Genomic DNA, 114,985 nt, shown 5'->3' with positions numbered 1-114,985 from the left:
GGCGAAGACGTCCAAGACGCGGTGGACAGCCTTGCGCAGGTCATCCGCTTCAAGGAGCGTCAGCGCGCGGGACTTCAGCAGTGTGCCGCCGTCATAGGCGGGATCTCCCACGTACCCCTTGGGGTCGACAGCCAGCCACGGCTCTCGGCCGGCACGCAGGATGTTCCGGGCATGCAGGTCGCCATGGATGAGGGTGTCCGGCTGGGCTCGACCCAGCTCCCGAACGGTCGCCACGGCGGCATCCAGCACCTGACGCGGCAGCGCATGCGGCAGCTCCTCGGCGTCCTTGCGTAGCTGCTCCTCCCAGGCATCGGCCTGCTCACACAGCCGGGGCAGGCCGGGCGGCGCGGGGATGGCCAGGCGGCGATTGAGCCGCCCGGCGACCCTCACCACCTCGTCGCCGTGCTCGACCTCCGCCAGGGTCGACGGCTGAACCCGCTCCAGCAGCATCGCGAACCGATCATCGTCACGCTCATGCAGCAGGACGGCACCGCACCCGCCCCAGGCAACGAACGCATCCGGCTCATGGACGTTGCCGGGATGCGGAAACGACACCTTCAGCACGGCGCTCTCCTCAGCCCGCCGCCGTACTGGAACGATGACACCGACGCCCCCATGCATGACCGCGCCATCCGGCACGCACCCCCAGCGCCCCAGCAACTCCTCCACGATCCCGGGCAGCTCGGCGAGCCACGCCACCCCGGCCTCCCCCTCGCGGTCGACGGTGCTCTGTGCGAACTCCTCTGGCATCGCGATCATCCCGGCACCCTACGCGCCGGCGCGCCGCAGCCACCAAGCCCCAGCGGGCTACTGCCGCCGCCCGGCAGACCCCGCACTACGAAGATCGCGATCTACAACCGGAGTAGCAGGAGGGCTCGTCGGCGACTGGCTTCTCCTGCTCGGTGATTCCGATGAGAGCGGCCACCCGGCGAGCCACCTCCTTTGGGGCGACATCGGTATCCACTACATGATCGACCGGGGTGGCTTGAGCTTCCGCGTATCGACTCCGGTAGAAGTCGTTCAGTCCCGGCCGCCTTGCGTCAGCCTCGAAGCGTCGAACCCATGTGTCGTAGTCCGCGTGCAGCTGAACCGACACCGTCGCGGCGCCGGCAGGAAGCAGGCCGGTGACCAGACGGTGGATCTCTGCGGATTGGAAAACTCAGGTGATCAGCAGGACGTCGACCCCGGCTTGGGAAGCGTGGCCGGCCACAGCACGTAGATTTGCCTGCACCATGGTTGTCATCCGCTCATTGACGCGCCATGGCTGGTGCAGCCACAGGCTGTCGACGTCCACCCATTGGACGAGATGCGGCCCCTCCTGGGCCAGTTCCAGTAGTCGCTCGGCCACGCTGGACTTACCGATACCGGGAGCTCCACCCAACATCACCGTACGCATCGGCAGACCGTATCCGTCCTCCGATCATCGACGCCATTGCTTTCGCAGCGTCTGCCCCTCATGCCCCGTCCGGTACCCGCGGCTTTCTGGCTGTTCTCTATACGTTCGTGTGCTCGGTCTCGCGGACGGGTTCGACGTCCGTGACGAGGACGTGGTCCGGCTCTCGTCGTTCGTGCGGCACCACATCAACATGCTCGGCCGGTACTCCTTCCAGCTTCCCGACCTGCCCGGCGGCCCCTACGCGACAAGGAGGCCACCGACGAGGCACGACAGCGATAACGGGGCAGGAAGCCGGGGCGACCGCTGCCCGACTAGCGTTGCTCCGCATGACCCATACCGAGATCGAGATCACGGCGGAGTTGGTCCGGGACCTGCTGCGCGATCAGCACCACGACCTGGCCGATCGTCCTGTGAGGCTCGGCGCGCGCGGCTGGGACAACCAACTGTGGCGGCTCGGCGACGACCTCGCCGTCCGGATGCCCTGGGCGACGCAGGATGCGGACGCGCTGTTGCGTAAAGAGCACGCCTGGCTGCCCGTCCTCGCCCCGCACCTGCCCCTGCGGGTCCCCGTCCCGCAGCGCCTCGGCGAGCCCTCCGACAGGTTTCCGCGGCCCTGGATCGTCACTACCTGGGTGCCGGGCACGCCCGCCGACCACGCTCCCGCCACACGCGCCGCGGAGGCCGCCGACGCCTTGGCCGCCTTCCTCACAGCTCTTCACCGACCTGCCCCCGACGGGGCGCCCGCCGGTCGTGGCAGCGGGGGGCCATTGGCCGACCGAGCCGAGCAGTTCGCCGAGCACCTGGCCTCGGCCATCGAGCTGGGGCTGCTCCCCGATCCGGACGCTGTCCGAGCGGTCTGGGAGGACGCCGTTGCCGCGCCCGAGTGGGCGGGCCCGGCACTGTGGCTTCACGGCGACCTGCATCCGGCCAACGTCCTCACCGCGGATGGCACCTTCTGTGGCGTGATCGACTTCGGTGAACTCTGCGCCGGTGATCCGGCCTGCGACCTCGCCGCCCCTTGGCTGCTGCTGCCGGACGGCGCCGCCGACCGCTTCTATGACGCCTACCAGCCGGCCCCGGACGCCGCGACCCTGCGCCGCGCCCGCGGCTGGGCGGTGCTGCGCGCACTCAGCGGCATCTGCATCGGAGAGGCCGGCGTCCGCGGACGCCCTGGGGGTAAGGCCACCTGGGGTCCACCGGCTCACACTGCCCTGCGACGCCTGATCGCAGCGTCCCGCTGACGATTCGGCCGAGCAGGCTCCCGAGGCGTGCGGGGCAAGTTGACTGCTACTTAGGGGAAGGCCGGGTCACCGCGAGCTACAGCGGGTGGCCCGGCCTCGTGAGCAGCCCGGCGAGTGGTGTCACCGACGCACGTCGCTGGCGCAGGCAGGCTGGTGAGTTCGGAGATGGCCTCCGGGGAGAGCTGAAGCCGCGGCCGAAGCCCGTTCGGACTCGAGCCCGTCGACCCCGGCCGAGCGCGGCAGAACTCGCCGAGAGCTTCACCGGCCTGACGATCCGAGCTGTCACGTCAGCGCCGCCCGCAGGGCAATGTCGCGGGCCAGGGTGAGACTGCCCACCAGCTCGGCGCGCAGGCCCAGCGCGGCCGGCAACACCTGGACGCGGTCGTCGAAGCCCGGCTGCGCCAGGCGCCGGACGGAGTCGCGGATGCCGTCGACGAAGGCATCCGCCTGGCTCATCTCCCCGCCGATGACGACGGTCGCCGGGTCGAGCAGTGCGCACAGGTTGGCCAGGACACGGCCGAGGGTCCGGCCTGATTCGGCGAAGATCTTCCGGGCCACCGGGTGGTCGGCGAACTCGTGCAATCTCGGTGGCGGCCCTGACTCGCCCGGGCGGAGGTGAGCCATCTGATGGAGTATCTGCTGCCTGGAGACGATCGTCTCCAGGCAGCCTCGGTTGCCGCACCGGCACCAGGCCCCGTCCTGCGTGATCTGGGTGTGCCCGATCTCGCCCGCCGCTCCCGAACTGCCGTGCACTGGTGCCCCGTTGATGATCAGTCCGGCGCCGACTCCGTCGGACGCCTTGACGTAGATGACGTTGTCGTTGCCGCGGGCGGCGCCGTGCCGGTGCTCGGCGAGGGCGCCGAGGTTCGCGTCGTTGTCGAGATGGACTGTCAGCCCGGTGCGCTCGCTCAGCTCGCCGGCCAGGTCGAGGGCGGACCAGCCGGCCAGGATGGTGGGGGAGGCCACGGCCTGCCGCGCCGCGTTCAACGGCCCCGGCACCCCGGCGACGCAGGTGGTCACGAGTCCGGTCCCGGTGCCGTGGGCCCGAAGGTCGGCCTCGACCTCGTCCACCAGTCGGCGGATGAGTCGCGCCACGGTGCTCAGCGCCGCGTCGGGGTCACCGTCGACGTCCACCTCGGACCGTGCCTCGGCCTGGACGGTCAGGTCGAATGTGGCGACGGCGACCCCCAGATGCCGGTGGCCCAGGTCCACCCCGACGACGGCACCCGGCGGGTACTGAGGCAGCAGCCGACGACCCGGGCGGCCACGACCGGCGCCCGTCCCTTGATGCTCCGTCAACAAATTGCTGTCCAGCAGTTCTTGTGCCACCGCCGCGACCGTGGGGCGGCTCATGCCCAGCACGGACTCCAACTCTGGACGGGACGCGCTCCCGTGCCGCCGGACATGGTCGAGCACCTCGTCGCGCATGGCTCGCCGCACCCGTTCCGCCGTGCTGTCTTGTGCCATTTCGCCCTGTCCTCCCGGCCATCGAGGGAATTACGTCGTCAATAATCAAAAATACAAGAGGGTTGACGCGTAAATAAAGAGATTCTTAGCATTACCCGGCCAGTGATCCTGGATCTTCGGCATGGCTCGTCCCCGTGCGCTCCCTTACTTCCGGAAGTCTGACGACTTGCCAGCGGCTCTCTCGTGAGAGGCGTGGCGCGAAGGCGTCCGAATTCTGTCCGTAAGCAACATTATTCATCGCACGCGTCAGGCACGTTCGGCGCGGCTTCCCCCCAACGAACCGAAAGGAGTCGCCATGCGTCTGATGCGATGGCCCGCCGTGATCGCCGCGGCCTGCGCCGCGCTGGGCGGCAGCCTGATCGCCCCCACCACCGCACCGGCGGCGACCGCGAACGCCGACTGCCCGTGGGTCGGACAGCGCGCCACGCCCACCCAGCGCGCCGAGCGGGTGCTCGCCCGGATGACGCTGGACGAGAAGATCCAGATGGTGCACGGCACGGCCAGTTCCTCGTACGCCGGCCTGATTCCGGGCATCGCCCGGCTGTGTGTCCCGGCGCTGAAGATGCAGGACGGCCCGGTCGGTGTGCGGATGAGGGACACGACCCAGCTTCCTGCGGCGGCCGCTGTCGCGTCCTCCTTCGACACGTCCTTGGCGAAGTCGTACGGGCGGGTTATCGGGGCCGAGGACAAGGCGAAGGGCGTCGATGTCGACCTCGGCCCGACGGTCAACATCGTGCGCGACCCGCGGTGGGGCCGCGCCTTCGAGTCCTACAGCGAAGACCCGCACCTCACCGGCGAGATCGGGTCCGCCGACATCGAAGGCATCCAGTCGCAGGGCGTCATGGCCCAGGTCAAGCACTTCGCCGTCTACAACCAGGAGACCAACCGCAACACGCCCGCAGACAACGCGATCGTCGACGACCGGGTGGTACGCGAGATCTACACCGCCGCCTTCGGCACGATCGTCGCCAAGGCACGCCCCTCCTCGGCGATGTGCTCGTACTCGTCGGTCAACGGAACGTACGCCTGCGAGAACGCCTACCTCAACAACATCCTGAAGACCGGCTTCGGCTTCGACGGGTTCATCACCTCCGACTGGGACGGCACGCACAGCACCGTGCAGTCCGCCAACGCGGGCATGGACATGCAGATGCCGAACGACTCGTTCTTCGGCGCCGCGCTCAAGCAAGCCGTGCAAAACGGCCGGGTGGCGCAGAGCCGCGTCGACGACATGGTCACCCGCATCCTCCGCCAGGAGTTCCGGTTCGGGCTCTTCGACCACCCGTCGGCGGACACCCCCGACGCCCACGCGTCCACCCCAGCGCACGTCGCGGTCGCCAAGCAGGTTGCCGAGGACGGCACCGTCCTGCTGAAGAACGCCGGGAACATCCTGCCCCTGGACAAGAGCAAGGTGCGCTCGATCGCGGTGATCGGCAACGGCGCCAAGGACAACACGATGAGCGCCGGCGGCGGCAGCGCGGCGGTCTCCGGCACCGGAACCGTCACCCCGTACGACGGCATCAAGGCACGCGCCGGATCCGGCGTGGACGTGCGGTACGCGCAAGGCAACACCGGCACCACGGGCGACTACGGCGCCCTGCCCGCGATCGACAGCCAGTACCTGACGCCACCGTCGGGTACCGGCCACGGCCTGAAGGGCGAGTACTACACGAACACCACGCTGTCGGGGCCACCGGCCGCGACGCGGACCGACCGGCAGGTGAAGTTCGACTGGCTCGGTACGCCTGTTTCCGGCCTGCCCGCCACGAACTTCTCGACGAAGTGGACGGGCACGGTGACCCCGCCGGTCACCGGCACGTACACCTTCGGGCTCACCAGCGACGACGGCAGCCGGCTGTTCATCAACGGCGAGCAGGTCATCGACAACTGGCGCGACCAGGGGGCGACCACCGAGACGGCCAAGGTCGAGCTGACCGCGGGCAAGCCGGTGCGGATCGAGGTCGACTACTACCAGGGCACCGGCGGCGGCTCCGTCAGCCTCGGCTGGATGCCGCCGAGCGCCGCGCTGACGCAGCAGGCCGCGGCGCTGGCCGCGAAGTCCGACGTCGCGGTGGTGTACGCCAACAACTACGCCTCCGAAGGCAGGGACCTGGCCGACATCGGCCTGCCCGGCGACCAGAACGACCTCATCGACGCCGTCGCGGCAGCCAACCCCCGCACGATCGTCGTCCTGAACACCGGCTCCGCGGTCACCATGCCGTGGATCGACAAGGTCAAGGGCGTCTTCGAAGCCTGGTACCCGGGCCAGCAGGCCGGCAACGCCATTGCCGCACTGCTGTTCGGCGACACCAACCCGTCCGGCAAACTTCCCGTCACCTTCCCCACCTCGCTCGACCAGGTGCCCGCCGCCACGGAAGCACAGTGGCCCGGAGCGGACGGCAAGGTGCAGTACTCGGAGGGCCTGAAGGTCGGATACCGCTGGTACGACGCGAAGAAGCTGACCCCGCTCTTCCCGTTCGGCCACGGCCTGTCCTACACCACGTTCAAGTTCTCCGGCCTGCGCCTGTCGGCACCCACGATGCAGGGGAACGGACACATCCGGGCCGGCGTCGACGTGACCAACACCGGGTCGCGGGCGGGCGCCGAGGTCGCGCAGCTGTACCTCAGCGCTCCGGCCACCACCGGTGAGCCGCCCAGGCAGCTGAAGGGCTTCAAGAAGGTCTACTTGCGGCCCGGCCAGACCAGGAGGGTGACGTTCGACATCAACGCCCAGGACGCCTCGTACTGGAACACCTCCGCCCAGGGCTGGACACTCGCGGCCGGCACCTACACCGTGCGCGTCGGAGACTCCTCGCGCTCCCTGCCGCTCTCGGACACCTTCCGCGTCGCGCGCACGGTGACCCACGGTACGCAGTACACGACGGTGAAGTCTCCGACGTCGGCGCAGCAGGGCTCCAACGTGTCGGTGACCACGAGGTTCACCAACGGCGCCACGGTGCCCGTGCGCAATGCCGTCACCGCCCTCACCGTGCCGCGCGGCTGGAAGGCCACCGCCAAGTCCCCGAAGAGCTTCCCGCGGGTTGGCCCGGGGCAGACGGTGTCGACCAGCTGGTCGGTGACGGTGCCCGCCGACACGCCCGGGGGCGCGGCGACACTGTCGGCGACCACGGCATTCACCGGCTCCGACCGCCGCCCGCAGCCGAGCGGTTCCGCCACGTTGACCGTCGCCTACTCCGACCTGGCGGCCGCGTACGACAAGGTCGGCGTCACCGACGACTCCGACACCTCGGCGGGCAACTTCGACGGCTGGGGGAACAGTTACTCGGCGCAGGCGCTGGCCGCCGTCGGCGTGAGGCCGGGCAGCACGATCACCGCCGGAACATCGACGTTCACCTGGCCCGACGTCCCGCCGGGGAAGTCGAACCAGGTCAACGCCGCTGGGCAGATCATCGGGATGAACGGCTCGGGCACGAAGCTGTCCTTGCTGGGAGCGGGAGCGAGCGGCACGCAGAGCGGACAGCTCACCGTGACCTACACCGACGGCAGCACATCCACAGGGAGGGTGTCCTTCGCGGACTGGTGGTCGAGCCAGCCGGTGGACGGCGGCACGCTCGCTGCGACCGCCGCGTACCTGAACCAGGGCGACGGCACCCGGAAGGACCAGCCCGTGAGCCTCTTCACGGACGCGGTCCCGCTCACCGCGGGCAAGCAGGTCGCCTCCATCACCCTGCCCGACAACCAGAACCTGCACCTCTTCGCCGCCACGATCAGCTGACCCGGACCGCCCTCCCGCGGCTTCGCTGCGAACAGGGCACCGCCGGAGCAGCACACCTCCCCACGGGTGCTGCTCCGGCCGCACACACCTCACCCACCCGACCCCACCCGCGGAGGGAACCCAGTGCACCAACCCGTCAAGACCGCCGACCCGCCCCCGGCCCCCGAAGCCGCCACCGACATCCGTCGTGACACAGCCACGCGTTCCCACCACGAGGAGGTGGCGTTCCAGTGAACGATTCAATGAAGGAGCACGGCGAAGCCTTGGGCGACGTAGGAGTGAGGCCCGGTACCTCACGCCGAAGGTCGGCCTGGAGCCGTTTGACGGCCGTGGCGACTGCCGCGGTACCGAAGGCGATCCGGCCGAGTGACCACGCCGCATCCGGCACCCGAGGCCGCTACCCGGCCGCGGAGGCCATGGCGCCGTCGGCGGCCACCCATCCCCCCGCACACGCACGCAAGACCTGGAGGAGAACGTCCATCGGGCTGGCCCTCGGCGGCCTGCTCCTGGGCACGGTCGCGGTGCCGGCCTCGCCCGCATCCGAACCGGTCAAGGGTAGTGGCGACGACAGCTGGGTGCTGAGCACGAACGACCCGTCGAAGAACTACTCACCGACGTTCGTCGGCAACGGCTACCTCGCCGCGCGGGTGCCCGCGGCAGGTCAGGGATACAGCAGCACGCCCATCGTCACCCAGTCCCAGCTCGCGGGCTTCTACTCCGAGGGCACCGAGCAGAACGAGCAGCGGGCCGCCCTGCCGACCTGGACCACGCTCCGCTTCGGCCGCGGCGGCGCACAGCCACCGACGATCGACCCTGCCACCGACGGCACCACCAGCAAGTACCGGCAGTCGCTGAACCTGCGCACCGGAGTGCTGACCACGTCGTTCGACTGGACCTCACCCGCAGGTGACACCACCAGCTTCGACTACGAGGTCAACGCCAACCGCGCGGACGGCCATCTGGCCACGGTGAGCCTGCGCGCCGTGCCGCACTGGAGCGGGACAGCCACCGCAGTGGACGAGTTCGACGGCCGGGGGCTCCACCACGCCTCCGTCACCAAGTCGCACGTGAGCGGCGGGACCGGCACGCTGTCCCAAACCGTCGTGACCGACGGCAAACTGGTCACCGCCGGGCTGAACTCCGTCCTGCGCGTCAACGGCAAAACAGTGCGCACCCAGGCGATCGCCGCGACCAGCGACGGCACCTCCGGGCAGAGCGCGGCCTTCCCCGTCCGCGCCGGCCGGCCGATCCAGATCACCAAGTTCGTGGGCATCGCCTCCAGCGTCGACACCGACCGGAAGCTTGCGGCCGCGAGTCCGCAGCAGGCCGCCGCGACCACCGCGGCCCGTGCCGCCAAGAGCGGCTACCAGCGCGCGGTCGCCCGCAACAACAAGGCCTGGGCGCGACTGTGGCAGTCGAACATCTCCATCCCCGGTGACACCGCCATGACCGCGCAGATCCACGCGTCCATGTTCTACCTGCTCGCGAGCATGCGTGCCGGTGTCGACTGGAGCACCAGTCCGGGCGGGCTGTCCGCGGACAGTTACAACGGTCACGTGTTCTGGGACATGGAGACCTGGATGTACCCGGCGCTGCTGGCCCAGTACCCGGACATAGCGGCTGCGGCGAACTCCTACCGGCACAGGACGCTGTCCGTGGCGCGGGAGAACGCCGCCAAGCTGTCCACGCCCAGCCAGCCGATCAAGGGCGCCAAGTTCGCCTGGGAGAGCGCGCTGACCGGCAAGGAGACGGCCCCGGACCCGTGGGGGACGTACGAGATCCACATCAATTCCGACATCGCCCTGGCGCAGTGGCAGTACTACCAGGTGACCGGTGACAAGAGGTGGCTGCGCGACAAGGCGTGGCCGGTTCTGGAGGGCATCGCCGACTACTGGGCCACCCGCGCCGTGCCCAACTCCTCCGGCGGATACGACATCAACGACGTCATGGGGCCGGACGAGTATTACTACCCGGTCGACAACAGCGTGACCACCAACGCCGGCGCACAGGAGTCACTGCGCATCGCGATCCGCGCCGCGCACCTGGTGGGCCGGACCGCCGACCCGGCGTGGAAGAAGGTCGCCGACGGCCTGAAGATCCCGGTGGACACCAAACTCAACATCCACCCCGAGTTCGACGGCTACAACGGGCAGACCGTCAAGCAGGCCGACGTCACCCTGCTGCAATACCCCTGGGCCGTGCCGATGTCGCCCAGCCTGGCCCAGAACGACCTCGACTACTACAAGGGGCGCACCGACCCCAACGGCCCGTCCATGACGGACGCGATCGCCGCCATCAACAGCGCGGCCCTCGGCTCGCCGGGCTGCCAGGTCTACGACTACCTCCGCTACAGCGCGGAGCCGTACCAGGCCGCACCGTTCAACCAGTGGTACGAGACCCGCAGGGGCGGAGCGTTCAACTTCACCACCGGCCAGGGCGGCTACCTGCAGGAATTCCTCTACGGGTTCACCGGGTTGCGCTGGGGGACCGACGCCGTCACCGTCGATCCGTTCCTGCCGACCCAGCTGCCGGGCGTCGATGTCACCGGGGTGAAGTGGCACGGCAGCACCTTTGACATCTCCGTCGGACAGCGGAACACGACGCTGACCCTGCGCTCCGGCCCCCCGCTGGCGGTTCGCGACGGAGCCGGCACCCTGCACCGGGTCACCGCCGCGGCGCCCCTGAAGACCCCGACCCGGCACCCGGCTGCGACACCCAAGCCCTTCAGCTGCACTGGACTGATCACCCCGGCCGCCGAGCCCAGCCGCTGCGTGGACATCCAATGGGGCGACAACACGGACGGCACGCCGCTCCAGATCTGGGACTGCAACGGCACCGTTGCGCAGGACTGGGTGCGTCCCGGCGACGGCACCGTGATGGCCACGGGCAAGTGCATGGACGTGCGCGACGGCTCCAGCGCCGACGGGACACCCCTGCAGATCCTCACCTGCAACGGCAGCCCTTCACAGCAGTGGACGTACGACCAGGACACCGATGAGCTGAAAGCCTTCGGCAAGTGCCTCACCCTCTCGGGCGGCGGCACGAGCAACGGCACCCGGCTCGTGATCGAGAGCTGCAACGGCAGCACCAGCCAGCAGTGGCGTCTGCCGTCCTGACGCTCCAGTCGCGGCTGTGCGGCACCCCACCGGGCGCCGCACAGCTCCCGAGCGGATTCGGCTGCTGGAGCCTGGGCCACGGCATGCACCCCGGCGACTGGTTCCAACTCGACCTCGGCTCTACGCAGACCTTCGACCAGCTCGTCCTGGACACCACCGCCTCCTCCGGCGACTTCGTCCGCCAGTGCGAGGTGTACACCTCCGACTACGGCACCACCTGGGACATGCCAGTAGTAACCGGCCCCGGCAGCACCGTGACCCGGATCCAGCTGCCCACCACCACCGCCCGCTACATCCGCGTGGTCAACGAGGCCGGCTCCGGCAGCTGGTGGTTCATCCACGACGTCTCCGGCTACGCCCCCGGCGGCTGGATCACGACGGCCACCAGCTCGAACACCGGCCCTCAGCGCCAGAACACGACCCTGCCTGACGGCGCCCGGCTGCAGGTGGCGTACAACTCCGGTACGGGTATGGCCGTGTTCGACATTCCGTGAGGCAGCACGACATACACCTACCGACTGCCCGCCGGCGCGGCCGCGATCTTCACCACGCGGTCGGCCTGACCTCAGCAGAGAGCCTGAGCGACATCCGGGCGTCCAGAAGTGGACCCCGCATGGTCAACGAACCGTGCGGGGCCCGTCCAGCGTTCAGCCCTCCTGCCGCCACCGTCGGGGTTGCTGAGCGGCGAGGAAACGCGCGTCGGTCCTGACGCTCGTTTGACGCTCCGGGCTCCCGGTGACCGGTCCGAAGAGCCGAGAAATGCGACATGACCTGCTGTTTCTTCCACTTCCGTCCGATGCGACATGTTTCCGATGACGCACCACGTTGAGTGTGTCGCGATCCTTGAACCGGCCGCGAAAGGCTCCTGACCTGCGGCTTCGCGTGCGCGCATTATGTGCGGTGTGGGCGTTGCGGGCGATATCTTGACGCTGAGATGACGCTTGCCGGGCAGGCCAGCCCCTGTCGAGACGGCGAGCGTCGGTGTGGCGCCGAGGGCGGGTGACGCTGAGCGCAGATCTACTGAGTGCTGCTGGTCAGATATCTGGAAGGGACCAGTGGACGCCGTGACCTGCGATGTCTGGCCGTCGCAGTTCGTTGACCTGTATGAATGCCCGATGGCAACGCGCACTGCTCGAACGGCTCGCAGCCGGTGATGTGCATCCCGCAGTCTGGGCGCCGGGGGACTGGCGGTCGGCTTAAGGACTCCTGACAAAAGTCATGGGCTTGACCTGGCCAGAGGACGGTGCCGTGCACGAGGCCGCCGGGTAGTGGGACGCGATCAGCCGCGTCATCGCACCCGGCAAACCCGGCGACATCGGTGATCACCCCCGGGATACCGGTCGCCCATAGGTGAGGTCAAAGTCGTCGTCGCCCATTCCGAGCGCGCGACTCTGCGCGTCGGCGACGTGTTCCTGAAGGCGGACGCCGAACAGGCACGCATCGACGTCGAGGTCGAGGCGATGTCCCTCGCGCCGGTCCCGACCCGGGAGGTCCTGTGGTGCAAGCCGCCCGTGACCCACGGCTCTGCGCGGCGATCGTGGACCGCCTCACGTTCAACGCCATCATCATCGAGACCGGAACCGAGTCCTACCGCCTGGCCCGCACCAAGGCGCAGAGTAACGACGCTGCCAAGCACACCGTCACGACGCCACGGAGTAGCTGAGATCAGTCGCGGTGAGCGAGGCAGGCACCAAACGCAGCCACATCGTGCCTCGTTCGCCCGGATCATCGTGCAGGTAGTGCACGAAACGCTCGTCCCACAACGCCTCGTCCGCACCCAAATAGCGGGCGAGCTTGCGCCGCCCCCTCGGCACGTCAAAGGGCACCAGCTCAGCCTGGCCCCGAGCGATCACCTGCCGGACACACCCCGTCGCGAGATCGCACTCGTCCACCACGAGGGCGACGTTCGGGTCATCCTTCACGCGGTCGAACAACCGGGCCCAAGGGCCTGTCAAGGTCCAGAAGGCTCCCTCTTCCCAGAGGAACCAGACAGGCCGCACCGTCGGCCCGCTCGTCGCGATACGAGCGGTGAGCGGCTGCTGCAGGAATGCGTCCACATCAAAACGAGAAGATTCCACAGCTCCAATCTTCCGTTGCCGCCGATCACTTCACCACCGACCTGCGACCTACGACCAAAGCCGCAGGCGCCCCGAGCTCCCGGAAGAAGAGGGCAGGCCCCTCAAGTGGTCCCGGCGATGACCAATCCCGGGGGCCACTTGAAGACGTCCAGAGACAACGGATCTTCATCAACTGGGGCCGTTGGAAGACGTCACAGCCAGAGGGATCTTCTGTGTTCGGCCAGGCGTGCGGCGCTCGTCGGCGCGTGTCGTCGCCGTCATCACTGCACTGCTCACGCATGGACGACCGTTCCGCCTGAGCAGCAATCAGTCTCCTGAAGGTGGCCGGGCTGTGGAGCCTGCGCCGGAGGGCCTCCGAATGTTCGGACGCGTCGCGCGGGGAAACGTGGGCGCAGTCTTGTGCGATCCGACCGGGGGCCGCAGGAGCTTGGCAAGCTGCCAGGCCGAGGTGGCTCATTGTGTTCGAACGGACACAGAGAGTGCTTGTGGTGCGGGTGGGCGCGCGCAAATCATGAGTGGTCCCTCAATCGCTCGTGGAAGGACGTCCAGCGCATGGCTCACCGCAAGGTGTATCTCGCCGTCGGCAGGACCAACACCCGGATCTACCGCTTCGACCCCATCGACGGTGACACCCGCGTCGTCGCGAACGTGCCGCCCTACGAGCCCGGTTACACCGCAATGGGTGCGCAGTACCGTGGCGACGACAAGGAGCCCCTGCTACTGGCAGTGAGCCACAACAAGCTCATCACCATCGACGTGGCGGCCGCCACCCTGAAGGACCAGGTCATCGACGGGCTGCCGAGCGGGCCCTGGTTCGACGGTGACATGGACCCCGACGGGAAGATCCTCTTCGTCGTCAGCAACCCCGACGTGCACAGCTATGCCATCGATGTGGCGGCCCTGAAGGCCATGCCTCGCAACGCCCCGGGAAGCGGCCGGTGGGACGACTTCGCCTACCACCCCAGGGACGGGCGGCTGATCTCGGTGGAGGGCGACAACGGCGACCTGTTGCTCGTCGATCCGAGCAGGCAGCCCATGAAGACCGTCCTCAAGAGGGGGGTCTTCCCACCGGCGGAAGCCAGCGCCGCAACAGGCTCGCGGAAGTCGTACTCGGCCACTTTCTTCGACCAGGACGGCAACTTCTACGCCGTCGACTCTGCGGGCAACGTCAACCACCTCGACCTGACCACGGCCACGATCCCCGACCACTCGCAGCGCATCGGGCGGGGAAGGGTGCCCGTAGGCGCCCTGGAAATCATGAACGGCGCCGGGCGTATCACCCCTATGCCTGTCCCGCCCAGTTACGACGAGATTGCCGTGTCCAAGAAGTTCAACCGGACATGGGAGAACAGCGAACCCCGGGGCAGGGTGTACAGCTTCGACCTCACGCTCACCGCCGTCAGCAAGGACAGCGGCAAGGCCGAGGACGTCAGGAGGTTCCGGATCTCCTTCGATCTGCCCACGGTGAAGGGCGCGAAGGCCGAAGCATCCGGCGTACATGTCATCGCCCAGGACGGCAAGGTGTACCTGGAAGCCGAGAACGACCAGTTCCTCGCCGCGGGCAGCTCCCGGCCGATCACCGTACAGATCACTGTCCCGGGGGACCCGGCTCACCTGCCCCAGGAGTACCTCCTCGACGGCCTCAAGGCCACACGCCTGCCCAGCCGCTGATCAAGTCACCCTGGACTCGCCGCCGGCCGGTCCCAGGCGTCATCTGGCGCACACCTGCACCATCACCGTCGCCGGTTACGTTCACCGGCTGCTGAGCGCCCACCGCTCAAGAGCTCCGGGTTCGCACCGGCTCATCCGAGGGGTGAGCCCAACTCCCCGAACGTGTCGAGCAGCTGGCGAAGTCCCCTGCAACATGCGCTCACGCCGCTGCGTCGCCTACGGAGAGTCGCCCATTACCCCAGCCGACATGGCGCGTCCAGCGCCGTGTCGCCCCAAAACAGGAGTCATCTCATGAGCCTGACCACCCCCCGGACCGCCGCCGACCGCCCGGAGTACGGCAGGGCGAAGTATCCCTTCCACATCACCAAGGAGGAGGAACGGCAGTTGCGCCTCAAGGGCGCCGAGGCCGTACCGTCGCTGGTGATCGGACAGGCCACCTCCTTCGACGAGTACGCCCGCCAGCTGATGATTCCGCCAGCCGTCATGGACCTCGCGCGCAAGGCCGAGGACCTGCGCCTGTCCGCTTGGGAGGTCGAAGCCATGCGCAAACACCTCGCCCCCGCCGCCGAACCTGGTGACAAGGTTGGGCTCCTGCGTCAGATCCTGGTGGAGAAGTACAAGAAGGACGACACCCATCCGCCCTACATTCGCGTCGCCTGCTCCGGCCGTGGCGATTACGACGATCTGGCGAGCGAACACGGCCACCTCCACCACGACGACCACCCGAAGGGCGACATCGGCTCGCCCGTGGTCCTGGAGATCTGGCCGGCGCAGCACTACTCACCCATCCACTCCCACGGCCACACCACCGGCATCGTCTTCTGCCTCGCCGGCCAGCTCGACGTCATGGTCTACGAACATCTCAAGTGGGACGCCCGCAAGCTCGGCCTGCTCACCCTCACCCCGGGCCAGTGCGCCTGGCTTTCAGCGGACAATTACGCCGTGCACCGGGTGTACTGCCCGATCGACGGCGGCGGCGGCACCACCGGCCCCGGCTACATGAACTCCACCGCCGAATTCGGCGCCAGTTTCCACGTCTACCTCAACCCGGAGCAGACCGCCATCGAGGACGACGACGGTGACAGCTACAACCGTGACTCCTTCGACTACATCGACGAGAAGTCCAAGGAGCGCCGCTCCTTCGACACCGAGTCCGACCTCTCCTGGGGTATTCTGCGCCGGGTTCTGGCCAACACCCCGCTGACCTGAGTTCAGGTCAGATCACAGCCGGCCGCGCGTCGTGCCGGGTGAGCGGAGAGTACAGACGCCTGATGCGGCGGGACCGGCGGGCCGGCCCTGCCGCCGGTGCAAACAGCCGGTGTCTCCTCCACTCGCTCCTTCTGAGCGGGACTGGCTTTCCGGCCCAGGCCCGCGACTGCGCAGTCGGCTACGCGTCTTGACATCGTTTCTGACTGCCGGAGGGACGAAGTGGTGCGGTCGTACATTCGGGTGCGGGAACCGACCGTCGCGTGCGCGCAGGACGTGGCGGACGACGGTGTAGCTGCTCCTGCGCTCCTTCAGTGCAGCGGATGCGGTAACCACCGGTGGCGCGCCGTCCAGCCGCAGGGCATCGCGTGCGTCCGGGCTGCGCTGGAGGACGGCGTCACGCCGGCGCAGCAGCTCTCCGGTGGGACGCTCCCGCTCGGTGACGGCCGGGTAGGGCTTCGGCCACAGTTGGGACTGCTGGTTCGTGGCGTTCGGGCTGCACGGCGCCAGGGTGGCAAGCCGTGGCCGCATCGGTCCCGGTCGCCGCCGGCCGCCGGTTTCTGGCTGCGGTCCCAATAGGTTCCCTCGGTGGTGCTCTGGAAGCCGTGGTACCTGCCGTGCTCACGCGGAGTGAAGGTCCAGCTGCGGTCGGAGAAGGCGGGCCAGTCCGCATCAACGAACGCGGGTGCACCTGACCGCAGTTGCCGTAGGTGCTGATGTGCCGACCAAGCCGCCCCTGTTTCCGCCGCCACACCGACGCGGCACGAGCGGGCGGCCCCGATCGACGTGACCACCGTATCCATGCCCCTGCGCTGCTCTCCGCCGAAGCGTCCACGCCTGCCCCCGACCGTCACCGCGGCGTCCGATCGCCCTGCTGGGCGAATCGCTGAACGGTCAGGCTTCCGAGGCTCCGTCAGCTCGGAGCATGCCCGTTGTCGAGTGCGTCTGCCGTGCGGTCACCAAGCTGGGGGGTGAGAAGGGGCGCTCAGGCCTTCTCACGGCGGAACGCGCGGGCGATGGCGCGCGCCTCGATGCCCGCCTGGCGAAGGACACCCGTGAGGGGATTGGTGTATCCGGCGAAGTAGAGGCGGGGGGCTGCGGGATGGTTCTGTGCCCCTACGGCGAGGGGATGCCCAGCCTCGTCGAGTACGCCCAGGGACCCGACCAGGCCCTGCAGGTTGGACCGGTATCCGGTGGCGGCGATGACTGTGTCGGGCCGCAGTCGGATGCCGTCGGCCAGTACCACGTCCGGGCCGTCGAACGCCTGGACAGCCGCGACCGGCTCGACCCGCCCGGAGCGGACGGCGTCCACGAAGCCGTTGTCGAGCACCGGGCTCACCCCTTCGCGGGCATTGCGGGTGTACAGGCCCGTACGGGGCCGCGGCAGTCCCCGCGAGGTCAGGTCGGGCACCGAGAGACGTTGCGTGAGCAGGGATGTGCGGTCGCGCCACGCGAGCGGGAGGGCCTCCGTCAGCCGGCCGACCGCATGCCAACGGGCACTGGAGCGGGGCAGGATGTTGGGCGGCGTACGGACTGAGATCTGTACCCGTTCGACTCCGGCCCCGGCCAGGGCGCTCGCGATCTCGGTACCGCTGTTGCCGGTGCCGACCACCAGGACGTGCTGCCCGCGGTAGGGCGCCGGAGAACGGTAGTGGGCCGAGTGCAGCAGCCTGCCCGTGAAGGACGAACGCCCCGGCCAGTGAGGGAGGTGCGGGGTATGGCAGCGGCCGGTGGCCACCACTACCGCATTCGTGCGCACCGGCCCGTCGGGGGTATGGACCAGCCACAGTGCTCTCGAACCCGGCTCGGCCCGCTCGATGTGCTGCGCCAGGGTGGCCACCCGGACGTCGAGCCTGTGATGGGCGGCGTAACCCTCCAGGTAGCGCACGTAGTCGTCCCGGCTCACCCACGGGCCCGCTTGGCGCGGCACCGGCAGGCCGGGGAGTTGCGACGTGCTGGGAGTGGTATGCAGGCGCAGGTGGTCATAGCGCTGCGCCCAGCTCGCTCCCACGTGGTCCGACCGTTCAAGGATCACGGTCGGTTCTCCGGAGCGGTTCAGTAGCGCGGCGGCCGCCAGGCCGTGGGGGCCGGCTCCGATCACGATCGTGGGAGCGCTGAAGTCTCGCTGTGGTGTCGGGCGCATCGCCCCCTACAACGGCAGACCGCGGCGCACGTCACGCCCGACTGACACACAGGGAACAGCGAGTTACCGCCGTTACACCGGCGGTGTGGAGTCGTTGGAAACAGGGCAGCAGCGCGCCGCTACGTGCGGGGGTTGCCCGGTCCGCCCAGGACCGGACCGTCCGGGCCGGACGCGGCTGAGCGGTCATGAGCCGGGCAGACCAGGGGACATGAGCCTGCGTGCGGCCCCGGCCTCTGCGGCGGGCTTTTCCTCCGGATCGGCTCGCTCCACCTGTCCGATCTTTCGAGGGGCTCATGTGCAGGCAGTGACGACGCGCCACGGGCCACGGCTGCGGATCAGCGGAGTCTGCAAGGCGTACGGCCGTAGGCAGGTTCTGCGCGATGTGGATCTTGATGTGTCCGCCGGGACGCTGGTGGGAGTCGTCGGCGAGAACGGCGCGGGGAAGAGCACTCTGCTGCAGATCGCCGTAGGACACCTTGCACCAGATCGCGGAACGGTGACACGGACCGGGGCAGTGGGGTATTGCCCGCAACGGGCGGTACTGAACGATGCGTTCACCGTCGGACAGCATCTGCGGTTGTTCCAGATGGCCTACCGGCTGCCGACGCTGGAGCGCGCCGGCGAGCTGATGGAGCTGCTGGCACTGACCGGCTGCCGACGACAGCAGGTCGGCGAACTCAGTGGTGGAACCCGACAGAAGCTGAACCTGCTGCTCGCTCTCCTGCACGATCCGCAGCTGCTGGTCCTGGACGAGCCCTACCAGGGCTTCGACTGGGACACCCATCAGCGGTTCTGGACGCTGGCCGCCGACCTGCGTGATCGGGGCCGGTCGATCATCGTGGTCTCTCACCTTCTGCACGACCTGCACCACTTCGACGCGATCGCCCACTTGCGCCAGGGCCGTCTCCACTTCGAGGAGACCGACCGTTGAGACTCTCCTGGACGGCATTCACCGAACTGCTGCGCTGCACTCTGCTGGGCCACCTGCGCAACCGGCTGGCCCTGGTTCTGGCGGTGGCGTTCATCCCCGTCTGGATCGCCGTGGCACGCCTGTGTACCTCCGACCAAGTGGTGCGCGTCCGGCTGGACGCCATCAGCGTCCCCGTCTCCGCCCCGGCCGGCCAGGTGGGGCAGGTGGCCAGTGCGCTGGGCGCCGTCACCATGGTCGCCGGCTTCATCGCCTTCACCGAGACCTTCCTGTCCCGGCAGATGGACCGCCGTCTGCTGCTGGCCGGCTACCCCCGGCTGCCGATACTGCTGGCGAAGCTTGCTGCCGTCGCGCTCACCGCCGCCGCGCTGGCCTTCTACACCACGATCCTGCTGTGGATCTCCATGCCCGTACGCCACGCAGCACCCCTGGCGCTGGCCCTTGCAGGCGCCGGCCTCGCCTACGGCGGTATCGGCCTTCTGCTCGGCTCTCTGGTTCGCGGCGAACTGGAGGGCTTCTTCCTCATCATCATGCTCAGCCTGGTCGACACCGGCCTGCAGAATCCCGTCTTCAACACGCTCATGGATGTGGCGGGTGTGTCCGCGCTTCCTCTGTACGGCGTGAACCAGTTGGCGCTGAGCTCAGCTCTCACCCCGCAGATCCCCTGGTCCCACGGCCTGCTCTCCCTCACCTGGTCCGCAGCGACCGGCGCCCTGGCGCTGCTTGTCCTCCACACCCACCGCCCTTCCCACTCCCCGTGGTTCCGCAGGACGAGAGCCCAATCAGGGTGATCACGGTGAGGACGGCCTTCCTCCTGGGCCTTCCTGGCGGACAGTCGCCGACGTGCCGGTCGACGACCGCCGGGTGGTGTCCGTGTGCGGGTGCGGCGTCTGGGCTGCCCCACACGCGGCAGCCGGCAGACCTTTCGAGGCCGTAGTCACGGAGTCGGCGGGCCGGGCTGGATCGCGTGTGCCGGCGATACTCGCGGTGGGCCTGGCGCGGCCCTGCGCATCCCGTTGCCCGTCGGACGGGCGCCCCGCGTGATCGGCGTCGACGACTTCGTCCCGCGTCGGCGGTACCGCTACGCCACGGTGGTGATCGATGCCGAGACCCATGAGCCGATCGACGTCCTGCCCGACCGCACGGCCGACAGGGGCGCCGCAGCCCGCGCCATCCTCGAAGCAGCCGCGAAGCTCGGCGTCACCCTCCTGGACACGGCCGACGGTTACGGCGACACCGGTGAGGTCCTCGGCCGCGCGATCGACGGCCGACGCGACGAGGTCGGCATCGTCGCAGCGCCCTTCCGCGGCGGAAAAGCCCGGGGTGTTCGACGGGAGGTGGCCGGGGGAGGTGCGTAACGCAGTACGGTCGCCAGCTCCTGGAGCTGGTCCCGTGTCGTGACGGCGTGCAGGCGGCGGCCGGTCAGCTGGGCGGCGACCGTGCCGTCCTCCTGGCTGACGGTGACGTCCACGACGGCGTCCGAAGCGGTCAAGTGGCGCAGCGCCACGTGGATCAGTCCGTGGGCCGGAGGTTGCTGCCAGACCCGGGCGGACTCGATCGCCGCGGGCAGGTCTATGCGGCCGTCGGCGGCATGGGCGAAGAGCGGTGCGGCTTGCCTGCAACGCACCGTCGCACAGACCTTCTCGGGGTGTTCAGCGGAAACGGTGCACGGTGGCTGGAAGTGGCGCGGCAGGTACGGGGTGGGCCATGGCGGCTCGTCGTCCGGCTCCGGGCAGGCCCGCGGCGACCGTTTCGAGGTCCTGCTGGATGCCGTACAGGCGCCGGGCAATCCACCCCAGGCGCTGTGCCGAGTCGGGCCCGTAGGAGTGGGGCAACTCCTCCAAGCGGCGGGCGGCCTGTTCGATCAAGGGCCGCACGCCCGCGACGGGCCCTGTGGCCTCGTCGGCGAGCTGGCACATCACGGTGGCGAGTTGAGCCGCCACGCTCGGCGGCGACTGCGGCGCGGTGGGGCCCGGCAGCTCAGGGAGCTGCAAGGGCGGCGCGCTGTCGTGCGAGTGCTGGACCTTGGTGCGAGTCGGCACCGGCAGCAGGTGCAGGTCGGACTCGATGCGCCGGCATTCCTCTTTGAGCGCCCGGTACTGGGACGGGCCGGACGGCGTGCAGGTGCCGTCGGCGCGGATGAGGTTGGCGATCACGTCGAGGCGGCCGGGCTGGGCCTGGAGGGCAACCCAGTGGCACGCCGGTTCGTCTGCGGCCCTCGGTTTGACGCCGGCGGCATGGCCGAGGCGATGGGCTATCTGCGCCCACTCCGGCGTCGTCAGCGCGCGGTCGTTCGGGTGCAGCCGGACGGTGAAGTGGAAGAGGCCGGTCGGGGAATCGGCGTGCACCAGGGCGTACGGGTGCAGGTCGATGGGCGTGCCGAGGTAGTCCTCCCAGTCGGACAACGTCCACTCGCCTGGCGGGCCGCCGTTACCGGAATCGTTCTGGAGAGAGCAGGCGACGACGAGGTCGCCGAGCACGTCCTGTTCGGCGACGGGGCGGCCGAGGGCGCCTGCGAGTGCCTCGCTCGGATGGAGGGGCTCGCGGTGGATGTGGCAGATCACCAGCCGCCCTGGGCGTCGTCAACGTGCACGAGTTGGTTCAGCGCGGTGGTCGAGTACCAGCCGCAGTCGATCTCGGCGTGGGTGCCGGTGAACTTGGGGAGCAGGTAGTCCTCCAGGGCTCGCAGGTAGATGAGGCAGTCGGGGCAACGCCTGGAGTTTGAGGTGGGCGAAGCCGTGCTCGACCGGCGCCCCGTCCCAACAGCAAGGACGCGGTTGGGTTCTTTCTGGCCGGGGGTGAGCTTGTGGGTGCGGCTGGCCTGGAAGCCGGTGACGATCACGGGATCGTGTAGGTCGTTGTCCAGGCCGCGGAAGCCGAGGTCCGCCAGCGCCTCGAGGTCGGCGGCGCGCAGGTGGGCCAGGATGTGGTCGTGGCGGGCGGCGGTGTCGTCGTGGGTGCGGCCGGGCCGGGCGGCGGATATCCAGATCAGGCGGCCCCTTTCGGCGGTGAGGGCGAGGAAGTACAGGCCGTGGTGGCGATGTTTGCCGGAGTAGTTCTTGCGGTCGGCCTTCCCGGTGCGGCGCTGGGTGGGGATGAGAGTGCAGTCAATCAGGACCACTTCGCCACCCTGTCGGGCGATCTTCCTGCATGCGCGGTCCAGGCGCGGGGCCTGTGCGGCGAGCAGTCCGATCGCCTCGTCGCGCCAGCGCCGGACGGTGGACTCGGAGATGCCGTCGGCCATGTCGGCCAGGCGCTGGTCGTGGCGCAGTACGGCCAGGACGATCACCGCGATCCGTCCGGGCGGCAGGATCCGCCACCGGGACCGGATCGCCTTCAGAGGGCGCCGCAGCAGATCGGCGAGGTGGTTGACGGTGCGCGTGGACAGCGGCAGACGGCACCGGTGGACAAGCGGGCAGGTGTCCTCGGCGTGCTCTTCGGCTCTCTTCACACAGTGCCCAACGGCCGCCCGGGCGCACCGTGGTTACGTTCGCGCTGCACCACTCCGGGCTGCTCTTGTCGGGCAGGCCCTGGGCGCCGACGCCGGTCAGCAGGTCTGTGGGGAGTCGCTGTCCTGATCGGCCGGGTGGAGCAGTTCGATGACGCGTTCCTCGTACCGGACACGGGCCGGGGAGAAGTCGTACGGCATCTTGCCGATGGCCTCCAGCGTGCTCATCGTCGCCTCGGCTTCTTCCTCGCCGGCGTGTTCGTCGTGCTGGTCCAGGAGGTCGTCGAGGGCCTCGTCCAGGCCGGATCTGTCGATGGTGGCTACCAAGGCGGTCTCATGAGCACACCGCTGGGCGGCCAGGTCTTCGATGCGGGGATCGTCGGGGGACATGGTGTCGTCCAGGGCCGACTCGGCCTCGGCCAGGCGGTCCTCCTCGGCCCGCAGCTCGTGGTGGGTGGCCAGGACGATGAACCGGTCGGCCTGGACGGCGGCGCCCACCGGGCCGAAGATACGCTCCGTGACCAGGAGGGTATCGAGATCGGTCGAGCGCAGGGCTCCGGTCGGCAGATCGTGCAGGCGGCCGCTGACCAGTGGTGAGAGCAGGCCCAGGGGGCTGCCCGCCGCGCGGAGGCGGTGCACGGCGGTCCGCTGGGCTTCGATGGCGGCCGCCTTGGAGGCGAGGGTTTCCTCCAGTCGGGCCAGGGACTGCTCGATGCCGGTGGTGCCCTCAAAGCCGGCCCGGATGTCGTCCAGGGAGATACCCGCATCAGCCATCTTGCGGATCCACAGCAGGCGGATCATGTCGTCGTATCCGTAGCGGCGGCGGTCATCACTGCCGCGTTCCGGCTCGGCGAGAAGCCCGATGGCGTGGTAGTGACGGATGGCGCGGGGTGTGGTCCCGGCGAACGCGGCGGCATCGCCGATCTTGACCCGGCGGGGAATCGGAGGAAGGGGCATGCGAGGGAACCTCTCAATGTCGTGCTCGCCGCCTACTGGACCACATGCCGCTACGGCACATGCAAACCCGCTGCCGTGGGCGTGCCGGTCGCTCCCGCACTATGAAGGTCGTACGGATCGCTGCACGGGTAGAGAAAACGTCCTGGATGAGCAGACTCGGGAACAGAGCACGGGTGGGGAATTCAATCAACGAGTTCCATCAGGGCGGCAGCGTCCATGGTCACAGACGAGTGGTGAACCGGCCGTCGGGCAGTTTCAGCAGCCAGCCGCGGTCGGCCAGCCTGACCAGTTTCCCGCGCAACGGCTCCAGTCTGGCCCGCACGCTGACGTCCACCCCCAGCACCTCGCCGACCTGCCGAGCCATGAGCGGCCCGGCAGCCTCCCGCACGACGGCCAGGATGCGCTGGTAGTCCGGCGGGAACATGGTCTCCTCCACGCCGGACGTGCGGTGCGGGATCATCATCACCGCCCGGCCGCCCACCTGCCCGGGCGTCCGGCCCGGCCGAGGCCCGCTCCTCGGCAAGCTGCTCGCTCATCCGCTCAAGAACCTTCTCAGCGACGGCGAGTTCGTCGCGCTCGGCCCGGACCTCCGCCAGCTGCTTGGCCAGCTGACGGGCCGCCATGCGCCGCCATCCCGCCTCCGCCGACCGCGACCTGCGGCGCCGCGTCAGCGTCGCCCTGGACTTCCTGGCCTGGATGGACCAGCGCGGCCTGTCTCTCGCCGACCTCGCCCAGGAGCACATCGACGACTGGATCGCCGGGGCCACCAGCCAGCGGCGCTACCTGATCCGCTACTTCCTGACATGGACCACGAGCCGCCGGCTCACCCGCGAACTGACCGTCCCTCCATCCCGAGCCAGGAACCCCAGGACCTGCTCGGCGACGACGATCGCTGGCTGCTCCTCCAACGCTGCCTGACCGACGATGCCCTGCCGACGGACGTCCGCGCCGGCGGCGCGATCACCCTCCAGTTCGGCCTGTCCACCGAACGTCTTTGCCACCTGACGCCTGAACACCTCAAGTTCGGTGACAATCACGCCCACCTCGTCCTGGGCCGCCACCCCGTCCTGCTGCCTCCACGGCTCGCCGAACTCCTTCGGCAACTTGTCGAACAGCCCCAACTGCGGCCGCAGCTCTCGCGAGCCCACCCAGGTGTCCAGTGGCTCTTCCCGGGCATGGTCCCGGGCAAGCCGATCTCGACGCACGGCATGACCCAGAAACTCAACCGGCACGGCATCCCGGTTCGCACCGCGCGCAACGGGGCGCTGGCCGCGCTCGCCGCTGATCTTCCCAGCCCGATCCTCGCCGACCTGACCGGCATACACCGCCACACCGCGATCCGCTGGGTCGCGTACGCCAGACGCGACTGGGCTGAGTACCTCGCTGCACGGGCTGAGGACGACGCCCGCAAGAGCCGTTAGGTCACCTTGCGCGAATCACGCCGAACGTACGAGCCCGCAACACGCGTACTACGGTTCCCCGCCGTCAGTCGATTCATTGCATGTGGGTCACCGTAGTTCGGCTACCGACCCGGCGATGGCGGCACAGTCAGCGGCAGGATCCATCCGGCGGCACGCTATCCGGGGCGGGCCGGGCGGCGATCGACTACTCGTCCGCCCTGGCCTCGGGATCAGATGGCGGTCAGGATGGCGCGCAGCCGCTCGTCCTCGCGGATGATGCTGTTCGCGACGCCTGAGTCGACGATGCGCCGGTCCTGCTCGGCGAGTTCGGCGACGCGCAGGCGCTGGTGGGTGCTCAGGGCGGTGGCACCGAGGGCTTGGAGGGCCTCGCAGGCGCCGGAGATGTCCGCTCCGGTTTCGGCGGAGTGGAGGGCTGCCTCGGCGAGTTGGCCGAGGTCGACGACGTCGGGGTCGGTGATGGCGAGCAGTGCGAGGGCGGCAGCAGGGGCCTTCTCGGGGTCGGCGAGCAGTTGTTCCAGTCGGGGGATCAGGGGCCGGGCGGCCGCGCCGAGGAGGGCGGTGGCGCGGATGGCGCGGACGACGGTCCACCGGTACCAGAGCTGGTTGCCGGTGGTGCGGTCGAGGACGGAGGCCAGGATCGTGACGGCTTCCTCGGCGTCGCCGTCGATCTGCCACAGGGCGGTGGCGATCGCGATGTCGCGGTCCAGTTGTGGGGTCGTCGGCTCGGCGTCTTCGCTGACGGCTGCCCGCAGGGCGGGGAGCAGTCCGGCGGCCGTCGCGCCCAGGGTGGCGGCGGCCTGGGCAGCCTCCGCGACCTCGCGCGGACCGGCGGCGAGCGCCTTGGAGACGGCGTCGAGCAGGAGGTCGGTCTCGCCGGTGAGGTCGTGGTGGGCCCGCGCCACCATCAGCGACCCGGCGGCGGCACGCAGCACGGCGCCGGCCTGCTCGCGCTCGGCCTGCGGGCCGGCGGCTGCCACGGCGGTGATGGCGGTGGCCGCGTACTGGAAGCGGGGCAGCACGGAGTACAGCTCGGGCAAGGCGGCAGCGGCCTGCGGGCCCCACTGACGCAGGAGGTGGACCAGGTCGGCGGTCTCGTTGTTGCCGAGCCCGTCTGCGGCCAGGCGTGCGCGGACGGCGGCGAGCAGGGCCGGGTCGAAGGGGAAGGCGGGGGCCTGGAAGTCTCCTGCGGCGTCGAGCGCGCGGGGGCGCCGGTCGAGGTCCCGGGCCAGCAGCGGGGCGGCCTGTCGGGGCGCGACCCGGACGAGCACGGCCAATGCCTGGTCAGCCGCCTCGTCGTCGGGTTGGGCGGCGAGTTCGGCGAGGGCGGGCGCGGCCTCGGCGGCGGCCGGGCCGAGCTTGCCGAGCAGGGTTGACGCCGGGTACTCGGCGGCGAGTGGGGCGATGGCCGGGACGAGTCGCTGGGGAGCGCTGCGGGAGAGGTGGCAGGCGTGGTCGGCCGCGGAGAGCGCCTCGGCCCGCACTTCGGGGCGGCCGTCGCGCAGGGCGGCGTCCAGCAGGGCGAAGGCGGCCTCGCGGTCTGCCTTGGTCTCGCGGCGCAGCAGGCTGTCGACGATCGCGTGCAGCGGCTCTCGGTGGTGCATGCTGTACCGGTCGACGGTGAATTCGCGGGCGGGCAGCAGGCCGAGCGCGGCATCGTGGTGGGCGTCGGTCCAAGGCTCCCCGGCGGCCAGAGCGACGAGGAGCGCGGCCAGACGCAGCGGCGCGGGCGTGTCTGCACCGAGCAGCGCGCGGGTCTCGACGGCGGCGCCGGAGAGGTCGACCCGGCCGAGGGCGATGAGCAGTTCGGCCCGGACACCGGGATCGGCCTCGGCCGTCCACCGGCTTCGCAGGGCGACCGGGGCGGCCTCGGAATTCCGGGTGTGGCCGAGCGTCCAGGCGGCGAGCAGCCGGACGTTCACGACTTCATGTGCCAGCAGCGGTATCAGCAGCGGGATTTGGGTGGCAACGGCGGCCCGGACGGCGCCCGGCGCGATCTCCCATTCATCATCGCTCTCGGCCAATCCGCCGAGCAGGCAGAGGACTTCGGTCATCCCAGGCCGGGCGGCAGCGGCGATCCGGGCGAGGTACGGGACGGCGTCCACGCTGGCGGAATACACCGTGCCCTGGTGGAGGATGCACGAGTACAGCTCGGAGATCGCCTCCTCGGCATCACCGCCGCCCTCGGCGAGGGCGCGCAGCAGGTCGGGCAGGTCCTCTGCGGGGCCGTAGGCGTGCGAGACGGAGGCCCAGGGGTGGGCGTCGAGGCCGGCGAGGGCGTCAGCGAGATCCATGGGTCTGATCTTCGCAGCCGGGTCCGACAGGACGGTCAGGTGCCTGTCGCGACCTGTGTCAGCGCGCCTGCTTCGTCCCCTTCGGGAACGTGCGTCCCCGCCCGCCCCGCGCACTGGCCGGGGACGGTTGGCGTCCGGCGCCCTGAGACAGCAGGTGGACCTCCGACCGATCAGTTTCTGAAAAACGGCTCAGCACGGGCATGGCGCACGGTAGTACAGGGACTGCGGTCCGGTAGCTGAAACGTCACCAACGACGACGGCCACCACGTCTCCGCCGGCGAGGACCGCAAGGTCCCCTGGGTCGCCATCGCCCCCGTCGTCCACGCCATCCGCGTCCTCGAACGCATCGTCCCCGGGGGAGACTTGCTGTTCAACTCGGCCCACCACGACTTCATCAACCCCCGAGGGCACTATGGCGTGTTGAAGGGCAAAAATCTGAAGCAGAGGATCGAGGACTTCGTAGCCTGGGTTAACCGTGAGGCTCCCGCTCAAGGGCTACCCGACCAGACCATCCCCGCGGATCCGCACGGCGCGATCGGCCTTGCCACGGGCGTACCCCGACGAGAGGCGCCGGTTCGTACGGTCGGTACGGGGGCGAGGAGATCGGCGGTGTCCTCAGCGGAGGGCGTATGCACCCGAGAACAGGGCGCTCCTCAAGTTCTTGAGCACATCGACTTTCCGACACCGTTTGATGAACACGATCCGGTGTCGATCCGGCTGACACTGCTGTCAGTCTCCGAAGTCGGCTGCACAGATGACTGGAGTCGGGTGCACTGAGCACGGCCTCCGCTCGCGGGCCGCCGGCCCTGGCCCCCTGCTCAGTCGGGTGGGGCGCCTGGGTCGATGATCCGATACCCCACGCCGGGTGTGGTGGTGATGACCGGGGGGTCGCCGAGTTTGCGGCGCAGGCGGCTCATGGTCACCGTGACTGTGTTGGTGAACGGGTCGGCGTGCTCGTCCCAGACCTGTTCGAGGAGGTTCTCCGTGCTGAGGAAGGCGGGGCTCGCGCCAAGGAGGGCTTCGAGTACCGCGAATTCCTTGACGGAGAGGTCGAGTTGGTGGCCGTCGCGGCTGGCGGTGCGGCGCATCGGGTCGAGTTCGATGCCCGCCGTGCTCAGCGTGCGGGACCGGGCGGCGGGGCGGCGGCGGGCCAGGGCGCGGATGCGCAGGATGAGTTCGGGAAAGTGGAAGGGCTTGGCGAGGTAGTCGTCGGCGCCCAGGGTCAGGCCGGTGACGCGGTCGCTGGGTGAGTCGGCGGCGGTCAGCATCAGGACCATCACGTGGCCGTCCCGCTCGGTGATCATCTGGCAGAGGGTGTCGCCGTGGATGCCTGGCAGGTCGCGGTCGAGCACGACGACGTCGTACGCGTTGACGTCCAGCTTGGCCGCGGCGTCGAGCCCGTCGTGCGCCACGTCCACGGCCATGCCCTGGTCGCGCAGTCCCTCGGCGATGACTTCGGCGAGGGGGCGGGCGTCCTCGACCACCAGGACTCTCAACGCGCCACGCCCGTCTCTGCGTTGGGAGCTTCCGCCGTCGCCCTGCCGTCCGTACGGGGGAGGGTGAGGGTGACCCGCAGGCCACCGTCGGGGCGGGCACGCAGGTCAAGGGTGCCGTGGTGGGCCTGAATGACGGCCGCGACGATGGAGAGGCCGAGGCCGCTGCCCTGGCCGGTGCCGGTCCGGTCGGCGCCAAGGCGGCGGAAGGGCTGCGCGAGGTCCGCCACCCGCCGCTGGTCGAGGACCGGTCCGCTGGACTCGACGACGAGGGACACCGCGCCGGCGTCGTCTCCTTCGGCCCGTACCGCGACACTGATCCAGCCCCCGGGATCGTTGTGCGCGATCGCGTTGTCGACCACGTTGTCGACCGCGCGGCGCAGCAGCGTCTGGCTGCCCCACACCCGCGCGGAGTCGTCGATCCGGTTTTCACACACGGTCAGGCCCTTGGCCGCAATGTCCTTCGCCCGTCCGGTCAGGGCGGTCAGCGCGAGTTGGCCGAGGGCGAGGCGCGCCGAGTCGGTGAACTCGCCGTGCTGGGTGCGAGCCAGGACGAGGAAACTCTCCAGCAGCCGGTCCACCTGGTCGAGTTCGGCGCGCATCCGGGCGGCCAGCGTGGCCGTGGTCTCGGGTACCGGGCCCGGCTTGGCGAGGGCCACGTCCAGGGAGGCCCGCATCGTGGTGAGCGGGGTGCGCAGCTCGTGGGAGGCGTTGGCGACGAAGAGGCGCTGGGCGTCGAAGGAGCCCTCCAGGCGGCCGAGGAGGTCGTCGATGGTGTCGGCGAGGTCCTTCACCTCGTCGCCGGGGCCGCCGATGGCCAGGCGTTCGTGCAGGCTGTCGGCGGTGATCCGGCGGGTTGCCGCTGTCATCACGCGCAGCGGGCGCAGCACCCGGCCGGCGACGAACCAGCCGAGCCCGACCGAGATCACCGCCATGACGCCGAGGGCGATGGCGGAGCCGAGCAGGATCTGTCGGGACTGGGTGTCGTGCGCCTGGGCCAGCTGCTGCTCCAACTCGTCGATGCGGCCCTGGGCCTGCGCCGCCGTGGCGGGCTGATCGGTGCCGCCATCGGGGGCGGTCCGGCTGGAACGCGATCCGCCGGATGCCACCACGGCCGCGATGGCCAGCAGCGCCGTTCCCGACAGCAGGAAAAGAGTCACGTACAAGGCGGTGAAGCGGGTGCGGGCAGTGCCACGGCGCAGGCCAAGCCGGGCAGTCAGGCTCGCGAGCCGTCGGGGCGGACCCCATTTCATCCGCATGCTCCCCTCTCACCACCGCACCAGGACACGTACCAGGCCAGGCTAAGCCGAGGCGCCTAACAGCGAGATGACAGTGGCCGTTCGGCCCCTGTAACTCGCTCCGTCACAGGGTGGGGCCCATGAGCGATGAGAGTACGAAGGCGACGATCGAGGTCATCGGTGTGCGTAAACGCTTCGGGCCCCAGCTGGCTCTGGACGGGATGACGTTCACCGTGCGGCCCGGACGGGTGACCGGCTTCGTCGGCCCGAACGGCGCGGGCAAGTCCACCACCATGCGCGTGATCCTGGGTCTTGACGCGCCTGAGGAGGGAACGGCCCTGGTCGGCGGGGTGCCGTACCGCACCCTGTGTCGCCCGCTTCGGCATCTGGGGGCACTGCTCGACGCCTCCGCGCTGCAGCCGAGCCGCACCGCCCGTAACCACCTGCTGTGGCTGGCCCACTCACAGGGCGTGCCGCCCCGGCGCGTGGACGAGGTCATCGAACAGGCCGGCCTGGGCACGGCGGCCCGGCGCAAGGCCGGCGGCTTCTCGCTGGGCATGCGCCAGCGCCTGGGGATCGCGGCGGCGCTGCTCGGTGACCCGCCGGTGGTCATGCTGGACGAGCCGTTCAACGGCCTCGACCCCGACGGCATCGTGTGGATGCGCGGCTTCCTGGCGGAGCTGGCCCGGCAGGGTCGCGCCGTCCTGGTCTCCAGTCACCTGATGAGCGAACTCGAAGACACCGCGGACCATCTCGTGGTGATCGGTCGCGGCCGGGTCGTCGCGGACACCAGCGTGTCCGAGCTGCTCGCCGAGGCGTCCAGTGGCCGAGTCACCCTTCGTACCTCCGCGCCTCCGCGCGCCGCCCAGGTCCTGCACGGCGCGGGCGCCACCGTTCTCGCCACCGGCCCCGACACCCTCGGCGTCACGGGCCTGCCCGACGAGGACGTCGTGGCCCTGCTTGCCCGGAACGGGGTGCCGTTCTCCCAGGTGTCCGCGCACCGGGCGACGCTCGAAGAGGCGTACATGGAGCTCACCCGGGACGCGGTGGAGTACCGGGGCATCCCGGCGGGGGAGGCCACGCGATGACAGCCACCCTCACCCCTCGCCCCCCGGCCACGAGGCACGCTGAGCGGAGCGGGTTCCTCAGGACGCTGCACGCCGAGTGGACGAAGTTCCGTACGGTACGCGGCTGGGTCCTCGCCATGGCGGGAGCGCTCCTGGTGACGATCGTGGTCGGCCTGCTCGGCACGGCCGCCCCCGCCCCCGGCGGTCGGGGCGCCGACTCCGCCTCGTATCCGATGGGCCCCGGCGGCGAGGCCGTCAATGACAGCTTCTACTTCGTCCACAGGACGCTCACCGGCGACGGCGCCCTCACCGTTCCCCTGCGGTCCCTGACCGGTGTGGCCGACACCGGGACCGGCAAGACGGCCCAGGGCGCCCAGCCCTGGGCGAAGGCAGGGATCATCGTGAAGGAAAGCCTCACCCCGGGATCCCCGTACGCGGCGGTCATGGCCACCGGCGGCCACGGCGTACGCATGCAGTACGACTACACACACGACACGGCGGGCCCTTCCGGCAAGGTCACCCAGGAATCCCCGCGCTGGCTGCGTCTGGTCCGCTCCGGCGACAGCCTCACCGGTTCCACCTCCACCGACGGCTCCCACTGGACCAAGGTCGGCCATGCGAAGCTGCCTGGGCTTGCGCGCACCGTGCGGGCCGGGCTCTTCGCCACGTCACCGCAGGCGAAGCAGGACACCGCGGCGGGCACGGGCTTCAGCCCCGCCGTGGCCACCGGCACCTTCGGCCGCCCCGCCCTCACCGGCGACTGGTCCGAGGGAGCGTGGAGCGGCACACAGGTGGGCGGCGACGCGGGCACCTCCGGCAGCTACACGAACACCACCGAGGGCGGCTTCACCCAGACCGACGGCGGCGGGTTCACCGTGACCGGGGCCGGTGACATCGCACCGGTCGTCGGCGGGCCCGTCATGGGCGTCGGCTTCTCCGTCGAGAACTTCCTCGTCGGCACCTTCGCCGGGCTGATCGTGGTGATCACCGTGGGCACGGTGTTCATCACCGGCGAGTACCGGCGTGGTCTGCTGCGTACGACCATGGCGGCAACTCCCCTGCGGGGCCGGGTGCTTGGTGCCAAGGCGCTGGTGGCCGGGGGCGTCGCGTTCGCCATCGGCCTGGTCGCCGCCGCGATCACCATTCCCATCGGGGAACGCAGCGCGCATGGCAGGGGCTTCCATGTCTTCCCCGTCACGTCGGCGACCGAAGTGCGCGTCATGGTCGGCACCGGCCTGCTCTGCGCGGCCGCCACCGTGCTCGCCCTCGGCGTCGGTGCCCTGCTGCGGCGCAGCGGCACGACTGTCACCCTGGTCATCGCATCGATCGTGCTGCCCTTCCTGCTTGCCACCTCCGGCGTACTGCCCCCGGGCGTCTCGGAGTGGCTGCTGCGGGTTACCCCGGCTGCGAGCTTCGCCATCCAGCAGACCCTGCCCCAGTACACGCAGGTGCTCAGCGTGTACGAGCCGTCGACCGGCTACTACCCGCTGGCGCCCTGGGCCGGCCTCGCCGTGCTGTGCGGATACGCCGCGCTCGCCTTCGGTCTGGCCGTGGTGCGGCTGCGCGGGAGGGACGTATGAGTCTCCTGAGCGGTGCACGACTCACGAGCACGGCTGACGGCGCGTGGCGAGGGAACTTCGGCCGCGCCCTGCACGCGGAGTGGACAAAGCTGCGCACCGCAGGAGACATGGGGAGGTTGCTCCTGCTCGCCGTCGCGCTGACCGTGGCCGTCGGCTGCGGCACCGCCAAGGCCGTGAAGTGCCCGGACGCGGGGTGCGGCCAGGACGCCGTCAAACTCGCCCTGACCGGCGTCACCGTCGGGCAGGCGGTCATCGCCGTCTTCGCGGTGCTGGCCGTCAGCGGCGAGTACGGCACCGGCATGATCCGCACCACGTTCACGGCGGTGCCGAACCGGCTCACCGTCCTCACCGCCAAGGCGACGGTTCTCACCACGGTCGTCCTGTCCTCCGGGACGGTTGCCGTCCTGGCCTCCCTCCTCGTCGGCCGCTACATCCTGCCCGGTAACGGATTCACCGAGACGCATGGCTATGCCCCGCTGTCCCTGGCCGACGGCCCGACCCTGCGCGCGGCCGTGGGCTCGGTCCTCTACCTCGTCCTGATCGCCGTGATCGGCCTCGGCGTGGCGACGGCGGTACGGGAGGCGGCGACCGCCATCGGGATCGTGCTCGGGCTGCTCTACCTCTTCCCGGTCGTCACCCAAGTGGTCAACGACCCGGAGTGGCAGCGCCACCTCCAGCAGATCTCGCCCATGACCGCCGGGCTCGCGATCCAAGCCACCGTCCATCTGCACGAGCTGCCCATCGGTCCATGGGCCGGCCTGGGCGTGCTCGCCACGTGGGCCGCGGCCGCGTTGCTGGTCGGCAGCCTGCTGCTGCACAGGCGCGACGCGTAGCCGAATCGAGCCGTCCGCGAGCACGTTGGCATCGGGCCCCAACGACTCTGGGAACGGACCGACAGCACGTATACGACGGCCACCCCGGCTCCCCGCACCGCTTATCCCTTCAGGTAGCGGTGCAGGGAGGTCTTGGGGATGCCGGTCTTGACGTGGATCTCCCCGTAGCTGGCGCCTTGATCTTGGAGCAGACGCGCGTACTCGATCTTGTCGGCTGGGTGGGCCACGGGCCGCGCAGCACCATCGCGAAGATGCACCAGCGAGTCCGCGAGCGGCTGCCGCAACTACCGGTGCTGGTCGAGACAGCCGACCGCTACCGACGGGACCAGGAAGCCCTCCTGGCCGCGGCGAAGGCTACGCCGGTCGGGGAGACGTTCGAGCACGCCGGGACTGCTTACCGCCGCGTGATCTACAAGACCCATCTGAAGTCGCAACGGCGGGCTCGCACCGAAGTGGTCCTCGTCGAAGATCCCGGGACTGGCGAGACCATCGACTTGACCCAGCGCGAGGACGAGGCGTTCTGGTCCTGGGCCATCATCGAAACGCTGCGGCACACCGGCATCCGGCGCGAAGAGCTCTTGGAGATCACCCACCTCGCTCTCGTGTCCTACCGGATGGCCGACAGCGGCAAGCTGGTCCCGCTCCTGCAGATCGTGCCGTCGAAGAACAACCAGGAGCGGCTGCTGCTGGTCAGCCCGGAACTGGCCAGTGTCCTGGCCACGATCATCACCCGCCTGCGCAACAGCAATGGCGGCACGATCCCGATGACCAGCCGATACGACACCCACGAAGGGCCTTCTGCCCGATACTGCCGCACCTCTTCCAGCGTCGGCCGCGCGGGCATCGCAACGAAGTGATCTCTCCCGTCACACTTCAGGACTTCCTGGACGCGGCCCTCGCCCGCACCGGCTTGCGCGATGCGGCCGGTGAACCCTTGAAGTTCACCGCCCACGACTTCCGCAGGATGTTCGCGACCGAGGCGGTCACCGGCGGACTCCCCGTCCACATCGCCGCCCGCCTTCTGGGACACGAGGATCTGGCGACCACGCAGGCATACCTCGCCGTGTTCCAGGACGACCTCATCCGTTCCTGCCGGTCCTTCCTCGCCCAGCGGCGCAGCCTCCGGCCTGAGGCTGAGTACCGGGGCCCGACCGATGAGGAATGGCGTGAGTTCCAGCAGCATTTCGAGCTTCGCAAAGTCGAGTGGGGCACCTGCGGACGCCCCTGCGGGACTCCCTGCAAACACGAGCACGCCTGTGTTCGCTGCCCGATGCTGCGGATCGGCCCAAGACAACGACAGCGGCTGGTCGAGATCATCCACAGCCTCAACGACCGCATTAAAGAGGCCAAGGCGAACGGCTGGCTCGGCGAAGCGGAAGGACTCCAGGTCAGTCTCGAAGCTGCGGGCAAGAAACTGGCCTCCCTGGACCGGGCTGCTACGCGCGGCTCAACCCACGTCGCTGATCTCGGAATCCCTCAGATCAGGGACCGAAAGGGGACCTCGTGACCAAGGCGCATCGGCCTCTCATCCTCAACCGGTAAGCACGGATGGGCTGCCGCCGGCGAGTGCGGCAAGGATATGAGGCCAGGCAGTCTTGCCGAGGAGTGCGTCAGCTTCAGGCGTGCCTCCGTATTGGAAGTGTGGGGACGCGGATGCGGGGCTCTCGCCAGGAAGGCGCGGGCGGTGGCCGGCATCGTCGCGCGCGATGAGACGCACGGTGGCTCTGGCCGAGCGCCGGCGTTGCGCCAGTTGTTCGGCGAAGGGCAGCGACGGCCACATCGCGTCGTCGCCGCCTGCAATCAGCAGGAGGTCGGCTCTGGCAGCCTCCACGGGAATCTCTGCTGGCGAAAGGAGGTGAGCGAAGGTCCGTTCGCTGAGTTCGTACCACCCCCGGATGGCGACGGGCCCGCTGTCCGGCTCAGGGGAAGTCCACGAGTCGTCCATCGGGACAAAAGGTAGTGGCCGCCCCTGCCACGTCCAGGACGAGCGATATGGGTGATGCGTTCCGTCATGGCCTGAACCAACGTTGCACCAGACCCGCGAAGTGGGCGACATAGCGACGACCACGTCCACGCGTGGGTCATGCACCGCCGTCAGCAAAGCCGCTTCAGCGCCCTTGGAAGCACCAAGAATTCCGATACGTCGCGCTCCCTCACGTTGAAGGACGTCGACGGCGGCGGTGAAGGTCTCCAAGGGGACCTCACAAATTCCTGGGGTCTGCCCTGGCCCACCGAACCAGCGGATCGCCAGGGCTATGACCCCTTGCTGAGCCAGGATGCGCGCTCGCTCGCGTTCAATGCGCCCGCTGGACCCTGCCAGGACCAGGACCCCGACGTCACTGCCACGAGCAGGAGCGGCGAGAAGCCCTTCCCACGGATCCGCCAGCTCGTGCTCGGTGATCTCCATGCGCGCTTCCTGCCTCCACAACTCTCCTAAAGCCCTGTCCAGCACGCGGGGCGCGGCCACCTACCAAAGCCGCCGCACCCCGCCTCCACTCGCATGGAGGTCTACATCATGACGCCCCACACGCCACCTGAGTTAGTCCGGGAAAACCCGTTCAAGCCCGCCTCCGTCCTGCTCAAGGCCAAGGACGACAAGAGCGGCAAGCTCCTGCCTGGAGCCACCGTCAACATCGGCACCGGCGACAAGACCCTCCTTACCCTCACTACGGGCGAGGGCACCGCCATGGCGAAGCTCGCGGTCAACAGCCGTACCGGTACCGACTTCTGGGTCAGGCAGACGAAGGCTCCCGAGGGATACGACTTGTACAAGGGGCAGCGCGACTTCAAGGCCAAGCCAGGCGACCCCGTCACATTGACTGTCACCAACACCAAGACCGCATCGCCGCGCCCTGACCCCTCGGACAAGCCAACGGACGAGCCGACCGAGAAGCCCAGCAGCAAGCCGACGGAAAAGCCGACGTCCGGCAGCTCCGGGGCTCCCAACACGCCGGAGCCGACCGAGAAGCAGACCGACTCCCCGTGGCCTGACAAGACCGCGTCGAGCACCGCGGCCCCTGAGCCCGATGGCTCCCTCGCCGCCACCGGCGCTGACGCCACGCCGTGGCTGATCGGCGGCTCCGGTGTCCTCCTTGTCGTTCCATGCCAGGAGCCAGGAGCCAGGAGCCAGGAGCCAGGAGCCAGGAGCCAGGAGCCAGGCACGGGCACTGATGCCTCAGCTAGCGAGCAGGGCCTGCATCCACTGGCCTTCGCGTTGCTCGATGTATTCGGCGTCGTTTCGCCAGGCGTCGCCGTGGCCTTCGGCCCACAGCCTTGCCCAGGGCTGGGCTCCTTGGGCTGCCTGGTCGCGCAGGAAGTCGTGCATGGAACGCGTACGGCGCCCCAGTAGAGGGACCAACCGACGGCGTTCGGACTCAGCCAGACCGTAGGCGTCGGCGAAGACTCGCAGTCGGTTGGCCGCGTCCGGGCTCTGCCAGTCCGGATGCGCGGACAGCGGGATGAACCCGTGAATGGCGTATGTGACATCCCATAGGCGCGAGCCGGGTCCTGCACCGTCCCAGTCGATGAAGGCCCATCGCGCCTCGTCTGCGACCACGAGGTTCCAGGGGGCCAGGTCGTTATGGGCGATGATGTCACTGCCCTCAGCAGGGATCAGCGTCTGCCACTGCGCATCGGAGGGCGGCGTGAAGTCCTGCACGGCGTCGTGGAAGTCCCGGATCAGCCGTGCAACGCGAGCCAGTTGTCGAGCGGGTTCCATCAGCGAGAACCGGTCGGGCCAGACCACATCTCCCGGCATGAAGGTCAGGACCTCACGTCCCTGATCGTCAATGCCGAGCGGACGAGGCGCCGCGCCGAATCCCACCTCGTGCAGGTGGGCAAGTAGGGCATGCACAGCGGGGGTCCATGGTCCGACCGGACGGCGAACGGTGTCCCCGACGCGAACGACACCATCACTGACGTTGCCACCGGACAAAGGCTGTTCATCATCGTGCCGCATCGAACCAGTCTGTCGGATCAGCTCGTCATGATCACCCCATTAAGGGTGAGGGGACTGCTGCAGAGTGGGGTGACACCTGACCTGGCTTGCTGAGAGGCGGCCTGGAAGGATGTCGCAGTGCCCAAGCCGTATCCGAAGGAGTTCCGCGAGGACGTCGTACGGGTCGCGCGCAATCGCGAGCCCGGCGTCACGCTGGAACAGATCGCCGCCGACTTCGGCGTCCACCCGATCACGCTGTCGAAGTGGCTGCGCCGCGCCGAAGCCGATGAGGGCGCCAGGCCCGCAACAGCGTCGGGTGAGCCGGCCGAGCTGCGCGAGGCCCACAAGCGGATCCGGCTGCTGGAGCAAGAGAACGAAGTGCTCAGGAGGGCTGCGGCGTATCTGTCGCAAGCGAACCTGCCAGCAAAATGATGTATCCGCTCGTCCGCGAGCTGGCCGCCGCCGCTGCCCCTTACCGGGTCCCGGTGGCGGTGACGGGCCGGGTACTCGGGCTGGCCCGCCAGCCCTGCTACCGGTGGCTGGCCCGCCCGGTCACCGGCGCCGAGCTGCTCCAGGCCCACCGCGCCAACGCCCTCTTCGACGCTCACCGCGACGACCCCGAGTTCGGGCACCGCTTCCTCCTCGACGAGGCCCGCGCCACCGGTGAGCCGATGGCCGAGCGGACCGCCTGGCGGTTCTGCCGGGACAACGGCTGGTGGAGCTCCTTCGGCAAGCGAAAGGGCCGCGCCAAGAACGCCAAGGCCGGGCCGCCGGTCCACGATGACCGGGTGCGGCGCAACTTCACCGCCGACGGGCCGAACCGGCTGTGGCTCACGGACATCACCGAACACCCCACCGGCGAGGGCAAGCTGTATCTGTGCGCCGTCAAGGACGTGTATTCCGGGCGCATCGTGGGCTATTCCATCGACGCCCGGATGGAGTCCCGCCTCGCGGTGAGAGCCCTGGAATCCGCCGTCACCGCCTACACCGCGGCGCCGTCTCCCACGCTCCCGGCCTTGTCGGCGGCGCGGTCCTCCCGCTGACCACCGGGTCACTCCTGGGGGGCCTGCTCCGACTGCTGCACGGTGATGTCGTCCAGCCTCTCGCTTGGTGTGCCCGCTGTGGTGGACACCCACGACCAGGCCGCCAGGGCCAGGGCGATCGCGGCGGCCGCGGCGACGGCGCGGCCGACCCGCCTGACTCTGGCCCGACTGTCCAGGTCCCGCCAGGCCGGACCGGCCCATAGGTCCACCGGTTGCCACAACTCACCGACCGCGTCGGCCTCGGGGCTCGTCGGCTCGTCGTGCCGGGACTGCTTCCGCTCTCTTGTCCCGTCCGGGGAGAGGGGACGAGGATGCCGCCCCTGTCCCCGTTCCCGAGCGGAGGGTTCTCTGGGGGCGGATGCGCGGATGGCGCGCTCGTTGTCCGTGAGGAACTTCAGCCATATCTCCTCGGAGCGGGACGCGATGCCGTCCCGCTCCTCAGGCGTTCCGTCGCCGCCTGCACCGTGTGTGGTCACGGCCCCGCCCTCTCCCCTCAGGCCCGCAGGCGGTGGGCTCTGCGGGAAAGCGTCCCCGTGGGAGGGGCGGCCGACGGTCGGTGTGTCGTCCCGTGCCGCGTAACCTTGCCGGTGTTCACTCCTGGGCGCCGAACGGCAATCGAACGTCGGCTCGCCCCCCTGGCAGATCATTGCATAGTGCAAAAAGAGATCGCCAGATGTTCCGGTCGATTTCACCAGACCCTCAGTGGGCTCCGCCTGCCTTCGTCGAGCCGGCCTGGGCCGCCTCGCGCCGCGATCCGGTGGGGAGCTGGCGGCGGGCCGTCGCGTGTCTGTGTGTCATGGTCGCCTTTCGCGGTCGGAACGTCAGCTCTCGGACCCGATTGGGTAAAGGCGTGGCGTCGGGGGCAGCGGCGTCCGGAATACCCTTGCATAGTCTAAAGGTGTGGAGGGGCGCCTGCGGAGACGAAGGGGGCGGCTCCCGAGTGCCATGACGCCTCTGGAGTACGTCATGACCGGGCAGAAGTCGCCATGAAGCTGGACGGTGCTCTCCTACATGCCCGGTCGTGGTGATAGCGGTGTGGCGGTCGCTGACGTGGTGGCAGGGCGGGGGTGGGTTCCTCCCGCTCGTCTCGCTCGGGCCCGCCTTCTCGGGACTGGTCGGGGGGTGGCGCCGTTCGGCGGTCTTCGGACTGGTGGCGCTGGTGCTTTGTGTGGGACTCGGGCTGTACGACGGGCTGTTCGAGGAGCGCCGGGGGTTCACCGCGACGGCAGCGGTGGCCGGCGTGACCGGTATCGGCATCACCGGGGCCGTGATGCGCTCGCGCCGGGAGGAGGAGTTGGCGAGTGTGCGGTCGATCGCGGAGGTCGCTCAGTGGGTGCTGCTGCGTCCGGTGCCGCTGACCGCGGGGCCGTTGCAGGCGGCGGTGTCGTACACCTCGGCCGTCGCGTAGGCGCGCAGCGGCGGGATCCGTACGAGGTGGTCGCCTCGCCGCACGGTATCCCGGTCATCGTGGGCGACGTCCAGGGCAAGGGCCTGACCCCGGTGCGGCGCGTTCCGGGAGGCCGCGCACGAGGAGCCGCACCTGGCGGGGCTCGGCGAGCGCCTGGCACGAAGCGTGGCCCGCGAGTTGGAGGGTGAGAGTCCGTCACCGCGATCCTCGCCGAGATGGGCACGGACCACGAGGCCGTCTTCCTCAACTACGGTCATCCGGCCCCGATGCTCGTACGCCGGGACGGCACCGCCGACTTCCCGGAGCCGCCCGCCTACGCCCTTCCACTGGGCCTGGGAGCGCACGGCGGCGAGGGCCCGAAACCCTGTCGGGTGGATTTCGCATGGGGGTGATCAGCTCCTGCTGTACACGGGCGGCGTCACCGAGGCCCGCGACGACACCGGCCGTTTCCACCCCGTGAGTGAGCGAGCGCATCTGCTGCAGGAACGGGATGCGCACCGTGCCTTGGAGACGCTGTGCGCGGATCTCGCCCAGCCCGCCCGGCGGGCCGCCCCACGACGACGCCGCGATGCTCCTTCTCCGTTGCCATGGTCATGGGGGAGGAAAATCTGTGTCATGCGCGTGAGGGAGCAGCGGCTTCGGCGAGGTAGAAAGGACTTATGCCGGAGCGTGAGGCCCTCGCAGGGGCGATGGACGATGTGGACGTGGTGACTCGGTCGGTGCTGACCGCGTCCCGGCTGCTGGTGGCGGTCTCCGCTCGCTCCCTCGCCGAGGTCGAGGAGCGGGTGACACTGCCGCAGTTCCGCATGCTGGTGGTGCTGTCCACACGCGGGGCGACCAAGCTGGTCACGCTCGCCGACCTGCTCCAGGTGGCACCGTCCACCGCCATGCGGATGGTCGACCGGCTGATCGCGGCAGGGCTCGCGGACCGGCGGGCCAATCCCGACAATCGCCGTGAGACCTTGCTGCAGCTCACTGACGAGGGGCGGCGCACGGTCGAGGACGTCACCGCCCGGCGCCGCGCTGAGATCGCCGCGATCGTCGAACGGCTCTCCCCGACGCAGCGGCTGGCCCTCATAGAGGCCCTGGCCGCCTTCAATGAGGCCGGGGGAGAGCCTCTCGCGCCGGCGATGGACGGCGCGGAGCCGCACCCGCTGGGCTGGGCGGTGGACCTGCCGGTCGTCCGCGACGCCTGAGCTGCTCGGGGCACCGTCGGACCCGAGTCGAACTTCTCCCCGCCGCGTTTTGCGTAATGCAGGCGAATTGTGCACGCGCGAGCCCGCTGCCCGCTCCCGCCGGCAAAGACCACTGCGGCGTGTCCGGCTGAGGGCAGTGGCAGCGTCCGCCCGGCACTCGACGATGGCGGACGTGGAAGGGCGCGCAGGGAGCGAAGCCGCGCATGCGACGAAGACGTCGGCCGTGTCCACTCCGGAAGCGCACCTGATGGGGCATCTGCGGAGCACGGCGTGGGGCCCGGTGTGGGGCCCGGCCGAGTTCGTCGGCCTGCCGCCGTGGTGGCTGACGGCACAGGGACTGCTGACCGGATGTGTGGCGGCGGGGGCGATCATTGTCGGTACGGTCGACGGCGCCTGGTACGGGATTCCGGAACTGGCGGACGGCGAGGGCGGCCTGGTGTGTGCCGCCATGCTCACGCTCTACCTCTGCGTGGTGCGGGCGGGGCGGGCGCTGGTCGGCATCGTGGCCGTGCTGGTGGTCTGCCTCGCGCTTCAGGCGCCGCAGGCGGCCGTGGGCCTGGTGCTAGCGGAGCGAGGGCAGGTGGAGTCCGCGCTGGTCACCTCGGTCGAGGGCGCACCGTAATCCGTCTCCGGCCGCTTTCTGTGTGCGGTTGCCGACCGTGACGGCGCGGGACTGTCCTGGACGGAGCCGCTTCGTGTGCTGGGGGCTGGGTTGCGGTCTTGGTCGCCGCGTGCGCCGTCGCGGTCGTACGCTCCTTTCGTGCCTCTCACACCACGTCTGGATCACCGGCGTCCTCGGCCCCGGGCGCAGGCACCCCTGGTGACCACACGGCTTCCGCTTCCTGATCATCCGGTGTTGGGTGTGGGGCTCGGGGACGTGGTGTTGTAGAAGTTCGGCAGGTCCGGGCGCGGAGTCAGGGCGACGGGCGGCGTGCCAGGCTGGGACACGGGCGGGGTGAGCTGCTCCTTGGGCAGCTTCGGCGGGGTCGTCTGCTGGAAGTTCACCTGGTCGAAGTTGATCAGACCGGTCTTCTCCAGGACCGTGATGTGATCGAGGACGACGTCGTTGGCCTGGTCGGCGAGCTGACGTACCAGCGTGTTCTCCGTGGTGGCGCGGATCTTGCCGATGGCCGGGAAGATCTGACCGTGCGTGACGCGCATGATGTTGGCTGCGGTGGAGTCGAACTCCTTGCCGCTCTTCGCGTCCACGGTCGCGACGAACTGCTGCTGTTGCGGACTGGCCTGGTTGGGCAGGGTGATGTCCAGCTCGACGGCGATCTTGCGGCAGCTGGCGTCGAGCAGGGCGTGTCCGACGACCAAGTGCTGGCCCGCTTCCTTCATCTCCTTCGTCGTACCCCGCTTCATGGACAGCTCACCGAGGGGGTATTCCCACAGCCCGGCGGAGCGCACCTTGACCACGAAGTCGCGGTCCGCCTCGGTGAGCGGCCCGTAGGCGGTGTTGGCAATGATCCGGGATGTGTTCGTCGAGGCGTTCTGCACGCCGAGCATGGACGGGTAGGCGAGCGCGGAGAGAGTGAGGACCAGCGCGCCGCCGACGACGGCGGTGCCGATCGTGTTGCGGGAGAGGGGCATGGAACCTCCTGACATGAGTGGACCGGGTGTCAGGAGGTACGGCTGGGGCGCCGGAATCCATCATTGCACTAGGCAAATTTTGCATTGCGCTATGTGGCTTGCGTCACGGGGGTCGAGGCGGGGCGTCGGGCACCTGGATGGTGAGCGACCGGTTCCCGCTCTTCGATGTCGAGGGCAACAGCGTCAGGGGGCCGCCTTGGGTGGCCCCCTTGAGAAGGAGTTCAGCGGGCGGCGGAGAGGTGGTTCGCGCGGAGGGGTGCGTCGGTGCGGGCCGTGATGTCCTCGAGGGTGATGCCGGGTGCGGTTTCGACAAGGGTGAGGCCGTGTTCGGTGATGTCGAGGACGGCGAGGTCGGTGATGATGCGGTGGACGCAGTGCTCGCCGGTCAGGGGCAGGGTGCATTCGGTGACGATCTTCGGGCTGCCGTCTTTGGCGGTGTGTTCCATGAGGACGATGACGCGTCGGGCGCCGTGGACGAGGTCCATGGCGCCGCCCATGCCTTTGACCATCTTGCCGGGGATCATCCAGTTGGCGAGGTCGCCGTGCTGCGAGACCTGCATGGCGCCGAGGACGGCGGTGTCGATGTGGCCGCCGCGGATCATGCCGAAGGACAGGGCGGAGTCGAAGAAGGAGGCGCCGGGCAGGACGGTGACGGTTTCCTTGCCGGCGTTGATGAGGTCGGGGTCGACTTCGGTCTCGGTGGGGTAGGGGCCGGTGCCGAGGATGCCGTTCTCGGAGTGCAGGACGACGTGGATGCCTGGTGGGAGGTGGCCGGGGATGAGGGTGGGCAGGCCGATGCCGAGGTTGACGTAGGAGCCGTGGGTGAGTTCGGCGGCGGCGCGGGCGGCCATCTGCTCGCGGGTCCAGCTCATGCTCGTACGGTCCTCTTCTCGATCTGCTTGTCTGCGGCCTGGTCGCCGGTCAGTTCCACAACCCGCTGGACGAAGACGCCCGGCAGGTGCACCGTGTCGGGGTTCAACTCGCCCGGCTCCACGAGCTCTTCGACTTCGGCCACCGTGACGCGCCCGGCCATGGCGGCGAGGGGGTTGAAGTTGGCGGACGCCTTGCGGAAGACGAGGTTGCCGTGGCGGTCGCCGCGCCAGGCGCGTACGAGGGCGAAGTCGGTGGTGATGCCGTGCTCCAGGACGTAGGTACGGCCGTCGAAGTCGCGCGTCTCCTTGGCCGGTGAGGCCACGGCGACCGTGCCGTCGGGGGCGTAGCGCCAGGGCAGGCCGCCTTGGGCGACCTGTGTGCCGACGCCGGCGGGGGTGTAGAAGGCGGGGACGCCCGCACCGCCCGCGCGCAGCCGTTCGGCCAGGGTGCCCTGCGGGGTGAGTTCCACCTCCAACTCGCCCGAGAGGTACTGGCGGGCGAACTCCTTGTTCTCGCCCACGTAACTGCCCGTCACGCGGGCGATGCGGCCCGCGCCCAGCAGGACGCCGAGGCCGTGTCCGTCCACGCCGCAGTTGTTCGACACAACCTCCAGGCCGCCGGCGCCCTGTTCGTACAGGGCCTGAATGAGGGTGTCAGGGATGCCGCTGAGGCCGAAGCCGCCGACGGCCAGCGACGCGCCGTCGGGAATGTCGGCGACCGCCTCGGCGGCGCTCGCACAGACCTTGTCCATGAGGGCCTTTCTCTCGTTACTGGTTCGCTCGGCGTACGGCGTCCGAGATCGACTTGGTGCCGCCGTGCGCGGTGAGGCCGCCGTCGACCGGGATCTCCGCGCCGGTGATGAAGGACGACTCGTCGCAGAGGAGGAAGATGACGAGAGGGGTGATGTCGGCGACGGTGCCGGTGCGGCCGAGCGGTGTCTCGCGGACGTTGGCGTCACGGAAGGCCGGCGCCGCGGAGGCGGTCATGTCCGTCTCGATGAAGCCCGGGTGAATGGTGTTCACGCGGATACCGCGGGGGCCGAGTTCCATGGCGGCGGTGGCCGACAGGCCGCGCAGCGCCCACTTGCTGGCGGTGTACGCGACCGGGTAGTGGGCGGTCAGCGCCGCCGTCGAGCCGACGTTCACGATCGACGAGCCGGGGCGCATCAGCGGTGCCAGGTGCTGGATGCCGAGCAGCGGTCCGGTGACGTTGACGGCGTGGACGCGAGCCATGTCCTCGGGGCGTATGTCGTCGAGGCGGGCGCGCCAGGTGACGCCGGCGTTGTTGACCAGGCCGTGCACCTGGCCGTACGACTCCTCCAGTTCGGCGGCGAGTTCGGCCCAGTCCTGCTCGCTGGTGACGTCGAGGCGGCGGCAGCCGGGGGTGTCGGTCACGTCGGTGGCGATGACGCGGGCGCCCTCGCGGGTCAGTGTCTCGGCCTCCGCGGCGCCCTGGCCGCGGGCCGCGCCGGTGATGACGACGACCTTGCCGAGGAGCCGCTTGGGGTGCAGGTCACTCACGGCCGCTCCCGCGTGCGGCGCCGGGCGGCGGGCACCGGTATGGGGTCGGCGCCGGTCACCACGGTGTTGGTGACGCTGCCGATGCCCTCGACGGTGAGCGTGACCGTGTCGCCGGGCTTCAGCGGCGCCGGGTCCTGCTTGCCGCGTACGCCCCACAGTTCGGCGAGGCAGCCGCCGTTGCCGCAGGTGCCCGAGCCCAGGACGTCACCGGGTCGCACCCAGGTCCCGCGCGAGGCGTAGGCGACCATCTCCTCGAAGGTCCAGCTCATGTTGGACAGCAGATCCGTGCCGACGACCTCGCCGTTCACCGAGGCGGTGAGCCCGAGCCGCAGGAATCCGTCCGCGTCGCGGTACTTCTCCAGCTCGTCGGCGGTGACCAGGTACGGGCCCAGCGTGGTCGCGGTGTCCTTGCCCTTGCACGGTCCGAGGCCCACCTTCATCTCGGCGGACTGCAAGTCGCGGGCGGACCAGTCGTTGAACACGGTGTAGCCGACGATGTGCTCACGGGCCTGCTCGGGGGTGAGGTCGCGGCCCTCCACGCCGATCACGGCGGCGACTTCGAGTTCGAAGTCGAGCACGGCCGACCCCGGCGGCATAGGGATGTCGTCGTGCGGGCCGTACACCGCGTAGGGGTTGGCGAAGTAGAACGTCGGCGCCGCGTACCACTGCTCTGGCACCCCGGCCGTACCGTCCACGGACCGTCGTACGCCCTCGACATGCTCCTCGAAGGTGACGAAGTCCCGCACGGTGGGCGGCTGCAGCGGCGGCAGCAGCCGCACCTCGGAGACATGGGGACCGGCCGGGACGTCGAGCGTCGCAGCGCCCGCGTCCAGCAGTCCGGGCAGGCCGCCGTCGGCGGCGAGCAGGCTGGTCAGGGAGCTGACACCGGGGAGAGGGTGGAGCGTGCCGTCCGCTTCGACGACGGCCACGTGGCGTCGGTTGCGGTACTCGTACGCGGCGAAACGCATGACGGATTCCTGTCGGCGTGAGGGTGGGCGCGAAGGCCGGGGGCGCGGCGTGGGAGCCTGGGCAGTCGACAGGGCAACCGCGCCCCCGGGGACTGAGGGCTTCGCCGGTCAGACCGGCGGGGCGACGAACACGCCGCGGTCGACGTCGTTGAAGGACTCCTTGGTGACCAGCTCGTTCATGGGGTTGGCGGTGCCCCACTGGTCTGTGACCTCGGGCTGGGAGAAGTCGTAGACGTGCGGGTGCCAGGTGTCCTCGTCGAGCAGTTCCAGCTCGGTGGTGTACTCGACGGTGTTGCCGTGCGGGTCGAGGAAGTAGGTGAAGGTGTTGTCGCCCGCCATGTGCCGACCCGGACCCCAGATCTTCTTGAAGCCGGCCCGCATCACGCGGCCGGAGCCGCGCATGTACTCGTCGATGCCACGCATCTCGAAGGAGATGTGGTGCAGCGAGGTGTGCGGGCCCTTGGCGATGGCCATGGAGTGGTGCTGGTTGCTGATCCGCATGAAGTGCATGACGTCGCCGATGTGCGGATGGCCGAGCGTGTCCGACAGCCGGAAACCGAGGTGCTCCTCGTACCAGGCCTTGGTCTTGTCCAGGTCCGGCGAGTTCAGCACCACGTGCGACAGCTTGACCGGGATCGACTCCTTCTCCTCGATCTTCCGGTGCTGCCTGACCTCGACGTCGGCGGAGACCTCGATGGTGCGCCCGTCGACGTCGAAGAAGCGGAAGCCGTACCCGCCGCCGGGGGTGTCGACCTTGCCCGGCTGGGTGATCAGCTGCACTCCGCCAGCGAGGAGTTGTTCGGCGAGGGTGTCGACGTCGGCCGGGCTGCCCGCCCCGTAGGAGACCAGGTCGAGGCGCTTCTCGTCGGCCCTGCGCAGCCGGACGACGTACTGCTCGGGGGAGCCCTCGGCGGCCAGGAAGGAGATCCCGGAGTCCTCTTCGACCTTGGTCAGGCCCCAGACGCCGGAGTAGAAGTCGAGCTGCTTGTCGTAGTCGGGCACGGCGAGGTCGACGTGCCGCAGATGGGTGAGCAGGCGGTTGTTCATGTGGGGGTTCCTTCTCAGGCGAGGTTGAGCAGGGCGGCGGCGTTTCCGCCGCGTACGGAGTGGAAGTCGGTCTCGGGCAGCCGGGCGGCGCGCAGTGCGGCGAGCGGGTCCTCGGTGCCCATGTCGAAGGCGTAGTCGGAGCCGAGCAGCACCCGGTCCGCGCCCGCGGCTCGCACGAGTTCCCGCAGCACGTGCGGGTCGTGGACGAGGGAGTCGAAGTACAGGCGCTTGAGGTAGCTGCTGGGCAGGTGGGCGCAGCCGGCGCCCGCGTCGGACCGGGCCGACCAGGCGTGGTCGGAGCGGCCGATATGGGTGGGCAGATAGCCGCCGCCGTGCGCCGCGATCAGCTTCAGGCCTGGGTGGCGGTCCAGCACACCCGAGAAGATCAGGTGGGACAGCGCCACCGCGTTCTCCACCGGCTGGCCGACGGTGTTGGACAGGTACCACTCGTCCAGCCGCTCGTCGAGTGTGCAGCCGAAGGGGTGCAGGAAGAGGACGGCCCCCGTGTCCTCGGCGCGGGCCCAGAACGGCTCGTACGCCGAGTCGGACAGCTCGCGGCCAGGAGCGTGGCTGGAGATCTCCACCCCCAACAGGCCCTGCTCCAGGGCGTGTTCCAGAGCACGTACGGCCTGCTCGGGGTGCTGCAGGGGGACGAGGCCGAGCCCGTGCAGCCGCGCGGGAGCCTGGGCGCAGTGAGCCGCCGTCGCCTCGTTGGCGAGCCGGTAGACCTTCTCGGCCGTCTCCTCGTCCGCCCAGTAGTGGTAGTGCGAGGGGGACGGGCTGACCAGCTGCACGTCCACGCCCTGCGCGTCCATCGCGGCCAGCCGTGCGGTGACGTCAATCATCCTCGGGGCGCGCTCGCGGACCATCGGGCCGCTGACCGCGAGGGCCGCGGGGCCGTTGCGGCGGGCGTCGAGGGCCCTGGCCTCGGCCAGTCCCGGCAGGTCCGCCACCACGGCGTCGACCTCGGGCAGCAGGACGTGCGCATGCACATCCACGGTGGGGACGGTCACGGCAGCTCCTTCAGGGCGTTCATCGTGCCGCCGATCAGCCCGGGCACGTCGGCCTCGCGCACGCCGTCCAGCTGCCACTGGCCGATCTGCACCGACGCCTCGACGACCGTCCGCACTCGGGGTATGCGGCGCTCGTAGTAGCTCTGGAACAGTTCGTCGTCCCAGTCCCGGCCGCTGGTCAGCAGTTCGGCGAGGACGAGGGCGTCCTCCAGGGACATGGCCGCGCCCTGGGCGATGGTGGGCGGGCAGCAGTGGGCGGCGTCGCCGACCAGGACAACCCGGCCGCGGTGCCAGGACCCCTCCACGAGCATGCGGTTGAACCAGGTGTAGTTGACCTTCTCTGGATCGGTGATGTGTTTGGTGATCTCCGGCCAGGCACCGCCGTACTCCTGCGCCAGGCGGCGCATCTCGTCGGCGTACTCGGCCGGGTCGACGCAGGCACGCTCGCGGCAGCCCTCGACGAGGAACGCGTAGAGGGTGTTCTCGCTGGTGGGCGTGTATCCGGCGATGTGGGCCGGGCCGCCGTAGGCGAGGTCGGTGCGTTCCACGCCCTCGGGGCGCGGGGCGGCGATGCGCCAGATGGCCATGCCGGTCGGCTCGGGTTTGTCGGTGATGCCGATCGCCGCGCGGGTGGCGGAGTTGAGGCCGTCGGCGGCGATCACCAGGTCGTAACGCCCTTCGGTGCCGTCGCTGAACCGTACCGAGACGCCGTCGGCGTCCTGCTCCAGAGTCTTGGCGGTGGTGCCCAGGCGCACCGTGGCACCGGAGGCGCGGACCGCGTCGATGAGGATCTGCTGGAGCTGGGGGCGCTGCATGCCGAGGGTGGCGGGCAGGTCGTCACCGCCGGTCTGGATGTCCTCGGCGACGTGCAGCACGGTGCCGTCGGGGGTGGTGATGCCCAGGGTGCCGAAGGGGAATCCGGAGGCTTCCACCTGCTCCCACAGGCCCAGTTCGCTCAGCACGCGCAGGGCGTTGCCCTGGAGGGTGATGCCGGAGCCGGTGGTGGCGTTCCAGTCGGGCCTGGCCTCGATCAGGTCGACGTCGAGGCCGGCGCGGCGCAGCAGGATGGTCACGGCGTTGCCGGAGGCGCCACCGCCTATGACCAGGACTCTGCAAGTGAGGCTGTCTGCCATGTCGGGGATACCTCCCGAGGTTGGGCCGCACGACTTCGGGCGGCGGGGGTGCGGCTCGCCCGCCGTCCAGGCGGGCCAGGGGGCTGTGATGAATCACCCGTCAGCGGGTGGAGCGGTCTGTGGCCGGATGCGCCGTTGCTGTCCGGGGAGGACGACGCATCCGGCCGGTTCCGCGGGCTACTTGACGGCGATCGGGTTGACCGGTGAGCCCACGGCCCCGGTGATGGGCAGCGGCGCGGCGGTCAGCCAGAACTCGTACACGCCGTCCTCGGCACAGTCCGCGGCGAGTGCGTCGAGGTCCCACATCTCGCCGATCAGCAGGCCCATGTTGGGGATCACGACCTGGTGCAGAGGCTGGAAGGCGCCCTCGAACTCGTTCGGCCGTACCTCGAAGCCCCACGTGTCGGTGGCGATCGCGGCGATCTCGGTGCGGTGCAGCCACCCGGCCGTGGTGAAGGACAGCCCCGGCGCGGGCCCGCCGGCGTAGTCACCCCAGCCCTCGCGCTTGGCGCGGGCCAGCTGCCCGGTCCGTACGACCACGATGTCCCCCCGGCCGACGGTCACGCCGTGGGCCTCGGCGGTCGCCGTCAGGTGCTCCTCAGTGACGGCGAAGCCGTCGGACAGCTCGCCGTCGCTGCCGAGTACTCGGCCGGCATCCAGCAGAACACCGCGCCCGGCGACGTACGGTGCCATGTGCTCGATGCCGGTGACCAAGTCACCGTCGGAGGTCACCACCTTGTCGGCCCGGCGCCCGTTCCAGGCGAATCCGTGGTCGAAGATGTGCCCGAGCCCGTCCCACTGGGTGGAGCACTGCAACGGCATCGCGATCACGTCGTCCGCTCCGCCGATGCCATGCGGGAAGCCCTGGTTGCCCAGCGCCGCGTCCGTGCCGGTGTCCAGCATGGTGTGCACCGGGTTGGTGCGGCGCCGCCAGCCCTTCTGCGGGCCGTTCATGTCGAACCGCTGGGAGAGGGAGAAGCTGACGCCGCGCCGGACGAGGGCCGCGCCTTCACGCCGCTTGGCCTCGTCGAGGAAGTTGAGGGTGCCGAGAACGTCGTCCTCTCCCCAGCGTCCCCAGTTCGAGTACGCCTTGGCGGCCTCGGCGATCGCGCCCTCGGGGTCCGTGCGGTCGATCACGGCGTGGACTGCTCTGCGACACAGCGGGTGCGCTGCACTCCGAGCCCTGTGATGGAGCCCTCCATGACGTCGCCGTCGCGCAGCAGCCGGCCCCAGTGGATGCCGTTGCCGGCCGGGGATCCGGTCAGCACCAGGTCACCGGGAAGGAGTTGGGAAGTCTGGGAGATGTACGACACCAGCCGCGCGATGCCGAAGAGCATGTCCTTGGTCGACTCGTCCTGCATGGTCTGCCCGTTGAGCTTGAGAGTGACCCGCAGATCATCGGGGTCCGCGATCGACCCGGCGGGGACGATCCACGGCCCGAGTGGCGTGAAACCGGGCGCGTTCTTGCAGCGCATCCAGTCGGTGCCGATGGCCTTCATGTCCCGGCGGAAGACGCCGGCGCGGTCGGTGAGGTCGTTGGCGATGGTGTACCCGGCGACGTACTCCAGCGCCTCCTCGACATCGACCCGGTGCGCGGGCTTGCCGATGACGGCCGCCAGCTCCAGCTCCCAGTCGGGCTGTGCGGCCCAGGCGGGCAGGACGACGTCGTCGTACGGGCCCGTGATCGCGCTCGGCAGACCGATGAACACGTACGGCAGGTCCTCCGCCGCCCGCCGGTCCATGACCGCGGCGATCTCGGCCCGCGCCTCCTCCACCGTACGAGGGTCGTCGGGGGAGCGGTGGGCGACCTCCAGGTCGATCACGTGCTGGCGGTAGTTGGCGCCGGACTGGAAGATCTGCCGGGGTTCGACGGGCGCGTGCACCCGCAGGCCCTCCAACGGCTGCCAGTCCAGGGCGTCTTCGTCCGCGAGGGTGTGCAGGACGGGGACAGCCTCCTCCCACCGGGCCAGTACGGAGCGCACGTCGGCCGGCTCCCAGGCCAGGGCCTGGCTCAGGTCCAGCACCCGGTCCCGGACCACCAGGCCGGGAAACGGGGCCCCGTCCGGAGTGGAGAGCGTGCCGAGCGCGAACGGACCGGCGGCTTGCGCGAGCGTTGCCATGAGATTTCCTCCCGCTGGGTTGCCGTCTACTCTGACCTGGATCAGCAGATCGCGGAAATGAATCCTGTGGATGAGCCTCATCCACGTCACGAATAGCTATCTCTTGCCAGGTGGTGCCCGGTGAACCTGTCTCGACTAGACCTCAATCTGGTCCTCGCCCTGCGCGCGTTGCTGGAGGAGCGCAACGTCACCCGGGCCGGCGAGCGCATCGGACTGAGCCAGCCCGCGATGAGCGCGGCGCTGTCCCGGCTGCGCCGCCATTTCGACGACGAACTACTCGCCCGCACCGGCAACGCCTACGAACTGACCCCGCTCGGCGCCGCCCTGCGCGACCGCAGCGCCACCGCCTGCGACCTGCTGGAGCGCGTGTTCGCCAGCCAGGCCGACTTCGATCCGGCCGTTGAGACCCGCGAGTTCACCCTGCTCGCCTCCGACTACGGCGCGGCCGTGTTCGGCGCCGCCCTCGCCCGCGCCGTGCACCACGAGGCACCGGGCCTCCGGTTCACCTTCCAGCACCCGGCGCCCGGGGTCGTGGAGAACACGGCGACCGCGCTCAGCACCGTCGACGGACTGCTGATGCCGCACGGCGTCATCGACGGCTTCCCCTCCGTCGACCTCTACAGCGACCGCTGGCTGTGCCTGGTCGCCGACGACCACCCCGAGGTCGGCGACGAACTCACCCTCGACCACCTGGCCCGCCTGCCCTGGGCCGTCTATCAGCGCCCCTACGACGCCCCGGCCGCCCGCCAGCTCAGCATGCTCGGCATCAGCCCCCGGGTGGAGGTCTCCGTGCAGACCTTCCAGTTGCTGCCGCACATGGTCGAGGGCACTCGCCGGGTCGCGATGATCCAGGAACGCCTGGCCCGCAGAGCGGTCCGCTCCGCCGCGGTACGCGTCCTGCCCTGCCCTTTCGAGGCGGTACCGGTCCAGGAGGCGATGTGGTGGCACCCGGTCCATGCCCAGGACGCGGCCCACATCTGGCTGCGGCAGAAGGCCGCGGAGGTGGGCGCCGCGCTGACGGGCCGCGGCACGGAACAGGCCGTCTCCTCCGCTCAGGGCTCGGCGCCATGACGGGCGGCCGGGTGTGATCAGCACGCCGCCTCGCCGCCGCCCGGTACGGCGAGCCCCGACCTGACGCCGTGAGGCGGGCCGGGGCACCGCTTCCTCCACTCGGGCCCGTTCGGCCGCCGCGCGCTCAGGCCACCTGCTCCGGCAAGGGCCTGGCATCGACGGCACCCGCGCGCCGACGGGCCGCCATCAGACCCGCCGCGACGAGTGCGGCGGCCAGTCCCAGCACGCCCACCGCACCGGCAAGGCTGCCGACCGCCGACTCCACGGCCAGCAGTGCGAGCGGGCAGACGAACTCACCGCCGAAGAAGGCCGCCATCCACAGACCGGTTCCGCGACCGCGGTCCTCGAACGCCAGACGCGACATGGCGCTGGTGAGGAGAGCGGGAAGCAGTATGCCCGTACCCACGCAGTTGATCACCGCTCCAACGACCAGCAGCGCGGCGTTGCCCGCCACGAACATCACCCCGAAGCCGGCCGCGCAGAGCGCGAGGACGGCGGGCAGCATCGGGTCGGGGGCACGCTTCAGCCGGGCGAAGGTGATCGCTCCGCCCACAGTGGCGGCGCTCGCGATCGCGGTGGCCAGGCCGATCACACCGGAGTTCTCCACCCCCAGGTCGTCGAGCAGGTATGACATCTCGACCGGAACGGTGTAGAAGACCATGGCCCCGAAGAAGGTGAGGGCACAGATGCCCGCCAACTGCCGCAAGGGAAAGGGTCGGCGGACCGCCGCCGCGGCCGGAGCCTCGGGGGTCGTCGCGCGGGCCGCCGGGGTGGGCAGGGCGGTGGCCATGAGGGGTGCGAGCACCAGGCTTACCGCATAGACCCAGAAGGGCACGCGCCAGCCCGCCGAGCCGGCGGCGCCGCCGAGCACGAAGAAGACGGTTGCCGAAGCGGAGGCGCACATGGTCTGCAGGGCCAGGTACTTCACCCGCAGGTGTCCGCTGTAGTAGTCGCCGATCAGCGTGGTGCAACACGTCATGATCGCGGCCTCGGCGACTCCCACCAGGGCGCGGCTGGCGATGATGGCGCCCAGGGAGTCCAGATACAGCGGGGCCGTTCCGAACACGGCGTACAGCACCGTCGTCACGATCAGCAGGCGCTTGCGACCCAGCCGGTCCACGATCACCCCGGCGAACGGGGCCAGCAGCGCCAAGGCCAGCGCCGGAATGGTCAGCGCGAGGGGAACAAGCGCCGTGGCTCCCGGAGTGGACTCGAAGTGGTCCTGGATCTTCGGCAGCACCGGGGCGATCAGTACCGCCCCGAGGATCGGAAGGCAGCTGCCCGCCATCAGCAGGGTCACGCGCAACAGATGGGCCGGGCCCGAGACGGAGACAGGCGACGACGCGACATCATCGGCCGTGGTGGCAGGCGGCGGGACGGAACCAGGCATGGCGACTCCAGGGGACGGCATACGGAAGCAGGCATGGCTTTCACCGGCGCCGACGGCGCACGGCATGCTGAGGATGGCCGCACCTCGGCCGCTGGTCCGGACAGCGGCGTGCGGGTAGGGACGACTATGGGCTGGCCGGAGCCCCCGCTGCCATCCCCCGAGCGATCCGAATCCCGTATCCAGGCCATCCAAGCCATGGATAACCCGCCTTGCCCTGTCCCACTGTTCATGGACGTTGACACGGCTGTCCACGTGGAGCACGACGACGAATCGAGCCGAATCCCCTGATGGGCTCGTCAACGGTCTCCGTCCTTGATCCGGTCGTCTGAGACAGCCGCCGGAGACCGGCTCACTGTCCGCTTCGGCGCTTCCGCCGTCGTGCCCACCGGAGCGGTCCTGGCCGCGCTCGGCCTAGCCTCCGGACCGGCTGGCTCCACCATCGCTTTCGCATGCTCATCGTGTGCGCCTGCCGCGGCGTGGCCTTTCAGTCCCGCGGTGCGACGCGGATACGGTTCCCGTCAGGATCGGCTGCGAGGAAGGTCAGCCCGAACCCCGCATCATGTGGCTCCTGCAGGATCGTGACGCCCTTGGACTGCCACTGCTTGAAGATCGCATCGACCTCGTCGGGCCCGCCGTCGATGGCCAGACAAACCTCACTGGTACGCGGGACGTCCGCTGACAGATCCTCGAACTGGTCAGACCACAGGGCGAGGTCAGCGCCTGGCCCGAGGTCGAAGGTGATGTATCCCGGAGTCTCGAACGACGGCCTCATGTCGAGGAGGTCGCCGTAGAAACGCGCTGCCGCGGGAGCGTCGTTCACATGGACGATGGACACGACGGATGGACCTGAACTGGCTCCGCGAAGCCGGTCTGCCGGTGACCGCGCAACGGGGCCGCCTCGGAGGCGTGACCATGCTGCCCGGGTCCGGGCTCGACCTCACGCGACTCACGCCGGACGAGCGTGATCATCTGTCGCTCGCCGGGCTGGATGAGAAGCAACGTGCGGAGCTCAAAGCATCGGTCGAAAGCCGGCGCGCGCTCTCCAAGATCGGCGCTACACAGTCACGTCGAGCTCATGAGCTCCTGCCGCTCACCGACGTAGTGCACGTGGACAGCCGTCCCTGGTCTCGGGGGTGGCCATCAGCGCTCCTGTTCGGTGGCGCCCCACAGGTCGCCGAGGGTGTAGCCGTACGGGAAGGGGTCGGTGTCGTCCAGGACGTACTCGTTGAAACCGGTGATCCAGCCGCGCCCGCTGACAGTCGGCAACACCGCTCCGTGCGGGCCGACTTGGGTGGTGTCGAGCAGCGTGCCGGTGAAGGTCGTACCGATGATCGACTCGTGGACGAACGGCGTGTTCAGGGGGAGTTCGCCGCGGGCGTGCAGTGCGGCCATGCGGGCGCACGTGCCGGTGCCGCACGGGGATCGGTCGAGGGAGCCGGTCCAGGTGGCCGGGTCGGCGAGGTCGACCGGGCCGTTGGGCAGCACGACCGTGTTGCGGCCCGAGGCGCCGGGGGTCGGCGAGGGGCCGTGGATCATCGTCAGCGCGATCTCGTTGATGCCGGGGTTGAGGAGGTGGGCGACCGGGAACTGCTGCTGGGCCGCCGTGCGCAACACCGCCCCGGCCCGCGCGAGTTGCCTGGCAGACCCCGGCTCCACGACCAGCCCCAGATCGGCCGCCCTGGCCTGGACGAAGAACTGTCCGCCGAAGACGATGTCGACCGGGACCCGCCCGTACTCGGGCAGGTCCAGGACGTGGTCGACGGCTACGGCGAAGGCGGGCACGTTGGCGAAGGTCACCCGCGTGGCCTTGCCGCCCGACACCTCGGCGCGGACCCGGACCAGCCCGACCGCCGTGTCCACGGTGAGTTCCGTGACCGGCTCGCTCACCGGCACCGCACCCGTCTCCACCAGCGCGGTGACCGCGCAGATGAGGTTGGAGCCGGACATGGGACGGAAGCCGCCCTGTTCCAGGACCACCAGCCCGAAGTCGGCCGTCGGATCGACCGGCGGGAGGATCAGGGCGCCGCACAGGGCCGGGTAGCCGCGCGGCTCCCGGAGCAGGAGCCGGCGCAGGTCGTCGAGGTGCTTCTCGCAGTACTGCAGGCGTTCGGCCATGGTGGCGCCCTTGACGTGCAGATGGCTGCCGATCAGCACGCGGCCCGGCTCGCCCTCGGCGTGGACGTCGATCGCGTGGATGCGGCTGTGCGCGCCCATCAGGCGGCCACACTCTCCTCGGCCACGGGGACGCCCGCCGCGATCAGCAGCTGACGGAACTCCTCGCGGTACCGCGGAGCCAGCGGAAGCACCGGGCGGCGGGTCGGGCCGGCGCCGACGCCGACCAGGTCCAGGCCCGTCTTGATGCCGCAGGCGTAGTTGTGGGACTCCAGGAACTGGCAGATCGGGAAGATCTTCTTCCACAGTTCGCGCCCGGCGTGCAGGTCACCGCGTACGGCGAGGGCGGCGTACAGCTCGGCGCACAGCCGGGGGATCACCGTGGCGGTGCCCCACACGCCGGCCTTCGCCCCGCTGGCGAGCGCGGCGAAGGTGAGGGTGTCCCAGCCGTTGAGGGCCGTGATGTCCGCCGCGTGCTGCTGCTGGACGGCGGAGAGCCACGTGAAGTCGCCGCCGGTGTCCTTGTAGGAGGTGATCGCGGTCTGGCGAGCGAGCTGCTCGGGGGTGAGCTGCACGCCGGACGCGGAGGGGATGTTGTAGTACATGATCGGGATGTCGATCGCCTCGGACACCGCGCCGAAGTACGCGAGCAGCTCCTCGAAGGAGGGCGCGTCGTAGAAGGGCGGCACGATCATGACAGCGGCGGCTCCGGCCTTCTCGGCGTGCACGCTCAGTTCCACGGTGTCCGCCGTGCTGAGCGCGCCCGTTCCGGCGATGACGGGGACGCGTCCGTCGGCGGCCTCGACGTACAGCTCGCTGACGCGCTTGCGCTCGTCGAGGCTCAGCGTGGTGAACTCGCCGGTGCTGCCACCGGGCACGAGGCCGTGGATGCCGCCGCCGATGATGTGGTCGGCCTGCCGGCGGACGCCGTCGGTGTCGATGGTCGAGCCGTCGGCGGTCAGCGGGGTGACGACGGCGGCGAGGATGCCGGTGAACTGGGCGACGCTCATGAAGGGACTCCTGAGATCAGTTTGAGGGGAACGGGGCGGCAGCGGGAGATTGGTGGGCGTCAGCGTCGGCGTCGGCTGAAGCGGCGCGGTGAGACGGCCTCGGCGACGGACGGAAGGCGGCGCGTGGTGATCGCCTCGGTGATGATCTCGGCGGTGGCCGGGGCGAGGGTGAGGCCGAGCATGCCGTGGCCCGAGGCGACGTAGACGTTGGGGAGGGGGTAGAGGCGGCCGATGATCGGCAGTCCGTCCGGGGTCATCGGGCGCAGCCCGGCCCACGGGGCGGCCTCTCCCGATGGGTTGCCCCAGCCGGTGAGGGAGTCGGAGGCGGCCTTCTTGATGGCGGCGACGCGCCCGGGGTTGATGTTCTCCTCCAGGCCGCCGAACTCCATCGTGCCCGCCAGCCGCAGATAGCCGCCCAGCGGGGTCACCGCGACCCGGGCGTCCTCCAGCGTGAGGGGCGTGCGCAGCGGCACCGGCGAGGGCGAGTAGTCGACGCTGTATCCCTTGCCCGGCCGGATCGGCAACGGGACACCGAGCTGGGCGGCCATGCGGGCGGTCCACACACCGCCGGCCAGCAGCAGGGTGTCGCCGGTGTGCTCACCCTTGTCGGTCACGACACCGGTGACCGCGGCGCCCCGGCGCAGGAAGCGTCGTACGGGAGTGTGTTCGTGCATCTCGACGCCGAGTTCCGTACACCGTTTGAGCAGGCCCTGGGTGAGGGAGTCGGGCTCGACCTGGCGGTCGTCGGGGAAGAACAGGCCGTGTTTGACACGGCTGTTCAGCACCGGTTCCTTGGCCTGTACGGCGTCTCCGTGCAGGTGTTCGGCGACCATGCCGAAGCTCTCGAAGATGTCGAGGGAGGCGAGCTGCTCCTCGTAGCGCTCGCGGGTCTCGAAGGCGAGCAGGACGCCGGCCTTGTGCATCTCGAAGGCGACGCCCTCCCGGGTCCAGTCGTCGAGGAGGTCCATGGTCCCCTCGGCGAGACGCAGAGTGGTTTCCAGACCGGCGCGGTAGTCCCGTGTGGTGCAGTGCCGGGCCATGGTCAGCATGAACTTCACGAAGGACGGGTTCAGCGACGGCTTGACGTAGAGCGGGCTGTCCGGCTTCAGCATCCACTTCAGGGACTGCAGGATCACGCCGGGCGCGGGCACCGGGCCGCTCTCCGCCAGGGCGATCTTGGCCGCGTTGCCGTGCGAGGCGGCGGAGCCGGCACTCCGCGCGTCGAGAACGGTGACCTCGCAGCCGGCCTTGGCCAGCCGGTAGGCGGCGGCGAGACCGACGGCCCCGGCTCCCACAACGATGGTCCGCATGGCGTCGTGTACCTCCTGACAGGCGCTTTCAGGTGCCTCTCGGGTCGCTGAACCGCGCACGGTTGAAGAAATGTCCGGCCGCGCGGGCACCGGTCAGACCTCTGGCTCCCACGGCCGCCCCACCACGAAGCCGTGCTGGAACGGGTCCGTCGGATCGAGGACCAGCTGGTTGAAGGAAGTGATCCAGGCCCGCCCGGAGATGCTGGGCACGACGGCGTCGTACGGCCCGACCGTGGTCGTGGACTCGATGTGGGCGTCGAACCGGCTGCCGATGAGTGACTCGTGCCAAAAGAGCTGTCCCGGTTTCAGCACGCCGGAGGCGTGCAGGACGGCGAGACGGGCGGAGGTGCCCGCGCCGCAGGGGGAGCGGTCGATCCGGCCGGGGGAGACGACGGTGGCGTTCCGGGAGCGGAAGGTCATCCCGCCGTAGGCGATGTCCACGGTCACCCGGCCGAGACCCTCGACGTGCAGATCGGCGCAGTGGTGGTAGACGAACGCGGGCTGGTTGACCAGTGTCACCCGCCGCACCTTGCCGTCGGCGCACTCGCACTCGGCCCGGATCAGGCCGGCCGGGGACTCCAGCGTGAGGTGCGTGACCGGCTCGGTCATCGGGGGCATCCCGGTCTCCAGCAGCACCGTGGCCACGCACATGGTGTTGGAGCCGGACATCACCGGATACGTCGAAGAGGCTCTGGCCCGGGACCTGCCCGATGCGACCGACGACGACCTTGCCGGACTCGCCCTCGGCGTGCGCGTCGACCACGTTCAAGGCGCGACTGAACCTCATGGCCGGGCTTCCTTTCGAGATCGCAGATTGTCAAACAATCGGCGGCTTGATGGGGACGCTAGACGGGAGCGCCCGTCGCGGTCAATGCCTGGAGGTCGAAGATTCGGCTGACTCTGCTCCGACTCGGCGCCGTATCGGTACATCACGATTTCGGCTGTTGACGCGGCAAGGTCGCGTCCCTGGCCTTCCGGCATCTCGGTCGCTTGTCAGACGATCTTCGGCTGGTCCTCCGAGGGGACGCCCTGTCTCAAGCGGTATCGACCACGGCGGCGCTGCTGCGTCACCCGAGCCCGCTCATTCACCGCAAGGCCTAAAGCCCGCAGGTCCTGCGGGGGGCCTGAAACCCGCGGTGGCAGCGGCCGGGCGCGGGTCTCCATGCCCGGCTCCCTCTAGAATGCAGTCTGACAATCTGCGGAGGACTTATGAGCGAGCACGCTGCCCAGGCCGCCGGCCCCAGGCCGGTCAGCACCCAGACGCGCCGGGGCGCGGCGGTGGACGAGCTGCGCCGGGCGATCATGGCCGGTGAGCTCAAGGCCGGGCAGCCACTGCGCGAGGTCCACATCGCGTCGCAACTGGGCGTCAGCCGCCCCACCCTGCGCGAGGCCATCTACCAGCTCATCCACGAAGGGCTCCTCGAACAGCAGCCCTACCGCGGCGTGATCGTCACGGCTATCGACGAGAAGTTCATCACCGACACCGCCGCCGTCCGCGTCGCCCTGGAAACCCTCGCCGCGCGCGCCCTCGCCGACGACCCGGACGGGTCCCGCCGGGGGAGGCTGCGGAGTGTCTGGGAGGAGTACCGGGCGGCACACCGGGCGCAGGACTCCGGACGTCTTCACCAGGCCCATATCGCTCTGCACCGCACCATCTGGGACGCCTCCGACAACGCCATGCTGAAGCGGATCTGGCCCACTGTGGAGGCTCAGATCAACCTCGCCATCACGGTCGACGAGAGCACCCGCTCCGATCCCGACCGCGCCCTGCACGTCCACGAACGCCTCATCGAGGCCATCCTCGGCGGGGACCCCGACACCATCGCGGCCGAAGTCGAGCGCCACACCCGGGCGAGCGCCGACGAACTGCTGGAGATGATCGCCGAGCGCCAGCGCTCCGCGAGCGAGGAGTAGGGGGATGCCGCGACCGGCATCCCCAAAACGGTGCGTTCACCGGGGCTTGGTCAGAGGAAGCTGACCCCCTGAGCCAGGGCCAGTTCGCCGGAGTAGTTGATGGTGTTGGTGGCCGGGCGCATATAGGCCTTCCAGGCGTCCGAGCCGGACTCACGGCCGCCGCCGGTGTCCTTCTCACCGCCGAACGCGCCGCCGATCTCGGCTCCGGAGGTGCCGATGTTGACGTTGGCGATGCCGCAGTCGGAGCCGGCGGCGGACAGGAAGATCTCGGCTTCCTGCTGGTCGCGGGTGAAGATGCTGGAGGACAGGCCCTGGGGGACGTCGTTGTGCAGGGCGATGGCCTCCTCCAGGGTGTCGTAGGTGAGGACGTACAGGATGGGCGCGAAAGTCTCCTCCCGTACGACGCCGGACTGTTCGTCGACGCGGACCAGGACCGGCTCGACGTAGGCCGCCGAGGGCGCGGCCTCGGACAGCCGCCGGTTGCCGCCGGCCAGGACCTTGCCGCCCTCGGCCCGGACGCGGCTGACGGCGTCGGTCATGGCGTCGAGGGCGGTGGTGGACACCAGTGGGCCGACCAGTGTGGAGTCGTCGAACGGGTCACCGATGGGGAGCTTGCGGTACGCGGCGGTCAGCCGCTCGATGAGCGTGTCGGCGATGTCGCGGTGGACGATGAGCCGGCGCAGGGTGGTGCAGCGCTGGCCCGCCGTGCCGGCCGCGGCGAAGACGATGCCCTGGACGGCGAGGTCCAGATCGGCGGACGGGGCGACGATCGCGGCGTTGTTGCCGCCGAGTTCCAGCAGGCTGCGGCCGAAGCGTGCGGCGACCCGGGGGCCGACCTCGCGGCCCATGCGGGTCGAACCGGTGGCGCTGACCAGGGCGACGCGGGGATCGTCGACGAGTTTCTCGCCCACCGCCCGGTCGCCGAGCAGGAGCCGGTGCACGTCACGCGGAGCACCGACCTCGTCGGCGGCCCGGGCCAGCAGGTGGTCGCAGGCCAGGGAGATCAGCGGCGTGAGCTCGGAGGGCTTCCAGACCACGGTGTCGCCGCAGACCAGGGCGACGGCGGTGTTCCAGGACCATACGGCGGCCGGGAAGTTGAAGGCGGAGATGACGCCGACCACGCCGAGGGGGTGCCAGGTCTCGGCGAGGCGGTGGCCGGGGCGTTCGGAGGCGATCGTACGGCCGTACAGCTGACGGGACAGACCGACCGCGAACTCGCAGATGTCGATCATCTCCTGGATCTCGCCGAGCGCCTCGGAGCGGATCTTGCCCGCCTCGATGGTCACCAGGTCGGCCAGGTCGCCCTTGTGCTCGCGCAGCAACTCACCGAGGCGGCGCACGAGTTCACCGCGCCGCGGCGCGGGCGTGGTGCGCCAGGTGAGGAAGGCCTCGCGGGTGGCCGCGATCGCCGCTTCGGTGTCGGCGTCGGTGGCGGCGGTCACCCCGAAGAGGTTCTCGCCGGTGAGGGGCGTGCGGGCCTGGAGGTCGCCGCCTTCGGGGACGTCGACTCCGACGTGCTGCAGGGCGGTGCGGGCGCGGGCGCGCAGGTCGTCCGTGGTGGGCAGTGCGGTGCTGGTCATGGTGGTCCTTTGCGGGAGTGAGGGATCAGCCCGGGGTGTCGGTGAGGTCGAGTTCGCGGGCGACCTGGGCGAGGGAGCGGCCCTGCTGCCGTGCGTAGAGGGCGTAGGGGTCCAGTACGTCGCGGCCCATGGCGCCGGACAGCCAGGCCGCGTCGTAGGCGGTGCCTTCCTGGTCGTTGTCGCGGGTGCCCTCGCCGCTGAGGTTGGACTGGAAGATGCCGGCGGCGGAGCGGGGCAGGAAGTCCTCGTAGACGATGGGCTCGGCCTGTACCCAGCCCTGCCGTACCAGATCGCCGATACCGGTGGGCGGGTGGCTGCCGTCGCGGGGCCGGTCCGCCGCGAGGTGGTAGGTGAAGTAGGCCAGTCCTTCCGCGGCGAGTTCTTCTTCGGTGCCAGGCATGTGCAGCTCCCATACGGCACGCGCGATGTCGCCGCGGGCCTCGGCGGAATTCCGGGCCACCTCGTCGACGCGGCCGAGGAGGTCGTCGTAGAGGGCGCGGCCGTCGCGGGTGAGGGCGATACCGCGCGCTTCCACCTCGCCGAAGCGGACCCGCAGCGCACCGCTTTCGACGCTGCCGTCCGCGAGACGCATGGCGCGGGGTTCGGCCAGGGCGCGGAAGGAGGTCTGCCGCAGCAGGACGTCGGGGCCCTTCCAGGCCGGTGGGCCCTGGATGGTGTCGATCATCTCGATGCCGCGCTCGGTCATACGGCGGTACAGCTCGTCGATGTCCAGGACGCGCGGGGTGAGGTGGTTGATGTGGGTGCTGCGGACCCCGCCGATGTCCGCGGCGACGGCGGAGACCCGCTCCAGCTCCTGGTACCAGGCCCGGTCGACCGGCTCCGCCGACAGTTCGAAGGCCTGCACGGCGAGCCGCAGGAGACGTTCGGCCTCCTGCTGGGGCAGTTCCCGCTCGGTCGCAGCCCGGTCGGCCAGGGCGACCAGTTCCGGGGGGAAGAGCTCGCGGCCGGCGAGGAAGGTCTCCAGGCGTGCGCGCAGGTCAGGGGTGAAGAAGCGAGGGTCGGCCGGCGTGAGCATGGAGGTGAACACCCGGAAGGGGTTGCGGGCCAGTTCCTCGCCGTCGACCGGCCGGAAGGCGGTGGAGACGACGGGAACTGCACTGGCGGCGGCCTCCCGCAGGTCGTAGAAGCCGACCGGGTGCATGCCGAGAGCGGCGAAGACGCGGGCGACCTGTTCCAGCTCCCGTGGTGTGCCGACCCGGATGGCGCCGTGCCGCTCGGCGGTCACCCGGCTGATGGACCCCAGACGTTCGGCGTCGGCTCCCCGCGCGCGCAGGACGTCCTCGTTGACCTCGCGCGAGACGTCCACGAGCGTGGTGTAGGCGGGCACCTCCTGCCCGTACATCTGCGACAGCCGAGCCGCGAACGCGGCCCGCAGCTGCCACTGGCTGATCGTCGACATGGTTCGGCCTTTCGGTCGGGAGGTCGGGTTCAGACCACATGGGCCTCGGGGCGGATCTCGGCGCCGTGGCGGAACCGGTCGGCGCTGAGCGGGGAGACGTCCGTGAACGGCTCGCGCTCCAGGTACAGATCACGCAGTACTTCGCCGACCGCGGGCGCCTGCAGGAAGCCGTGCCCGGAGAACCCGGCGGCGTAGAGGAAGTTGGGCAACTCGGTGGACCGGCCGATCAGCGCGTTGTGGTCGGGCGTGACCTCGTAGAGGCCGGCCCATCCGCCGACCGTCTTCATGCCGGCCAGGGCCGGGGCGCGGCGACGGGCGACGGTGCGGAACAGCTCCAGCCACCGCGGGGTCCAGGTGGTGTCGAAGCCCTCCTGCTCGTCGGGGTCGGCCAGCCCGAACAGCAACCCGTCGTCGCTGTTGTGGAAATAGGCGGACGACGAGAAGTCGATGGTGAACGGTACGCGCGGCGCGGGCGGCGTGAGCGGCGCGGTGAACGCCAGCTGCCGCCTCACCGGCCGGATGGGCAGGAGGACGCCGACCATGTCGCCGATCAGGCCCGACCAGGCGCCCGCCGTGCAGATGACGGCGCCGCAGGCGATACGGCCGTGGCTCGTGTGAACACCGGTGACACGGTCCCCGGCCGTGTCGATACCCGTGACCGCGGTCTGGGTGACGATGGTGACGCCGGCCCGGGCCGCGGCCTGCGCGTAGCCCTCCACGACGAGGGCGGGGCGGGCGTGTCCGTCGGCGGGGGAGTAGGCGGCGGCCACCAGACCGTCGGTGCTGATGTAGGGGCACAGGCGCCGCGCGTCCTCGGGGTCGATCATGCGGTTGGCCACGCCCAGGCTGTTCTGGAGCTCGACTCCGGCTGCGAAGTCGCGCACCTGCTGTTCGTTGTCGAGCAGGAAGAGATAGCCGACGGTGTCGAGCTTGATGTCGGCGCCGGGCCGGTGGGGAAATTCCCGGTAGGCGCGCAGGCTGCGGCTGCCGAGTTCGATGTTGAGCGGGTCGGAGAACTGGGCGCGCACACCGCCGATCGGCTTGCCGGAGCTGCCGCAGCAGAGCTCACCGCGCTCGATGACGACGATGTTCCGCACGCCGGCCTCGGTGAGGTGGAACGCGGCGCTCGCACCCATCACGCCGCCGCCGATGATCACGACATCGGCGGCGGCCGGGATGGTGCGGAGGGCGGAGGAGGACAACAGGCCACTCCTTTCCAGGAGCCGCCCTTCTGAGGGGCGGAGGGGCTGTCATTGCGTGAAGTCAGTGCATTACAACGCCGAGCAGCTGTCTGTGCGTCATCGTGCAGCAACGCAATCGTTGACGTCTATCAACGGTTAGTGCTTCCGATCTTTTAGGATTCCTATATGGACTGGACGAGTGCGCAGTTGCGTTCGCTGGTGGAACTGACCAGGCGCGGCACCGTCACCGCGGTCGCGGAGGCCCTGGGGTACACCCCCGGAGGGGTGTCGCAGCAGATCGCCGCACTGGAGAAGGCCACCGGGATGCAGCTGCTGCGGCGGGTCGGCCGCCGCGTGGAACTCACCGATGCCGGGACGACGCTGGCTCGGCACGCCGAACGCATCCTCACCACCGAGGCCGAGGCCGTCGAAGCGCTGGAGCGCACCCGCAACGAGATCTCCGGGACGCTGCGGGTCGGGCTCTTCGCCACGGCTGCCGCCGAGATCCTGCCGCCCGCCCTGCGGCAGGTGCGCGAGAAGCATCCCGGCGTCACCGTGCGCAGCCGGGACATGGACGTGGACGAGGTGTACGACGCGGTCGCGGGCGGGACCGTGGATCTGGCGCTGGGCCTCGACTACCCGGACGTGCCCATCCCGCGCGATCCGTCGCTGCGTGTGCGGGAGTTGTCCCGTGAGCGCTTCTCGCTCGCGGTTCCGGTCGGCGCCCTGCCGGGGCCGCGGAGCATCTCCCTCGCGGACGCCCGGGGCCAGGGATGGATCATGCCGTCGATCCGTAGCTACTACGGCCGCGCTGTGCTCACCGCGTGCCGCCGGGCCGGCTTCGAGCCTCAGGTCCTGCACGAGGTGACGGACACCGCCGCCACCCTCGCCCTGGTCGAGGCCGGCGTCGGGGTCAGCGTGGTGACGGATCTGATGCTGCGACTGCGGCCGTCCCACCTCGATGTTCTCGATCTGCACGAGCCCATGGAGCGGCACATCGTGGTGGTGTTCCGTTCCTTCGCCGCGCAACGGCCGACGGTGGCCGCCTTCGTCGACATCCTGAGTGCCTCCGCGGGAGCGGGCTCCTCTCACTGAGATCAGCACCCCGTAGTCGTCTGACAATCTGCAACAGATTCTGTCGTATCCGTTGACCCGGACTCACCCGGGGCCGTAATTTCCCGCAAGATTGTCCGACAATCTGCGCGCCACGGATGGGTGCTGACGACCTCCGCTGCCCTGGCGTCGACAAGGCAATCGACTCGCACAAGGACAAAGGAGTCATCGTGAGAGACACACAGCCACCAGGGCCGGTCGAGGGCGCATACGAGGCCAGTGACGCGCACCTGAAGAAGCGGATCAGCCTCGTCGGGCTGATCGCCCTGGCCGTGAGCGTCCAGGTCGGGTCCGGCTGGCTCCTGGCGACGCTCGCCGCCGCCAGCCTCGCGGGGCCGGCCTCGATCATCACCTGGGTCCTCGGCGCGGTCTTCTTCGCGGTCATCGGCGTCACCTGGATGGAACTCGGCACGATGCTGCCGAGGTCGGGCGCCGGGGTCCGCTACCCGCGGCTCACCCACGGCGCCTTCCTCTCCTTCTTCAACGGCTGGGGCTATCTGATCGCCGCACTGGCGCTGCCGGTGATCGAAGTGCAGGCGGTCATCACCTACGTCGGCGGCCACTGGCCCGAACTGGGCTGGCTCACCGAGAGCGGCGGCACGATGGTGCTGTCGTGGCCGACGGGCATCCTCGTCGGGTTCGGCCTGCTGTTCGTGTTCTTCTTCCTCAACTCGATGGGCGCCAAGCTGCTCAGCGAGTCGAACAAGTGGGTCACGGTGTGGAAGCTCGTCATCCCGGTCGTGACCGCCGGACTGATGTTCACGGCCTTCTCGTCGGCCAACTTCACGATCGGCGGCGGCTTCGCGCCGCAGGGGTCCGGAGCGATCTTCGGCGCCCTGGCGGGTGGCGGCATCGTCTTCGCCTACTCGGGACTGCGACAGATCCTCGACTTCGGCGGTGAGGCGGTCAACCCGCAGCGCAACATCCCGATCGCGATGATCGTCGGCGGCCTGCTCATTCCACTCGTGATCTACGTCGTTCTGCAGGTCGGCTTCCTCGGTGCCGTCAACTGGAACGACGCACAGGTCGCCCCCGGCGACTGGACCGGCCTGATGACCAGTGACTGGGCGTCCTCCCCGCTGCTCAACGCCGTCACGGCAGCCGGCTTCGCCTGGTTCGCGACCGTTCTGCTGAGCGACGCGGCGCTGTCCCCGGCGGCGACCGGCTGGGTGTGGCTGGGGATCGGCGCTCGCTCGGTGTACTCGATGTCGGTCAACGGTGAGCTGCCCAAGGGCGCGCAGAAGATCAACAAGTACGGCACACCGATCGTCGGACTCCTGGTGTGCACGCTGCTCGGCTTCTTCTTTTTCTTCCCGGCACCGAGTTGGTACTCCTTCGTCTCGCAGGTGTCGGTCGCGCTCACGCTGTCCTACGTCATGGGGGGCCCGGTGATGATGGTCCTCCGGCGCACCGCGCCCGACATGCACCGCCCGGTCCGCGTCAAGTGGGCGTACTTCTGGGCGCTCGCGGGATTTGTCGCGAGCCTGATGCTCATCTACTTCGCTGGCTGGGTCTCCCTGATCAACCTGTTCACGATCGTGTTCCTCGCCCTGCCGGTCTACGGCGCGTACAACAGCGTGCAGAACGGGTGGAGCAAGGCCGTGGGCAGCTGGGTGGCGTCCGGGGTGTTCGGCGTCACCTGGATCTTCATCGCGGTCGGGGGTGGCTGGCTGTTCAACCGTGATCAGAAGCAGGCCGCCGACGGGTGGAGCTTCCCCGTGTACTTCACCGCCATGACCCTGGCCGTCGCCGCCTTCCTGGCCGGGCTCTACGCGGTGAGCACGGCCGAGGGCCGGCGGCATGTGCGCAGCGGCGTCTGGATCGTCGGCACCTTCCTCGCGATGCTGCTCGTCTCGTACCTCGGCGAGTACGGCCCGATGGAAAGCCCCTCGATCGATGCTCCGACCGACCTGATCGTGATGGCGCTCATCGCCGTCGGCAGTTTCGTCTGGGCGGTGCGGTCGGGCGGTCCGACGGAGGAACTCAGCCAGGTTCTGGCCCAGCAGCGGACGGAAGAACACGAGGCCGTCGCCACGTCGTGAACGGAGCAGCCCCGCTCAGCAGCACTCGGTGCCGGTGAGGCCGAGCGGCCGCGCGATCCCGCGGGGCCGCTCGACCGTCGTTCACCGGTCGGCCGTTCGATCCAAGGAGCCCATGATGAATCCCGCCCATCCGGTGGACGTCCGCTCGCTGGTGGAGTTCCTGCGGCTGTGCCCGCCGCTCGACACCCTCGACGCGGACCGCCTCGCCCGGGCGGCCGAGCGTGCCACGGTGGCGTCCTACGGCACGGGCGAAGTGATCCTCGACGCCTTCGCCCGGCCCGAGCGTGGCCTCCAAGTCGTGTGGCACGGCCGGGTCTCCGTCTGGACGAACCCCGACCGCATCCGGGAACTGCCCGCCTACCACCTCGGCCCGACCGAGATGTTCGGGTACGTGGCGACCCTGCTCGGCGAGGCCGTGGGCCCGCGCGTCGAGGCGTCCGGGGAGACCGTCGTGGTACGCCTGGACCCCGACCTGGTCGATCCGGTGTTCGCGACGCGTCACGGTGCCCAACTGCTCGCGCGGGAAGTCGACATGAGCCGTCGGATGATGGCGCACGGCTCCATCCCGAGCTACACCCTCGTCGACGACCTGATCGTGGCGCCGCCCCTGCTGGTCGAACCGACCATGACCATCGCGCAGGCGGCGGCGCGGATGGAGGAGACGGGGCTGTCCTATGTCGCAGTCCGGCAGGAGAACGGCGGCCACGGCATCCTCACCGATGCCGGGATCCGGCGGGCCGTGGCCTCGGCGTCGCCGGTCACCGCAGCGGTGAGTACCGCGATGCGGGCCGACGCACCGTCCATCCGGCTGGGCGCCTCCGCCGCCGAGGCCCTCATCACCGTGCTGGAGTCCGACGGCGACGTCGTTCTCGTCACCGATCGCGCCGACCAGCTCCACGGTGCCGTCGCCGCACGCGACTTCGTCGTCTCGTCGACCACCGCCGGAGCCTCCCTGCACGAGCAGATCCACCGGGCCGAGACGGTCGACGACCTCAAGGACCGCTACCGGTCGGTGCCGGGCATGCTGACCGGCCTCAGGGCCAAGGGACTGGCTCCGAGCCGAATCATCACCGTCCACTCGGCCATCATCGACTCCGCTGTACGCCGGACCATCGAGCTCGTCTCGGAGCAGTATCCGCATCTGCGGCCCGACGCGTTCACCTGGCTCTCGCTCGGCAGCAACGGGCGTCGGGAGGCCCTGCTGTCGTCGGACATCGACGCGGCGGCTTCGTTCGACAACGCCCTCGACGCCGCCGAGATCGCCGAGTACCGGCCCATGTTCCTGCAGATCGCCGAAGTGCTGGAGCAGGCCGGCCTCGCACACGACCGGCACGGGGTCAGCCCGGTCGACGCGAAGTTCGCGCGGACCCACGCGGACTGGGCCCGGGCGGGCCGGGACTGGATCACCGCCCCCGAAGCCGACGAAGCGGTCATCATGACCTGCCTGCTGGTCGACGGCCGCCCGATCCACGGCGATCGCGGACTGCCCGAAGTCGCCCGGGTCTTCGGGGACCTCCGGATGCATCCGCGCACGATGTCCATGCTGCTGGCGGCATCGATCGCGCAGAGCGGCCGGGCCACCCCGTGGCGCAGGAAGAAGATCGATCTGAAGGCGCAGTTCCTCGTCCCGATCGCCAACATCGCGCGCTGGGCCGCCCTCAGCGTGGGCTCGACAGCGCTGCCGACGGACCAACGCCTCCTGGCGGCCGGGGGATCCGCCATGCTCAGCGAGACCGACGCTGTCGCCCTCGCCGACGCCTTCGACGCCGTTCAGGGCATCAGGCTCGCATGGCAGATGGAGCAGACCACCGCCGGCCGGACCGCGACCGACGTCGTTCGTCTCGACCGACTCCCGCCGGTCGACCGCGCGATCCTCGCGGAGGCGACCCGCGTACTCGCCGACGGCCGGCGCCGCATGGGCAACATGGCACGGTTCGCCATGCCCGAGTACTGACGGCGCCGCCTACCCCTTCTGTTCGTCCTGGGCCGCGTGCACATACGGATCCCCGACCGGTGCCGCACCGCGCAGGGCGCGGATCGCCGTGCCGAGCAGCGGATTGCTGTTCTCCCCGCGGTGCAGGGCCAGCACGCGGCGGAAGGCCGAGCGCTGCGGAAGCCGGGTCGCCTCCACCGTGTCGCTGGGCGCATGACCGAGCCCCGGCACGACGGCCACGCCGAGACCGGCGGCCACCAACTCCCGTACGACGTCGTAGTTGTTGCTGCGGAAGGCGACCTCGGCCGCGAAACCGGCCGCCGCGCACAGCCGGGTGAGGGAAAGGGCACCGGCGGTTCTCTCCCCGCTGGTGATCCAGCGGGCCCGGGACAGCCCGGTCAGACGTGCGCTCAGGCCGCTGTCACGGGCCCTGAGCAGGACAAGATCCTCGCGCACGAGGTGGTGGCGGGTCATACCGTCGGGCCACTGCTGAGGGCTGAGCCCGTATTCGTAGACCAGCGCCACATCCAGATCGCCGTCGTTCACCGCGGCGAGGAGCTCCTCCGGCTCGCCCTCCTCCAGCTGGATCTCCGCCCGCGGGTGTGCCGCCGTCAGAGCCGACAGCGCGGGCGGTACGAGCCGGACACCGGCCGTGGGGAAGCTGCCCAGTCTCAGCCGGCCGGTGGCGCCGGTGGCGAGCTGGTGCACCTGGTGGCCGAGGTCGTTCATGGCGGCCAGCACCGGAACGCTGAGGTCGACCAGCCGGTGAGCCGCAGCGGTCGCCCGGATACCGTGCGCCTCCCGCTCGAACAGCACCAGCCCGGTCTCCTTCTCCAGGGCCGAGACCTGCTGGGAGATCGCGGAGGCGGTGTAGCCGAGCTCACGGGCCGCGAGGACGAACGAGCCCGTGCGCAGGACGGCCCTCAAGGTGAGCAGATGCTGGGGTTTGAGCATGCTGTTCCTCCTGTCGGACGCGGCCCCAGCGTAAGCATTGTTTGCTCTCACCGGTGATTTCTGTCGTTCTGCTGGGTCTTGTGGGAGAGGGGCGCGGGCACGGATCGTGAGGGCGACAAGGCCGGCGAGCGTGAGGGACCGAACCACGGTGGCGACGACAGCGCAGCGCCAGGGACGTCTCGACACGACCGCCGTGACCGAGGCACTCGCCCAGGACGACTGCGGCGAGGTGCACGGTGACGCCGGACGGCGGGCCCAGTACTCGGCCGACGCCTCCAACTACCGTCGGATCCCGCTGGCCGTGGTCTTCCCCCGCGAGCGCCGGCACGTCCTCAACACGCTCGCCGTGTGCCGTCGCCTGGGCGTGCCGATCACCTCGCGCGGCGCGGGCACCAGCACCTCGGGCCAGGCCGTCGGTTCCGGCGTGGTCATGGACTTCTCCCGCTACTTCAACCATCTGCTCGCGCTGGACCCCGACGCGCGCACGGCGACGGTGCAGCCCGGCATCGTCCTGGACGAACTGCAGAGGGCCGCCGGCGAACACGGCCTGCTCTTCGGCGCGGACCCCTCCACCCACAGCCGCTGCACCCTCGGCGGCATGATCGGCAACAACGCGTGCGGCTCGCACTCTCTCGCCTGGGGCCGCACCGCGGAGAACGTGCTGGAACTGGAAGTGGTCACCTACCGCGGCACCGTACTGCGGCTCGGCGAGATGACCCGGGCGGAGATCGACGAGGCCGTCGCCGCCGGCGGCGAACGCGGCGAACTCATCGCCGCCCTGCACCAGTTGACCGAGCGGAACCTGGCGACCCTGCGCACGAAGCTGGGCCGGTTCCCCCGGCAGGTCTCCGGCTACGCACTCGAACATCTCCTGCCGGAACGGCGCTTCAACCTGGCCCGGGCCATGGTGGGCAGCGAGGGGACCCTCGCCGTCATCCTCTCCGCCACCGTCCGGCTCGTGGCACCTCCGCCCGCCCGGGCCCTGGTCGTGCTCGGCTACCCCGACGCCATCGCCGCCGCCGACGCCGTCCCCGCCCTCCTCAAGCACCAACCGCTGGCACTGGAAGGGCTCGACCGGTCCCTGACCGACATCGTCACCCGGCCGGAGACCCGTCGCACGATCGACACCCTGCCCCGCACCCAGGCGTGGCTGTTCGCCGAACTCGGCGGGCAGGAGCACGAACTGCCCCGGCTGGCCGAGGAACTCGTGGCGGCAGCGGGGTGCGGCGGCCACGAGATCGTCACCGATCCCGTACGGGCCCGGCAGCTGTGGCGGATCCGGGAGGACGGGGCCGGTCTGGCGACCCGCACGCCCGATGGCTCCGAGGCATGGCCCGGTTGGGAGGACGCGGCCGTCCCGCCGGACCGACTCGGCTCCTACCTGAGGCAGTTCACCGACCTGCTCGCTCGCCACCGGCTTCAGGGCGCCGTATACGGCCACTTCGGCGCGGGCTGCCTCCATGTCCGCATCGACTTCGACTTCACCACCGAACACGGCACCGCCGTATTCCGCGCCTTCCTGACCGAAGCCGCCGAACTCGTCGCGGCCCACGATGGCTCCCTCTCCGGCGAGCACGGCGACGGACAGGCCCGTTCCGAGCTGCTGCCCCTGATGTACGGTCCCGACGTCATCGCCCTGTTCGAGCGGTTCAAGAGCGCCCGGGATCCCGACAACGGCCTGAACCCCGGGATGATCGTCGACCCGCTGGCCCTCGACGACAACCTGCGGATCAGCGCCCACCGGACCCCCCTTCCCCTTGTCACCGTCTTCCCCTTCCACGCCGACGACGGCGACTTCGCCAAGGCCACCCGCCGCTGCGTCGGCGTCGGCAAATGCCGTACGGCCACCCCGCGCGGCGGCGTCATGTGCCCCAGCTACCGCGTCACCCAGGACGAGAAGGACTCCACCCGCGGCCGCGCCCGGCTGCTGTACGAGATGACGCAGGGCGAGGTCGTCACCGACGGCTGGCGGTCGACCGAGGTGCGGGACGCGCTCGATCTGTGCCTGTCGTGCAAGGGGTGCAGCGCCGACTGCCCGGTCGGCGTGGACGTGGCGACGTACAAGTCGGAGTTCCTGCACCACCATTACAAGGGACGCCTCAGGCCCGCCTCCCACTACTCCATGGGCTGGCTGCCCCTGCTGTCCTGGCTCGCCACCCGTACGCCCCGGCTGGTCAACGCGCTCACGGCGTCCCGCCTCGCACCGATGATCAAGCGACTGGGAGGCATCGCCGCCGAACGCGACGTCCCCCGCTTCGCCGACGAAACCTTCCTGACCTGGTTCCGCGCGCGTACTGCGCAGGGCGACGGACACCGCGGCCCGGTCGTGCTGTGGGTGGACTCCTTCAACAACCACTTCACGCCCGACGTCCTCAAGGCCGGCGTGACGGTTCTGGAACATGCCGGATACCGGGTCCAGGTCCCGGACGGCACCCAGTGCTGCGGCCTCACCTGGATCACCACCGGACAGCTCGGCGTCGCCCGGCGTATCGCACGCCGCACCACCAGAACGCTCGCCTCGGCCACCCGCGCCGGCGTTCCGGTCGTAGGCCTGGAACCGAGCTGTACCGCCGCGTTGAAGACCGATCTGCCCGAACTCCTGGACGGCGACACCGACGCACGTGCCCTCGCCGCATCCACCCTCACCCTCGCCGAACTCCTCGTCCGCCACACGCCCGGCTGGCAACCACCGCGGATCGACGGGACCCGCTCCCTCAGCCAGACGCACTGCCACCAGCACGCCACGAGCGGCTTCACCGCCGACAGTTCGCTGCTGGCGGCCATGGGGGTCGACAACAGCGTGCTGGATTCCGGCTGCTGCGGCCTGGCGGGGAACTTCGGCTTTGAACGTGGTCACTACGACGTGTCCGTCGCGGCAGGCGAGGAGACTCTGCTGCCCGCCGTACGCGCCGCCACACCGGAGACGGTCGTCCTGGCCGACGGCTTCAGCTGCCGCACCCAGATCAGCCAGCGGACCGACCGCGGCGGCACCCACCTCGCCCAACTCATCGCCCGCGCTCTACCGGAGGAACACATCCGTGACTGACGCACTCTCGCTCGTCGACGACTGGGGTCCCGAGAAGATCGTCGTCGTCTCCCACCGGCGCACCGGCATGAAGGGCGTCCTGGTCATCGACAACACGGCCCGTGGCGTCGGCAAGGGCGGCACCCGGATGAGCCCCACGGTCTCCGTCGGCGAAGTGGCCCGGCTGGCCCGCGTCATGACCTGGAAGTGGGCCGGCGTCGACCTCTTCTACGGCGGAGCGAAGGCCGGCATCGTCGCGGACCCGGCCTCGCCCGACAAGGAGGCGATCCTGCGCGCCTTCGCCCGCGCGCTGTCCAACGAGGTGCCCCGCGAGTACGTCATGGGCCTCGACATGGGCCTGACCGAGAACGACGCGGCCATCGTCCAGGACGAACTCGGCGACCGTGGGGCGGCCGTCGGCACCCCGGAGCACCTCGGCGGAGTCGCCTACGACAAGCTCGGTGTCACCGGTTTCGGAGTCGCCGAGGCCGCCGACGCGGCCGCCCAGTACCTCCAACTGCCCCTGAACGGCGCCAGGGTCGCCATCCAGGGATGCGGAGCCGTCGGCCTCGCGGCCGCCTCGCGGTTCGCCGAACTCGGTGCCACCGTCGTCGCCGTGTCCACCGCGAGGGGGGCCCTCCACGACCCCGCCGGACTGGACGTGCATGGCCTGCAGGCGGCGAGGAAGGAGCACGGCGACGACTTCGTCACCCGCCACCACCAGGGCGCCGTCATCCCGCCTGGCCGGGAACTCACCGTCGACTGCGACATCCTCGTCCCGGCGGCGCTGCAGGACGTCATCGACGACACCACCGCACACCGGATCAAGGCCAAGCTGGTGGTGGAAGGCGCGAACCTGCCCACCTCGCCCCTGGCACAGTCCATCCTCGCGGAACGCGGAATCGCCGTGCTGCCCGACTTCGTCGCCAACGCCGGCGGCGTCGTCGCCGCCGCCTTCGCCATGGACGCCCGCTACTCCGGCTTCCGGCCCGAAACTCCCACCATCTTCGAGACGATCTCCAATCGGCTGCGCGCCAACGTCGTCACCGTTCTCGAAGAAGCCCAGCGCCGCGCCACCACTCCGCACATCGCGGGCCGCGGTTTGGCCGAGGAACGTGTTCGCGCCGCCATGCGCAGCAAGGGCCGGCTTCCTACCTGATCCGGCGGCGCTTCGAAGGTCGACTCCATGTCTCTGCCCGTTTGCGTCGACTCGCTCCTACCGACGCGCCCAACGACGACCCCTTCATGGTCGCCCTGCTCAACAAGGAAAAGGACCTCGCCACAGGCCGCCAGTACTGGGGATGCGGCGGCGGCCTGATCGCGGCAGACGCCGTCATGACCGCTGCCCACCCCCGTCGAGGACGCGGACGCGAAGAACCTCCAGGTCGCGGTCGGCCGCACCTCGCTCTCCGACTCCGACCAAGGCCGGCTCCGAGACGTCCGCCCAGCCGCGGCCGAGGGTGACGCCGGCGGCATCGGCTGGGGCGACACCCACACCGACACCGAACTGCCGCACTTCCCGGACCGGCTGCGCGAGGCCGGTGCCGCGCAGGAGGCGACGGGGAGCCCGACGTGACAACCAGTTTCAACGGACGGGACACCAAGCGCCGGGCGAGCTCGCCTCTTCGCATGAGCCGGCCACGCCGCGCTCGATGACCTGACGTCACCGGCATCACGTTCCCCGAGATGCGGTTCGTGCTGGGCAACGGCTTGGCCGGACTGCCTCGGGTCACTGGAACGCGGGTACGACTTCCTTGATGAACAGCTCCAGGGACTTGCGCTTCTCCTCGTGCGGCAGGCTGTTGTCGATCCAGAAGCTGTACTCGTCGACGCCGAGTTCCTCATAGGTGCGCAGGCGCTCGATGACTTCGGCCGGGGTCCCGATCATCGCGGTCCTGTGCAGGGACTCCGGTCGGAATTCCGGCCGGTCCTCGAACTTCGACTCCGGGCTGGGCTCCAGGAAACCGTTCGTCGGAGTGGTCTTGTTGCCGAACCAGGCGTCGAAGGTCCGGTAGAAGCGGTTGATCGCCTCGGCGGCCGGGCGCCAGCCGTCGGGGTCGTCGGGGGAGTGGATGTGGGTGTGCCGGAGCACCATCAGGGCGGGGCGCGGTACCTCCGGGTGGTTCGCCACGGCGGTGTCGAACTTCCCCTTGAGGTCGATGACTTCCTCGTCGCCCTTCATCAGCGGGGTGACCATGACGTTGCAGCCCTGGGCCACGGCGAAGTCGTGGGAGGCGGGGTCCCGGGCGGCGATCCACATGGGCGGGGTGGGCTGTTGCACCGGCTTGGGCACACTGGTCGAGGTCGGGAACTGCCAGATCTCGCCGTCGTGGGCGTAGTCGCCCTGCCAGAGCGCCCGGACGGCCGGTACGAGTTCGCGCAGGTGCTTTCCGCCGTCGGCGGCCGGCAGCCCGCCCCCCAGTCGGTCGAACTCGAACTGGTAGGCGCCCCGGGCGAGTCCGACCTCCATCCGGCCGTTGCTGATGACGTCCAGCAGTGCGCATTCACCGGCGACCCTGAGCGGGCTCCAGAACGGGGCGATGATGGTCCCCGCGCCCAGGCGGATGGTCGAGGTCTGCGCGGCGAGGTGGGCGAGGAGCGGCATGGGGCTGGGGGAGATCGTGTACTCCATCGCGTGGTGTTCGCCGATCCACACGGTGCCGAACCCGCCGGCCTCGGCCATCAGAGTCAGCTCGGAGAGGTTCTCGAAGAGCTGGCGGTGGCTGACCTCCTCGTCCCAGCGCTCCATGTGCACGAACAACGAAAACCTCATGACTGCTCCCTGTCTGCTGGTGCGGCGTCCATTTCGGTGAGGGTGACGTCACCGGTGGCCCAGTGCGTCCTGGGGACCTCGTGGACGACGACGCGGATGTACTCGGGCCGGGTGTCCACGGTGCGCAGGACCGCGGCGTGCACTTCGTGGATCAGGTCCCGGATCTGCTTCGGGCTACGGCCCTCGGCGAGGGTGATGGCGACCTGTGGCATGCCGGCTCAGCTCCGCATCGTGAACGGGTCGGCCACGGGCTCCTCGCTCGTGTTGATCCAGACGCTCTTCAGGCGTGTGTATTCCAGAATCGTCTCGGTGCCGTGTTCGACGCCCACGCCGCTGGTCTTGAAGCCCTGACGCGGCGACATCGGGGACATGGCCCGGTAGGTGTTGACCCATACGGTCCCGGCGTCCAGGCGCGCCGCCATCCGGTGCGCCCGCGCGAGGTTCTGCGTCCAGACACCGGCCGCGAGACCGTAGTCGGTGTCGTTCGCCAGCCGCACGACCTCCTCCTCGGTGTCGAACGGCATGACCGCCAGCACAGGGCCGAAGATCTCCTCGCGTACGACCCGCATGTCGTTGTGGACGTCCACGAGGACCGTGGGCTCGTAGAAGTAGCCGCCGAGGCCGCCATCGGAGGCCCGCCCGCCGGTCAGTACCCGGGCGCCTTCGCCGCGTCCGAGGTCGACGTACCCGGCTACCTTGTCGCGCTGGTCCTCGAATGCCAGCGGGCCCAGCTCGGTCTTCTCGTCCAAGGGGTCGCCGATGACGATGGTCCGGGCGCGCTCGGTGACCCGCTCCAGCAGCTCGTCATAGACGGACCGGTGCGCGAACACCCGGCTGCCGGCGATGCAGGTCTGTCCGGCGGCGGCGAAGATGCCGGCGACGACGCCCATCGCGGCGTTCGCGATGTTCGCGTCCTCGAACACGATGTTGGGCGACTTGCCGCCGAGTTCGAGCGTGGAGCCGATGAACCGGCTCGCGGTCGCGGCGGCGATACGCGCCCCGGTCGCGGTGCTGCCGGTGAAGGAGATCTTCGCGAGGTCGCGGTGATCGACCAGGGCCTGCCCGGCCTCGGCGCCGAACCCGGTGACGACGTTGACCGCACCCGGCGGGAACCCCGCCTCGATGGCCAGCTCGGCGAGCCTGAGCACGGTGGCCGAGGTGTACTCCGAGGGCTTGATCACGACGGTGTTGCCGGCGCAGAGCACGGGCGCCAGTTTGCTGCTGGTCAGCGTCAGCGGAGAGTTCCAGGGCGTGATCGCGCCGACCACACCGAGGGGCTCCCGGGCCGTGTAGTTCAGCACCTGGCGGTCGGAGGTGGGGATGAAGTCGCCGTGGATCTTGTCGGCCAGTCCGGCGTAGTAGTGGTAGTACTCCGGCAGGGTCGCCAGCTGACCGCGCATCTCGCGCAGCAGCTTGCCGTTGTCCTGCGTCTCCATGCGGGCCAGGTCATCGGCGTTCTCCGCGATGAGGTCCCCGAGGCGGCGCAGCAGATGTCCGCGCCGCGTCTGGCTGAGGTCGCGCCAGCGCGGGTCCTCGAAGGCCTTCCTCGCGGCGGCCACGGCTCGGTCGATGTCGGTGGCGTTGCCCCGTGCGGCCCGGTAGAGGACCTCGCGGGTGGCCGGGTTGGTGCTCTCGAAGTACTCGCCCGACGCGGGCTCGACCCATGCCCCGCCGATGAAGTGCTCCAACGTGGTGAGTTCAGACATGTGCGCGCTCTCCGATGAAGGTGGTGAGGCAGTCGGCGAACGCCTCAGGGCACTGGACGGGCAGCATGTGACGTGCCTGGGGGATGACCACCGCACGGCAGTCGCCGAGCGCCGCGGCGAGCCGGTGGGTCATCTCGGGGGTGGAGCCGGGATCGTTCTCGCCCGTCACGGCCAGTGCGGGAACGTCGATGGCTGGCAGGTGCGGCGCGATGTCGGCGTCCGCCATCGCGAACACGCGATAGCAGTCGAGGAAGGACCCGACGTCGTTGGCGAGGAGGGTGGCCTCGGTGCGGGCCACCAGGGCCGGGCCGACGTCGGTGCCGGCATACCAACGCTTCAAGGACGCGGCCGCACTCGCAGCGAAGTCGGCCTCCGCCGTGCGCAGCCGGTCGAGTACGGACGCCCGCTCCTCGGCCGTGCGCTCGCACACGGAACTGACCGAGACCAGTGTGGCCACCAGCTCGGGGTGGTGCAGCGCCACGTGCTGGGCGACCAGCGCGCCCAGCGAGAATCCGACCAGGTGCGAACCAGCCGGAATCTCACCGACCACCCCGGCGGCCAGATCCGCGAGCGTCACCCCGTCGCTCACTGGCGGGCGGGAGCCGTGGCCCGGCAGGTCAGGCGTGATCACGGTGAAGCGGTCGGACAGGAGCGCGGCGGTGGGCTCCCACATGGTGTGGTCGAGCCCCACGCCGTGCAGCAGCACCACGGTGGGCTTGCACATGAGCACCTACTGCTCGGTCGAGAGCGGCGCCAGACGCTGCTGCGGGCGCCCCTGGGCGGCCGCGGCGAGCGCGATGACGATCTCGTTCGGGTGGGGGGCGTCGCTGATCCGGACCTCCACGGTCTGGTGGTGCGAACGGATCGTGGCGTCGGTGATGTGCTTCAGCGGGATGTCGAAGACCACACCGGCGGGCCCGCGCTTCTCGACCGCGGGCAGCAGGGTGGTGGCGTTGGCGGCCTTGCGGAAGTGGTCGCCGAACTTGAGCGTGTGGATCAGCGCCGAGCCGTGCTCGATCTCGCCGTCCAGGCCGACGATGGCCGCCTTGCCGTACGCCTCGGCGGGTGCCTCCAGGGCGTCGAGGACCGCCGGGGCCAGCAGCGCGCCGAGGTCGGAGGCGTTCGCCTCGATGCCGGGATGGAGGTCTTCCACGAAGCCCTGACCGGACCAGGGGTTCTCGATCACCGCTGCGACGACGGCGACGCGGGCGGGACGGGCGAGCGCGCGGCCGCCCTCGGTGCGGATCTCCTCGACGACGGTCACGATCTTGCGGACGCTCATGAGGCGACAACCTCCAGGGTTTCGGTGGTGACGACGGGATCGGTCAGTCGGTCGCCGATACGGGGGTGCGGGCGCGGGCCGGTCGACGCGGCCGCGATGACGACGATCTCGTCCGGGCGCGGGGCGTCGGAGACGCGTGCACTGACGGTCTGGTAATGGCTGCGCGTCGAGGCCTTTGTCTTGTGCCAGAGCGGGACGACCAGCGTCTCCCCCGCTTCGGCGCGCGTGTCGGCGAAGCAGATGATCGACTCGCCGTCGAGGAACTCCCGCACCAGATTGCCGAAGTACGGGGTGTGGATGAGGGCCCCGGCGTGCTCGATCTCGCCCGCCGTACCGACGATGGCCGCCTTGCCGAACGACTCGATCTCCTCCACACCGCCCAGGGAAGCGATGAGCCGATCGGTCAGCAACCTGGCGAGCACCGGGCCGACGCGAACCTGCTCCCTGGACAGATCGGCCGAGGGGCCGCTGCCCGTCCACGGATTCCGTATGACCGCGGCGACGCTGGCTCGCCGCGCGGGCTGCGCGGGTGCCTCGCCCGCCTCGGTCAGGACGACGTCGCGGTAGACCACGAGCTTGCGGAGACCGATGCTCGCGTCGAAGTGATCCATGCGCTCTTGCATGGCACAGGACGATAGGTGTCGCCTCTTTGGTCGGTCAAGTGGGTGAGGGGAAGGGTTCCTCCAAGGGGCGCCGCCCCTCCGATCCGGACGGCTGATCGTCTTTTTACCTGCGGTTATTAGCGACCCGTAAAGCCAGGACGTGATTCCGCGCCCCAAACCCTTGACGCTCCATCTGTGACGTGCCTTACTGCTGCTTGTATGCCAGACCGGATGGCCATCGGGCCCCGGACCCAAGGAGTTTCATGTCCAGTCACCTTGGAACGGGCGAGGAAACGACGCCCGCGACGTCGTCGGGGAGCGGTGGGGAAAGCACCACGGACGGCACCGACGCCGGCCGTGACAGCGGCGGGCGGCTCGGTTCCGTTTTCTGGACCGCGCTCGGTATCTCCACCGTCTTCGTAGCGTGGGCGGTGCTCTTCACGGACAACCTGAACAAAGTCACCAACAAGTCGCTGAACTGGGTGACGGCCACGTTCGGTTGGTCCTACCTGGTGGTCACGCTCGGCATCCTGATCTTCCTGGTGTTCCTGGCCTTCAGCCCTGCCGGCGACATCCGCCTGGGCAAGGACGGCGACCGCCCCGAGTTCTCGACGCCGACCTGGTTCGCCATGATCCTCAGCGCGGTGATGGGGATCGGACTTGTCTCCTACGGCGTCGCCGAGCCGATCTCCCACCTGGCGACGCCACCGCACGGCCTCGCCGAGCCGAACACGCCGGCGGCGGCGGTGCGCGCCCTGCAGTACTCCTACTTCGACTGGGGCCTGCAGGCGTGGGCGATCTTCGCCGTCTTCGGCCTGGCGATCGCGTACTCGACCCACCGCAAGGGTCGGCGGACCCTGGTGAGCCAGATGTTCCGGCCGCTGCTCGGCGACCGCGTGGACGGGCCGATCGGCAAGACGATCGACGTGCTCGCCGTCTTCGCGACGCTCTTCGGCACCACGACCTCCCTCGGCCTGGGAGCCCTCCAGGTCAACAACGGCCTCGGCAGGCTGTGGGGGATGCCGGTCAACAACGTGAGCCAGGTGCTCATCATCGCGGCCGTCACCTCGATCTTCACGCTCTCGGCGGTGACCGGGGTCAGCAAGGGCATCAAGTTCCTCAGCCAGGGCAGCACGGTGCTGGCGATCGCGCTGTTCGTCTTCATGCTCGTCGTCGGGCCGACCGTGTTCATCGCGAACCTGTACATCGAGGCCGTGGGCCAGTGGGCCACCGACTTCTTCCGGATGAGCCTGCAGGGCACCGCGTTCGGCGGCCTTGAGTGGATGCAGTGGTGGACCTACTTCATGATGGCCTGGTGGGTCTCCTGGGGCGCCTTCGTCGGTGTCTTCCTGGCCCGGATCTCGCGTGGCCGCACCATCCGCGGCTTCATCATGGGCGTCCTGGTCGTCCCCAGCGTCGTGTTCTTCACCTGGTTCACGGTCTTCGGCGGCACAGCGATCCACATCGACATGTTCGAGAAGGGCGACATCGCCAAGCAGACCGCCGCCGACATCAACAGCGCGTTCTTCGCGACCCTCGACCACTATCCGCTCGCCGCGGTCACCTCGGTGATCGCCATCATCCTGGTCGTGATGTTCTTCGTCTCCGGCGCGGACGCCAACACCTATGTGCTGTCCATGATGACCTCGGACGGATCGCTCACGCCGCGCCGCTCGGTTCTCGTCCTGTGGGGCGTCCTCACCGGTGTCACCGCCGTCGTCCTCATGCTTGCCGGCGGACTGAACGCCCTTCAGAACACCGTCATCGTGACGTCGTTGCCCTTCCTCGTGATCATCGCCGGTCTGGCGGTGTCCTTCTGGAAGGAGCTGAACGCAGACAGAAAGGAGAAGACCGGTGTCGAACTCTGACGCCCGTCGTGGACTCATCGAGAAGACGTGGGCCGCGGCCTGGGGCGAGGGACACGTCGACGCCCTCGACGAGCTGCTGAGCCCGGCCTACCTCCGACGCAGCCAGGACCCGCACCCGCAGGACCTGGAGGCATTCAAGGCCTCGATCGTCTCGACCAGGTCCGCCTTCCCGGACCTGGTGACGACCATCGACGACATCGTGATCGAGGGAGACCGGGCCGCGATCCGCTGGCACAGCACCGGAACCCACCGGAACTCGCTCCTGGGCGTCCCCGCCACCAAACGGCGGGTCGAGGTCAGCGGCGCCACCTTCGCCCGCTTCGAGAGCGACAGGATCGTCGAGGAGCACGTGACGTGGGATCCCCGGGCGCTGCTCGCGGCGCTGGGCGTCATCCGGGTGGGACAGGACTGACGATCAAGATGACAAGGAGCTCCTCCATGACCCCGCTCGCCTCGAAGCCCGACCTCGACCTGATGAAGCAGGTCAACCGGCAGTTCGTCACCGGCGTCACGGTCGTGACCGCGATGGACGGGGAGACCCCCAGGGGATTGGCCGTCAACGCGTTCTCGAGCATCTCGCTCGACCCCGCCACCGTGATGGTGTGCGTCCAGCGCACCTCGTCCACCCACGACTGTCTGTTCAGCGCGAGCCACCTCGCGATCAACATCCTGTCCACGGACCAGCTGGACGTCGTCGGTACGTTCGCGAGCAAGGCAACGGACAAGTTTGAGAAAGTGGAGTGGGAGAGCGGCCCGTTCGGCAGTCCGCTGATCGCTCGGAGCAGCGCGCAGATGGAGGTCGAGATCCGCGAGCGGCTGCAGGCCAGCACCCACACCGTGTTCATCTGCCGGGTGGTGCACGCCGTCGTGTCCGAGCGTCATCCGATGGTCTACAGCGCGGGTAAGTTCTTCGACGGCGGCGCGCTGGCACCGCTGGGATGACCGGCGGGTGGCTCGGGAGACGGAGGAGAGTTCGGTGAGTGGCGCGAAGAGCGAACCGAAGTGGGGGTCCCCCCGGCCGGCGGCCGGGGGAGGGTCGATGCAGGCCAGGGTGATCGCCGAAATGCGTCGGCGGATCATCAAGGGCGACATCGAGCCCGGGGCTCCGCTCTCCGAGCTCGCCCTCGCGGAGGAGTTCGGGGTCAGTCGTACGCCGGTCCGCGAAGCCCTCAAGCAGCTCCAGACCGAGGGGCTGGTCGAGATCCGGCCCCGCGTCGGGACGTTCGTCACCACCCCCTCCCGCCGTGAGATCACGGAACTCTTCGAGATGAAGGAACTCCTGGAGGGCGCGGCCGCCCGTCTGCTCGCCCGGCGCGGCCGCGTCGCGGAGATCGATCTGCTGGAGCGGAATCTGCGCGAGGCCGACGAGGCGGTGGCGCGGGACGACCGGGAGCGGTACGCGGAGTTGGTCCAGGAGTTCCACGACCTGCTCATCTCGGGCGCCGACAACAGTAAGTTGGAGGCCCACTACCGGATGCTGATGAACCAGTTGGCCTACTCCCGGCTGGTGAACACGTCGCTGAGCCAGCCGGGCCGCGCCCTGCAGTCGGACCGTGAACACCACCTCGTCCTGGAGCTGATCCTGGAGAAGGACGGCGACAGCGCCGAGCACGTGATGCGTGAGCACGTCAGAGCCAGCCGGCGCGCACTGCTGGCCGGGCTGCCCCTGAGCGGTTCGAACGAGAGGTTCGGCACGGCAGGTTCCTCATAAGGGTGATCACGTGGCCCACACGCAGTCCTGACGATGGATCAGGGCCGGGCACCGCCTCTCGGGGGGCGGTGCCCGGCCAGCAGCGCGCCAAGGGACATGTGGCAGGCGCCCTCGACCAGCGGCCACGCGACCTCGACGTCATCGCACGGCCTGCTTGAGGAGGGCGGTGACCAGCTTCGCCTCGGCCGCCCCGTCGGCGGCGGTGGGGGCCTGGACGGAGAGTACGAGGGGGCCGCTGGTTGCGGCTGAAGACCCGCGGTCCGATCACGCCGAGCGGTGCTGGAGCGAACTCCCACAACTCGTCCGAGATTACATCGGCACGAATAGCCGCCGAACAGCTGCCTGCTACCAGACAGAATTTCTTTTCGAGTCGGTTCTAGACGTCAATAGTCAAGGGATCCCCTTGAAGGAAAAGAACGTCGAGACGGACCCGCGTGAATCGCCAGCCGTCCTCGGTTCGACGGGCGTCGGCGTAGAGCTTGCCGACGCCGTCCTGGTGCTTCATCGGCTCCGCCGTTTTCGGGATGTGGTACGCGACGATGTAGGCGAGGGTCGTTGCTTCATCCCCGTCGACGTCGACGTAAATCTGCCCCATGTGGTGGTACGTCGCCTCATAGTTGCCTCCCAGGGCCCGTTGGGGAGCGTCGATGAGTGCCTGCCGACCGCGATGAATCTGCCCGCCGAGCTCGATCGAACCGTCCTCGGTGTACAGCGCGGGCAAGGCATCGAAATCCTTTTCGTCAAGTGCTCGCGCCAGCGTCTGAATAAGATTCCGAAGTTCCGCCTCGTCGATCAGGCGCTGCAAAGCTGCTTCATTCACGGGCCGTCTCCCGTCTCAAGGTTCTCGTGCAGTCGTTCTTTGCACGACCCTACTCCCGATTGTGTTGGACAGGGCCTGTTGCCTTCATCATCAAAAGCCGCCTTGACGTCGGCGGGGCAGCTGTGGACCCATACCAATGCCGCGCCGCTCAACTCCTGAGCCCATTCACCGAGTTGCGCGCGTCGATACTGCCGCGGTCACGCTTCCGCGCCGCCAAGCGCCCTTGACACAGGGTTCGTCAGCTGACCGGAAGAGGAGAAGTGAGTCAGAGGGGTCGCTCGGGGGCCCGGGGGCAGGGGAACGAGCTCAGCGTTCGAAGACCACCCGGCCGTCGAACGTGGTGAGGTCCACTTGCACCTCGGTGATGTCGTGCGCGTCGACGGACAACAGTGGGCGGTCGAGGACGCACAGGTCCGCCACCTTGCCGGGTTCGATCGTGCCCTTGAAGTCGTCGGCGAAGTCCTGCCAGGCCGCGTTGGCCGTGTAGGCGCGCAGCGCCTCGGCGAGTGGTACGCGCTGTTCGGGGCCGTAGACCCTGCCGCTGGCCTTGGACTCGCGGAGCATCATCTGGGCCACGCCCTGCCGCCAGTCGGGCTCGGTGATCGGTGCGTCCGAGCTGGCGCAGAACATGACGCCTGCCTCGACGGCCGAGCGGACCGGCCACTGGCGTGCCGAGAGCTCCGGCCCCACGACCCCGTCCATCAGATCCGCGGTGGTCCACATGATGGTGGGGTTCATGTTGATGCCGTAGCCGTGCGCGGCGAGCTTGTCCAGGCTGTCGGCGCCGACGAAGGTGCCGTGGATGACGTAGTGCCGGGCGTCGGGCCGGGGCACTGCGAGGTTCGCGGCGACGAAGGCGTCCACGACCGTGTCGATGCCGCGGTCGCCGGTGACGTGCACGCCGAGTTGGAAGCCGGCCGTGTGGGCGACGTGGATCATCTCCTGCAGTTCCTCGACCTGGAGGGCGGGTGTCTCGCCGTGCACGCACAAAGAGCCGTGGCCGCCCTCGGGGTAGGGCTCGTTCATCCAGGACGTACGGTTCGGCGGGATGCCGTCGGCGAAGATCTTGACGCCGATGGCCCGGAGCAGCCGCGGGTCCGTCGGCGCCGTGAGCGCCAGCTCGCCCAGCCCCTGGCGCAGTTCCTCGGCGGAACCGCCCATGGGGGCCGGGAGCAGCAGCACGCTGACCCGGGCGTGGAGCTCGCCCTCGGCGGCGAGTTCGGTGTATGCGGTCAGGTTGTCGGTGCTCAGGCCGCCGAAGAAGGTCTGAGCACCGCCGGGGCCGAGGCCGGGCTCGGTGTAACTGGTGATGCCGCGGGAGTGCAGTTCACGGATCACGCTTTGGATGGCCTGGCGGCGCTGGGCGATGGTGGGGGAGGGCAGGGCGGCCAGGGCGAGCTGCTGGGCGGCCTCACGCAGGATGCCGGTGGGCTCTTTGCCGGGGTCGGTGTCGATGACACCGCCGGGTGGTGGCACGGTGTCCGCGTCGATGCCGCAGCGGCGCAGGGCGGCGGTGTTGAGCCACACCGTGTGCGAGGAGAAGTCCGTCAGGCAGACCGGGTGGTCGGGGGCCACCGCGTCGAGGTCGCGGCGGTGCGGGAAGCGGTTGGCGTCGGCGAGGCACTCCTTCAGATAGCCGGGGTCCCAGCCGAGTCCGACGATCCACTCTCCGGGCGGGGCGGCGCACACCGCTCCGCCCACGAGCGCGGCGATGTCGGCGATCGAACCCACCGCCGGGTGGCCGACGTCAAGGGCGAAGGGCGGTTTCGTCATCCCGTACGCGGCGCCGTGGAGGTGCGAGTCGTTGATGCCGGGCAGGACGGTCCGGCCGTTCAGTTCGACGACGCGGGTGCCAGGTCCGGCCAGAGCGCGGACCTCGGCGTCGCCGCCGACGGCGACGATGTCCCGGCCGCGCACGGCCACCCCTTCGGCGACGCTGAAGTCGCGGTCGACGGTGAGGACCTGACCGCCCGTCAGGATCAGGGTGGGCGCGGTGTCACTCATGGCGGACCCCTCTCAAGGGATGGGACTGGTTGGGGGGAAGAGCGGGGCGACGCCCGGGGCGGGGGGATGAGTCAGCGGGCCTCCTGCCGCCGACGCCACGGGCAGGGGCGTCTGCTGCCGCGATGCTCTGATCGCTCCGGCAGGTCGGCGGGATCCTAGGTCGGGGGATCGGTGGTGAACGGTATGTGATCATGGCGGGCTCTCCGGGGACGTACCCGCCAGAGAGGGGCGTCGGGCTGCCGTGGGCGTGCCGAACAGGAAAGAGCCTCACGGCCCGCTCCACCATCCGTACAACTACCGATTGGCACGAGGCCCGGATCTATGGCGTCAAACGGCGGTGAACATCTTGCCCGGAGCAGGCGGCGCTCCTATCGTCGGCGCCACCCGGCCGTCATGGTCCCGAGCCGCTCTCGGAAGCTCGTATGCACATCCACCACCAGATCGCGGCGGCGACCCGCATCGGCATGCTCACCCGCGAGCGCGACACCGTCTCCGCCTGCACCCAGGCGCTGCGCGAACTCGCCCAGGCCTTGCCGCTCGACGTGGCGACCCTGCTCGCCATCGATCCGCTGAGCGGCGCCCACGTACAGGTCGCGGGGATCGGCTACACCGCCGAGACGTCCGAGTCGATGGCCGCCGAGTTCGTCACGACCCCGTGGTACCGCAGCGCCGTGCGGCAGGAGCTGCCGTCGATCTGCGAGGAGACCATCCCCGAGGGCGAGTTCGTGGGAGTCTCCGTGCTCGCCGCCAACCGTGACCCCGACACCTTCACCGACCCACTGACGTACGACATCCACCGCCCGAACGTCCGCCGCAGCCTGGCGTTCTCCTTCGGCGAGCACGCCTGTCTCGGCCTTCACCTGGCACGCGTCCAGACCGCCATCGCCGTACGCGCCCTGCTGGAACGCCTTCCCGACCCCCAGATCATCGGCCATGACCAGCCCGACGGCTTCGCCTTCCGCAAGCCGGACAACCTGCGGATCTCCTGGCGCGTCCGACCTTGTGACCGCCGAGCGTCGAGGAGACGGCGGACATGTGTCCTGTCCAGGGCATCATCATCGACGGCTGATCCTGGGCGGGCGGGTGTCCCGCCGGAACAGGCCGCCGTAGCCGGCGTTCTCGGGTTCCCCGGTGTTCGGCGATCCACGGGCCACCACCGTGCAGCGCCTGGCGGCGGCGCCGTTCGGGTTGCTGCGCACCAGTGCCCGGCCCGGTCGTCGACCGGGTTGTGAACGCTCGTCGAGTGACAGCGGACGCAGCGGCGACGGAAGTGGTGCCGAAGGTCCGACGAGCCGCAGCCGGACATGACCGGCGCGTCCTGCGTGGAGCTGGTGCGGGTCCGGTCCGTCGCACGAGTCCCGTCCATGCTCCGAGGCTGCCGTCCAAGCCGAGCCGGTATGCCAGCACTTCGGAGCGTGGCCGGGTGCACCGGCCCGGCCGGGCGGCGGAGATTCGGGACCCGACCGCGGCGGCGGGCGGCGTCACGCGACAAGGCACTCGCCCCGCTCTGCCACGCGAGCACCTCGTCTCCGGTGCCCACGTTCGCGGTCGGTATTTCTACGGATGGCGGCGTGGGCCCGGCGGGTCTTTCCTGTTCGGCACGACCAGACGCCCGCCCCGCCGAGCGGGCCCAGCTCTCGGAGAGCCCTGCCATGATCCCATCCAGTAACGCCGCTGCCGCGTCCGCCTCCCGCAGACAGTTCCTCGCTCTGTCCGGCGCCGCTCTCACCGCGGGCGCGCTGACCGCCGCCGGTTGTTCGGCTCCGTCGAGCTCGCAGACCGCCGCGAAGCCCTCGGCATCGGGCGCCACACGCCTGACGAAGATCGGGCTGGACTATCCGTTCACCCAGCTCCCGCTGTACTCGACGCTGGTGAAGCTGTCCACCGCCGGGGCGAAGCGGCACGGGATCTCCCTGCTGACCACGAGTGACAACGCCAACGCCGACACCCAGGCGACCAACCTCAATACGTGGGTCGCCCGCAAGGTGCCGGCCATCGTGTCCTTCCCGATGGTGTTCGAGGCCGCCGAACCGATCGCGAAGGCGGCGCTGGACGCGGGCCTGATCTGGGTCACCTACGGTGGCTCCTTGGAGCACCAGAGCGCCGACATCCAGTTCAGCTTCCGCAAGGGCGGCACTCTGCTCGGCGAGGCCGCGGCCAAGTGGGCCGAGGAACACCTCGGCGGCAAGGGCAAGATCGCCTTCCTCACCGACAGTACGATCGAGCTGGGCCGCGAACGCACCAAGGGCATGATCGACGCCTTCACCAAGCTCGCCCCCGGCGTCGACGTGGTCGCCCGGGAGCAGGCCATCGACCCTGACACCGGTCTGTCGAAGGCGAAGGCGATCCTCGCCAAGCACCCCGACCTCAACCTGATTCTCGGCGTCACGGACGCGGCAGCGTACGGCGGATTCAAGGCCCTCCAGCAGGCGGGCCGGGCCAAGGACGACGCGAAGACCTTCGTCGGTGGGCAGGACGGCGCGGCGCCCTCCCTTCTCGCCGTCAAGCAGGGCACCTTCTACCGCGCGTCGGCCGCCCTGGCGCCGAAGGACGTCGCCACCGCCATCGTCGACGTGCCACGCGCGGTCGCCGCGGGCCAGGCGAAGCCGAGCGCCCAGGTGCCCATCGCACTGGTCCAGCACGCCGACACCGCCCGCATCGACGACCTGCTCGCCCAGAACGCCTGAGGCACGGCCATGACGGTGACCAACCTCAGGATCCGCCAACTGACCAAGTCCTTCGGGGGAGTCCGGGCCCTGGACGGCGTGGACCTGACCGTGCCGATGGGTCAGGTCCACGCCCTGCTCGGCCACAACGGCGCCGGCAAGTCCACGCTCATCAAGTGCCTGGGCGGCGCCTACCCGCCCGACTCGGGCACGATCGAGGTGGGCGGAGAGTCGTACAGCCGTCTCACCCCGCGGGAGTCGATCGCCGCCGGCGTGGCGATCATCTACCAGACACTCAGCGTGGTCGACGCGCTCACCGTGACGGAGAACATCTTCCTCGGCCAGGAATGGACCCGGTACGGGACCGTGAACCGGCGCGCCCAGGAAGAGGTCGCCGCAGGACTCCTCCAGCGGGTCGCCGCCCGCTGTTCTCCCCGGGACCGGGTCAGCGACCTGCCCATGGGACAGCGGCAGTTGGTGGAGATCGCCAAGGCGCTCAGCCGCAGCGCGTCCGTCCTGGTGCTCGACGAGCCGACCGCCGCCCTGTCCACCGCCGAGAGCGACGCCCTGGCCGAACGGGTCGAGGACCTGCGCACCCAAGGACTGGCCATCGTCTACGTCACCCACCTGCTGTCCGAGGTGGAGCGTCTCGCGGACGCGGTGACCATCCTGCGCGACGGGCGGGTGGCCCACCACTCGGCGACCGCCGGCCGCACGCGACGTGAGCTGGTCGAGGCGATCGCGGGCCGGCCGACGGAGGGTGCGGCACCGCAGCCGAAGCAGGTGGTCGCGGCGCCGCGGGCCGGGCAGAAGCAGGCCCGCGCACAGGAGCGCACGCGAGCGCCCGAGACCCCGTCCACCGGCTTGCCTCGGCTTACCGCCGACGGTCTGCGCGGCCAAGGCTTCGGACCCGTCAGTCTCACGGTCGCCGAGGGAGAACGCGTCGGCCTGTACGGGCTCATCGGCTCCGGGCGTACACGCATCCTGGAGACCCTGTTCGGCAGGCGGCGTGCCCTCGGCGGAACGATCCGGGTCGGGGACCGGAGCCTGGCTCCGAGCCGGCCCACCCATGCGCTCGCCGCCGGCATCGCGCTCGTACCGGCGGACCGGCGCCTCCAGGGACTGTTCCCCTCCCTCAGCGCACAGGACAACACCCTGCTGCCGTCCGTCCGTTCCCTTGCCCGATACGGCGCACGCGCGCTGGGTGCCGAGCGCCGCGCCTTCGAGGCGCTGGCCACGGCGGTCGGACTGCGCCCCGCACGGCCCGGGGCGCCCGCGGACGCGTTCTCCGGCGGCAACCAGCAGAAACTCGTTCTCGGCCGGTGGATCAACGATGTCCGGCGCATCGATGTCCTGCTGCTGGACGAGCCGACCCAGGGCGTCGACGTGGGCGCCCGTCAGGAGATCTACCGGGTCGTGTCCGCTCTGGCCGATGAGCGGGGCACGGCCGTGCTGTTCGCCTCCAGCGACCCGGAGGAGATCGTCGCGCTCGCCGACCGCTGCCTGATCGTCGCCGGCGGCCGCGTCGTCGGTGAACTGGCCGGCCGCGACCTCACCGAACAGGCCCTGCTGGCGGCCGTGCACGACGCCGAATCCGACACCACGCCCACCGGGGGAGCAGCATGACCGCCGCTGACCGCGTCCTCACTCGCCCGCGCGTCCTCGCCGCGGGAAGCCTGACCACGATCAGGCAGCATCCGCTGATCGCCGTGCTCGCCGCGATGGTCCTGGTCTTCCAACTGTCCACGGGCAGCTTCCTCGACCCGGCCAACCTCTCGGGCATCGCCACCGACGCCGCGACGCTCGCCATCGTCGCCGTGCCCCTGGCCCTGCTGGTGATCAGCGGATATCTCGACCTGTCGGTCGGCTCCACGCTCGCCCTGGGCGGGCTCGTCGCAGGCCGGCTCGCGGCGGGCGGCCAGTCGCCGGTGGTAGCCGTACTCGGCGCACTCGTCGCCGGAGCCGTGGTGGGCGCGGTGAACGGCGTCTTGTGCTGTTACCTGGGGCTGTCGCCGTTCATCGTGACGCTCGGCATGCTGACCGCCGTACGGGGACTGGCGCAGCAGCTGTTCCCGCTGCCGCTGAGCGGCTTCGGCAGCGGCTTCGCCTGGCTCGGCGGGTCCCGGTTCGCCGGCCTCGCCACCCCGGTCGTCATCGCCGGGCTCGTCCTGGTGGCGGGAGCGTTGTTCCTGTCGCTCACCCCCGGCGGACGGTACGTCTTCGCGATCGGTGTCAACCGGGAGGCCGCCCACCTCTCCGGCATCAACATCCGCCGCACCCCGTTCGTCCTGTTCGTGACCACAGGGGTGGCGGCCGCCCTGGCCGGGGCCATCAAGGCGTCGGTCCTGGACAGCGTGGTCGCCGGTACCTCGGGCGCCGGCTTCGAACTGGCCGTGCTCACCGCCGTCCTCCTGGGCGGCGTCGCCCTCACCGGCGGCACCGGCTCGGTCCTCGGCGTCCTGCTCGGCGTGCTCTTTCTCGGGGCCCTGCAGAACGGCCTGACCCTGCTCGACGTACCGACCTTCTGGCAGCAGATGGCCCAGGGCACCGCCCTGGTCGCCGGTGCGGCGCTGGCGTACTACGCGCCACGCGCAGCCCGTTGACGCACCTCTCCCGTCCTCAGCCGTCAATTTTGTGGTGGACCTCACGGTGCTCGACGGACGCGTCGCCCTCGGGCGGTGAACGGACCGTCTCTGGAAAGGATCCGAGAATGCCTGGCTCTCCCCGCATGCTGCTCGTCCTGAGTGAGAACTGGACCCTGACCGGTGGCCGGGCCGATCTGCCCGCCGCCGTCCGGTGGGCCCGTGAGGCCGAGGACGCCGGTTTCGACGCGGTCATGGTCAGCGAACACATCCTCCTCGGCCCCGACGCGGCCGCCGCCGGAATCATGGGCAACCCCCGCGACTACGCCCTCCCCGGCAACCAGGACCCGTACACGCCGTGGCCGAACTCGCTGTTGCTGCTCGCAGCCATTGCCTCGGTCACCCAACGGCTACGGCTCGCTGCCGCAGCCGTCCTTGCCCCGCTGCGGCATCCGCTGCTCATGGCCCGGGAACTGGGCACCCTCGACCTGATCAGCGAGGGGCGGCTGGTGGTGCAGCCCACGGTCAGCTGGAGCAGGGACGAGTACGCCGCCCTGGGCGTGCCGTTCGCCCAGCGCGGCAAGCTGCTGGACGAGCACCTGAGCGTGTGGGCGAAGGCGTGGGGAGCATCGCCCTTGTCCCATGACGGCGAGCACTACCCCTTCCGGGACGTGTACTTCGAACCCAAGGCGTACCGCCCCGAGGGCCCCCGGCTGTGGTTCGGTGGACAGCGGCTGAGCAGCCCCGTGCTTCGTCGACTGGTGCGCTACGGGCATGGATTCCACCCGCTGGGCCGGCCCACGCCAATGGACCTTCAGACGCTGAAGGAGGCCATGGCCGAGGCCGGACGGGACGCCGCGGATCTGGAGATGGTCGGCGGCACTCAGGCGGTGTTCCCCGACGATCGGGCACCGGCGGACCTCGGTGCGGCGCTGGCCTCGATCCCCGAGCAACTGGAACAGGGATTCACCACGTTCTGCATCAAGCCGAACCAGTTCATCGACGATCCGCACGGGGTCGGGAAGTTCTGTCGCGAGGTCGTGCGGCGAGTGGAGTCGATGACGGCTTGACGCCGGTCGAATGCGGCGCTGGAGAACGCGGCTGACTCGTAGCCGAGATCTCGATGGACGAGACGTGCGTCATGCCGGTTGCCAGATTCGGGCGAGCATCGAGGCCGTGAGGAGCTGCTCGGGATGCCCCTGTCCGACGAGGCGGCCGTCGTGGAGCAGGAGGCAGACGTCCGCCGAGCGCGCGGCTTCGAGATCATGCGTCGCGTGTACGACGGTCACCCCGTCGGTTGCCAGCTCTGTCAGCACCGTGGCGATTCGCTCCCGCGCCTCGGGGTCGAGCCCCGTGGTCGGCTCGTCCAGCAACAGCAGATCCGACTCCTGGGCGAGTCCCTGGGCGATCAACGTGCGCTGCCGCTGCCCACCGGACAGCTCCCCGAGTTGGTGCGTGGCGAGGTCGGTGATGCCCAGCCGCTCCATGGCCGTGTCCACGGTGGCGTGGTCCTGCCGTGTGAGCCGACGCCAGGGCCCGCGTTCGCCCCAGCGTCCCATCTCCACCGTCTGCCTGACCGTCAGCGGCAGTGCGTCTCCGACGGCGCCGCGCTGCGGGACGAACGCAGGCGGCCGGTTGCCCGCGTGGCGGAGCTCGCCCGATGTGGGGTGGATCACTCCGGCCAGGACGCCGAGCAGGGTGGACTTCCCGCTGCCGTTCGGGCCGACGAGCGCCGTGGTGGCCGACGCCCTTATCTGGACGTCGAGTTGGTGCAGTACCGGGCGGCCCGAGTAGCCGGCGCAGAGGTCGGTGAGGCGGACGCGGGGCGTTCTGTCGTTGGTGCGAGCCACGGGAGATGCCGATTTGTTGAACATGATTTTCATTGTAGTGTGTTTACATGGAGTGGTTGACGGGTCCCTTCGAGGTGACCTTTGTGCAACGGGCCCTGTGGGGCGGGATGCTGGTGTCTGCGATCTGTGCGCTGGCCGGCACCTGGGTGGTGCTCAGAGGGATGGCCTTCCTCGGCGACGCCATGTCCCACGGACTGCTGCCCGGAGTGGCGCTCGCCGCACTCTTCGGCGGCAACCTGCTCGTGGGTGCCCTGTTGAGTGCTGCCGTCATGACCGCCGGCGTCGCCGCCCTCGGTCGAACGCCGAGGTTGTCGCAGGACACCGGCATCGGCCTGCTCTTCGTGGGCATGCTGTCCTTGGGCGTGATCATCGTGTCGCGGTCACAGTCCTTCGCGGTCGACCTGACCGGGTTCCTCTTCGGCGACGTCCTCGCCGTCCGTGAACAGGACCTCGTGCTGCTGGGCGGGGCGTTGGCGCTGGCCCTGGTCGTCTCGGTCCTCGGCCACCGAGCCTTCCTCGCCCTGGCCTTCGACCCGCGCAAGGCCCGCACGCTCGGTCTGCGCCCCCGCCTGGCTCATGCCGTGCTGCTCGGCCTGCTCGCCCTGGCCATCGTCGCCTCCTTCCACATTGTGGGGACGCTGCTGGTCCTGGGCCTGCTCATCGCCCCTCCGGCGGCCGCGCTGCCCTGGGCCCGCAGTGTGCGGGGCCTCATGGCCCTCGCGGCGCTGCTCGGCGTCACCGCCACCTTTGGCGGCCTGCTGTTGTCCTGGCATCTGAGCACCGCGGCCGGCGCGACCGTCTCCGCCCTCGCCGTGGTCCTGTTCTTCCTCTCCCACCTGGCATCCGGTCTGCGCCACCACCGGCGCTCCCGCCCAGGCGATGCGCGTGCCGCGGCAACCGACTGAAAGAAGCGTGAGGCGATCCCCTTTGTTCGTTCGCAGACACATCACCCTCTGGGCGCCGGTCGCACTCGCCGCCGCCGCACTGCTCGCCACCAGTTGCGCCGGGCAGGAGACCGCCACGTCCACTCCGAGGGCGGCTCCCTCGACCTCCGCTCCGCACGGATACGTCGAAGGGGCGCAGGAGAAGGCCGAGCAGCAGTCCCGACTGGTGCTCAGCGACCCGAGGGCCTCCAAGTCCCTGATACTCGACCTGATCAGCGGAAAGACGCACGAGGTGGCGCGGGGGACGGACCCCACCCGCCTCACCACGGACGGCCGGTTCGCCTACCTCCACACCGCGCGTGACACGAGTGTCCTCGACAGCGGTGCCTGGATGGTGGACCACGGCGACCACGTGCACTACTACCGCGCGCAGATACGTGACGTAGGCAGACTGGCCGCAGGTCCGGACGCGCGCGTCCGCAGCGACGCCGCCGTGACCGTGGTGACCGACGACGACGGCCGGGCATCGCTCTACCGCCGGACCGAACTGGAGAAGGGCGAGATCGGCTCGGCCCGCGCACTGCCCGGGACACATGCGGGAGTTGTCGTGCCGTACGCGGAGCGTCTGATCAGCTTCACGGACGACGGCGGTCAATCCGCGAAGCTCACGGTGTACGACCGCGAGGGCCGGCAGGTCGCGTCGCCCGACGCACGGTGCGAGAGCCCGCGGGGCGACGCCGTCACCCGGCGCGGAGTCGTCATCGGATGCGCCGACGGAGCCCTGCTCGTCCGCTCGGCCGACGGCGCCCTCACGGCCGAGAAGATCCCGTACGGCGGCGGCGTACCCGAGAAGGAACGCGGCACGGCCTTCCGGCACCGGCCCGGCAGCGACACGCTCACCGCGCAAGCCGGGCACCGCGCGGTGTGGGTGCTCGACGTCTCCGACCGCAGGTGGACACGGGTGAAAACCAGCGGCACCGTCCTGGCCGCCAACACCGCGGGGGAGGGATCCGTCCTCATCGTGCTCCAGGCCGACGGAGCGCTGCACGGCTACGACATCACCACCGGCAAGCATGTCTCCGCGACAAAGCCCCTCCTGACGCACGTCCCCGGCGCCGGCACCGACGGGACCGCGGGAGCGGTCATCGAGGTCGACCGCAGCCGCGCATATCTCAACGACCCCGAAGGCAGACGCGTGTACGAGATCGACTACAACGACAACCTGCGCGTCGCGCGCACCTTCGACCTGGACATCGAGCCGGCCCTGATGGTGGAGACCGGACGATGACGGGACAGCCGCGAGGCATGCGGTGCCTGCGCGCATCCCTGCCGGCCCTGCTCACCCTTGTCTCCGCCACCGCGGTGACCGCCTGCACGAACGGCGATGAGCGGCCCCGGGTCGTGGTGACGACCAACATCCTGGGCGACATCACCCAGGAGATCGTCGGCGACGAAGCCGACGTGACCGTACTGATGAAACCGAACGCCGACCCGCACTCCTTCGGTCTGTCGGCCGTGCAGGCCGCCGAACTGGAGCGTGCCGACCTCGTGATCTTCAACGGGCTGGGCCTGGAGGAGAACGTCCTGCGGCACGTGGCGGCGGCCCGCGAGGCAGGGGTGGCGACCTTCGAGGCCGGCAAGGCGGTTGACCCCCTCACCTTCCAGGCACACGACGACGGGGGCCCGGAGGAGGAAGCCGGGCAGCCCGACCCGCACTTCTGGACCGACCCCGACCGCGTCCGCAAGGCAGCCGGTCTGATCGCCGATCAGGTGGTCGAGCACGTGGACGGTGTCGAAGAGAAGGCGATCCGCGACCACGCCGACCGCTACGACGACCAACTCGCCGATCTCTCCATCTGGATGGAGAATGCCTTCGCCCGTATACCCGAGAAGCAGCGTGCGTTGGTGACCAACCACCACGTCTTCGGCTACCTCGCCGACCGCTTCGGCTTCCGCGTGATCGGCGCGGTGATCCCGAGCGGAACGACGCTGGCCTCTCCCAGCTCTTCCGACCTGCGCTCACTCACCCAGGCCATGCGGGACGCCGGAGTGCGGACCGTCTTCGCCGACTCCTCCCAGCCGAAGCGGCTGGCCGAGGTCCTGCGCACGGAGATCGGCGCCGGTGTGCGCGTGGTCGAGCTCTACTCCGAGTCGCTGACCGAGAAGGGCAAGGGCGCCGGCACCTACCTGCAGATGATGCGCGCCAACACCACCGCCATGACCGGCGGCCTGACCGGCGCGTGAATCCGACCCCTCACGTCACGACCGGCCCTGCGGCCACTTCAGCACCCTCACACACGATGCCGCGCTCGCGCGGCCCGGAAAGGAACACACCCGAATGAACAGGTCGATACGCGGCAGAGCCTTCACCAGCACGGCCGTCGCCCTGGCGGCTTCCGCGGTCCTGACCGCCTGCGGAGGGGACAACAACTCTTCGTCCGACGCGAAGCCCAAGGCCGCGCCGAGCCCCGATGCCGTAGCGGTCAAGGACCCGCTGGTCGCCACGTTCGACGGCGGGCTCTACGTCCTCGACGGCGAGAGCCTGAAGCTGGCCAGGACGATCGAGCTGCCCGGCTTCAACCGACTCAACCCCGCCGGCGACGACTCCCACGTCGTCGTGTCCACCGACGCCGGGTTCCGTGTCTTCGACGCCGCCGAGCAGACCTTCACCGGCATCGAGTACAAGGGCGCCAAGCCCGGACACGTCGTCCTGCACGGCGGCAAGACGATTCTGTTCACCGATGGCACGGGTGAGGTCAACGTCTTCGACTCCGGCGACCTGGACGGCGGCAAGAAGCCCGAAGGCCGCACCTACACCTCCGCCGAGCCACATCACGGCGTCGCCATCGAACTGAGCAACGGCGAACTCCTCACCACCCTCGGCACCGAGGAGAAGCGCACCGGCGCCCTCGTCCTGGACAAGAACAACAAGGAGATCGGGCGCGCCGAGAACTGCCCTGGCGTCCACGGCGAGGCCGCAGCCAAGGGTGAAGCCGTCGCTGTCGGCTGCGAGGACGGCGTCCTGATCTACAAGGACGGCAAGTTCACCAAGGTCGAAGCCCCGGACGACTACGGCCGCATCGGCAACCAGCGGGGCAGCGACGCCTCCCCGATCCTCCTGGGCGACTACAAGACCGACCCGGAGGCCGAACTGGAGCGACCGACCCGCATCTCTCTCATCGACACCGAGACCGCGAAGTTGCGCCTGGTCGACCTGGGCACCAGCTACTCCTTCCGCTCGCTCGGCCGCGGACCCCACGGCGAGGCCCTCATCCTCGGCACGAACGGCACCCTCCACATGATCGACCCGGAAACGGGCAAGGTGGAGAAGAAGATCCCCGTCGTGGGCGAGTGGCAGGAGCCGCTGGACTGGCAGCAGGCCCGGCCCACCCTCTTCGTCCGCGACCACATGGCGTACGTCTCCGAGCCGGGCAAGCGCAAGCTGCACGCCGTCGACATCGAGTCGGGCGAGAAGGTCACGTCCGTGACACTGCCGAAGAGCACGAACGAACTGTCGGGCGTCGTCGCCGGACACTGATCCTCACCAGCCCGAGTCGTCCCACTGGTCCAGCAGGCTTTCGGCGCTGACTTCGTCGGCGTCCGCTGCTGGACCGTGGAGCGACTACTCGCTCCAGATGACCTGCCCCGTGCCGCTACTCGTCGCCGGAGGCGCCCGAGGTGCCGGACTCAAGGAGTCGGCCGCCGTCCCAGACGACGCCGACCTGCCGGTAGTAAGCGGCGATCGGCTCGTGGATCTCCAGTCGGGCCAGTTCCTCGGTGGGCGAGGCGAACAGCTCCAGCTCGGCGTCGCCGACCCACGGCTGACCACCCGCGAAGGAGGCCGCCCCCGACTCGATCAGCTCGTCGAGCGTGAGGCGCTTGCCCTTCTCGATCGACGGCAGCCAGCGGTGGTGGGCCATCGGGTGGGCGTTGACGAATCCGTTCGTCTCAGCCGGCTCACGCAGGGTGACCACGGCCTGCGCGAGGCGGCGGTCGGCGGCGGCGAGGATGGCACCGAACCGTGCCCCGGCCTCGATGCGCGGGGCAGGCCCGTAGGGGTGCGGGCCGATCGGGATGGAGTCCTCCCTGGTGCGCCGGTAGGCGGCGGGATCGGGCCGGCGTTGGAACGACGCCTCGATGACAGGGGTCACGGTCAGACCGGGCGCTTATGAATGGGGGTCAGCAGGGGCGAACTCCGGCCCCGGCCATCCCGGACCGGCATGTGCAGGCATGCACGCATCACCGCTCCCGGCCGGCAGCACGCTCCCCGGAGCCGTGGGACGGGTCCGCCGAGGCACGCACCGCTCCCGCACTGGCGATGACGACCAGGGCGATGGCCACCGCCTCGACCACCCCGAGTTCCTGGTCCAGGACGACGTACCCGGCCAGGGCGGCGACCGCCGGTGCCAGACTCATCAGCACCGCGAACGCCGTCGGTGGCAGCCGGCGCAGGGACAGCAGCTCCAGGCTGTAGGGAAGCACGGACGACAGCAGGGCGACCGCCGCCCCCAGCGCCAACGTCACTGGTTCCAGCAGGGCCCCACCCGACTCCGCGACGCCCAGCGGCAGGATGAGCAGGGCGCCCACCGTCATGGCCAGGGCCAGCCCGTCGACCCGGGGGAAGTGGCTGCCCGCGCGGGCGGACAGCAGGATGTACGCCGCCCATGTCGTGGCCGCGCCCAAGGCGAACGCGGCACCCGCGGGGTTCAGCCCGCCGAATCCGCCGCGTCCCAGCAGTGCCACACCTGCCAGGGCCAGCCCGGCCCACAGCCAGTTGCTGGCCCGGCGTCCGGCTACCACCGCCAGCACCAGAGGGCCCAGCACCTCCAGGGTGACCGCGGCACCCAGCGGGATGCGTGCGATGGCCTGGTAGATCAGTACGTTCATCCCGGCCAGCGCCACCCCGAAACCGAGGACGACGGCCCAGCCCTGGCGCCCGTGACCGCGCACCGACGGTCGGCACACGGCCAGCAGAACCAGGGCCGAGACGCCCAGCCGCAGTGAGACCACTCCCAGGACGCCGGCCCGTGGGAAGAGCAGCGCCGCCACGGCCGCGCCGAACTGCTGGGCGAACATGCCGCACACGATCAGGCCGACCCCCGTCAGTCGCCCCCTTGCCGGACCGCGGACGGGGCCGGCGGACGCGGATGCGACGGGCTGCGGCACAGAGCGTACGGGGGCGTCGGCCATGACTCTGATCCGTTCGGTGATGGGTGGCATGGTGCGCCGCGCGCACGACCCGGAGGCGCTCCCCCCGCGTCCTTATGCCACGGGGACGGCGATGTACTTGTACTCCAGGAACTCGCCGATGCCGACGCGTCCGCCTTCGCGGCCCAGGCCGGACTGCTTGACGCCGCCGAAGGGGGCGGCGGGGTTGGAGACGAGTCCGGTGTTGAGGCCGATCATGCCGCTCTCGAGGCGTTCGCTGACGCGTAGGGCGCGGTCGAGGTTCTGGGTGAACAGGTAGGCGGCCAGGCCGAAGTCGCTGTTGTTGGCGGCGGCGACGGCCTCGTCCTCGGTGTCGAAGGTGAGGATGGCGGCAACCGGGCCGAAGACCTCGGTGTCCATGATGGCGGCGTCGGTGGTGACGCCGGTGAGGACGGTGGGCGGGTAGAAGCAGCCGGGGCCGTCGGGGAGTTCGCCGCCGGTGAGCACGGTGGCGCCGTGCTTGACGGCGTCCTGCACGACGTCGTGTGCCTTGCTCTGGCCGGCGGTGTCGATGAGCGGGCCGACGTCGGTGCCGGGCTGGGTGCCGTCGCCAACGGTCAGGGCGGCCATGCGGGCGGCGAGGCGCTGGGCGAACTCGTCGGCGACGGAGGTGTGGACGTAGATGCGGTTGGCGGCGCAGCAGGATTCGCCCATGTTGCGCATCTTGGCGACCATGGTGCCTTCGACGGCCACGTCGAGGTCGGCGTCGTCGAAGACGATCAGGGGCGCGTTGCCGCCCAGTTCCATGGAGGTGCGGATGACGGTGTCGGCGCACTGGGCCAGCAGGATCCGGCCGACCTGGGTGGAGCCGGTGAAGGACAGTTTGCGGATCTGCCCGCCGCGCAGCAGGGGTTCGACGACGCCGGCGGCATCGGTGGTGGTGACGATGTTGAGGACGCCGTCGGGCAGGCCGGCTTCGGTGAGGATGGCGGCGAGGGCCAGGGTGGTCAGCGGGGTCTGGGGGGCGGGCTTGAGGACCATGGTGCAGCCGGCGGCTATCGCCGGGCCGATCTTGCGGGTGCCCATGGCGAGGGGGAAGTTCCAGGGCGTGATCAGCAGGCAGGGGCCGACCGGCTGGCGGGTGACCAGGAGGCGGTTCCTGCCGTCGGGGGCGGTCATCATGCCGCCGTCGATGCGGACGGCCTCTTCGGAGAACCAGCGGAAGAACTCGGCGCCGTAGGCGACTTCGGCACGCGCCTCGGCCAGGGGCTTGCCCATTTCCAGGGTCATCAGCAGGGCGAGGTCTTCGGTGCGGGCGATGATGATGTCGTAGGCGCGGCGCAGGATCTCGCTGCGGACGCGGGGAGGGGTTGCGGCCCAGGCTGTTTGCGCGGCGACCGCGGCCTCGGCGGCACGACGTCCGTCGCCCGGGGAGGCGTCGGCGACCTGGCACAGTTCCTCGCCGGTGGCCGGATTGTCCACGGAGAGAGTCCGGCCGAACTCGGCGTCCTGCCAACTACCGCCGATGAACAACTGCTTGGGAACGTCACGGACGACGGTCGTGGTCATGTCTGGTTCTCCTTGAAAGCTGGATACAGGCAGTGCTGCGGACGTGTGGCCGCTGGCCGTGACGCTTGCCGATGGACGGGGGCGCCGGGAGTTCGTGCGGATACATGACCCGCGCGGGAGTCGGCCGGCATTGCCGTAGTCCGCCGCGAGTTGAGTGCCGGCCGACCATTCGCCGGTGATGCCTGGTGGGGGGAAGCCCGGGGCCGGGGGGAGGGTCGGACCCCGGGCTTCCTCGACGGACGTGGTTCACGTCCGGTGGTGGGCACCGCATCCGCGAGGGGGGCAACGGAGGGTGCCGTCGTGTTTGCGGTTCAGCAGCCCAGCAGTTCGGGCAGCTTGCTCAGGTCCGGGAGCTCCTCGTAGTCGTACGCGGGGGAGCCGGGCTGGTTGCGGCGGTTGATCCACACCAGGCGCTTGAAGCCCAGGTCGTGGCCCGGGATGATGTCGTACTCCCAGCCCATGGCGACGTGGATGATCTCTTCCGGCTTGGCGCCGATCTTCTGGAAGGCGCACTCGAAGGCCTGGTTGTCCGGCTTGTACGCGCCGGCCTGCTCCGCGGTGATGACGTGGTCGAACTCGACGCCCATGATCTCGATGTTCTTCGCGATGAAGGCATCCTGGGTGTTGGAGATGATCGCGATCTCGTAGCGGTTCTTCAGGCGGCGCAGCGCGTCAGGGACCTCGGGGAAGGGGCCGAAGGTCGGGATGAGGGCGACGATGGCGTCGCCGTCGGAGTCCTGGTAGCGCAGGCCGTGCCGGCGCATGGAGTTCCTCAGGCTGGAGCGCAGCACCTCCGCGTAGGGGCGGTAGGGCTCCACCACGGCCTGGAAGCGCATGATGTTGAAGGTGTCGAGGAACTCCTGGGTGTCGACGCCGACCTTGGCGATACGGTCCTTCAGCAGCTCCGCCGTGGGGGCGTTGAGCTTGAAGTCGACGAGTGTGCCGTAGGCGTCGAAGGTGACGATTTCGCGCACGGAGATCTCCGTTCGAAGAGGCGGCCGCCGCGGAGGCGGACGTGGAACAGGAAGGGCTGGCGGATCAGGTGAGGGGTTCGGTCGGCAGGAGGCCGCCGCCCTGCTGGTTGCGTTGGCCGCCGAGTTTGCGGACGAGGGCGACCAGGGCGAGGGCGAGGATCGCGAGGGCGATGAGGACGGCGCTGACGGCGGTGACGGTCGGGTCGACGTCGAACTGCAGGGCGTTGAAGACGAGGACCGGCAGGGTTCGGGTGTCTGGGGTGGACAGGAACTGGGCGATGAAGAACTCGTCGAAGCTGGTGATGAAGGAGAACACGGCTGCGGCGATGAGGCCGGGTGTGGCCAGGGGGAAGGTGACGCGCCGGGCGATGGTGAGCCGGCCGGCGCCCATGCTCGCGGCGGCGTCTTCGAGGCGTTCGTCGATGCCCTTCAGCGTGGAGATCATGATGAGGATCGCGACGGGTGCGGCCAGCACGGTGTGACCCAGGGCGATGGCCAGAGGGCTGCCGAGCATGCCGGCGGGTTCGAAGAACAGGAACAGTCCGAGTGCGATGACCACCTGCGGGATGAGCATCGGCGCCAGGACCAGGCCGTAGACGGCTGCGTGCAGGGGCAGGCGGCCGCGGGCCAGCGCGGTGGCGGCGGTGACACCCAGGATCAGGGAGAACACCGTGGTCAGTGCGGCGACCAGGCTGGACAGGGCGATGGAGGTGGCCCAGTTGCCGCCGGGTGCGGCCATCTGCTGATACCAGCGGGTGCTGTACTCCTTCGGCGGGAACGTGCCGATACCGTCGGCGCCGAAGGAGGTGACCAGGATGATCACGATGGGCATGGCCAGGAAGAGCAGGATCGCGGTGGCGCTCAGGGCGCGGCCGATGTCTCCGGCTCGGGTGGCGGGCAGTTCCATCATGAGCTGCCACCTCCTCCTCGTGCGGCCGTCTTCTTGCGGCGGAGTCTGGCCAGGCCGAGGACACCCAGGCCGGCGAAGGTGAGCAGGAGCAGGATGACGCCGAAGGCGGCGGCGGAGTTCCACTGGTCCTGCTTCATCACCTGCTGGTCGATCAGCGCGGCGACCACGGTCTGCTTGCTCCCACCCATCAGGGCGGGGGTGATGTAGTAGCCCAGGCACAGGATGAAGCTCAGCAGGCCGGCGGTGCCGATCCCGGGCGTGACCAGCGGCAGGTAGATCCGGCGGAAGACGGTCAGGCGGGAGGCACCGAACCCGGCGGCGGCGGCCAGCAGCCGGCGGTCGACGCCGCGCATCACGCCTTGGAGGACGAGAACGGTGTAGGGGAGCATCACCGAGGTGGTGCCGATGACGACGCCGGTCTCGTTGTAGAGCAGGTCGTACGGAGCGCCCGGCACGTGCACCGAGGTGGCCAGCATGTTGATCAGGCCGTGCTCGCCGAGCATGATGATCCAGCCGTAGGTGCGCACCAGGGCACTGATGAAGTGCGGCACGACCACGATCAGCATCGCCAGGGCCGCGAACACGGGCCGCATGCGGGCGATGGCGTGCGCCAGCACGAACCCCACCAGCAGGCTGAGCACGGCGGTCTCCGCGGAGATGCGCAGGGTGGAGACCAGCACGGAGAGGTTCGAGCCGCTGAGAGCGTCGATGTACCAGTGCAGGGTGAACCCGCCGGAGTCTCCGTCCAGGCTCAGGGAGAGGACCCCGATGATCGGGTAGACGAACAGCACCAGCAGGAACACCGTGACGGGGACGGCGTTGACCAATGCGATACGGGAGCGGTGCCCGGGGACGGCGGAGGTTTTCACGCGCACCTTGCCGGGTGCGAGAGCGGTGCCGGCCATGGGCTCACCCCCCGTCCGTCGCGTCGAAGACACTGACGTCCTCACGGTCCGCGGTGACACAGACCCGCTCGCCCGGACGTGGCGGGTTGTGAGCCGTCTCGATCCGCAACGGCGCCGTACCAGGCGCGGCACCGTCCAGACGGACGGTGATCCGGGTCAGCGAACCGACGTAGACGGCCGTCTCGACCGTGCCCGTACAACAGCTCTCTTCGGGGGCGACCAGGCGGAGCTTGCCCGGCCGGACCGCCGCGCGCACCCTCTGCCCCGGTGCGTACGGGTGGGCGCGGGCCTTCAGGACACCGCCGGTGTCCAGCCGAACCGGGGTGCAAGCGTCCTCGGTCGTCTCCTCGACCTTGCCGGACAGGAAGTTTGCGGAGCCGAGGAAGTCCGCGACGAAGGGAGTGCGGGGACGCTCGAACAGGCCACGGGGTGTGTCGAACTGCTCGATGCGCCCGTCCTTCATGATGGCGATCCGGTCCGAAAGGACCAGCGCTTCCTCCTGGTCGTGCGTCACATAGATGACGGTCAGGCCGAGTTCGCGCTGGATGGACTTGATCTCGGTCTGCATCTGGTCGCGGAGCTTCTTGTCCAGCGCGCCCAGCGGCTCGTCCATCAGGACGATCGGCGGCCGGTAGACCAGCACGCGGCACAGGGCGACGCGCTGCTGCTGGCCACCGGAGAGCTCACGGGGCTTGCGGCCGGCGAACTTCGACAGACCCGCCGCCTCCAGGGTTTCACCGACCCGGCGGCGGACCTCCGCCTTCTCCACGCCGCGCAACTGCAGCGGGAATGCGACATTCTCGGCGACCGTCATGTGCGGGAAGAGCAGGTACTGCTGGAAGACGAAACCGAAATCGCGTTTGCCCGGGTTGAGCCCGGTGATGTCCCGGCCGTCGACGGTGATGGTGCCGGAGTCGGGCTCGGTGAACCCGGCCAGCATCATCAGCGTCGTCGTCTTACCTGAACCGGACGAGCCGAGGAAGGTGACGAACTCACCCGCCGCGATCTCCATGTCCACACCGTCGACCACCGTCGTCCCGCCGTATGACTTCCGCAGGCCTGCCACCGACAGTGACCTGCCGGTCGGCGAGCCGGACCGCGGGGCCAGGGCGGCGGCGAGATCGTCAGCCGACAGCGTCCCGGTGTTGATCGTGTTGGTCCGCTCAGGCATCCGCCCACTCCTGCCAGCGCTTGGTGACGGCGTCACGGTTCTCGTCCCACCAGGCGACGTCGGCGTCGAACCCGACCTTCAGGTTCTGCGGGGAGGTCGGCAACGTGGCCAGTACGTCGTCCGAGAGCAGCTTGATGGCGCCGGGGACGACCGGGCCACCGGGGTAGAGCTTGGCGAACGCTGCCTGCACTTCGGGGCGCAGCGAGAAGTCGATCAATTTGTAGGCCGCGTCCGTGTTGTCCGCGCCCTTCGGGATCCCCCAGCCATTGGTGAGCCGGCGTGCGCCGTTCCACTGGTAGGTGACGGGCAGGCCCTGCTTGATCAGCTCGTCGGCACGGCCGCCGTACAGGCTCGTCGCGACGACCTCCTTGCGGCCGATCAGGACGGCCGGCAGAGCGCCGGTGTTCCAGAACTTCTTGACGCCGCCGCGGATCCGCGACATCGCCTTGAAGGCCCGGTCCACATCCAGTGGGTACAGCTTGTCCAGCGGCACACCGTCGGCCAGCAGCGCGAACTCCAGCTCCGGGATGTCGACCTCCGCGCTCTGGAGCGAGCGCGCGCCGGGGAAGGAGTCGGTGTTCCAGAAGTCCGCCCAAGTCTTCGGAGCGCGCTTCAGGCTGTCCGTGCGGTACGCCATCAGGCTGCACCACACGTTCTTGCCGACCGCGTGCTCCGGCAGCTGGTGCTCCGCGATCCCGGCGCCCTTCACGCTCTTGAGCCGGTCGTGGTCCACGACCTCCAGACAGTCCAGGCGCGCCATCTTCTGGAAGACCAGCAGCGAGTTGTCCATCAGGTCGACCTGCGGACGGCCCTGCTTGACCTGCGCGATGACCTGCGCCGACTGGTAGTTCACCGTCGTGACCGTGATGCCGGTCTCCTTGGTGAACGGCTCGTAGACCGCCTTGGTCAGAGCATCGTTGTAGGCACCGCCACTGTTGCTGACGACGATCCGTTTCTTGCCTCCGCCCGACGAGCCGCGGCTCTCGCCGTTGCCCATGAGGGTGCCGCAGCCGGCCACCGTAGTGGCTGCGGCCAGGGCGCCTGCGGTGCGGAGTACGGTTCTGCGTCCTATCCGGTTGCCTTCCATGGCGGGCCTCCTGGAGATCGCTGGGGAATACGGGGAATCCGATATGCGGGGACGTACGGGTCCCGATGAGGGGGGATTTGGGCGCCAATAATCGGCGGAGGGAAACGCACATGGGGCCCAGGGGCCCGCCGAGCGAGACCCGGGGAAGAAAGAGAAGAACGGGGAAATGTGCGATGGTTTGTCGATTTGACTACCGTCGTGCCCGCAGTGCTTTGGGGGAGATGCGCGGGGCGGGCTGGAATTGCATCCCGCACGGCAGCGCGAATTGTCGACCGACGCCTCATGCGGCGGTGCCGTGCGGGACTGAAGTGGGCTACGTGTCAGATGCCGAGCATGGTGTTGAGGTCGTCGAGGGACTTGACCGTGACGTAGTCATAGCCGTGGGTGACGGGGTCGTAGCCGCGGTCCAGCAGGATCAGGTTGCGGAAGCCCATGTCGTGCATCGGCATCAGGTCGTAGCGGGTGTGCGAGGAGACGTGCACGAAGTCCTCGGGAGAGGCGTCGAGCTGATCCAGCATGTACTCGAACGCCGCGTACCGGGGCTTGTAGAAGCCGGCCTGCTCCGCGGTGTACACCGCGTGGAAGTCCGCCCCCAGCCGCGGCACGCTCTCCTCGAGGAAGGAGTCGTCCGCGTTGGAGAGAATGACGAGCTTGTACTTCTCGCCCATCTTCTTCAGCGGCTCGGGCACGTCGGCGTGGGGGCCCCAGCCGCGGACGCCGTCGGCGAACCGCTTGCCGGCGTCGGGTGCGACCTTCAGGCCCCACCGCTTGCAGACCCGCTCGAAGGAATCGTGCAGCACCTGCTCGTAGGAGTAGTACGTGCCACGGACCTGGTCGTAGCGGTAGCCGCGGAACTCCTTGACGAACTGGTCCCACTTCTCGGCGGGGATCTGGTCCCCGACGAGCTCACGCGTGATGGGGGTGATCTGGTAGTTGATCAGCGTGCCGTAGCAGTCGAACGACACGTATTTCGGACGGAATTGCAATGACGGGATCTTGCTCATGATGGAATTCCCAACTTTCTCTGCGGAAACTGGATGGGGTGGCCGGCCTTTTCAGGCATGCCCATGACGGGCTTCCCTGAGTTGTGCGATGACGTCGTCGACGCTTACGGCCAAGGCGCGCTCGATGTTGACCCAGTCGTCCTTGGCGTGGCCGAGGAGGTACTCGCGCCGTTCGGGGGCGCGCTCCGCTCGCCAGTTCGTGAGGAGCGCGCGCAGTGTGAGTCGGGCCAGGGCGGCAACCGGGAGCAGGGGGAGCTCCGATGTCTTGATCGGCCGCTTTCGTTGGTAGCCGGCGACGAAGGCGCAGGCGTCCCGCCAGGGCTGGTCCGGAGTCCTGCCGAGCAGGTTCGCCATGGGCACGGCGGGGTCGAAGATCACGGCGCTGCGTACCGTGTCGCCGAAGTCGATGACGCCGGTGACGAAGCGGTCGTCGCTCTTCGGATCCACCACGATGTTGTAGGGGCTGAAATCGCCATGGATCACCTGCGTTTCGAGATCATTCAGCCTCGGCACCACGGCTTCGTCGTAGAGCCAGAAGACCTCGCGGGCCAGGCGACGGTGCTCGGGATTCGTTGTGTGCTGGACCAGCCTGGTCAGCTGGTGGAAGTGGCGGATGTCCCACACCAGTCCGCGTCCGTCAGCCGGGTGCGAGAACGCCTTCAGCGCCTCGTCGAGCCGCCCCAGCATCTCGCCCGCCTGGGCGAGCTGTTCCGTGTCCGGGCTCGTCTGTGCCAGGACCGGACCCGCGACGAAGTCGAACACCCGCAGGATCCGGGTCCTGCCGTCGCTGAGCCGGATGGGCACGCTGTCGTCCCCGCCGGTGGTCAGCTTCACTCGCTGGACCGGCAGATGCGGCGCGGAACGTTCGAGGTAGCGCATCGCGGCGGTCTGGAAATGGACGACTGCCTCCGCCTCGTCCGGCGGTGAGACCTTCACGAGGTAGTCGCTCGCGTCGGTCCGGAGCCTGAAGGTGTCGTCCTTCTCGGTCGCCAGTCGACCGAGACGTCCGTTGAGGCGGTAGTACTTCTCGAGGAAAATACTCACCAGGACTACATCGATGGGCTCGTGGGACGAGGTCAGGCCGCTCTCCTCGAAGAGCCGTTGTGCGAAGTCGGTAGCCGGTGAGGTGTTCACGGTAAATCCCTTCGGGCCAGCCTGCTAGAGACGGTTTTTCGCGACCTCGGCGAAGGTCTCCAGGAATCGGGTCACATCGGCGGAGTCGAAGGCCAGCGGAGGGCGGATCTTCAGGGTGCTCGCCGACTTGCCCGTGCCGTTGATGAGGATGCGGCGATCGCGCATGTCATTGATGACGTCTTCGGTCAGCAAGCGGTCCGGCTCAAGGGTCTCCCGGTCCTTCACGATCTCCACGCCGACGTACAGACCGGCGCCGCGGACTTCGGAGACGTAGGGGGAGTCCTTGGTGATTTCCCGCAGTCCCGCGCGCAGAGCGTTGCCGTTCTGCAGGACGCGCTGCTGCACGTTCTCCTTCTCCAGGACGTCCAGTACCGCGGCGCCGGCGGCCACGGGGATCGAGCTGCCGCCGAAGGTGTTGAAGTAGCGGACGTTGCGTCCGAACTCCTCGCTGACCTCGGGGCGGAAGACCACACCCGAGATGGGCATTCCGTTGCCCATGGGCTTGCCCATGGTGACGATGTCCGGCAGCACGCCGTGCCGGCTGAATCCCCACATCGACTCCCCGAGCCGGGCGAACCCGGACTGGACCTCGTCCGCGATGTAGACACCGCCGGCGGCGTGGACCTCCTCCACGACGGCCTGCATGTAGTCGACGGGGTCCGTGAAGATGCCGTCGCTGGTGTAGGCGCAGTCGGTGATCAGCGCGGCGAGCCGGTAGCCGTGGCGTTCCAGGTCGTCGATCGCGCCGCGCACCTGCCGGCGCATGTGTTCGGCGAGCGTGGTGCCCGGCGCGGCGAGGCGCGGGTCCGGGGCATCGATGAGCCGGACGTTCGGGCCCAGCGGCGATCCCACGCCCAGGTGCGGCGAGAAGCTCGCTACCTCCCGGGTGATGCCGTGGTAGGCCCAGCGGGTGACGATGATTCCCTCGCCGCCCGTGTGGAACCGCGCCACCCGCGCCGCCAGGTCGTTCGCCTCCGACCCGCTGCACGCGATGCTCAGCTTCGACAGCTCCGCGGGGAACGTCGAAAGGAGCCGCTCCGCGTAGTCGACCAGGGCTTCCTGGACGTAGCGGGTGTTGGTGTTGACCGCGGTCATCTGGCGGGCGACCGCCTCGGCCACGTGGGGGTGGGCGTGTCCGACGCACGGAACGTTGTTGTAGGCGTCGAGGTAGTCGTTGCCGTCCCGGTCGATCAGGTGGGCCCCGTGACCGGAGACGAACTCGACCGGCTCCTTGTAGATCAGTGTGTAGCCAGGGCCCAGCACCTTGTCGCGACGCTGGATCGTCTCCTGGAGGTGTTCGGGGAGTTCGCTCAGTACCCCCGGATCGAACCGGTTGGGGTAGTTGGCGACTGCCCGGCTAAGCGTCGAAGTCATCTGCAGGCACACCTTCAGTCTGGTTTCTTCGAGGTTTGCTCGCTGCTGTGGCTGAGAACATACCATCATTCGTTCCAGTTCCAACCTGAAACTAGAAAAATTTTTGGGCCGGATCCGCGGGAGGATCTCGGCGGTACTTCGGCCGATCCGTGCCGGGTTCGGGCCCAACGAAGGACTGCGGGGGAGTGCATGACCTGTGGGGTCAACTCCTGTGCGTGGCAAGGGCGTTCGGGTGGGCAGAAGCCCTCAGGGGCCGGGCGCCGTCGTCTCACGTCGGCCACGGGTCTCTCGACCTTGACGTGTCCGGTGGCGTCGATCAGCGTGCCGATGTCGACACCGCTGAGGGTTCCGGGGCCCACCACGAGCGCGCTCATGCGTCTGGCGAGTCGGCGTCGTCGAAGACGATGAGGGGCGCGTCGCCCCGAGCTCCATCGAGGTGCCTACGACGGCATCGGCGCACTGTGCGGGTCAGCCGGCCGGGGACCTCGGCGCCGGGCTGTGCGGCGGGGCCATGGCCAGCGGGAAGCTCCACGAGGTGATCGGCAGACAAGTGCCGACATGCCGACGGGACGGCAGCATGCGGCCCAACCCGCGGAGGAACTCTGGCTGCGCAGCGGCCCTTCGGCCTCCGACCTCGGCATATGGGCGAGGATCGCGTGGCCGGTCGCCGTGGCGTGCGGTGGCGAGGTCTCGCTCCGAGGGCCAGGAAGGTTCGGCACCGCGAGGTGGATCGTCCCGTTCAGCAAGTCGCGGAGCCGTGCCATCGGCTCACCCGCGGCGGGGAGCGGACTGGCGCTCCGCAGGGCCGCGGGCCATACGGCAAGCATCCGTACGCCGATCTCCCAGCGGGTCGCTTCGCCGCGATGCACACGCAGCCAACCTGCCTGGTCGAGCGCAGCCACGGTCCGCCGCATCGCCCGCTCCGGCACGCGGACGATCCTCGACGGCTCTCGGCCGGTCACGGGTCGGTGCCGGGCCACGGCCTCCAGGAAGAGGACCGAACCTGATCACGGTCTTCAGCCGGTCGGAACCCGGGCGCGCGTCAGCGTCCGGCATCTCGGTCATGAGCCCTCTTCTGCGGTGGATCGGAAGCAGGGTCGAGGAGCTCCGCCAGATGCACGGCGCGGATGTCCCGGTCACCGGCCAGGTGATCGATCTGGGTGGCGCAGCTGAAGCCGTCGGCGACCACGGTCCGGCCGTCGAGGTTGTCCAGTCGGGGTTTGAGGGCCAGCTCGGCTACGGCGATCGAGGTGTCGTAGTGCTCGGCCTCGAAGCCGAAGTTGCCGGCCAGTCCGCAGCAGCCCTCGGCCTCCTCGACGCTGCCCACGCCCAGTCGGCGCAGCAGGTCGGCGGGGCGGCGGGCCTTGAAGGTGGCGTACTCGTGGCAGTGCGTCTGGAGCACGACGCTCTCGGGCAACGGAGGCGGGCGCCAGTCCTGGTCGGCGAGGTCGGCGAGGGCTCCGGTGAGTGTATGGACGCGGTCGGCGACGCGCCGGGCGGCACTGGTGCCGAGGAGCTCGGGCACGTCGCGCTTGAGAGCGGCGGCGCAGCTGGGTTCGGCCACGATGACGGGTCGGTCGTCGCCGTTGTCGAGGGCGTGGACGGTACGGGCCATGATCCGGCGGGCGACGGACAGCTGGCCGGTGCTGACCCAGGTCAGCCCGCAGCAAAGGTCGTCGTTCGTAGTGCAGGGGATGCCCGCGTCGGCCAGGACCCGGCTGGCCGCTCCCGCGATCTCGGGGCGGAAGGCGCGGGTGAAGCTGTCCACGAAGAGCACGGCCTCGGTGGGCTCTGCCGTCCTGGCCGCGCGCAGGGTCCTGCGCAGCGAGCGCCGAGAGGCGAAGGCGGGGATCCTGCGGTTGGTGGTCACGCCGCCGAGGCGGGCGAGGAGTTTGCCCAGCGGTCCGCGCAACACGGCGTTGATGGGGCGTGCGACGTATCCGGCCAGGGCCGACGTCAGGGGAAGCCAGCCCAGCGAGTAATGGGAGCGCGGGCGCAGGCGGTGCTTGTAGTGCTGGTGGAGGAACTCCGCCTTATAGGTGGCCATGTCAACACCGACCGGGCAGTCGCTGGAGCATGCCTTGCACGACAGGCACAGATCGAGGGCGTCCTTCACCTCGGTGGAGCGCCAGCCGTCCGCGATCGCTTCGCCGCGGACCATTTCCTGAAGCATGCGGGCCCGGCCGCGGGTGGAGGCGTTCTCCTCGCCCGTGGCCCGGTAGCTCGGACACATGACCCCGCCCACATCGCTGCGACAGCGCCCCACACCGACACAGCGGCGTACGGCGCCGGCGAAACCGTCCTCGTCATGTGGGAAGCCGAACGTCGTTTCCACGACAGGCAGTTCACGCAGGGCGAGGTCCGCGTCCAGCGGTGCGGGGTCGACGATCACGCCGGGATTCAGCAGACCACCGGGGTCGAAAACCTGCTTGAAGGCGGTGAACGCGGCGATCATGCGGTGGCTGTACATGACCGCCAGCAGTTCGCTGCGGGCCCGCCCGTCGCCATGCTCGCCCGACAGCGTGCCGCCGTGGTCGACGACCAGCGCTGCCGCCTCGGTGAGGAAGCGGCGCATGACCGCCTGTCCGGCCTCGGTGGCCAGATCGAAGTCGATGCGCACGTGGACGCAGCCCGCACCGAAGTGGCCGTACAGCACGCCGGTCAGCTCGTGCGAGGCCAGCAGCTTGCGGAAGTCTCGCAGGTAGGCGGCCAGGTGCTCGGGCGCGACGGCCGCGTCCTCCCAACCCGGCCAGGACTCCCCACCGTCGACGAGCCGGGCCGCCAGCCCCGCCCCGTCCTCACGTACCCGCCACAGTGAACGCCGCTCAGCAGGGGTCTCGACGACCCGGCCGCCGGTCATCCGCCCTCGCGCCTTGAGTACATCAAGCAGGTCACCGGCTCGGTCGTTCACCGCGGCCTGGTCGTCACCTTCGAGCTCGACATACAGCCAGGCCCGCCCATCGGGCAGTCCGGTGACGGAGTCGGCTCCGCGGCGGGCGCGCATCGTGGCCACGATCGCCTCGTCCATGCCTTCGACCGCGCTGGGCGACCAGCGCAGGATCTCCGGCACGTCCTCGGCCGCCTCGACCACGTCGTCGTAGCCGAGGGCCAGCAGCGTGGATGCCTGTGCGGTCGCCACCAAGCGGAGCGTCGCGGCGGTGACGACCGCACAGGTGCCTTCGGTGCCCACCAGAGCACGAGCCAGGTCGAACCCGTTCTCGGGCAGCAGGTGATGCAGTTGATAACCGGAGACCTGACGCGGAATACGGCCCAGCTCGGTGCGGATCGACGCCAGGTTCTCCTTGACCAGACGCCTCAGGTCCGTCTCCAGACCGGCGACGCGCCGCACAGCTTCCGCGTCGCCCGGATCGGCCGCACGCAGCCCGGAGCGGTCGGCGACGGCCCGCACGCCGTCAGCCGTCACGATCTCCAGGGCCTCCACATGCCCGCTGGTCCGACCGTCACGCACCGACCGGTTTCCGCACGCGTCGTTGCCGATCATGCCGCCGAGGGTGCAGCGGCTGTGCGAGGACGGGTCGGGCCCGAAGTCGAGCCCGTGCAGCGCGGTCGCACTGCGCAGCGCGTCGAGGACGACACCGGCCTCGACCCGCGCGGTACGCGCCTCGACGTCGATGTCGAGGATCCGGTTCATGTACCGCGAGAAGTCCAGGACCACACCGCGCCCGACCGCGTTGCCGGCCATGCTGGTGCCACCACCCCGGGCCGTGACCGGAATGCCCGCCTCCCGGCAGGCGCGCACCACCGCGACCACGTCGTCGGCGGCGCGCGGGTAGGCCACGGCTTGCGGCAGCACACGGTAGTTGGAGGCGTCGTAGGCGTACGGGCCCGTCGCCCCGGGCCCGGTCTCCACTCGCAGACCGGGCGCGATCTCGGCGAGCCGCACGACCAGGGGCGCGACGGCGGCGGTCATCGATCCGCCACCTTCGACGTGCCCGCTGCTCGTGGCGGGGCGGCAGGGAGGACCTCACGGTGCTCCACACATGTGCTCAGCATCTTGATCCTGCGCCTACTTGATGACGTCGAGGAACTTGTAGAAACCGCCCGCGAAGGGCAGGAACCAGGGCGGGCCGAAGTGGCCAGGGATCCGCTTGAAGGGCAGGTCGCTCCAGGGGTTGGCGCTCGTGTCCCCGTTCATGTACTCGGCCATCTGCTTGCCCATGTGCGTCGCCATCTGGACGCCGTGGCCGGAGTAGCCGAGCGAGTAGAACAGCCCGTCCTGTTCACCGGCGTGCACCATGCGGTCCATGCTCATGTCGACCAGGCCGCCCCAGCAGTAGTCGACGCGTGTCTGGGTGAGCTGAGGGAAGACCTCGGTCATCGCCTTGTGCAGGATGCGTCCGCTCTTCGCGTCCGACTGCTGGTTGGACATGGCGAACCGGGCGCGGCCGCCGAAGAGCAGCCGGTGGTCCGGGGTGATGCGGAAGTAGTTCAGCAGGTTCAGGGACGTCGACGCCATTCGCCGGTTCGGCAGCAGCATGTCGCATACGTCCTCGCCCAGCGGCTCGGTCACGATGATGAAGCTGCCGACGGGCGCGATCCTGACCTGCTGCCAGCGGAACGGCCGACGGGTGTGGCCGCTGGTCGCGACGAGCACCTGGTCGGCCTGGACCGTGCCGCGCGCGGTGACCAGCTGGTGCTTCGTGCCGCCCAGTCGCTTGACCTGCTCGACCGGCGCCTTCTCGTGGATGGTGACGCCGAGCCGGGCGGCAGCCTCGGCGAGCCCCTTGGTGAACTTGCCGACGTGCAGCCCGGCGCTCCTGGCGTCGACCATCCCGCCGTGGTAGACGTCCGAGCCGATCTCGGTGTGGAGGTCGCTCTTGGAAATCAGACGGGTCTCGATCCCGAGCCGGCCGGACATGATCTCGTGGGTCTTGCGCAGACCGTCGAAGTGCGCCGGCTTGGACGCCAGATTCAGCTTGCCCGTGCGGGCGAAGTCGCAGTCGATGCCCTCTTCCTTGACGAGGTTCTCGATGGTGTCGACCGCGTCGTGGTAGGCCAGCAGATACTGCTTGGCGGTGTCGAAGCCGTAGCGGGAGATCGCGGAGCGAAATCCGATCGACATGCCGAGGGTGGCCATACCGCCGTTGCGCCCCGAAGCGCCGAATCCGACCGTCTCCTTCTCGAAGACATGCACGTTGGCGCCCCTGCGCGCCAGATGCAGTGCCGCTGAGAGGCCGGTCAGGCCGGCTCCGATGATCGCCACGTCGACGCGTCCGCCGATCTCGGTCCGGGATCGGTCCGGACCCTTGGGAGCGGTGTCGAGCCAGTAGGGGGTGAACTTCATATCGCTGCTCTCTCTCCTGCCAGTGCCGTCAGCCGCTCTGAACGCACGTGAGTCAGGCCTTTCGAGGTGCGTCGAAACCCGGGATCCCGGCCGCCGTTCGACGACGCGCTGATCTGTGGGGGTGTCGGAAGTGCTCGCTGCTGCGCCAGACCATACCATTCTTTGTTCCAGTTCCAACCTGAAACTAGAAGGTTTTGGAATGCCGCTCGGGGATCAGCTGGGCAGGTTGCTGTTAGGACGTGCCGAGTCTGCGGTGATCCATGGAGGTTCGAATTTGCCCATCGCTGCTCAATCTAGACATTGCGCAGGTGGGCGGCCAGCGTCATGAGCAAGCGAGCTGCTGCCCCGCAGACGCCGTACGACCGCGGAGAGGCGCTGATCGCAAGTGGTACGCTCCCCGCCACGCGGTCAAGTCGTCCTGCATGCAAGGCGATCCGCCC

The 114,985-nt window shown here is 69.6% G+C and carries 95 protein-coding genes and 5 pseudogenes (1 of these 100 running past the window's edge); 42 read left to right on the top strand and 58 right to left on the bottom strand.

From position 1 onward, the window contains the following. On the bottom strand, positions 1-759 hold the 5' portion of the coding sequence (locus tag ACZ4UU_RS38275; protein WP_471908034.1) for an aminoglycoside phosphotransferase family protein. The gene continues 174 nt to the left of window position 1, outside the view; 759 of the gene's 933 nt are visible here — the first part of the coding sequence; the start codon lies at positions 757-759; its stop codon lies beyond the left edge, outside the window. 400 nt (positions 760-1,159) lie between these two features. Next, complete coding sequence (locus tag ACZ4UU_RS38270) at positions 1,160-1,396, bottom strand: DEAD/DEAH box helicase family protein (protein ID WP_471908033.1); 237 nt, start codon at positions 1,394-1,396, stop codon at positions 1,160-1,162. Between the two features lie 326 nt (positions 1,397-1,722). Here ACZ4UU_RS38270 and ACZ4UU_RS38265 point away from each other — a divergent pair, with 326 nt between their 5' ends. Next, entirely contained in the window at positions 1,723-2,637 is a 915-nt protein-coding gene (locus ACZ4UU_RS38265) for an aminoglycoside phosphotransferase family protein (protein WP_471908032.1), read from the top strand. Between the two features lie 282 nt (positions 2,638-2,919). On the opposite strand, the gene ACZ4UU_RS38260 is transcribed toward ACZ4UU_RS38265, so the two are convergent. Further along, positions 2,920-4,104, bottom strand: coding sequence for an ROK family protein (locus tag ACZ4UU_RS38260; RefSeq protein WP_471908031.1), 1,185 nt, complete (start codon positions 4,102-4,104; stop codon positions 2,920-2,922). Between the two features lie 295 nt (positions 4,105-4,399). Here ACZ4UU_RS38260 and ACZ4UU_RS38255 point away from each other — a divergent pair, with 295 nt between their 5' ends. The 3 genes from ACZ4UU_RS38255 (at position 4,400) to ACZ4UU_RS38245 (ending at position 11,450) form a co-directional block, all read left to right on the top strand. Next, entirely contained in the window at positions 4,400-7,840 is a 3,441-nt protein-coding gene (locus ACZ4UU_RS38255; RefSeq protein ID WP_471908030.1) for a glycoside hydrolase family 3 C-terminal domain-containing protein, read from the top strand. Positions 7,841-8,169: 329 nt separating this feature from the next. After that, complete coding sequence (locus ACZ4UU_RS38250; protein WP_471908029.1) at positions 8,170-10,956, top strand: ricin-type beta-trefoil lectin domain protein; 2,787 nt, start codon at positions 8,170-8,172, stop codon at positions 10,954-10,956. Then, positions 10,938-11,450 carry a discoidin domain-containing protein gene (locus ACZ4UU_RS38245; protein ID WP_471908028.1) on the top strand — a complete coding sequence of 171 codons (513 nt, stop codon included), beginning with the start codon at positions 10,938-10,940 and terminating at the stop codon, positions 11,448-11,450. Before ACZ4UU_RS38250 ends, ACZ4UU_RS38245 begins: the two co-directional genes overlap by 19 nt. 1,146 nt (positions 11,451-12,596) lie before the next feature. On the opposite strand, the gene ACZ4UU_RS38240 is transcribed toward ACZ4UU_RS38245, so the two are convergent. Next, the gene (locus ACZ4UU_RS38240; protein WP_403330273.1) at positions 12,597-13,034 is read right to left on the bottom strand and encodes a pyridoxamine 5'-phosphate oxidase family protein; all 438 of its coding nucleotides are present in this window, start codon (positions 13,032-13,034) and stop codon (positions 12,597-12,599) included. A gap of 552 nt (positions 13,035-13,586) precedes the next feature. Between ACZ4UU_RS38240 and ACZ4UU_RS38235 the strand changes: the two genes are divergently transcribed. Continuing rightward, on the top strand, positions 13,587-14,705 hold the full coding sequence (locus tag ACZ4UU_RS38235; protein WP_471908027.1) for a DUF6923 family protein: 1,119 nt from the start codon (positions 13,587-13,589) through the stop codon (positions 14,703-14,705). 291 nt (positions 14,706-14,996) lie between these two features. Continuing rightward, the gene (locus tag ACZ4UU_RS38230; RefSeq protein WP_471908026.1) at positions 14,997-15,914 is read left to right on the top strand and encodes a cupin domain-containing protein; all 918 of its coding nucleotides are present in this window, start codon (positions 14,997-14,999) and stop codon (positions 15,912-15,914) included. 982 nt (positions 15,915-16,896) lie between these two features. Here the strand turns inward: ACZ4UU_RS38230 and ACZ4UU_RS38225 are convergent. Further along, positions 16,897-18,054: a flavin-containing monooxygenase gene (locus ACZ4UU_RS38225; protein WP_471908025.1), complete on the bottom strand. Its 1,158-nt coding sequence runs from the start codon at positions 18,052-18,054 to the stop codon at positions 16,897-16,899. A 304-nt stretch (positions 18,055-18,358) separates the two neighbouring features. Between ACZ4UU_RS38225 and ACZ4UU_RS38220 the strand changes: the two genes are divergently transcribed. The 3 genes and pseudogenes from ACZ4UU_RS38220 to ACZ4UU_RS38210 form a co-directional block, all read left to right on the top strand. Further along, positions 18,359-18,985 carry an ATP-binding cassette domain-containing protein gene (locus ACZ4UU_RS38220; RefSeq protein ID WP_471908024.1) on the top strand — a complete coding sequence of 209 codons (627 nt, stop codon included), beginning with the start codon at positions 18,359-18,361 and terminating at the stop codon, positions 18,983-18,985. After that, positions 18,982-19,773, top strand: coding sequence for a hypothetical protein (locus ACZ4UU_RS38215; RefSeq protein WP_471908023.1), 792 nt, complete (start codon positions 18,982-18,984; stop codon positions 19,771-19,773). The genes ACZ4UU_RS38220 and ACZ4UU_RS38215 overlap by 4 nt, the downstream gene beginning before the upstream one ends. 52 nt (positions 19,774-19,825) lie before the next feature. After that, positions 19,826-20,133: pseudogene (locus ACZ4UU_RS38210) on the top strand (ISL3 family transposase); the annotation flags it as partial. A 501-nt stretch (positions 20,134-20,634) separates the two neighbouring features. Here ACZ4UU_RS38210 and ACZ4UU_RS38205 read toward each other — a convergent pair. The 4 genes from ACZ4UU_RS38205 to ACZ4UU_RS38190 all read right to left on the bottom strand — a co-directional run bounded on the left by ACZ4UU_RS38205 (position 20,635) and on the right by ACZ4UU_RS38190 (position 23,850). Beyond that, positions 20,635-21,546 carry a hypothetical protein gene (locus tag ACZ4UU_RS38205; RefSeq protein WP_471908022.1) on the bottom strand — a complete coding sequence of 304 codons (912 nt, stop codon included), beginning with the start codon at positions 21,544-21,546 and terminating at the stop codon, positions 20,635-20,637. Next, positions 21,543-22,433, bottom strand: coding sequence for a transposase family protein (locus tag ACZ4UU_RS38200; RefSeq protein ID WP_471908021.1), 891 nt, complete (start codon positions 22,431-22,433; stop codon positions 21,543-21,545). The genes ACZ4UU_RS38205 and ACZ4UU_RS38200 overlap by 4 nt, the downstream gene beginning before the upstream one ends. Before the next feature lie 96 nt (positions 22,434-22,529). Beyond that, on the bottom strand, positions 22,530-23,387 hold the full coding sequence (locus ACZ4UU_RS38195) for a MerR family transcriptional regulator (protein WP_471908020.1): 858 nt from the start codon (positions 23,385-23,387) through the stop codon (positions 22,530-22,532). 220 nt (positions 23,388-23,607) lie between these two features. Further along, the gene (locus ACZ4UU_RS38190) at positions 23,608-23,850 is read right to left on the bottom strand and encodes a hypothetical protein (protein ID WP_471908067.1); all 243 of its coding nucleotides are present in this window, start codon (positions 23,848-23,850) and stop codon (positions 23,608-23,610) included. 158 nt (positions 23,851-24,008) lie between these two features. Here ACZ4UU_RS38190 and ACZ4UU_RS38185 point away from each other — a divergent pair, with 158 nt between their 5' ends. Together ACZ4UU_RS38185 and ACZ4UU_RS38180 are read left to right on the top strand one after the other, a co-directional pair. After that, entirely contained in the window at positions 24,009-24,305 is a 297-nt protein-coding gene (locus ACZ4UU_RS38185) for a hypothetical protein (protein ID WP_471908019.1), read from the top strand. After that, the gene (locus ACZ4UU_RS38180; protein WP_471908018.1) at positions 24,191-24,808 is read left to right on the top strand and encodes a hypothetical protein; all 618 of its coding nucleotides are present in this window, start codon (positions 24,191-24,193) and stop codon (positions 24,806-24,808) included. The genes ACZ4UU_RS38185 and ACZ4UU_RS38180 overlap by 115 nt, the downstream gene beginning before the upstream one ends. Before the next feature lie 209 nt (positions 24,809-25,017). Here the strand turns inward: ACZ4UU_RS38180 and ACZ4UU_RS38175 are convergent, their stop codons facing one another. Then, positions 25,018-27,099 (bottom strand): hypothetical protein, encoded by a 2,082-nt coding sequence (locus ACZ4UU_RS38175; protein ID WP_471908017.1) that lies wholly within the window; start codon positions 27,097-27,099, stop codon positions 25,018-25,020. A 363-nt stretch (positions 27,100-27,462) separates the two neighbouring features. On the opposite strand from ACZ4UU_RS38175, the gene ACZ4UU_RS38170 reads away from it, so the two are divergent. After that, complete coding sequence (locus ACZ4UU_RS38170; protein WP_471908016.1) at positions 27,463-27,876, top strand: hypothetical protein; 414 nt, start codon at positions 27,463-27,465, stop codon at positions 27,874-27,876. 41 nt (positions 27,877-27,917) lie between these two features. On the opposite strand, the gene ACZ4UU_RS38165 is transcribed toward ACZ4UU_RS38170, so the two are convergent. Together ACZ4UU_RS38165 and ACZ4UU_RS38160 are read right to left on the bottom strand one after the other, a co-directional pair. Further along, positions 27,918-28,595, bottom strand: coding sequence for a response regulator transcription factor (locus ACZ4UU_RS38165; protein ID WP_471908015.1), 678 nt, complete (start codon positions 28,593-28,595; stop codon positions 27,918-27,920). After that, positions 28,592-29,752 carry a sensor histidine kinase gene (locus ACZ4UU_RS38160; protein ID WP_471908014.1) on the bottom strand — a complete coding sequence of 387 codons (1,161 nt, stop codon included), beginning with the start codon at positions 29,750-29,752 and terminating at the stop codon, positions 28,592-28,594. Before ACZ4UU_RS38160 ends, ACZ4UU_RS38165 begins: the two co-directional genes overlap by 4 nt. Positions 29,753-29,970: 218 nt before the next feature. Here ACZ4UU_RS38160 and ACZ4UU_RS38155 point away from each other — a divergent pair, with 218 nt between their 5' ends. From ACZ4UU_RS38155 to ACZ4UU_RS38145, 3 genes are read left to right on the top strand one after another with little or no spacing between them, the layout of a single operon-like run. Then, a complete protein-coding gene (locus ACZ4UU_RS38155) occupies positions 29,971-30,918 on the top strand; it encodes an ABC transporter ATP-binding protein (RefSeq protein ID WP_471908013.1) in 948 nt (315 codons plus the stop codon). Then, entirely contained in the window at positions 30,915-32,477 is a 1,563-nt protein-coding gene (locus ACZ4UU_RS38150; protein ID WP_471908012.1) for an ABC transporter permease subunit, read from the top strand. The genes ACZ4UU_RS38155 and ACZ4UU_RS38150 overlap by 4 nt, the downstream gene beginning before the upstream one ends. After that, the gene (locus ACZ4UU_RS38145) at positions 32,474-33,310 is read left to right on the top strand and encodes an ABC-2 transporter permease (RefSeq protein WP_471908011.1); all 837 of its coding nucleotides are present in this window, start codon (positions 32,474-32,476) and stop codon (positions 33,308-33,310) included. Before ACZ4UU_RS38150 ends, ACZ4UU_RS38145 begins: the two co-directional genes overlap by 4 nt. 101 nt (positions 33,311-33,411) lie before the next feature. Here ACZ4UU_RS38145 and ACZ4UU_RS38140 read toward each other — a convergent pair whose 3' ends face one another. Beyond that, positions 33,412-33,537 (bottom strand): hypothetical protein, encoded by a 126-nt coding sequence (locus ACZ4UU_RS38140; protein WP_471908010.1) that lies wholly within the window; start codon positions 33,535-33,537, stop codon positions 33,412-33,414. 24 nt (positions 33,538-33,561) lie between these two features. Between ACZ4UU_RS38140 and ACZ4UU_RS38135 the strand changes: the two genes are divergently transcribed. Together ACZ4UU_RS38135 and ACZ4UU_RS38130 are read left to right on the top strand one after the other, a co-directional pair. After that, positions 33,562-34,167 carry a hypothetical protein gene (locus ACZ4UU_RS38135; RefSeq protein ID WP_471908009.1) on the top strand — a complete coding sequence of 202 codons (606 nt, stop codon included), beginning with the start codon at positions 33,562-33,564 and terminating at the stop codon, positions 34,165-34,167. Then, complete coding sequence (locus ACZ4UU_RS38130; protein ID WP_471908008.1) at positions 34,164-34,817, top strand: tyrosine-type recombinase/integrase; 654 nt, start codon at positions 34,164-34,166, stop codon at positions 34,815-34,817. The genes ACZ4UU_RS38135 and ACZ4UU_RS38130 overlap by 4 nt, the downstream gene beginning before the upstream one ends. Before the next feature lie 24 nt (positions 34,818-34,841). Here the strand turns inward: ACZ4UU_RS38130 and ACZ4UU_RS38125 are convergent, their stop codons facing one another. Next, positions 34,842-35,717 (bottom strand): acyl-CoA thioester hydrolase/BAAT C-terminal domain-containing protein, encoded by an 876-nt coding sequence (locus ACZ4UU_RS38125; RefSeq protein WP_471908007.1) that lies wholly within the window; start codon positions 35,715-35,717, stop codon positions 34,842-34,844. A 93-nt stretch (positions 35,718-35,810) separates the two neighbouring features. Here ACZ4UU_RS38125 and ACZ4UU_RS38120 point away from each other — a divergent pair. Continuing rightward, a pseudogene (locus ACZ4UU_RS38120) lies at positions 35,811-36,086 on the top strand (SpaA isopeptide-forming pilin-related protein); the annotation flags it as partial. Between the two features lie 399 nt (positions 36,087-36,485). Here ACZ4UU_RS38120 and ACZ4UU_RS38115 read toward each other — a convergent pair. Beyond that, the gene (locus ACZ4UU_RS38115) at positions 36,486-37,268 is read right to left on the bottom strand and encodes a phosphotransferase enzyme family protein (protein WP_471908006.1); all 783 of its coding nucleotides are present in this window, start codon (positions 37,266-37,268) and stop codon (positions 36,486-36,488) included. Between the two features lie 117 nt (positions 37,269-37,385). Between ACZ4UU_RS38115 and ACZ4UU_RS38110 the strand changes: the two are divergent. Continuing rightward, a pseudogene (locus ACZ4UU_RS38110) lies at positions 37,386-38,230 on the top strand (IS3 family transposase); the annotation flags it as partial. Positions 38,231-38,298: 68 nt separating this feature from the next. On the opposite strand, the gene ACZ4UU_RS38105 reads toward ACZ4UU_RS38110, so the two are convergent. Next, on the bottom strand, positions 38,299-38,766 hold the full coding sequence (locus ACZ4UU_RS38105) for a hypothetical protein (RefSeq protein WP_471908005.1): 468 nt from the start codon (positions 38,764-38,766) through the stop codon (positions 38,299-38,301). 535 nt (positions 38,767-39,301) lie between these two features. Here ACZ4UU_RS38105 and ACZ4UU_RS38100 point away from each other — a divergent pair. The 3 genes and pseudogenes from ACZ4UU_RS38100 (at position 39,302) to ACZ4UU_RS38090 (ending at position 41,516) form a co-directional block, all read left to right on the top strand. Then, positions 39,302-40,323, top strand: a pseudogene (locus ACZ4UU_RS38100) (PP2C family protein-serine/threonine phosphatase). A gap of 34 nt (positions 40,324-40,357) precedes the next feature. Continuing rightward, on the top strand, positions 40,358-40,894 hold the full coding sequence (locus ACZ4UU_RS38095) for a MarR family winged helix-turn-helix transcriptional regulator (RefSeq protein WP_471908004.1): 537 nt from the start codon (positions 40,358-40,360) through the stop codon (positions 40,892-40,894). Positions 40,895-41,117: 223 nt separating this feature from the next. Continuing rightward, on the top strand, positions 41,118-41,516 hold the full coding sequence (locus ACZ4UU_RS38090; RefSeq protein WP_471908003.1) for a hypothetical protein: 399 nt from the start codon (positions 41,118-41,120) through the stop codon (positions 41,514-41,516). 224 nt (positions 41,517-41,740) lie between these two features. Here the strand turns inward: ACZ4UU_RS38090 and ACZ4UU_RS38085 are convergent, their stop codons facing one another. From ACZ4UU_RS38085 to ACZ4UU_RS38040, 10 genes are all read right to left on the bottom strand, one after another. Continuing rightward, positions 41,741-42,487 (bottom strand): DUF4142 domain-containing protein, encoded by a 747-nt coding sequence (locus tag ACZ4UU_RS38085; RefSeq protein ID WP_471908002.1) that lies wholly within the window; start codon positions 42,485-42,487, stop codon positions 41,741-41,743. 221 nt (positions 42,488-42,708) lie between these two features. Beyond that, positions 42,709-43,359 carry a CoA transferase subunit B gene (locus ACZ4UU_RS38080; protein WP_471908001.1) on the bottom strand — a complete coding sequence of 217 codons (651 nt, stop codon included), beginning with the start codon at positions 43,357-43,359 and terminating at the stop codon, positions 42,709-42,711. Next, positions 43,356-44,111, bottom strand: coding sequence for a CoA transferase subunit A (locus ACZ4UU_RS38075; protein ID WP_471908000.1), 756 nt, complete (start codon positions 44,109-44,111; stop codon positions 43,356-43,358). Before ACZ4UU_RS38075 ends, ACZ4UU_RS38080 begins: the two co-directional genes overlap by 4 nt. Before the next feature lie 16 nt (positions 44,112-44,127). Further along, entirely contained in the window at positions 44,128-44,880 is a 753-nt protein-coding gene (locus ACZ4UU_RS38070) for an SDR family NAD(P)-dependent oxidoreductase (protein ID WP_471907999.1), read from the bottom strand. Then, positions 44,877-45,848 carry a fumarylacetoacetate hydrolase family protein gene (locus ACZ4UU_RS38065; protein WP_471907998.1) on the bottom strand — a complete coding sequence of 324 codons (972 nt, stop codon included), beginning with the start codon at positions 45,846-45,848 and terminating at the stop codon, positions 44,877-44,879. The genes ACZ4UU_RS38070 and ACZ4UU_RS38065 overlap by 4 nt, the downstream gene beginning before the upstream one ends. A gap of 108 nt (positions 45,849-45,956) precedes the next feature. Further along, on the bottom strand, positions 45,957-46,895 hold the full coding sequence (locus tag ACZ4UU_RS38060) for a VOC family protein (RefSeq protein WP_471907997.1): 939 nt from the start codon (positions 46,893-46,895) through the stop codon (positions 45,957-45,959). A 14-nt stretch (positions 46,896-46,909) separates the two neighbouring features. Beyond that, complete coding sequence (locus tag ACZ4UU_RS38055) at positions 46,910-47,908, bottom strand: amidohydrolase family protein (RefSeq protein ID WP_471907996.1); 999 nt, start codon at positions 47,906-47,908, stop codon at positions 46,910-46,912. Then, complete coding sequence (locus ACZ4UU_RS38050; protein ID WP_471907995.1) at positions 47,905-49,041, bottom strand: FAD-dependent oxidoreductase; 1,137 nt, start codon at positions 49,039-49,041, stop codon at positions 47,905-47,907. Before ACZ4UU_RS38050 ends, ACZ4UU_RS38055 begins: the two co-directional genes overlap by 4 nt. A gap of 177 nt (positions 49,042-49,218) precedes the next feature. Continuing rightward, positions 49,219-50,175 (bottom strand): cyclase family protein, encoded by a 957-nt coding sequence (locus ACZ4UU_RS38045; protein ID WP_471908066.1) that lies wholly within the window; start codon positions 50,173-50,175, stop codon positions 49,219-49,221. Beyond that, positions 50,175-51,161, bottom strand: coding sequence for a fumarylacetoacetate hydrolase family protein (locus ACZ4UU_RS38040; RefSeq protein ID WP_471907994.1), 987 nt, complete (start codon positions 51,159-51,161; stop codon positions 50,175-50,177). The genes ACZ4UU_RS38045 and ACZ4UU_RS38040 overlap by 1 nt, the downstream gene beginning before the upstream one ends. 120 nt (positions 51,162-51,281) lie before the next feature. Here ACZ4UU_RS38040 and ACZ4UU_RS38035 point away from each other — a divergent pair, with 120 nt between their 5' ends. Continuing rightward, complete coding sequence (locus ACZ4UU_RS38035; RefSeq protein ID WP_471907993.1) at positions 51,282-52,232, top strand: LysR family transcriptional regulator; 951 nt, start codon at positions 51,282-51,284, stop codon at positions 52,230-52,232. Between the two features lie 124 nt (positions 52,233-52,356). On the opposite strand, the gene ACZ4UU_RS38030 is transcribed toward ACZ4UU_RS38035, so the two are convergent. From ACZ4UU_RS38030 to ACZ4UU_RS38005, 6 genes are all read right to left on the bottom strand, one after another. After that, positions 52,357-53,622, bottom strand: coding sequence for an MFS transporter (locus ACZ4UU_RS38030; RefSeq protein WP_471907992.1), 1,266 nt, complete (start codon positions 53,620-53,622; stop codon positions 52,357-52,359). Between the two features lie 484 nt (positions 53,623-54,106). Further along, positions 54,107-54,457, bottom strand: a complete 351-nt coding sequence (locus tag ACZ4UU_RS38025; protein WP_471907991.1) for a VOC family protein — start codon at positions 54,455-54,457, stop codon at positions 54,107-54,109. Positions 54,458-54,762: 305 nt separating this feature from the next. Continuing rightward, positions 54,763-55,836: a proline racemase family protein gene (locus ACZ4UU_RS38020; RefSeq protein ID WP_471907990.1), complete on the bottom strand. Its 1,074-nt coding sequence runs from the start codon at positions 55,834-55,836 to the stop codon at positions 54,763-54,765. Then, positions 55,836-56,744 (bottom strand): dihydrodipicolinate synthase family protein, encoded by a 909-nt coding sequence (locus ACZ4UU_RS38015; RefSeq protein ID WP_471907989.1) that lies wholly within the window; start codon positions 56,742-56,744, stop codon positions 55,836-55,838. The genes ACZ4UU_RS38020 and ACZ4UU_RS38015 overlap by 1 nt, the downstream gene beginning before the upstream one ends. A 59-nt stretch (positions 56,745-56,803) precedes the next feature. Then, the gene (locus tag ACZ4UU_RS38010) at positions 56,804-58,054 is read right to left on the bottom strand and encodes an NAD(P)/FAD-dependent oxidoreductase (RefSeq protein WP_471907988.1); all 1,251 of its coding nucleotides are present in this window, start codon (positions 58,052-58,054) and stop codon (positions 56,804-56,806) included. 93 nt (positions 58,055-58,147) lie between these two features. Further along, positions 58,148-58,723 (bottom strand): proline racemase family protein, encoded by a 576-nt coding sequence (locus ACZ4UU_RS38005; RefSeq protein ID WP_471907987.1) that lies wholly within the window; start codon positions 58,721-58,723, stop codon positions 58,148-58,150. Between the two features lie 540 nt (positions 58,724-59,263). Between ACZ4UU_RS38005 and ACZ4UU_RS38000 the strand changes: the two genes are divergently transcribed. Then, positions 59,264-59,968: a GntR family transcriptional regulator gene (locus ACZ4UU_RS38000; protein WP_471907986.1), complete on the top strand. Its 705-nt coding sequence runs from the start codon at positions 59,264-59,266 to the stop codon at positions 59,966-59,968. Positions 59,969-60,018: 50 nt separating this feature from the next. Here the strand turns inward: ACZ4UU_RS38000 and amaB are convergent, their stop codons facing one another. From amaB to ACZ4UU_RS37985, 3 genes are read right to left on the bottom strand one after another with little or no spacing between them, the layout of a single operon-like run. Continuing rightward, positions 60,019-61,548 (bottom strand): L-piperidine-6-carboxylate dehydrogenase, encoded by a 1,530-nt coding sequence (gene amaB, locus ACZ4UU_RS37995; protein WP_471907985.1) that lies wholly within the window; start codon positions 61,546-61,548, stop codon positions 60,019-60,021. 25 nt (positions 61,549-61,573) lie between these two features. After that, positions 61,574-62,968, bottom strand: coding sequence for a 2-oxoadipate dioxygenase/decarboxylase (gene hglS / locus ACZ4UU_RS37990; RefSeq protein WP_471907984.1), 1,395 nt, complete (start codon positions 62,966-62,968; stop codon positions 61,574-61,576). A gap of 29 nt (positions 62,969-62,997) precedes the next feature. After that, positions 62,998-64,170: an NAD(P)/FAD-dependent oxidoreductase gene (locus tag ACZ4UU_RS37985; RefSeq protein ID WP_471907983.1), complete on the bottom strand. Its 1,173-nt coding sequence runs from the start codon at positions 64,168-64,170 to the stop codon at positions 62,998-63,000. Between the two features lie 165 nt (positions 64,171-64,335). Between ACZ4UU_RS37985 and ACZ4UU_RS37980 the strand changes: the two genes are divergently transcribed. The 3 genes from ACZ4UU_RS37980 to ACZ4UU_RS37970 all read left to right on the top strand — a co-directional run bounded on the left by ACZ4UU_RS37980 (position 64,336) and on the right by ACZ4UU_RS37970 (position 69,258). Then, positions 64,336-65,244: a LysR family transcriptional regulator gene (locus tag ACZ4UU_RS37980; protein ID WP_471907982.1), complete on the top strand. Its 909-nt coding sequence runs from the start codon at positions 64,336-64,338 to the stop codon at positions 65,242-65,244. Between the two features lie 188 nt (positions 65,245-65,432). Further along, entirely contained in the window at positions 65,433-67,304 is a 1,872-nt protein-coding gene (locus ACZ4UU_RS37975; protein WP_471907981.1) for an APC family permease, read from the top strand. 112 nt (positions 67,305-67,416) lie between these two features. Beyond that, positions 67,417-69,258 carry a putative nucleotidyltransferase substrate binding domain-containing protein gene (locus tag ACZ4UU_RS37970; protein ID WP_471907980.1) on the top strand — a complete coding sequence of 614 codons (1,842 nt, stop codon included), beginning with the start codon at positions 67,417-67,419 and terminating at the stop codon, positions 69,256-69,258. 9 nt (positions 69,259-69,267) lie between these two features. On the opposite strand, the gene ACZ4UU_RS37965 is transcribed toward ACZ4UU_RS37970, so the two are convergent. Then, positions 69,268-70,191: a LysR family transcriptional regulator gene (locus tag ACZ4UU_RS37965; protein WP_471907979.1), complete on the bottom strand. Its 924-nt coding sequence runs from the start codon at positions 70,189-70,191 to the stop codon at positions 69,268-69,270. Positions 70,192-70,339: 148 nt separating this feature from the next. Between ACZ4UU_RS37965 and ACZ4UU_RS37960 the strand changes: the two genes are divergently transcribed. Then, positions 70,340-73,237 carry an FAD-binding and (Fe-S)-binding domain-containing protein gene (locus ACZ4UU_RS37960; protein WP_471907978.1) on the top strand — a complete coding sequence of 966 codons (2,898 nt, stop codon included), beginning with the start codon at positions 70,340-70,342 and terminating at the stop codon, positions 73,235-73,237. Next, positions 73,230-74,375 carry a Glu/Leu/Phe/Val family dehydrogenase gene (locus tag ACZ4UU_RS37955; protein WP_471907977.1) on the top strand — a complete coding sequence of 382 codons (1,146 nt, stop codon included), beginning with the start codon at positions 73,230-73,232 and terminating at the stop codon, positions 74,373-74,375. Before ACZ4UU_RS37960 ends, ACZ4UU_RS37955 begins: the two co-directional genes overlap by 8 nt. A gap of 570 nt (positions 74,376-74,945) precedes the next feature. On the opposite strand, the gene ACZ4UU_RS37950 is transcribed toward ACZ4UU_RS37955, so the two are convergent. From ACZ4UU_RS37950 to ACZ4UU_RS37925, 6 genes are read right to left on the bottom strand one after another with little or no spacing between them, the layout of a single operon-like run. Beyond that, positions 74,946-75,989: an LLM class flavin-dependent oxidoreductase gene (locus tag ACZ4UU_RS37950; RefSeq protein ID WP_471907976.1), complete on the bottom strand. Its 1,044-nt coding sequence runs from the start codon at positions 75,987-75,989 to the stop codon at positions 74,946-74,948. After that, a complete protein-coding gene (locus ACZ4UU_RS37945; RefSeq protein ID WP_471907975.1) occupies positions 75,986-76,201 on the bottom strand; it encodes a tautomerase family protein in 216 nt (71 codons plus the stop codon). The genes ACZ4UU_RS37950 and ACZ4UU_RS37945 overlap by 4 nt, the downstream gene beginning before the upstream one ends. 6 nt (positions 76,202-76,207) lie before the next feature. Then, positions 76,208-77,695, bottom strand: a complete 1,488-nt coding sequence (locus ACZ4UU_RS37940; protein WP_471907974.1) for an aldehyde dehydrogenase — start codon at positions 77,693-77,695, stop codon at positions 76,208-76,210. After that, the gene (locus ACZ4UU_RS37935; RefSeq protein WP_471907973.1) at positions 77,688-78,419 is read right to left on the bottom strand and encodes an alpha/beta fold hydrolase; all 732 of its coding nucleotides are present in this window, start codon (positions 78,417-78,419) and stop codon (positions 77,688-77,690) included. The genes ACZ4UU_RS37940 and ACZ4UU_RS37935 overlap by 8 nt, the downstream gene beginning before the upstream one ends. A 6-nt stretch (positions 78,420-78,425) precedes the next feature. Further along, a complete protein-coding gene (locus tag ACZ4UU_RS37930) occupies positions 78,426-78,977 on the bottom strand; it encodes an amino acid synthesis family protein (RefSeq protein ID WP_471907972.1) in 552 nt (183 codons plus the stop codon). Further along, on the bottom strand, positions 78,974-79,600 hold the full coding sequence (locus ACZ4UU_RS37925; RefSeq protein ID WP_471907971.1) for an amino acid synthesis family protein: 627 nt from the start codon (positions 79,598-79,600) through the stop codon (positions 78,974-78,976). The genes ACZ4UU_RS37930 and ACZ4UU_RS37925 overlap by 4 nt, the downstream gene beginning before the upstream one ends. 242 nt (positions 79,601-79,842) lie before the next feature. Between ACZ4UU_RS37925 and ACZ4UU_RS37920 the strand changes: the two genes are divergently transcribed. The 4 genes from ACZ4UU_RS37920 to ACZ4UU_RS37905 all read left to right on the top strand — a co-directional run bounded on the left by ACZ4UU_RS37920 (position 79,843) and on the right by ACZ4UU_RS37905 (position 83,158). After that, a complete protein-coding gene (locus ACZ4UU_RS37920; protein ID WP_471907970.1) occupies positions 79,843-81,447 on the top strand; it encodes a BCCT family transporter in 1,605 nt (534 codons plus the stop codon). Continuing rightward, the gene (locus ACZ4UU_RS37915; protein WP_471907969.1) at positions 81,434-81,859 is read left to right on the top strand and encodes an ester cyclase; all 426 of its coding nucleotides are present in this window, start codon (positions 81,434-81,436) and stop codon (positions 81,857-81,859) included. The genes ACZ4UU_RS37920 and ACZ4UU_RS37915 overlap by 14 nt, the downstream gene beginning before the upstream one ends. Before the next feature lie 26 nt (positions 81,860-81,885). Next, a complete protein-coding gene (locus ACZ4UU_RS37910) occupies positions 81,886-82,389 on the top strand; it encodes a flavin reductase family protein (RefSeq protein ID WP_471907968.1) in 504 nt (167 codons plus the stop codon). A 97-nt stretch (positions 82,390-82,486) separates the two neighbouring features. Further along, positions 82,487-83,158: a GntR family transcriptional regulator gene (locus ACZ4UU_RS37905; protein ID WP_471907967.1), complete on the top strand. Its 672-nt coding sequence runs from the start codon at positions 82,487-82,489 to the stop codon at positions 83,156-83,158. A gap of 376 nt (positions 83,159-83,534) precedes the next feature. Here the strand turns inward: ACZ4UU_RS37905 and ACZ4UU_RS37900 are convergent, their stop codons facing one another. Next, positions 83,535-83,978, bottom strand: coding sequence for a nuclear transport factor 2 family protein (locus ACZ4UU_RS37900; RefSeq protein ID WP_471907966.1), 444 nt, complete (start codon positions 83,976-83,978; stop codon positions 83,535-83,537). 306 nt (positions 83,979-84,284) lie between these two features. Continuing rightward, positions 84,285-85,982, bottom strand: a complete 1,698-nt coding sequence (locus ACZ4UU_RS37895; RefSeq protein WP_471907965.1) for an amidohydrolase — start codon at positions 85,980-85,982, stop codon at positions 84,285-84,287. A gap of 422 nt (positions 85,983-86,404) precedes the next feature. On the opposite strand from ACZ4UU_RS37895, the gene ACZ4UU_RS37890 reads away from it, so the two are divergent. From ACZ4UU_RS37890 to ACZ4UU_RS37870, 5 genes are all read left to right on the top strand, one after another. Beyond that, complete coding sequence (locus ACZ4UU_RS37890) at positions 86,405-87,214, top strand: cytochrome P450 (RefSeq protein WP_471907964.1); 810 nt, start codon at positions 86,405-86,407, stop codon at positions 87,212-87,214. A gap of 420 nt (positions 87,215-87,634) precedes the next feature. After that, positions 87,635-88,669, top strand: coding sequence for a sugar ABC transporter substrate-binding protein (locus ACZ4UU_RS37885; RefSeq protein ID WP_471907963.1), 1,035 nt, complete (start codon positions 87,635-87,637; stop codon positions 88,667-88,669). A gap of 9 nt (positions 88,670-88,678) precedes the next feature. Beyond that, complete coding sequence (locus ACZ4UU_RS37880) at positions 88,679-90,274, top strand: sugar ABC transporter ATP-binding protein (protein WP_471907962.1); 1,596 nt, start codon at positions 88,679-88,681, stop codon at positions 90,272-90,274. Next, a complete protein-coding gene (locus tag ACZ4UU_RS37875) occupies positions 90,271-91,251 on the top strand; it encodes an ABC transporter permease (protein ID WP_471907961.1) in 981 nt (326 codons plus the stop codon). Before ACZ4UU_RS37880 ends, ACZ4UU_RS37875 begins: the two co-directional genes overlap by 4 nt. Positions 91,252-91,358: 107 nt before the next feature. After that, positions 91,359-92,300: a TIGR03619 family F420-dependent LLM class oxidoreductase gene (locus ACZ4UU_RS37870; protein ID WP_471907960.1), complete on the top strand. Its 942-nt coding sequence runs from the start codon at positions 91,359-91,361 to the stop codon at positions 92,298-92,300. A gap of 69 nt (positions 92,301-92,369) precedes the next feature. On the opposite strand, the gene aztA is transcribed toward ACZ4UU_RS37870, so the two are convergent. Continuing rightward, on the bottom strand, positions 92,370-93,113 hold the full coding sequence (gene aztA, locus ACZ4UU_RS37865; RefSeq protein WP_471907959.1) for a zinc ABC transporter ATP-binding protein AztA: 744 nt from the start codon (positions 93,111-93,113) through the stop codon (positions 92,370-92,372). Between the two features lie 14 nt (positions 93,114-93,127). Between aztA and aztB the strand changes: the two genes are divergently transcribed. The 4 genes from aztB (at position 93,128) to aztD (ending at position 97,502) form a co-directional block, all read left to right on the top strand. Then, entirely contained in the window at positions 93,128-93,985 is an 858-nt protein-coding gene (gene aztB, locus ACZ4UU_RS37860) for a zinc ABC transporter permease AztB (RefSeq protein ID WP_471907958.1), read from the top strand. Between the two features lie 22 nt (positions 93,986-94,007). Beyond that, positions 94,008-95,252: a hypothetical protein gene (locus ACZ4UU_RS37855; RefSeq protein ID WP_471907957.1), complete on the top strand. Its 1,245-nt coding sequence runs from the start codon at positions 94,008-94,010 to the stop codon at positions 95,250-95,252. Next, positions 95,249-96,208 (top strand): zinc ABC transporter substrate-binding protein AztC, encoded by a 960-nt coding sequence (gene aztC, locus ACZ4UU_RS37850; protein ID WP_471907956.1) that lies wholly within the window; start codon positions 95,249-95,251, stop codon positions 96,206-96,208. Before ACZ4UU_RS37855 ends, aztC begins: the two co-directional genes overlap by 4 nt. A 94-nt stretch (positions 96,209-96,302) precedes the next feature. Continuing rightward, positions 96,303-97,502 carry a zinc metallochaperone AztD gene (gene aztD, locus ACZ4UU_RS37845; RefSeq protein WP_471907955.1) on the top strand — a complete coding sequence of 400 codons (1,200 nt, stop codon included), beginning with the start codon at positions 96,303-96,305 and terminating at the stop codon, positions 97,500-97,502. A gap of 115 nt (positions 97,503-97,617) precedes the next feature. On the opposite strand, the pseudogene ACZ4UU_RS37840 reads toward aztD, so the two are convergent. The 13 genes and pseudogenes from ACZ4UU_RS37840 to ACZ4UU_RS37780 all read right to left on the bottom strand — a co-directional run. Next, positions 97,618-98,028, bottom strand: a pseudogene (locus ACZ4UU_RS37840) (acetoacetate decarboxylase family protein); the annotation flags it as partial. 175 nt (positions 98,029-98,203) lie between these two features. Continuing rightward, a complete protein-coding gene (locus ACZ4UU_RS37835; RefSeq protein ID WP_471907954.1) occupies positions 98,204-99,154 on the bottom strand; it encodes an EamA family transporter in 951 nt (316 codons plus the stop codon). 72 nt (positions 99,155-99,226) lie between these two features. Then, a complete protein-coding gene (locus ACZ4UU_RS37830; protein ID WP_471907953.1) occupies positions 99,227-100,681 on the bottom strand; it encodes an NAD-dependent succinate-semialdehyde dehydrogenase in 1,455 nt (484 codons plus the stop codon). A gap of 311 nt (positions 100,682-100,992) precedes the next feature. Continuing rightward, a complete protein-coding gene (locus ACZ4UU_RS37825; protein WP_471907952.1) occupies positions 100,993-101,655 on the bottom strand; it encodes a haloacid dehalogenase type II in 663 nt (220 codons plus the stop codon). A gap of 64 nt (positions 101,656-101,719) precedes the next feature. Beyond that, positions 101,720-102,565 carry an ABC transporter permease gene (locus ACZ4UU_RS37820; protein WP_471907951.1) on the bottom strand — a complete coding sequence of 282 codons (846 nt, stop codon included), beginning with the start codon at positions 102,563-102,565 and terminating at the stop codon, positions 101,720-101,722. Then, positions 102,562-103,470 (bottom strand): ABC transporter permease, encoded by a 909-nt coding sequence (locus ACZ4UU_RS37815; protein ID WP_471907950.1) that lies wholly within the window; start codon positions 103,468-103,470, stop codon positions 102,562-102,564. Before ACZ4UU_RS37815 ends, ACZ4UU_RS37820 begins: the two co-directional genes overlap by 4 nt. Positions 103,471-103,474: 4 nt before the next feature. Continuing rightward, positions 103,475-104,641: an ABC transporter ATP-binding protein gene (locus tag ACZ4UU_RS37810; RefSeq protein ID WP_471907949.1), complete on the bottom strand. Its 1,167-nt coding sequence runs from the start codon at positions 104,639-104,641 to the stop codon at positions 103,475-103,477. Then, the gene (locus ACZ4UU_RS37805) at positions 104,634-105,728 is read right to left on the bottom strand and encodes an ABC transporter substrate-binding protein (RefSeq protein ID WP_471907948.1); all 1,095 of its coding nucleotides are present in this window, start codon (positions 105,726-105,728) and stop codon (positions 104,634-104,636) included. The genes ACZ4UU_RS37810 and ACZ4UU_RS37805 overlap by 8 nt, the downstream gene beginning before the upstream one ends. Positions 105,729-106,048: 320 nt before the next feature. Beyond that, a complete protein-coding gene (locus tag ACZ4UU_RS37800) occupies positions 106,049-106,732 on the bottom strand; it encodes a haloacid dehalogenase type II (protein WP_471907947.1) in 684 nt (227 codons plus the stop codon). Between the two features lie 51 nt (positions 106,733-106,783). After that, complete coding sequence (locus tag ACZ4UU_RS37795; RefSeq protein WP_471907946.1) at positions 106,784-107,866, bottom strand: phosphotransferase; 1,083 nt, start codon at positions 107,864-107,866, stop codon at positions 106,784-106,786. A gap of 24 nt (positions 107,867-107,890) precedes the next feature. Continuing rightward, positions 107,891-109,240 carry an aspartate aminotransferase family protein gene (locus ACZ4UU_RS37790; RefSeq protein ID WP_471907945.1) on the bottom strand — a complete coding sequence of 450 codons (1,350 nt, stop codon included), beginning with the start codon at positions 109,238-109,240 and terminating at the stop codon, positions 107,891-107,893. Between the two features lie 1,042 nt (positions 109,241-110,282). Then, on the bottom strand, positions 110,283-113,171 hold the full coding sequence (locus ACZ4UU_RS37785; protein WP_471907944.1) for an FAD-binding and (Fe-S)-binding domain-containing protein: 2,889 nt from the start codon (positions 113,169-113,171) through the stop codon (positions 110,283-110,285). 96 nt (positions 113,172-113,267) lie between these two features. Further along, positions 113,268-114,545, bottom strand: a complete 1,278-nt coding sequence (locus ACZ4UU_RS37780; RefSeq protein WP_471907943.1) for an NAD(P)/FAD-dependent oxidoreductase — start codon at positions 114,543-114,545, stop codon at positions 113,268-113,270. Between the last annotated feature and the right edge of the window lie 440 nt (positions 114,546-114,985).

The sequence above is a fragment of the Streptomyces sp. NPDC028907 genome (assembly GCF_055564995.1).
The sequence above is the reverse complement of the archived record's forward strand: the minus strand, read 5'-3'. Positions and strand labels throughout refer to the sequence as shown.

Coding starts and splice junctions, on each gene's coding strand:
- ACZ4UU_RS37875 (WP_471907961.1), top strand. CDS start 90,271: ATGACCGCCGCTGACCGCGTCCTCACTCGCCCGCGCGTCCTCGCCGCG.
- ACZ4UU_RS37895 (WP_471907965.1), bottom strand. CDS start 85,982: ATGAGTGACACCGCGCCCACCCTGATCCTGACGGGCGGTCAGGTCCTC.
- ACZ4UU_RS38260 (WP_471908031.1), bottom strand. CDS start 4,104: ATGGCACAAGACAGCACGGCGGAACGGGTGCGGCGAGCCATGCGCGAC.
- ACZ4UU_RS38145 (WP_471908011.1), top strand. CDS start 32,474: ATGAGTCTCCTGAGCGGTGCACGACTCACGAGCACGGCTGACGGCGCG.
- hglS (WP_471907984.1), bottom strand. CDS start 62,968: ATGTCGACGATCAGCCAGTGGCAGCTGCGGGCCGCGTTCGCGGCTCGG.
- ACZ4UU_RS37940 (WP_471907974.1), bottom strand. CDS start 77,695: ATGTCTGAACTCACCACGTTGGAGCACTTCATCGGCGGGGCATGGGTC.
- ACZ4UU_RS38185 (WP_471908019.1), top strand. CDS start 24,009: ATGCGCCGCCATCCCGCCTCCGCCGACCGCGACCTGCGGCGCCGCGTC.
- ACZ4UU_RS38030 (WP_471907992.1), bottom strand. CDS start 53,622: ATGCCTGGTTCCGTCCCGCCGCCTGCCACCACGGCCGATGATGTCGCG.
- ACZ4UU_RS38005 (WP_471907987.1), bottom strand. CDS start 58,723: ATGTCCGGCTCCAACACCATGTGCGTGGCCACGGTGCTGCTGGAGACC.
- ACZ4UU_RS37885 (WP_471907963.1), top strand. CDS start 87,635: ATGATCCCATCCAGTAACGCCGCTGCCGCGTCCGCCTCCCGCAGACAG.
- aztB (WP_471907958.1), top strand. CDS start 93,128: ATGGAGTGGTTGACGGGTCCCTTCGAGGTGACCTTTGTGCAACGGGCC.
- ACZ4UU_RS38065 (WP_471907998.1), bottom strand. CDS start 45,848: ATGCGTTTCGCCGCGTACGAGTACCGCAACCGACGCCACGTGGCCGTC.
- ACZ4UU_RS37870 (WP_471907960.1), top strand. CDS start 91,359: ATGCCTGGCTCTCCCCGCATGCTGCTCGTCCTGAGTGAGAACTGGACC.
- ACZ4UU_RS37935 (WP_471907973.1), bottom strand. CDS start 78,419: ATGTGCAAGCCCACCGTGGTGCTGCTGCACGGCGTGGGGCTCGACCAC.
- ACZ4UU_RS37805 (WP_471907948.1), bottom strand. CDS start 105,728: ATGGAAGGCAACCGGATAGGACGCAGAACCGTACTCCGCACCGCAGGC.
- ACZ4UU_RS38015 (WP_471907989.1), bottom strand. CDS start 56,744: ATGAGCGTCGCCCAGTTCACCGGCATCCTCGCCGCCGTCGTCACCCCG.
- ACZ4UU_RS38255 (WP_471908030.1), top strand. CDS start 4,400: ATGCGTCTGATGCGATGGCCCGCCGTGATCGCCGCGGCCTGCGCCGCG.
- ACZ4UU_RS37980 (WP_471907982.1), top strand. CDS start 64,336: ATGGACTGGACGAGTGCGCAGTTGCGTTCGCTGGTGGAACTGACCAGG.
- ACZ4UU_RS38080 (WP_471908001.1), bottom strand. CDS start 43,359: ATGAGCTGGACCCGCGAGCAGATGGCCGCCCGCGCCGCCGCCGAACTC.
- ACZ4UU_RS38265 (WP_471908032.1), top strand. CDS start 1,723: ATGACCCATACCGAGATCGAGATCACGGCGGAGTTGGTCCGGGACCTG.
- ACZ4UU_RS37835 (WP_471907954.1), bottom strand. CDS start 99,154: ATGGCCGACGCCCCCGTACGCTCTGTGCCGCAGCCCGTCGCATCCGCG.
- ACZ4UU_RS37965 (WP_471907979.1), bottom strand. CDS start 70,191: ATGCTCAAACCCCAGCATCTGCTCACCTTGAGGGCCGTCCTGCGCACG.
- ACZ4UU_RS37815 (WP_471907950.1), bottom strand. CDS start 103,470: ATGGCCGGCACCGCTCTCGCACCCGGCAAGGTGCGCGTGAAAACCTCC.
- ACZ4UU_RS38270 (WP_471908033.1), bottom strand. CDS start 1,396: ATGCGTACGGTGATGTTGGGTGGAGCTCCCGGTATCGGTAAGTCCAGC.
- ACZ4UU_RS37880 (WP_471907962.1), top strand. CDS start 88,679: ATGACGGTGACCAACCTCAGGATCCGCCAACTGACCAAGTCCTTCGGG.
- ACZ4UU_RS38010 (WP_471907988.1), bottom strand. CDS start 58,054: ATGCGGACCATCGTTGTGGGAGCCGGGGCCGTCGGTCTCGCCGCCGCC.
- ACZ4UU_RS37890 (WP_471907964.1), top strand. CDS start 86,405: ATGCACATCCACCACCAGATCGCGGCGGCGACCCGCATCGGCATGCTC.
- ACZ4UU_RS38230 (WP_471908026.1), top strand. CDS start 14,997: ATGAGCCTGACCACCCCCCGGACCGCCGCCGACCGCCCGGAGTACGGC.
- ACZ4UU_RS37800 (WP_471907947.1), bottom strand. CDS start 106,732: ATGAGCAAGATCCCGTCATTGCAATTCCGTCCGAAATACGTGTCGTTC.
- ACZ4UU_RS38135 (WP_471908009.1), top strand. CDS start 33,562: ATGCACCAGCGAGTCCGCGAGCGGCTGCCGCAACTACCGGTGCTGGTC.
- ACZ4UU_RS37930 (WP_471907972.1), bottom strand. CDS start 78,977: ATGAGCGTCCGCAAGATCGTGACCGTCGTCGAGGAGATCCGCACCGAG.
- ACZ4UU_RS37830 (WP_471907953.1), bottom strand. CDS start 100,681: ATGACCACGACCGTCGTCCGTGACGTTCCCAAGCAGTTGTTCATCGGC.
- ACZ4UU_RS38125 (WP_471908007.1), bottom strand. CDS start 35,717: ATGGAGATCACCGAGCACGAGCTGGCGGATCCGTGGGAAGGGCTTCTC.
- ACZ4UU_RS38000 (WP_471907986.1), top strand. CDS start 59,264: ATGAGCGAGCACGCTGCCCAGGCCGCCGGCCCCAGGCCGGTCAGCACC.
- ACZ4UU_RS38175 (WP_471908017.1), bottom strand. CDS start 27,099: ATGGATCTCGCTGACGCCCTCGCCGGCCTCGACGCCCACCCCTGGGCC.
- ACZ4UU_RS38060 (WP_471907997.1), bottom strand. CDS start 46,895: ATGAACAACCGCCTGCTCACCCATCTGCGGCACGTCGACCTCGCCGTG.
- ACZ4UU_RS38095 (WP_471908004.1), top strand. CDS start 40,358: ATGCCGGAGCGTGAGGCCCTCGCAGGGGCGATGGACGATGTGGACGTG.
- ACZ4UU_RS37970 (WP_471907980.1), top strand. CDS start 67,417: ATGATGAATCCCGCCCATCCGGTGGACGTCCGCTCGCTGGTGGAGTTC.
- ACZ4UU_RS37820 (WP_471907951.1), bottom strand. CDS start 102,565: ATGATGGAACTGCCCGCCACCCGAGCCGGAGACATCGGCCGCGCCCTG.
- ACZ4UU_RS37910 (WP_471907968.1), top strand. CDS start 81,886: ATGACCCCGCTCGCCTCGAAGCCCGACCTCGACCTGATGAAGCAGGTC.
- ACZ4UU_RS37780 (WP_471907943.1), bottom strand. CDS start 114,545: ATGAAGTTCACCCCCTACTGGCTCGACACCGCTCCCAAGGGTCCGGAC.
- ACZ4UU_RS38195 (WP_471908020.1), bottom strand. CDS start 23,387: ATGCCCCTTCCTCCGATTCCCCGCCGGGTCAAGATCGGCGATGCCGCC.
- ACZ4UU_RS37920 (WP_471907970.1), top strand. CDS start 79,843: ATGTCCAGTCACCTTGGAACGGGCGAGGAAACGACGCCCGCGACGTCG.
- ACZ4UU_RS38155 (WP_471908013.1), top strand. CDS start 29,971: ATGAGCGATGAGAGTACGAAGGCGACGATCGAGGTCATCGGTGTGCGT.
- ACZ4UU_RS38225 (WP_471908025.1), bottom strand. CDS start 18,054: ATGCGCCCGACACCACAGCGAGACTTCAGCGCTCCCACGATCGTGATC.
- ACZ4UU_RS37785 (WP_471907944.1), bottom strand. CDS start 113,171: ATGACCGCCGCCGTCGCGCCCCTGGTCGTGCGGCTCGCCGAGATCGCG.
- ACZ4UU_RS38075 (WP_471908000.1), bottom strand. CDS start 44,111: ATGGACAAGGTCTGTGCGAGCGCCGCCGAGGCGGTCGCCGACATTCCC.
- ACZ4UU_RS38040 (WP_471907994.1), bottom strand. CDS start 51,161: ATGGCAACGCTCGCGCAAGCCGCCGGTCCGTTCGCGCTCGGCACGCTC.
- ACZ4UU_RS38050 (WP_471907995.1), bottom strand. CDS start 49,041: ATGGCAGACAGCCTCACTTGCAGAGTCCTGGTCATAGGCGGTGGCGCC.
- ACZ4UU_RS37950 (WP_471907976.1), bottom strand. CDS start 75,989: ATGAGGTTTTCGTTGTTCGTGCACATGGAGCGCTGGGACGAGGAGGTC.
- ACZ4UU_RS38020 (WP_471907990.1), bottom strand. CDS start 55,836: ATGGGCGCGCACAGCCGCATCCACGCGATCGACGTCCACGCCGAGGGC.
- aztC (WP_471907956.1), top strand. CDS start 95,249: ATGACGGGACAGCCGCGAGGCATGCGGTGCCTGCGCGCATCCCTGCCG.
- ACZ4UU_RS37905 (WP_471907967.1), top strand. CDS start 82,487: ATGCAGGCCAGGGTGATCGCCGAAATGCGTCGGCGGATCATCAAGGGC.
- ACZ4UU_RS38190 (WP_471908067.1), bottom strand. CDS start 23,850: ATGATGATCCCGCACCGCACGTCCGGCGTGGAGGAGACCATGTTCCCG.
- amaB (WP_471907985.1), bottom strand. CDS start 61,548: ATGACCAGCACCGCACTGCCCACCACGGACGACCTGCGCGCCCGCGCC.
- ACZ4UU_RS37790 (WP_471907945.1), bottom strand. CDS start 109,240: ATGACTTCGACGCTTAGCCGGGCAGTCGCCAACTACCCCAACCGGTTC.
- ACZ4UU_RS38180 (WP_471908018.1), top strand. CDS start 24,191: ATGGACCACGAGCCGCCGGCTCACCCGCGAACTGACCGTCCCTCCATC.
- ACZ4UU_RS37810 (WP_471907949.1), bottom strand. CDS start 104,641: ATGCCTGAGCGGACCAACACGATCAACACCGGGACGCTGTCGGCTGAC.
- ACZ4UU_RS38235 (WP_471908027.1), top strand. CDS start 13,587: ATGGCTCACCGCAAGGTGTATCTCGCCGTCGGCAGGACCAACACCCGG.
- ACZ4UU_RS37925 (WP_471907971.1), bottom strand. CDS start 79,600: ATGCAAGAGCGCATGGATCACTTCGACGCGAGCATCGGTCTCCGCAAG.
- ACZ4UU_RS38150 (WP_471908012.1), top strand. CDS start 30,915: ATGACAGCCACCCTCACCCCTCGCCCCCCGGCCACGAGGCACGCTGAG.
- ACZ4UU_RS37945 (WP_471907975.1), bottom strand. CDS start 76,201: ATGCCACAGGTCGCCATCACCCTCGCCGAGGGCCGTAGCCCGAAGCAG.
- ACZ4UU_RS38115 (WP_471908006.1), bottom strand. CDS start 37,268: ATGCGGCACGATGATGAACAGCCTTTGTCCGGTGGCAACGTCAGTGAT.
- aztD (WP_471907955.1), top strand. CDS start 96,303: ATGAACAGGTCGATACGCGGCAGAGCCTTCACCAGCACGGCCGTCGCC.
- ACZ4UU_RS38085 (WP_471908002.1), bottom strand. CDS start 42,487: ATGCCCCTCTCCCGCAACACGATCGGCACCGCCGTCGTCGGCGGCGCG.
- aztA (WP_471907959.1), bottom strand. CDS start 93,113: ATGAAAATCATGTTCAACAAATCGGCATCTCCCGTGGCTCGCACCAAC.